The organism is uncultured Sphingopyxis sp. (assembly GCF_900078365.1).
Taxonomy (GTDB): Bacteria; Pseudomonadota; Alphaproteobacteria; order Sphingomonadales; family Sphingomonadaceae; genus Sphingopyxis.
In genome coordinates this window covers 3,357,501-3,471,602 of record NZ_LT598653.1, presented here as the reverse complement: position 1 = coordinate 3,471,602, position 114,102 = coordinate 3,357,501, and the positions used below count along the sequence as shown (strand labels likewise).

At 67.2% G+C, this 114,102-nt stretch carries 103 protein-coding genes, 1 tRNA gene and 3 pseudogenes (2 of these 107 running past the window's edge); 44 read left to right on the top strand and 63 right to left on the bottom strand.

Going from position 1 to position 114,102, the window contains the following annotated elements; genetic code table 11:
• Both QZL87_RS16150 and QZL87_RS16145 read right to left on the bottom strand, forming a co-directional pair.
• Window positions 1–24, bottom strand: the 5' portion of a protein-coding gene (locus QZL87_RS16150; protein ID WP_037554940.1) for a PspC domain-containing protein. The gene continues 156 nt to the left of window position 1, outside the view; 24 of the gene's 180 nt are visible here — the first part of the coding sequence; it begins with the start codon at window positions 22–24; the stop codon falls past the left edge of the window.
• A gap of 55 nt (window positions 25–79) precedes the next feature.
• Entirely contained in the window at window positions 80–208 is a 129-nt protein-coding gene (locus QZL87_RS16145; RefSeq protein ID WP_268746858.1) for a hypothetical protein, read from the bottom strand.
• A gap of 239 nt (window positions 209–447) precedes the next feature.
• Here QZL87_RS16145 and recF point away from each other — a divergent pair, with 239 nt between their 5' ends.
• Window positions 448–1,557, top strand: a complete 1,110-nt coding sequence (gene recF / locus QZL87_RS16140; RefSeq protein WP_295321399.1) for a DNA replication/repair protein RecF — start codon at window positions 448–450, stop codon at window positions 1,555–1,557.
• Window positions 1,558–1,722: 165 nt separating this feature from the next.
• Here recF and arsC read toward each other — a convergent pair whose 3' ends face one another.
• The gene (gene arsC / locus QZL87_RS16135; protein ID WP_295321397.1) at window positions 1,723–2,067 is read right to left on the bottom strand and encodes an arsenate reductase (glutaredoxin); all 345 of its coding nucleotides are present in this window, start codon (window positions 2,065–2,067) and stop codon (window positions 1,723–1,725) included.
• A gap of 170 nt (window positions 2,068–2,237) precedes the next feature.
• Between arsC and QZL87_RS16130 the strand changes: the two genes are divergently transcribed.
• Window positions 2,238–2,984: a murein L,D-transpeptidase catalytic domain family protein gene (locus QZL87_RS16130; RefSeq protein WP_295321394.1), complete on the top strand. Its 747-nt coding sequence runs from the start codon at window positions 2,238–2,240 to the stop codon at window positions 2,982–2,984.
• Between the two features lie 293 nt (window positions 2,985–3,277).
• On the opposite strand, the gene QZL87_RS16125 is transcribed toward QZL87_RS16130, so the two are convergent.
• From QZL87_RS16125 to QZL87_RS16110, 4 genes are all read right to left on the bottom strand, one after another.
• Window positions 3,278–4,528 (bottom strand): L,D-transpeptidase family protein, encoded by a 1,251-nt coding sequence (locus QZL87_RS16125; RefSeq protein ID WP_295321392.1) that lies wholly within the window; start codon window positions 4,526–4,528, stop codon window positions 3,278–3,280.
• A 271-nt stretch (window positions 4,529–4,799) separates the two neighbouring features.
• A complete protein-coding gene (accC, locus tag QZL87_RS16120) occupies window positions 4,800–6,161 on the bottom strand; it encodes an acetyl-CoA carboxylase biotin carboxylase subunit (protein ID WP_295321390.1) in 1,362 nt (453 codons plus the stop codon).
• A 10-nt stretch (window positions 6,162–6,171) separates the two neighbouring features.
• Window positions 6,172–6,660, bottom strand: coding sequence for an acetyl-CoA carboxylase biotin carboxyl carrier protein (gene accB, locus QZL87_RS16115; protein ID WP_295321387.1), 489 nt, complete (start codon window positions 6,658–6,660; stop codon window positions 6,172–6,174).
• Between the two features lie 70 nt (window positions 6,661–6,730).
• Window positions 6,731–7,171 (bottom strand): type II 3-dehydroquinate dehydratase, encoded by a 441-nt coding sequence (locus QZL87_RS16110; RefSeq protein ID WP_295321383.1) that lies wholly within the window; start codon window positions 7,169–7,171, stop codon window positions 6,731–6,733.
• Window positions 7,172–7,252: 81 nt separating this feature from the next.
• Here QZL87_RS16110 and thiS point away from each other — a divergent pair, with 81 nt between their 5' ends.
• The 3 genes from thiS to QZL87_RS16095 are packed head-to-tail and all read left to right on the top strand — an operon-like array spanning window position 7,253 to window position 8,582.
• Entirely contained in the window at window positions 7,253–7,453 is a 201-nt protein-coding gene (gene thiS, locus QZL87_RS16105) for a sulfur carrier protein ThiS (RefSeq protein ID WP_295321380.1), read from the top strand.
• Window positions 7,453–7,803: a VOC family protein gene (locus tag QZL87_RS16100; protein ID WP_295321378.1), complete on the top strand. Its 351-nt coding sequence runs from the start codon at window positions 7,453–7,455 to the stop codon at window positions 7,801–7,803. The genes thiS and QZL87_RS16100 overlap by 1 nt, the downstream gene beginning before the upstream one ends.
• A 2-nt stretch (window positions 7,804–7,805) precedes the next feature.
• Complete coding sequence (locus tag QZL87_RS16095) at window positions 7,806–8,582, top strand: bifunctional sulfur carrier protein/thiazole synthase protein (RefSeq protein WP_295321375.1); 777 nt, start codon at window positions 7,806–7,808, stop codon at window positions 8,580–8,582.
• A 338-nt stretch (window positions 8,583–8,920) separates the two neighbouring features.
• On the opposite strand, the gene QZL87_RS16090 is transcribed toward QZL87_RS16095, so the two are convergent.
• The 4 genes from QZL87_RS16090 to QZL87_RS16075 all read right to left on the bottom strand — a co-directional run bounded on the left by QZL87_RS16090 (window position 8,921) and on the right by QZL87_RS16075 (window position 13,073).
• On the bottom strand, window positions 8,921–9,289 hold the full coding sequence (locus QZL87_RS16090) for a VOC family protein (RefSeq protein WP_295321373.1): 369 nt from the start codon (window positions 9,287–9,289) through the stop codon (window positions 8,921–8,923).
• Window positions 9,290–9,408: 119 nt separating this feature from the next.
• Entirely contained in the window at window positions 9,409–10,908 is a 1,500-nt protein-coding gene (locus QZL87_RS16085) for a trypsin-like peptidase domain-containing protein (protein ID WP_295321371.1), read from the bottom strand.
• A 144-nt stretch (window positions 10,909–11,052) separates the two neighbouring features.
• On the bottom strand, window positions 11,053–11,904 hold the full coding sequence (locus QZL87_RS16080) for a protease modulator HflC (protein ID WP_295321369.1): 852 nt from the start codon (window positions 11,902–11,904) through the stop codon (window positions 11,053–11,055).
• Window positions 11,904–13,073, bottom strand: a complete 1,170-nt coding sequence (locus QZL87_RS16075) for a protease modulator HflK (RefSeq protein WP_295321366.1) — start codon at window positions 13,071–13,073, stop codon at window positions 11,904–11,906. Before QZL87_RS16075 ends, QZL87_RS16080 begins: the two co-directional genes overlap by 1 nt.
• Before the next feature lie 91 nt (window positions 13,074–13,164).
• Between QZL87_RS16075 and QZL87_RS16070 the strand changes: the two genes are divergently transcribed.
• The 7 genes from QZL87_RS16070 to phbB all read left to right on the top strand — a co-directional run bounded on the left by QZL87_RS16070 (window position 13,165) and on the right by phbB (window position 20,962).
• Window positions 13,165–14,142, top strand: a complete 978-nt coding sequence (locus tag QZL87_RS16070) for an Mrp/NBP35 family ATP-binding protein (RefSeq protein ID WP_295321363.1) — start codon at window positions 13,165–13,167, stop codon at window positions 14,140–14,142.
• A complete protein-coding gene (locus tag QZL87_RS16065) occupies window positions 14,142–14,564 on the top strand; it encodes a CoA-binding protein (RefSeq protein ID WP_295321360.1) in 423 nt (140 codons plus the stop codon). Before QZL87_RS16070 ends, QZL87_RS16065 begins: the two co-directional genes overlap by 1 nt.
• On the top strand, window positions 14,561–15,163 hold the full coding sequence (locus QZL87_RS16060) for a hypothetical protein (RefSeq protein ID WP_295321356.1): 603 nt from the start codon (window positions 14,561–14,563) through the stop codon (window positions 15,161–15,163). The genes QZL87_RS16065 and QZL87_RS16060 overlap by 4 nt, the downstream gene beginning before the upstream one ends.
• A gap of 48 nt (window positions 15,164–15,211) precedes the next feature.
• Window positions 15,212–17,500 carry a molybdopterin cofactor-binding domain-containing protein gene (locus tag QZL87_RS16055; RefSeq protein ID WP_295321353.1) on the top strand — a complete coding sequence of 763 codons (2,289 nt, stop codon included), beginning with the start codon at window positions 15,212–15,214 and terminating at the stop codon, window positions 17,498–17,500.
• Complete coding sequence (gene hemH / locus QZL87_RS16050) at window positions 17,497–18,492, top strand: ferrochelatase (RefSeq protein WP_295321350.1); 996 nt, start codon at window positions 17,497–17,499, stop codon at window positions 18,490–18,492. The genes QZL87_RS16055 and hemH overlap by 4 nt, the downstream gene beginning before the upstream one ends.
• A 101-nt stretch (window positions 18,493–18,593) precedes the next feature.
• A complete protein-coding gene (locus QZL87_RS16045; protein ID WP_295321348.1) occupies window positions 18,594–20,153 on the top strand; it encodes a DUF1963 domain-containing protein in 1,560 nt (519 codons plus the stop codon).
• Window positions 20,154–20,239: 86 nt separating this feature from the next.
• Window positions 20,240–20,962, top strand: coding sequence for an acetoacetyl-CoA reductase (gene phbB / locus QZL87_RS16040; RefSeq protein ID WP_295321346.1), 723 nt, complete (start codon window positions 20,240–20,242; stop codon window positions 20,960–20,962).
• Window positions 20,963–21,195: 233 nt separating this feature from the next.
• On the opposite strand, the gene QZL87_RS16035 is transcribed toward phbB, so the two are convergent.
• Window positions 21,196–21,939, bottom strand: coding sequence for a DUF4019 domain-containing protein (locus QZL87_RS16035; protein WP_295321341.1), 744 nt, complete (start codon window positions 21,937–21,939; stop codon window positions 21,196–21,198).
• 113 nt (window positions 21,940–22,052) lie between these two features.
• Here QZL87_RS16035 and QZL87_RS16030 point away from each other — a divergent pair, with 113 nt between their 5' ends.
• Window positions 22,053–22,298: a ribbon-helix-helix domain-containing protein gene (locus QZL87_RS16030; protein WP_295321338.1), complete on the top strand. Its 246-nt coding sequence runs from the start codon at window positions 22,053–22,055 to the stop codon at window positions 22,296–22,298.
• On the opposite strand, the gene QZL87_RS16025 is transcribed toward QZL87_RS16030, so the two are convergent.
• The 9 genes from QZL87_RS16025 to QZL87_RS15985 all read right to left on the bottom strand — a co-directional run bounded on the left by QZL87_RS16025 (window position 22,283) and on the right by QZL87_RS15985 (window position 37,719).
• Window positions 22,283–23,140: a hypothetical protein gene (locus QZL87_RS16025; protein ID WP_295321335.1), complete on the bottom strand. Its 858-nt coding sequence runs from the start codon at window positions 23,138–23,140 to the stop codon at window positions 22,283–22,285. The two genes, QZL87_RS16030 and QZL87_RS16025, sit on opposite strands and share 16 nt — an antisense overlap.
• Before the next feature lie 103 nt (window positions 23,141–23,243).
• Window positions 23,244–27,950, bottom strand: coding sequence for an NAD-glutamate dehydrogenase domain-containing protein (locus QZL87_RS16020; RefSeq protein ID WP_295321332.1), 4,707 nt, complete (start codon window positions 27,948–27,950; stop codon window positions 23,244–23,246).
• Between the two features lie 191 nt (window positions 27,951–28,141).
• A complete protein-coding gene (locus QZL87_RS16015; protein ID WP_295321329.1) occupies window positions 28,142–29,470 on the bottom strand; it encodes a hypothetical protein in 1,329 nt (442 codons plus the stop codon).
• A 186-nt stretch (window positions 29,471–29,656) separates the two neighbouring features.
• Window positions 29,657–31,069 carry a TolC family protein gene (locus tag QZL87_RS16010; RefSeq protein WP_295326978.1) on the bottom strand — a complete coding sequence of 471 codons (1,413 nt, stop codon included), beginning with the start codon at window positions 31,067–31,069 and terminating at the stop codon, window positions 29,657–29,659.
• 143 nt (window positions 31,070–31,212) lie between these two features.
• Window positions 31,213–34,398, bottom strand: coding sequence for a multidrug efflux RND transporter permease subunit (locus QZL87_RS16005; RefSeq protein WP_295321326.1), 3,186 nt, complete (start codon window positions 34,396–34,398; stop codon window positions 31,213–31,215).
• A 160-nt stretch (window positions 34,399–34,558) separates the two neighbouring features.
• Window positions 34,559–35,830, bottom strand: coding sequence for an efflux RND transporter periplasmic adaptor subunit (locus QZL87_RS16000; protein ID WP_295321324.1), 1,272 nt, complete (start codon window positions 35,828–35,830; stop codon window positions 34,559–34,561).
• Window positions 35,831–36,234: 404 nt separating this feature from the next.
• A complete protein-coding gene (locus tag QZL87_RS15995) occupies window positions 36,235–36,858 on the bottom strand; it encodes a TetR/AcrR family transcriptional regulator (protein ID WP_295321323.1) in 624 nt (207 codons plus the stop codon).
• 50 nt (window positions 36,859–36,908) lie between these two features.
• Window positions 36,909–37,289: an OsmC family protein gene (locus QZL87_RS15990; protein ID WP_295321322.1), complete on the bottom strand. Its 381-nt coding sequence runs from the start codon at window positions 37,287–37,289 to the stop codon at window positions 36,909–36,911.
• A 356-nt stretch (window positions 37,290–37,645) separates the two neighbouring features.
• Window positions 37,646–37,719: transfer RNA gene (locus QZL87_RS15985), tRNA-Cys, on the bottom strand.
• 245 nt (window positions 37,720–37,964) lie between these two features.
• Between QZL87_RS15985 and QZL87_RS15980 the strand changes: the two genes are divergently transcribed.
• From QZL87_RS15980 to QZL87_RS15970, 3 genes are all read left to right on the top strand, one after another.
• Window positions 37,965–38,627 (top strand): protein-L-isoaspartate O-methyltransferase, encoded by a 663-nt coding sequence (locus QZL87_RS15980; protein WP_295321320.1) that lies wholly within the window; start codon window positions 37,965–37,967, stop codon window positions 38,625–38,627.
• 40 nt (window positions 38,628–38,667) lie between these two features.
• Window positions 38,668–40,161, top strand: a complete 1,494-nt coding sequence (locus QZL87_RS15975) for a TolC family outer membrane protein (RefSeq protein ID WP_295321317.1) — start codon at window positions 38,668–38,670, stop codon at window positions 40,159–40,161.
• Window positions 40,162–40,294: 133 nt separating this feature from the next.
• Window positions 40,295–40,666 (top strand): DUF2497 domain-containing protein, encoded by a 372-nt coding sequence (locus QZL87_RS15970; protein WP_295321315.1) that lies wholly within the window; start codon window positions 40,295–40,297, stop codon window positions 40,664–40,666.
• Window positions 40,667–40,967: 301 nt separating this feature from the next.
• On the opposite strand, the gene nudC is transcribed toward QZL87_RS15970, so the two are convergent.
• The 3 genes from nudC to QZL87_RS15955 are packed head-to-tail and all read right to left on the bottom strand — an operon-like array spanning window position 40,968 to window position 44,136.
• On the bottom strand, window positions 40,968–41,840 hold the full coding sequence (nudC, locus tag QZL87_RS15965) for an NAD(+) diphosphatase (RefSeq protein WP_295321312.1): 873 nt from the start codon (window positions 41,838–41,840) through the stop codon (window positions 40,968–40,970).
• Complete coding sequence (locus QZL87_RS15960; protein ID WP_295321310.1) at window positions 41,840–43,126, bottom strand: serine hydrolase domain-containing protein; 1,287 nt, start codon at window positions 43,124–43,126, stop codon at window positions 41,840–41,842. The genes nudC and QZL87_RS15960 overlap by 1 nt, the downstream gene beginning before the upstream one ends.
• A complete protein-coding gene (locus tag QZL87_RS15955) occupies window positions 43,123–44,136 on the bottom strand; it encodes an A/G-specific adenine glycosylase (protein ID WP_295321307.1) in 1,014 nt (337 codons plus the stop codon). Before QZL87_RS15955 ends, QZL87_RS15960 begins: the two co-directional genes overlap by 4 nt.
• Window positions 44,137–44,392: 256 nt before the next feature.
• On the opposite strand from QZL87_RS15955, the gene QZL87_RS15950 reads away from it, so the two are divergent.
• The 6 genes from QZL87_RS15950 to QZL87_RS15925 all read left to right on the top strand — a co-directional run bounded on the left by QZL87_RS15950 (window position 44,393) and on the right by QZL87_RS15925 (window position 50,756).
• Window positions 44,393–44,977, top strand: coding sequence for a DciA family protein (locus QZL87_RS15950; protein WP_295321303.1), 585 nt, complete (start codon window positions 44,393–44,395; stop codon window positions 44,975–44,977).
• 10 nt (window positions 44,978–44,987) lie between these two features.
• Window positions 44,988–45,704 carry a thioredoxin domain-containing protein gene (locus QZL87_RS15945; RefSeq protein WP_295321300.1) on the top strand — a complete coding sequence of 239 codons (717 nt, stop codon included), beginning with the start codon at window positions 44,988–44,990 and terminating at the stop codon, window positions 45,702–45,704.
• Between the two features lie 38 nt (window positions 45,705–45,742).
• Window positions 45,743–46,480, top strand: coding sequence for a thioredoxin domain-containing protein (locus QZL87_RS15940; RefSeq protein ID WP_295321298.1), 738 nt, complete (start codon window positions 45,743–45,745; stop codon window positions 46,478–46,480).
• 199 nt (window positions 46,481–46,679) lie between these two features.
• Window positions 46,680–50,123, top strand: a complete 3,444-nt coding sequence (smc, locus tag QZL87_RS15935; RefSeq protein WP_295321296.1) for a chromosome segregation protein SMC — start codon at window positions 46,680–46,682, stop codon at window positions 50,121–50,123.
• Between the two features lie 122 nt (window positions 50,124–50,245).
• The gene (locus QZL87_RS15930; RefSeq protein WP_295321294.1) at window positions 50,246–50,521 is read left to right on the top strand and encodes a BrnT family toxin; all 276 of its coding nucleotides are present in this window, start codon (window positions 50,246–50,248) and stop codon (window positions 50,519–50,521) included.
• Complete coding sequence (locus QZL87_RS15925; protein WP_295321292.1) at window positions 50,499–50,756, top strand: BrnA antitoxin family protein; 258 nt, start codon at window positions 50,499–50,501, stop codon at window positions 50,754–50,756. The genes QZL87_RS15930 and QZL87_RS15925 overlap by 23 nt, the downstream gene beginning before the upstream one ends.
• On the opposite strand, the gene ubiA is transcribed toward QZL87_RS15925, so the two are convergent.
• The 4 genes from ubiA to QZL87_RS15905 form a co-directional block, all read right to left on the bottom strand.
• Window positions 50,753–51,661, bottom strand: coding sequence for a 4-hydroxybenzoate octaprenyltransferase (gene ubiA / locus QZL87_RS15920; protein WP_295321290.1), 909 nt, complete (start codon window positions 51,659–51,661; stop codon window positions 50,753–50,755). The genes QZL87_RS15925 and ubiA overlap by 4 nt on opposite strands.
• A gap of 68 nt (window positions 51,662–51,729) precedes the next feature.
• Window positions 51,730–52,383: a hypothetical protein gene (locus QZL87_RS15915; RefSeq protein WP_295321288.1), complete on the bottom strand. Its 654-nt coding sequence runs from the start codon at window positions 52,381–52,383 to the stop codon at window positions 51,730–51,732.
• Window positions 52,380–52,949 (bottom strand): TadE/TadG family type IV pilus assembly protein, encoded by a 570-nt coding sequence (locus QZL87_RS15910; RefSeq protein WP_295321285.1) that lies wholly within the window; start codon window positions 52,947–52,949, stop codon window positions 52,380–52,382. The genes QZL87_RS15915 and QZL87_RS15910 overlap by 4 nt, the downstream gene beginning before the upstream one ends.
• A complete protein-coding gene (locus QZL87_RS15905) occupies window positions 52,946–54,556 on the bottom strand; it encodes a pilus assembly protein (protein ID WP_295321283.1) in 1,611 nt (536 codons plus the stop codon). Before QZL87_RS15905 ends, QZL87_RS15910 begins: the two co-directional genes overlap by 4 nt.
• 192 nt (window positions 54,557–54,748) lie before the next feature.
• Here QZL87_RS15905 and QZL87_RS15900 point away from each other — a divergent pair.
• A pseudogene (locus tag QZL87_RS15900) lies at window positions 54,749–55,514 on the top strand (16S rRNA (uracil(1498)-N(3))-methyltransferase).
• A 7-nt stretch (window positions 55,515–55,521) separates the two neighbouring features.
• Here the strand turns inward: QZL87_RS15900 and QZL87_RS15895 are convergent.
• The 22 genes and pseudogenes from QZL87_RS15895 to QZL87_RS15790 form a co-directional block, all read right to left on the bottom strand.
• Complete coding sequence (locus QZL87_RS15895; RefSeq protein ID WP_295321281.1) at window positions 55,522–56,193, bottom strand: glutathione S-transferase family protein; 672 nt, start codon at window positions 56,191–56,193, stop codon at window positions 55,522–55,524.
• Window positions 56,194–56,370: 177 nt separating this feature from the next.
• Window positions 56,371–57,015 (bottom strand): ribosome biogenesis GTP-binding protein YihA/YsxC, encoded by a 645-nt coding sequence (gene yihA, locus QZL87_RS15890; RefSeq protein ID WP_295321278.1) that lies wholly within the window; start codon window positions 57,013–57,015, stop codon window positions 56,371–56,373.
• A gap of 177 nt (window positions 57,016–57,192) precedes the next feature.
• Entirely contained in the window at window positions 57,193–58,953 is a 1,761-nt protein-coding gene (gene yidC, locus QZL87_RS15885) for a membrane protein insertase YidC (RefSeq protein ID WP_295321275.1), read from the bottom strand.
• A 46-nt stretch (window positions 58,954–58,999) separates the two neighbouring features.
• Window positions 59,000–59,212: a membrane protein insertion efficiency factor YidD gene (gene yidD, locus QZL87_RS15880; protein WP_054586362.1), complete on the bottom strand. Its 213-nt coding sequence runs from the start codon at window positions 59,210–59,212 to the stop codon at window positions 59,000–59,002.
• A 151-nt stretch (window positions 59,213–59,363) separates the two neighbouring features.
• Window positions 59,364–59,711 (bottom strand): ribonuclease P protein component, encoded by a 348-nt coding sequence (gene rnpA, locus QZL87_RS15875; RefSeq protein ID WP_295321272.1) that lies wholly within the window; start codon window positions 59,709–59,711, stop codon window positions 59,364–59,366.
• A gap of 29 nt (window positions 59,712–59,740) precedes the next feature.
• On the bottom strand, window positions 59,741–59,875 hold the full coding sequence (rpmH, locus tag QZL87_RS15870) for a 50S ribosomal protein L34 (RefSeq protein ID WP_037554958.1): 135 nt from the start codon (window positions 59,873–59,875) through the stop codon (window positions 59,741–59,743).
• Between the two features lie 101 nt (window positions 59,876–59,976).
• Window positions 59,977–60,285, bottom strand: coding sequence for a PGPGW domain-containing protein (locus QZL87_RS15865; RefSeq protein ID WP_295321270.1), 309 nt, complete (start codon window positions 60,283–60,285; stop codon window positions 59,977–59,979).
• Window positions 60,286–60,581: 296 nt separating this feature from the next.
• On the bottom strand, window positions 60,582–60,716 hold the full coding sequence (locus QZL87_RS15860; RefSeq protein ID WP_295321267.1) for an entericidin A/B family lipoprotein: 135 nt from the start codon (window positions 60,714–60,716) through the stop codon (window positions 60,582–60,584).
• 162 nt (window positions 60,717–60,878) lie between these two features.
• Complete coding sequence (locus tag QZL87_RS15855) at window positions 60,879–61,661, bottom strand: alpha/beta hydrolase (protein WP_295321265.1); 783 nt, start codon at window positions 61,659–61,661, stop codon at window positions 60,879–60,881.
• Window positions 61,662–61,800: 139 nt separating this feature from the next.
• Complete coding sequence (locus QZL87_RS15850) at window positions 61,801–62,454, bottom strand: glutathione S-transferase family protein (protein WP_295321262.1); 654 nt, start codon at window positions 62,452–62,454, stop codon at window positions 61,801–61,803.
• A 13-nt stretch (window positions 62,455–62,467) separates the two neighbouring features.
• Window positions 62,468–62,980, bottom strand: a complete 513-nt coding sequence (locus QZL87_RS15845) for a VOC family protein (RefSeq protein WP_295321259.1) — start codon at window positions 62,978–62,980, stop codon at window positions 62,468–62,470.
• 2 nt (window positions 62,981–62,982) lie between these two features.
• On the bottom strand, window positions 62,983–63,393 hold the full coding sequence (locus tag QZL87_RS15840; RefSeq protein WP_295321256.1) for a VOC family protein: 411 nt from the start codon (window positions 63,391–63,393) through the stop codon (window positions 62,983–62,985).
• 12 nt (window positions 63,394–63,405) lie between these two features.
• Window positions 63,406–64,215, bottom strand: coding sequence for a VOC family protein (locus QZL87_RS15835; RefSeq protein ID WP_295321254.1), 810 nt, complete (start codon window positions 64,213–64,215; stop codon window positions 63,406–63,408).
• Entirely contained in the window at window positions 64,212–64,937 is a 726-nt protein-coding gene (locus tag QZL87_RS15830; protein ID WP_295321251.1) for a DUF899 family protein, read from the bottom strand. The genes QZL87_RS15835 and QZL87_RS15830 overlap by 4 nt, the downstream gene beginning before the upstream one ends.
• 54 nt (window positions 64,938–64,991) lie before the next feature.
• Window positions 64,992–65,630 (bottom strand): glutathione S-transferase family protein, encoded by a 639-nt coding sequence (locus tag QZL87_RS15825; protein WP_295321249.1) that lies wholly within the window; start codon window positions 65,628–65,630, stop codon window positions 64,992–64,994.
• A gap of 211 nt (window positions 65,631–65,841) precedes the next feature.
• Complete coding sequence (locus tag QZL87_RS15820; RefSeq protein WP_362989373.1) at window positions 65,842–66,246, bottom strand: DUF1428 domain-containing protein; 405 nt, start codon at window positions 66,244–66,246, stop codon at window positions 65,842–65,844.
• Window positions 66,229–66,561, bottom strand: a pseudogene (locus QZL87_RS15815) (DUF1428 domain-containing protein); the annotation flags it as partial. The gene QZL87_RS15820 and the pseudogene QZL87_RS15815, both read right to left, overlap by 18 nt.
• Window positions 66,562–66,714: 153 nt before the next feature.
• Entirely contained in the window at window positions 66,715–67,389 is a 675-nt protein-coding gene (locus QZL87_RS15810) for a glutathione S-transferase family protein (protein WP_295321246.1), read from the bottom strand.
• 123 nt (window positions 67,390–67,512) lie between these two features.
• Window positions 67,513–68,481, bottom strand: coding sequence for an alpha/beta hydrolase (locus QZL87_RS15805; protein WP_295321242.1), 969 nt, complete (start codon window positions 68,479–68,481; stop codon window positions 67,513–67,515).
• 60 nt (window positions 68,482–68,541) lie between these two features.
• On the bottom strand, window positions 68,542–68,961 hold the full coding sequence (locus QZL87_RS15800) for a DoxX family protein (RefSeq protein WP_295321238.1): 420 nt from the start codon (window positions 68,959–68,961) through the stop codon (window positions 68,542–68,544).
• Between the two features lie 25 nt (window positions 68,962–68,986).
• Window positions 68,987–69,421, bottom strand: coding sequence for a VOC family protein (locus tag QZL87_RS15795; RefSeq protein ID WP_295321236.1), 435 nt, complete (start codon window positions 69,419–69,421; stop codon window positions 68,987–68,989).
• A 69-nt stretch (window positions 69,422–69,490) separates the two neighbouring features.
• Window positions 69,491–70,177, bottom strand: coding sequence for a TetR/AcrR family transcriptional regulator (locus QZL87_RS15790; RefSeq protein WP_295321233.1), 687 nt, complete (start codon window positions 70,175–70,177; stop codon window positions 69,491–69,493).
• 163 nt (window positions 70,178–70,340) lie between these two features.
• Here QZL87_RS15790 and QZL87_RS15785 point away from each other — a divergent pair, with 163 nt between their 5' ends.
• From QZL87_RS15785 to QZL87_RS15775, 3 genes are read left to right on the top strand one after another with little or no spacing between them, the layout of a single operon-like run.
• Window positions 70,341–71,849 (top strand): YifB family Mg chelatase-like AAA ATPase, encoded by a 1,509-nt coding sequence (locus tag QZL87_RS15785; protein WP_295321229.1) that lies wholly within the window; start codon window positions 70,341–70,343, stop codon window positions 71,847–71,849.
• Window positions 71,849–72,151 carry a DUF1905 domain-containing protein gene (locus QZL87_RS15780; protein WP_295321226.1) on the top strand — a complete coding sequence of 101 codons (303 nt, stop codon included), beginning with the start codon at window positions 71,849–71,851 and terminating at the stop codon, window positions 72,149–72,151. The genes QZL87_RS15785 and QZL87_RS15780 overlap by 1 nt, the downstream gene beginning before the upstream one ends.
• A 55-nt stretch (window positions 72,152–72,206) precedes the next feature.
• A complete protein-coding gene (locus QZL87_RS15775) occupies window positions 72,207–73,961 on the top strand; it encodes a GGDEF domain-containing protein (RefSeq protein ID WP_295321223.1) in 1,755 nt (584 codons plus the stop codon).
• A 28-nt stretch (window positions 73,962–73,989) separates the two neighbouring features.
• Here the strand turns inward: QZL87_RS15775 and QZL87_RS15770 are convergent, their stop codons facing one another.
• Window positions 73,990–74,385, bottom strand: coding sequence for a polymer-forming cytoskeletal protein (locus QZL87_RS15770; protein WP_037556872.1), 396 nt, complete (start codon window positions 74,383–74,385; stop codon window positions 73,990–73,992).
• A 1-nt stretch (window position 74,386) separates the two neighbouring features.
• Window positions 74,387–75,589 carry a M23 family metallopeptidase gene (locus tag QZL87_RS15765; protein ID WP_295321220.1) on the bottom strand — a complete coding sequence of 401 codons (1,203 nt, stop codon included), beginning with the start codon at window positions 75,587–75,589 and terminating at the stop codon, window positions 74,387–74,389.
• 241 nt (window positions 75,590–75,830) lie between these two features.
• Between QZL87_RS15765 and QZL87_RS15760 the strand changes: the two genes are divergently transcribed.
• The gene (locus QZL87_RS15760; RefSeq protein ID WP_295321217.1) at window positions 75,831–77,243 is read left to right on the top strand and encodes an isoprenylcysteine carboxylmethyltransferase family protein; all 1,413 of its coding nucleotides are present in this window, start codon (window positions 75,831–75,833) and stop codon (window positions 77,241–77,243) included.
• Between the two features lie 12 nt (window positions 77,244–77,255).
• Here QZL87_RS15760 and QZL87_RS15755 read toward each other — a convergent pair whose 3' ends face one another.
• From QZL87_RS15755 to QZL87_RS15745, 3 genes are all read right to left on the bottom strand, one after another.
• Window positions 77,256–77,672, bottom strand: coding sequence for a hypothetical protein (locus QZL87_RS15755; protein WP_295321213.1), 417 nt, complete (start codon window positions 77,670–77,672; stop codon window positions 77,256–77,258).
• On the bottom strand, window positions 77,672–79,939 hold the full coding sequence (locus tag QZL87_RS15750) for a TonB-dependent receptor (RefSeq protein WP_295321209.1): 2,268 nt from the start codon (window positions 79,937–79,939) through the stop codon (window positions 77,672–77,674). The genes QZL87_RS15755 and QZL87_RS15750 overlap by 1 nt, the downstream gene beginning before the upstream one ends.
• A 77-nt stretch (window positions 79,940–80,016) precedes the next feature.
• Window positions 80,017–80,139, bottom strand: coding sequence for a hypothetical protein (locus tag QZL87_RS15745; protein ID WP_295321207.1), 123 nt, complete (start codon window positions 80,137–80,139; stop codon window positions 80,017–80,019).
• A 351-nt stretch (window positions 80,140–80,490) separates the two neighbouring features.
• Here QZL87_RS15745 and rpoB point away from each other — a divergent pair, with 351 nt between their 5' ends.
• From rpoB to QZL87_RS15725, 4 genes and pseudogenes are all read left to right on the top strand, one after another.
• The gene (rpoB, locus tag QZL87_RS15740; protein WP_295321203.1) at window positions 80,491–84,669 is read left to right on the top strand and encodes a DNA-directed RNA polymerase subunit beta; all 4,179 of its coding nucleotides are present in this window, start codon (window positions 80,491–80,493) and stop codon (window positions 84,667–84,669) included.
• 126 nt (window positions 84,670–84,795) lie between these two features.
• Window positions 84,796–89,189, top strand: a pseudogene (gene rpoC, locus QZL87_RS15735) (DNA-directed RNA polymerase subunit beta').
• Between the two features lie 452 nt (window positions 89,190–89,641).
• A complete protein-coding gene (locus QZL87_RS15730) occupies window positions 89,642–91,210 on the top strand; it encodes a helicase HerA-like domain-containing protein (protein ID WP_295326973.1) in 1,569 nt (522 codons plus the stop codon).
• 118 nt (window positions 91,211–91,328) lie between these two features.
• Complete coding sequence (locus QZL87_RS15725; RefSeq protein ID WP_295321200.1) at window positions 91,329–91,781, top strand: hypothetical protein; 453 nt, start codon at window positions 91,329–91,331, stop codon at window positions 91,779–91,781.
• Between the two features lie 20 nt (window positions 91,782–91,801).
• On the opposite strand, the gene QZL87_RS15720 is transcribed toward QZL87_RS15725, so the two are convergent.
• Complete coding sequence (locus tag QZL87_RS15720; protein WP_295321196.1) at window positions 91,802–94,501, bottom strand: M1 family metallopeptidase; 2,700 nt, start codon at window positions 94,499–94,501, stop codon at window positions 91,802–91,804.
• A 118-nt stretch (window positions 94,502–94,619) separates the two neighbouring features.
• On the opposite strand from QZL87_RS15720, the gene QZL87_RS15715 reads away from it, so the two are divergent.
• Together QZL87_RS15715 and QZL87_RS15710 are read left to right on the top strand one after the other, a co-directional pair.
• The gene (locus tag QZL87_RS15715; protein ID WP_295321192.1) at window positions 94,620–95,906 is read left to right on the top strand and encodes a cytochrome P450; all 1,287 of its coding nucleotides are present in this window, start codon (window positions 94,620–94,622) and stop codon (window positions 95,904–95,906) included.
• A 128-nt stretch (window positions 95,907–96,034) separates the two neighbouring features.
• On the top strand, window positions 96,035–96,220 hold the full coding sequence (locus QZL87_RS15710; protein WP_295321190.1) for a hypothetical protein: 186 nt from the start codon (window positions 96,035–96,037) through the stop codon (window positions 96,218–96,220).
• Window positions 96,221–96,267: 47 nt separating this feature from the next.
• Here QZL87_RS15710 and QZL87_RS15705 read toward each other — a convergent pair whose 3' ends face one another.
• Together QZL87_RS15705 and queF are read right to left on the bottom strand one after the other, a co-directional pair.
• On the bottom strand, window positions 96,268–96,678 hold the full coding sequence (locus QZL87_RS15705; protein ID WP_295321187.1) for a thioesterase family protein: 411 nt from the start codon (window positions 96,676–96,678) through the stop codon (window positions 96,268–96,270).
• 45 nt (window positions 96,679–96,723) lie between these two features.
• Complete coding sequence (gene queF / locus QZL87_RS15700) at window positions 96,724–97,194, bottom strand: preQ(1) synthase (RefSeq protein ID WP_295321184.1); 471 nt, start codon at window positions 97,192–97,194, stop codon at window positions 96,724–96,726.
• Between the two features lie 119 nt (window positions 97,195–97,313).
• Between queF and QZL87_RS15695 the strand changes: the two genes are divergently transcribed.
• The 4 genes from QZL87_RS15695 (at window position 97,314) to QZL87_RS15680 (ending at window position 101,962) form a co-directional block, all read left to right on the top strand.
• Window positions 97,314–98,624 (top strand): hypothetical protein, encoded by a 1,311-nt coding sequence (locus QZL87_RS15695; RefSeq protein WP_295321181.1) that lies wholly within the window; start codon window positions 97,314–97,316, stop codon window positions 98,622–98,624.
• Between the two features lie 179 nt (window positions 98,625–98,803).
• Window positions 98,804–99,643 carry a 3-mercaptopyruvate sulfurtransferase gene (gene sseA, locus QZL87_RS15690; RefSeq protein WP_295321179.1) on the top strand — a complete coding sequence of 280 codons (840 nt, stop codon included), beginning with the start codon at window positions 98,804–98,806 and terminating at the stop codon, window positions 99,641–99,643.
• Window positions 99,644–99,824: 181 nt separating this feature from the next.
• Window positions 99,825–101,030 carry a cystathionine beta-lyase gene (gene metC, locus QZL87_RS15685; RefSeq protein WP_295321176.1) on the top strand — a complete coding sequence of 402 codons (1,206 nt, stop codon included), beginning with the start codon at window positions 99,825–99,827 and terminating at the stop codon, window positions 101,028–101,030.
• The gene (locus QZL87_RS15680; RefSeq protein WP_295321174.1) at window positions 101,027–101,962 is read left to right on the top strand and encodes a mechanosensitive ion channel domain-containing protein; all 936 of its coding nucleotides are present in this window, start codon (window positions 101,027–101,029) and stop codon (window positions 101,960–101,962) included. The genes metC and QZL87_RS15680 overlap by 4 nt, the downstream gene beginning before the upstream one ends.
• 84 nt (window positions 101,963–102,046) lie before the next feature.
• On the opposite strand, the gene ppa is transcribed toward QZL87_RS15680, so the two are convergent.
• Both ppa and QZL87_RS15670 read right to left on the bottom strand, forming a co-directional pair.
• Window positions 102,047–102,583: an inorganic diphosphatase gene (gene ppa / locus QZL87_RS15675; protein WP_295321171.1), complete on the bottom strand. Its 537-nt coding sequence runs from the start codon at window positions 102,581–102,583 to the stop codon at window positions 102,047–102,049.
• Between the two features lie 134 nt (window positions 102,584–102,717).
• Window positions 102,718–104,604, bottom strand: coding sequence for a peptidase M61 (locus QZL87_RS15670; protein ID WP_295321169.1), 1,887 nt, complete (start codon window positions 104,602–104,604; stop codon window positions 102,718–102,720).
• A gap of 239 nt (window positions 104,605–104,843) precedes the next feature.
• Between QZL87_RS15670 and hisS the strand changes: the two genes are divergently transcribed.
• From hisS to QZL87_RS15640, 6 genes are all read left to right on the top strand, one after another.
• Entirely contained in the window at window positions 104,844–106,091 is a 1,248-nt protein-coding gene (gene hisS, locus QZL87_RS15665; protein ID WP_295321167.1) for a histidine--tRNA ligase, read from the top strand.
• Window positions 106,091–107,158: a peptide chain release factor 1 gene (prfA, locus tag QZL87_RS15660; protein WP_295321164.1), complete on the top strand. Its 1,068-nt coding sequence runs from the start codon at window positions 106,091–106,093 to the stop codon at window positions 107,156–107,158. The genes hisS and prfA overlap by 1 nt, the downstream gene beginning before the upstream one ends.
• 168 nt (window positions 107,159–107,326) lie before the next feature.
• Complete coding sequence (gene prmC / locus QZL87_RS15655; RefSeq protein WP_295321162.1) at window positions 107,327–108,151, top strand: peptide chain release factor N(5)-glutamine methyltransferase; 825 nt, start codon at window positions 107,327–107,329, stop codon at window positions 108,149–108,151.
• Between the two features lie 239 nt (window positions 108,152–108,390).
• Window positions 108,391–109,248, top strand: a complete 858-nt coding sequence (locus tag QZL87_RS15650) for a DUF4167 domain-containing protein (protein WP_295321161.1) — start codon at window positions 108,391–108,393, stop codon at window positions 109,246–109,248.
• A 76-nt stretch (window positions 109,249–109,324) separates the two neighbouring features.
• Window positions 109,325–110,737 carry a DUF4139 domain-containing protein gene (locus tag QZL87_RS15645; RefSeq protein ID WP_295321159.1) on the top strand — a complete coding sequence of 471 codons (1,413 nt, stop codon included), beginning with the start codon at window positions 109,325–109,327 and terminating at the stop codon, window positions 110,735–110,737.
• 13 nt (window positions 110,738–110,750) lie between these two features.
• Window positions 110,751–112,301 (top strand): hypothetical protein, encoded by a 1,551-nt coding sequence (locus QZL87_RS15640; RefSeq protein ID WP_295321157.1) that lies wholly within the window; start codon window positions 110,751–110,753, stop codon window positions 112,299–112,301.
• A 119-nt stretch (window positions 112,302–112,420) separates the two neighbouring features.
• Here QZL87_RS15640 and QZL87_RS15635 read toward each other — a convergent pair whose 3' ends face one another.
• The gene (locus tag QZL87_RS15635; RefSeq protein ID WP_295321154.1) at window positions 112,421–112,813 is read right to left on the bottom strand and encodes an acyl-CoA thioesterase; all 393 of its coding nucleotides are present in this window, start codon (window positions 112,811–112,813) and stop codon (window positions 112,421–112,423) included.
• Window positions 112,810–113,112, bottom strand: a complete 303-nt coding sequence (locus tag QZL87_RS15630; RefSeq protein WP_295321151.1) for a hypothetical protein — start codon at window positions 113,110–113,112, stop codon at window positions 112,810–112,812. Before QZL87_RS15630 ends, QZL87_RS15635 begins: the two co-directional genes overlap by 4 nt.
• Before the next feature lie 125 nt (window positions 113,113–113,237).
• Here QZL87_RS15630 and QZL87_RS15625 point away from each other — a divergent pair, with 125 nt between their 5' ends.
• Complete coding sequence (locus tag QZL87_RS15625) at window positions 113,238–113,663, top strand: CBS domain-containing protein (RefSeq protein ID WP_295321149.1); 426 nt, start codon at window positions 113,238–113,240, stop codon at window positions 113,661–113,663.
• Here QZL87_RS15625 and QZL87_RS15620 read toward each other — a convergent pair.
• Window positions 113,648–114,102 carry the 3' portion of a lipopolysaccharide biosynthesis protein gene (locus QZL87_RS15620; RefSeq protein ID WP_295321146.1) on the bottom strand. It continues 1,078 nt past the right edge of the window, so only the last 455 of its 1,533 coding nucleotides appear in the window; its start codon lies off the right edge, out of view; the stop codon is at window positions 113,648–113,650. The two genes, QZL87_RS15625 and QZL87_RS15620, sit on opposite strands and share 16 nt — an antisense overlap.

Sequence of the window (114,102 nt, the reverse complement as noted above, 5' to 3'; positions counted from 1 at the left end):
ATTCTTGCGAAAACCCTGGTTCATTTCTTTCCTTTCGATCCCGGCCTTCGGGCCGGCGTTTTTCGGGGGAGGCGGCTGGTCAGGCGACCAGACCGCCGAAGTGCGCAGCGTTCGGGCCGACAGCGGCGAGGAACATCAGCGAGCAATAGAGCGAGGCAACACCAGCGATCGCGTAGCTCTTGAACGATTCGACGTTGAAATGGGCCATGATATTTTCCTTCCTTGAACCTTCCATCCGGACTATCCGGTGGATGCCGACAGTATTGCAGGGACCGTGCCAATTTCATTCATCGGCGGTTAAGCGCGGTTTTTTAGTTCCCGAAATATTATTTCAGCGCGAAAAATACGCCAAGATGGCAAAAATTCCCGTTCATCGGAAAAATTTCGACAAACGCTCGAGGGCGACGGGCTGGCGTCGCCCGATGCGCTGCGGTAGGCGCGATGGGAATGACGCTGACCCGCCTATCGCTGACCGATTTTCGCAATCATGCCGCCGCCGACATGGCGGCCGGGCCGGGGCTCGTCGCGCTGCACGGCGACAATGGCGCGGGCAAGACGAATATATTGGAGGCGATCTCGCTGCTCGCGCCGGGGCGCGGGCTGCGCCGCGCGCCGCTGGCGGACATGGTGCGCGACGGGGCGGGCGGCGGCTTCGCCGTCTTTGCCGAGGTGCAGGCGGGCGCCGACCTGCCGCCGGTCGCGCTGGGGACGGGGATGGAGCCCGCGCAGCCGGGCCGGCGGGTCGTGCGCATCAACGGCGCGCCCGCCGCGGCGACCGCGCTCGGCGAATGGCTGGCGGTGCTGTGGCTGACCCCCGCGATGGACCGGCTGTTCGTCGAGGCCGCAGGGAACCGGCGGCGCTTCCTCGACCGGCTCGTGCTCGCGCTCGACCCGCGCCACGCGCAGCACGGTAACCGCTACGAAGCCGCGCTGCGGGCGCGCGGCAAGCTGCTCGCCGATCCCGCCGCCGCCGACCCGCAATGGCTGGCGAGCCTCGAAGCGCAGCTCGCCGAGCATGGCGCGGCGATCGATGCGGCGCGGCAGACGATGCTCGCGAGCCTGTCCGCCGAGCTCGCGGGCCAGCCCGATGCGCCCTTCGCCCGCCCGCTGCTGATGCTCGTCGACAGCGACGGGACGGCGCGTGCGGCGCCATACGAAGCCGATGCACTCAAGGCGCTGTTCGCATCGCGCCGGCGGATCGACGCCGCCGCGGGCCGCGCGACCGCCGGGCCGCACCGCGACGACCTCGACGCCGTCCATGCCGCGACGGGCCGCGCGGCGGCGCGCTGCTCGACCGGCGAGCAAAAGGCGATGCTGCTCTCGCTGATCCTCGCGCACAGCGACTGCGTCGCGCGCGCGCGCGGGCAGCGCCCGGTGCTTTTGCTGGACGAGGTCGCCGCGCATCTCGACCCCTCGCGCCGCGCCGCGCTCTACGAGCGGCTTGCGGGGCAGGGCGGGCAGGCGTGGCTCACGGGGACCGAGGCGGCGCTGTTCGACGACATGCCGGGGCCGGTGACGCGCTTCCGGATCGAAGGCGGGCGGATCGCGGCGGGGTAGAGATTTGCCTTTCGGCGGCTGACGGCCGAAACCAGCCGTCGCCCCCGCGAAGGCGGGGGCCGCTAGCGGCCTTACTCAGCGGCGCCCGCGTAAACCGCCAGCGGCCCCCGCCTTCGCGGGGGCGACGGTTGAGGCAGCGTCCGCTCCCCACCCCAAAGCGTCCGTTCAAACTATCTCCCGCACCACATCCTGCGGGCGGCACAGCCGCACGCCCTTGCCGGTCTCGACGATCGGGCGTTCGACATAGGCGGGGTTGGCGGCCATCGCGGCGATGATCTCGTCCTCGCTCGCGTCCTTCAGGCCGCGCTCTTCGGCATCGGTGCCGCGCAGGCGCAGCGCGTCGCGGGCGGCTATGCCGGCATCGCGGAACAGCTGGCGCAGCTTGTCGGCGCTATAGGGATTTTTGAGATATTCGACGACGGTCAGCTCGACGCCCGGGGTCTCTTCGAGAATCGCCAGCGTCTTGCGCGAGGTGCCGCATGCGGGGTTGTGCCAGATGGTCGCTTTCATGGAATGATGTCCTAACGCAGCCTTAGCGCGGCGTAAACGCGCTATTCATGGCATATATGGCACATCTTCCCGCATGAAGGGGAACCACCAGCTTGCCTTTCGCGGCCGACACACGACTTATGCGAAGTCGAGGGACCGCCAGAGGCGGCCAATGCGGGGTTGGGTTGCAAGTGAATGAATTGATCGATCGCAGAAGGCTGCTCGCCGGGATCGCGGGAGCGGGGGCGCTGGCCGCCATTCCGGCGCGGGCGCAGCTTCCGAACTGGGTCCAGCAGCCGGCGGCGCCCTTGCCGCCGCCGGTCGACTATCTCGCCGTGGCGAAGAAGCAGCTTGCGATGCAGGCGCGCAATATCCCGCAGACCGACCGCGTCGGCGTCGTCGATTTCGGTCTGCCCTCGTCGCGCCCGCGTTTTGCGCTCGTCGATATGGTCGCGGGCAGGATCGACATGTTCCCGGTGACGCACGGCCGCGGATCGGACCCGCAGCACGACGGCTGGCTCAAGAGCTTTTCGAACCGCGTCGGCAGCCTCGCGACCTCGCGCGGCGCCTATCGCACCAGCGACTATTATTGGGGCGCGAACGGATCTTCGATGCGGCTCGCGGGGCTCGAACCCGACAATTATACCGCCGACCAGCGCGCGATCGTCGTGCACGGCGCTTGGTACGCCGACCCGGCGCTGATCGCGACGCAGGGCAAGCTCGGGCGCAGCGAAGGCTGTTTCGTGTTCGGCGAAGAGCTGCTGCCGCAGATTCTCTACAAGCTCGGGCCCGGCCGGCTGCTGTTCGCCGACCGCCTGAGCGCGCATCCGCCGATGCCGGCGCCCTTCCAGCTGCCGCCCGCCGACCCGCTGCCGGGAACCGAAAATCTGCGGCGCGCGAGCACGTTCACCGGGACGCTGCCGACGACGGCGGATTAAGCGGCGAAAGTCCGATTTGGGGTGGTGAGTTGCCATTCCCTACCTTCGTCATTCCCGCGAAAGCGGGAACCCAGTCTGGGATCAGCCTACGCACGCTCTGGGTCCCCGCTTTCGCGGGGATGACGATGTAAAAGGCAGCAATCGGTCGAAACCCGACACTTCCGTCATCCCGGGCTTGACCCGGGATCCCGCTTTTGGGGCGTCGACCGGTCTTCGGCATCAAGCGGGACCCCGGATCAAGTCCGGGGTGACGAATAAAGAGATGGCAGCAATCGGTCGCTTGCTGACCCCGCTCAATAAATCCCGCTCGTCGCCGGCGTCGTCACGCGTGCGGCGGTGGGGATCGTCGGGACGACCGGCGGCGGTTCGGGCGCGATGATCGTCGCGGTGGGGCGGCCGGGCTTGGCGAAGCTCGCCACCACCGGCGCGTCGCGGCCATAGATGTCGGCGAGCTTCTTCACCCCGCCCTTGCCGTCGGGAACCATCGTCCAATAGGCGACATAGACGGGGAAGGGCTCGTCGAAGCCGAAGCGCGTCGTCTTGCCGCTCGCGATCGCCTCGCCGAATTCCTCGGGACTTTTGCCTGCGAACATCACCGCCATCAGGCCCGAGAAGTGCAGCGCGCGCTCGGTGCGGATGCAGCCGTGGCTGAACGCGCGCGCGGCGGCGTTGAACGCGCCCTTCGAGGGGGTATCGTGAAGATAGATCGCATGCTCGTTGAGCATTTCCATCTTCATCACGCCCAGCGCATTGTTCGCCCCCGGCTGCTGCACCACCGACAGCGTCTTGCCCTTGCCGGTCCAGGTGTAACCCTGGCGCCGCGCCGAGGCGGGGTTATTCGCGATCGTCGCGCCGATGCCCTCGTTGATGATGCTGCGCGGCAATGTCCAGGTCGGGTTGACGATGATCCCGGTCGCCATCGGATTGAGCTGCGGCGTCGGGGTCGAACTTTTGCCGACGACGGCCTTGTGCGTCGCGATGATCGTCCCGCCGTGGACGACGCGGGTCAGATATTCGGGGACGTTGCTGACGACATAGCGTTCGCCCAGGTCGCGCGGCATCCAGCGCCAGCGCTCCATGTTGACGCGGATCGCATTGGCCGCCGCGGGCGTTTTCGCCGTCTTGAGCGACGCCTTGAGCACCGCGAAATCGGGATGCACGGGGTCGAGGCTGGCGAGTGTTTCGGGCACCGCGCCCGCGCCGAGCGCGGCGGTGAGCAGCGACAGCAAAGGTTCGCTGTCGCCGTCGCTGTCGGTCATGAACCATTGCTTGCGCGCGGCATTGGGCGTGCGCCCGTCGCGCAGGTGCGTCGCGAGCAGCAGGAAGCTGTCGGTCGCGACCTTGTCGAGCGCCGCCTGATCGCTGCCGAGGATCGCGGCGGCGAGGCCGTCGGGATTGTAATCCTTCGCGAACAGGCCCTCGTCGCCGACCGTTTCGATGAAGCTCAGAAGCGCGGTCGCATTCTCCTCCGACCAGCTCGGCATCTCGATCCGCACCGCGACGACGGGGGCGTCATCCTTCACCTTGTCGGGCTGGAGGATCACCGAATCCTCCTTCACCTCCGTTTGCGCGAAGGCGGGGGCCGCGAGCAGGCTCAGCGGGAGAAGGAGGGCCGCGGCGGAACGCGCGGAAAGGGTAGTGTTTCGGGCCATGGTAAGGCCCATAGCCAAAAAGAAGAGGTAGCGAAAGTGAGGGGCAGCACAGTTCGGCGCATCGCCCACTTCGTCACCCCGGACTTGATCCGGGGTCCATGACGGCGGTGCAGAATGGATGCCGGATCAAGTCCGGCATGACGAAAATATGGGGCGAGCGCGTTTAGGCTCCGGCCTCTTCATCCTGCCGCGCCAGCCATTCCTCCAGCCATTTGATCGTATAGTCGCCGTGGATGACGTCGGGGTCGGCGAGCAGGGCCTGATGGAGCGGGATGTTCGTCTTGACGCCGCCGATCACCATTTCCTCGAGCGCGCGGCGCATCCGCATCATGCAGCTTTCGCGGCTGCGGCCATAGACGATCAGCTTGCCGATCATGCTGTCGTAATAGGGCGGGATCGAATAGCCGGCATAGAGCCCGCTATCGACGCGGACGTGCATGCCGCCCGCGGCGTGATAGTTCGTCACCTTGCCCGGCGAGGGCAGGAAGCTGCGCGGGTCCTCGGCATTGATGCGGCATTCCATCGAATGGCCGCGGAATTCGAGGTCTTCCTGTTTCACCGACAAGCCCGCGCCGCCCGCGATGCGGATCTGTTCGCGGACGAGGTCGAAACCGGTGATCATCTCGGTCACCGGATGCTCGACCTGGATGCGCGTGTTCATCTCGATGAAGAAGAATTCGCCATTTTCCCACAGGAATTCGATCGTGCCCGCGCCGCGATAGCCCATCTTCGCCATCGCGTCGGCGCAGATGCCGCCCATGCGCGCACGCTCCTCGGCCGAGATGATCGGCGAGGGAGCTTCCTCGAGCACCTTCTGGTGCCGCCGCTGGAGCGAGCAGTCGCGCTCGCCGAGGTGGATCGCATTGCCGTTGCCGTCGCCGAAAACCTGAAATTCGATGTGGCGCGGATTGCCGAGATATTTTTCCATATAGACGGTCGGATCGCCGAAGGCGGCCGCCGCTTCAGACGAAGCCTGTCCCATCAGGCTTTCGAGGCTGTCCTCGTCGGGAACGACCTTCATGCCGCGCCCGCCGCCGCCCGAGGCGGCCTTGATCAGCACCGGATAGCCGATGTCCTTCGCGAGCTTTTTGGTTTCCTCGCTGAAGGTCACCGCGCCGGGCGAGCCCGGGACGACGGGGAGGCCGAGCGCCACCGCGGTGCGCTTCGCCTCGACCTTGTCGCCCATCGTGCGGATATGCTCGGGCTTTGGCCCGACGAAGATCATGTCGTGCGCTTCGATGATCTCGGCGAAACGCTCGTTTTCGGAGAGGAAGCCGTAACCGGGGTGGATCGCGTCGGCGCCGGTGATCTCGGCGGCCGAGATGATCGCGGGGATGTTGAGATAGCTGTCTTTGGCGGAGGGCGGGCCGATGCACACCGCCTCGTCGGCGAGGCGGACGTGCATTGCGTCGGTGTCGGCGGTCGAATGGACCGCGACCGTCTTGATGCCCATTTCGTGGCACGCGCGGTGGATGCGCAGCGCGATCTCGCCGCGGTTCGCGATCAGGAGCTTTTCAATGGTCATGCGTTGCGGCTCAGCCGATGGTGAACAGCGGCTGGTCGAACTCGACCGGCTGGCTGTTCTCGACATGCACGGCCTTGAGCGTGCCCGACGCGGTCGCGGTGATCGGGTTCATCACCTTCATCGCCTCGATGATCAGGATCGTGTCGCCGGCCTTCACCGCCGAGCCGACGGCCGCGAAATTGGGCGCGCCGGGTTCGGGCGCCAGATAGACGGTGCCGACCATCGGCGATTTCACCGCATCGGCGAAAGCGTCGGCGGCCGGAGCCGCCGCCGCGGGTGCGGCAGCCGGAGCGGCGGGGGCCGCGGCGGCAGGTGTCGCCGCCGGAGCCGGTGCGAAGGCGACGGGCGCGGCGGCGGCGGTCAGCGCGCGCGCGACGCGCACCTTGCGGTCGCCGTCCTCGACCTCGATTTCCGAAAGCTGCGTATCGTCGAGCAGCTCGGCGAGCGCGCGAACGAACGCCGGATCGATGTTGATGCCATGGTCTTTATGGTCACCCATGAGAATTTTTCCTGCTGTTGCGGCGTCCATTGTCAGGACGCCCGGACCCCTTTTTTGATGCGCCCTATTGTCAGAGACGCGCGGCGGCGTCCAGCGCCAGCGTATAGCTGTTCGCGCCGTGCCCCGCAAAATGCGCCGCCGCCGCCATGCCGACATAGCTCACATGCCGAAAGCTTTCGCGCTGCATCGGGTCCGAGAGATGGACCTCGATCACCGGCACCTTGATCGATTTGATCGCGTCGTGGATCGCGACCGACGTGTGCGTATAGCCCCCGGCATTGAGTAGCACCGCCTTCGCGCCCGACACATAGGCCTCGTGCAGCCAGTCGATCAGCACGCCTTCATGGTTCGTCTGGCGGCATTCGACGCGCAGGCCGAGGCCCTCCGCCTGCGCCTCCAGCCGCGCATGAATGTCGCTCAGCGTATCGTAGCCATAGATTTCGGGCTCGCGCGTGCCGAGCAGGTTGAGATTCGGGCCGGAAAGGACAAAGACGGTCGGAAGTTCAGCCAAGGCACGGCCTTTCGGTTGCGGCGTTGCGGGCTACCCCTATATGGGCTGCGCGGCAAAAGGCAAAGCGAGGCGGATTTCCCCATGATTTCGGTCATCCTCAACGGCGAACCCCGGCAGGTGCGCGAAGGCAGCATCGCCGATCTCGTCGCCTCGCTCGGGCTCGACGTGAAGAAGGTCGCGGTGGAACGCAATCGCGACATCGTGCCGCGCTCGACGCTCGCCGACGTGGCGCTTACCGAGGGCGATGCGCTGGAGATCGTTCATTTCGTGGGAGGCGGCTGATGGCAGTCGCGCGCATCATACCCAATCGCTATGCTGGCGATCCGAAGGTGGGGGCTGGCTTCTTCAACGAGGTGCTGGGGCTGGAGACCGCGATGGCGATGGATTTCATCACCATCTATCGCTCGGCCGCGCAGCCGATGGCGCAGATCAGCATCCTCAGTGAAGACCCGTCGGGATTGCGCCCCGCCTATTCGGTCGGCGTCGACGATGTCGATGCGGTGCATGCGCGCGCGATCGCGGCGGGGCACGAGATCGTCTACGCCTTGCGCGACGAGCCGTGGGGCGTCCGCCGCTTTTTCGTTCGCGATCCGCTCGGCGACATTGCGAATATCGTGCAGAACAAGGATTGAATGTGGACAAGATCGACAGTTGGAGCGTTGCCGGGCGGACCTTCACGTCGCGGCTGATCGTCGGCACTGGCAAGTATAAGGATTTCGAGCAGAATGCCGCCGCCGTCGAAGCGTCGGGGGCCGAGATCGTCACCGTCGCGGTGCGCCGCGTCAATGTGTCGGACCCGGCGGCGCCGATGCTCACCGACTATATCGATCCGAAGAAGGTCACCTATCTGCCCAACACCGCGGGCTGTTTCAACGCCGACGACGCGATCCGCACCTTGCGCCTGGCGCGCGAGGCGGGGGGCTGGGATCTCGTCAAGCTCGAAGTGCTCGGCGAGGCGAAGACGCTCTATCCGAACATGCGCGAGACGCTCGAGGCGACCGAGATACTCGCGAAGGACGGCTTCCTGCCGATGGTCTATTGCGTCGACGATCCGATCGCGGCGAAACAGCTCGAGGATGCGGGCGCGGTCGCGATCATGCCCTTGGGCGCGCCGATCGGGTCGGGGCTCGGCATCCAGAACCGCGTGACGATCCGCCTGATCGTCGAGGGCGCGTCGGTGCCGGTGCTCGTCGACGCCGGTGTCGGCACGGCGAGCGACGCCGCGGTCGCGATGGAGCTCGGCTGCGATGGCGTGCTGATGAACACCGCGATCGCCGAGGCGAAGGACCCGATCCTGATGGCGCGCGCGATGAAGCGCGCGGTCGAGGCCGGGCGCGACGCCTATCTGGCCGGGCGCATGGGATTGCGGCGCTACGCCGATCCGTCGAGCCCGCTGGCGGGATTGATCTAGGCGGTTTTCGGGCGAAAGCGGCCGTCTCTTTATTCGTCACCCCGGACTTGATCCGGGGTCCATTCGCGCAGCGTGGAAAGAATGAATCCCGGATCAAGTCCGGGATGACGAAGGTCTGAGACCGGCCGGAAGCGGACATGGAGAGGAGAAAGCCCCTCCCCTTCAGGGGAGGGGCAACGAAGACTTGGCAGCTTGCTGCCTAGTCGCAGTCGGGTGGGGTCTATCGGTGTTGCGCAAGGCCGATGGACCCCATCCCAACCCCTCCCCTGAAGGGGGAGGGGCTTGATGAATCGCAGCGCCCGCTCCCCACCCCAAAGCCGGCATCGCCGCCAACCCGCTCATCCCATGACGAAGGCGTTCAACTTGTTGCCGTCGGGGTCGCGGAAATAGCCGGCGTAGAAAGTTTCGCCGCGCGGTCCCGGCGGGCCTTCGCAGGTGCCGCCGTTGGCGAGCGCGATGTCGTAGAGGCGCTGGACCTGTTCCTCGTCCTTCGCCTGCAGGGCTACCATCACGCCGTTGCCGACTGTCGCCGGATTGCCGTCGAACGGCTTGGTGAGACCGATTCCCGCGCCGCCGCCCTCCTTGCCCCAGGCGATGAAGCTTTCATATTCCATCATCCGGGGCGTTTCGAGCTCGGCGGCGATCGCATCGTAAAAGGCGGCCGCGCGCGCCAGATCGTTCGTCCCCAGCGTCACATATCCGATCATGATCCATTCTCCCGACTCGTTTACATAAGAACATAATAGGAACATATTCGGGGCCGGGCAAATGAAAAGGGCGTCGCGACCATGACCGCGACGCCCTTTCGATACGGGTTGCGACCGGCCTATTCGGCGATGCGGATCGCGATGAACGCCGGCTGCTGGCCGCGGCGCAGGATTTCGAGCAATACTGCGTTGCGGCCCGCTTTCTTCGCCGCCGCGAGGACGCCCGAGAGCGCCTCGCTGCTCGTCACCGCGCTGCGGTTGGCGCTGAGGATGATGTCGCCGCGGCGCAGGCCCTTGCGGCCCGCGTCGCTGTTGCCGCCGACGGCGGCGATGACCAGCCCCTTGGTGTCGGGATCGACGCCGATCGAGCGCGCGATGGCGCTCGTCAGCGGCTGGACCGCCATGCCGAGCTGATCCTGGATCGCCTGATCGGCGGTTCCCGTCGGATCCTCGGGCAACGTCTCTTCCGCCTCGGGGTCGAAATTCTCGCCGGTCAGTTCGCTTTCGGGCGGCCGCGTGCCGATGACGGCCGACAGCGACATCGTCTTGCCTTCGCGGATGACCTCGATCGGAACGCGCGTGCCCGGCTTGATGTTGGCGACGATGTAGGACAGCGTCTGCTGCGGCGTGATTTCCTTGCCGTTGATCTTGGTCACGACGTCGCCGCGCTTCAGCCCGGCCTTCGCCGCGGCTTGGCCCTCTTCGATGCGCTGGATGATCTCGCCGCGGTCCTTGGGCAGGCCGAGCGCCGCCGCCATATCCTCGCTGACCGGCACGATCCCGATACCCAGATAGCCGCGCTGCGGGGCTTCGCCGGCGCGCAGCGCCTCGATCACCGGAATCGCGGCGTCGGCGGGAATCGCGAAGTTGACGCCGATGTTCGCGCCGACGGGCGAGATCAGCATATTGTTGATGCCGACGACATTGCCCTGCAGGTCGAACAGCGGACCGCCCGAATTGCCGCGGTTGATCGCGGTATCGGTCTGGATATAGCGGTCATAGGCGCCGCCCTGGCCGATGTTGCGCTGGACCGCCGAGATGATCCCCGCGGTCACGGTCGAACCGAGGCCGAGCGGATTGCCGATCGCGACGACCCAGTCGCCGACGCGCGCCGGGCTGCCGTCGGCGAACTTCACGAAGGGCATGCCGGTCGCGTCGATCTTGAGCAGCGCCAGGTCCGACGCGGCATCGCGGCCGACGATCTTCGCCTTATATTCCTTCTGATTGGTGAGCGTCACGGTGACCTGGTCGACGGTCTGGTCGCCGCGCGGACCGCCGGCGATCACATGGTTGTTGGTGACGATATAGCCGTCGGACGAGATCAGGAAGCCCGAGCCGCCGCCCTGCTGTTCCTGCGTGATCGGCTCGCGCGTTCCGGCAAAGGGGTTGAGCCGGACGCCGAGCGTCACTTCCTGCTTGGTCGAGATGTTGACCACCGCGGGCTGCAACTGTTCGACGAGGTCGGCGAAGCTTTCGGGCGCGCCGGCGCGCGGAACGGCCTTGGCGATCTCGCTCTTTTCGTTCTGCGCGACCTGCGCGCCGACGGGGGACTGGGTGACCAGCGCCAGCGCGGTGCCACCTGCCAGCAAGGCCGAAGTGATGCCATAAACATAACGCACGATCGGAAATCCTCTTCGTTCTTCAAAAAAGACTCAAATAACCCCGGATGCGGCGGTCTCTGCGGCGGGGCGGCTGAACGGCGTTTGAACATGAACGGACCTTGCAGCCTCCATTCATCCGATCCGCCGCGCGCCGCGGCCGCCTCAACCGCCGCTGAAACGCTTCAGATATTCATTGTCGGGCGACATGATGATCGACGTTCCGCCCTGGTTGTTTTCGCCGAGGAAGGTCTGCCGATAGCTCTGCATCGCGCGATAGAAATCATAGAATTCGGGATCCTTGCCAAAGCTCGCGGCATAGATGCGCGCCGCCTCGCCATCGGCGTTGCCGCGGATGATCTGCGCTTCCTTCTGCCCCTCGGCGCGGATCGCGATCGCCTCCTGCTGCCGCGCGGTGCGCATGCGGTTATACGCCGCCTCCAGCGTCGCGCCTTCGGGCAGGTCGGCGCGCTTGATCCTGACGTCGATGATCTCGGCGCCATATTTCTGCGCCTCGCGATTGAGCGCGACCTGGATATTGTCCATCACCGCGCCGCGCTCGGGCGACAGCAGCGTGGCGAAAGTGCGCTTGCCGAGCTCGTTGCGCAGCGACGAACCGAGGATCGTCCCAAGCTGCGTCTGCAATTTATCCTCGGTGCGGATCGCGGTGTACATGCGCACCGGATTGGTGATGCGGAAGCGCGCGAAGGCGTCGACCTGCAGCCGCTGCTGGTCGGTGGAAAGCACCTGCTGGCGCTCCATGTTCACGCCGAGGATGCGCTTGTCGATATATTGGATGCCGTCGGTGAAGGGGACGCGCAGGACGAGCCCCGCGCCCGAGCGGCCGAAATCCTCGTCCGGCTTGTAGCGGTTCACCGTCCGCTCGATCTCGCCGAAGCGCAGGATCAGCGCCTGCTTGTCCTCGGGCACGATCGCCAGCGACTGCGACAGGATGACGAGCAGCGCGACCGCGACGACGAGCAGGCGCAGCGGGTTCCGGGTCAGCGATCCGAACATCATTCGCCTCCCTTCTGGGCGGCGTCGGGCGCCTTCAGCCGCTTCTGCACTTCGTTGAGCGGCAGATAGGGGGTCACCCCGCGCGCTTCGACAATCGTCTTGTCGACGTTCGACAACACCGTCTCCATCGTTTCATAGTAGAGGCGCTGGCGCGTCACGCCGGGCGCCAGCCTATATTGTTCGTAAATCTGGTCGAACGCCGCGGTGTCGCCGCGCGCGCGTTCGAGCACCTGCTGTTCATAGGCGCGCGCGAGGTTGATCGCCGATTCGCGTTCCTGGCGCGCCGCGGTGACTTCCTTGAACGCCTCGTCGACCTGGCTCGGCGGATCGACCTGGCGGATCGCGATGCCCTGGATGATCACGCCCGCGCGATATTGGTCGAGCAGCTCCTGCATCCGCTGCTGGACCTGCGCCTCGATCTCGACGCGCCCCGGGCCGATCGCCTGGACGAGGTCGAAATTGGCGACCGTCGCGCGCATCGCGCTTTCGGCGACTTCGCGGATCGTCCCTTCGGGGTCGGCGAGCTGGAAGAAGAACAGCTCCGGATCGCGCACCGACCAGCGGACCTCATAGGCGAGGTCGACGATGCTCTGGTCGCGCGTCAGCACGAAATTCTCGTCGGTGGCGTTGGGCGAGCCGATCGGCATCGTGCGGATCGCGCGGACGTCTTCCATTTTGATCCGTTCGATCGGCGCGGGCCAGGTGAATTTGACGCCCGGCCCGACGGTGCGCGAATAGCTGCCGAGGCGGGTCACCACGCCTTCCTTTTCGGGCGGAACGATGTGGAAGGAGGAAAAGACCACCCACGCGACCACCAGCGCGAGGATGACCCATTTCCAGAGTTTTGCCGAATCGCCCAGATTGAACTGGCCGCCGCTTCCGCCCGAGCCGCCGCCGCCGAAACCGCCGCGCCCCTTGCGCAGCAGTTCGTCGAGCGCCGAAGGGCCGCGCGGCTTGGGTCCGCGTCGCTGGTCGGCGGGATCGGGGGTCACCCAGGGATTGCGCGGGCCGGGGCGCTTGCCGTCGCCCCCACTGCCCTTGCCGCCGTCGTCGCCGTCCTTGGGGCCATTGCCCCACGGGCTGTTCGCCATCTGGCTGATCTGCTGGAGAAATTGCCGCAATCCCCCCGGACGGCGGCCGCCCATGCTGGCGTCGTTTTCGTTGCTCATGCTGCTTTTATAGGGGCGGCGGGCGCGATTAACAGGGGGTGCGCGCGAAAATGGCTGGCAATCGGCTTCGTCATGCCTATCTGCGGCGAGCATGACCGACACCGCTCCCCTCGCCAGCATCGCGGCCGACCTCACCGGCGGCCGCACCTCGGGTCTCCGCTTTCTCGACGATGAAGGAACGCTCGCGATCGTCCTCGACGTCACGGGTCTCGGCACCGAAGAGCGCAAACCGCTCGAGGACAAGCTGCGCGCGGGCCTGCTCGAACAATCAGGCGTGAACGAGGTGCGTATCGCGATGACCGCCGAGAAAAAGGCGATGACGATCATCGCGGTCGGCAGCGGCAAGGGGGGGGTCGGCAAATCGACGCTCGCCGCCAATCTCGCGGTCGCGTTGCGCCGGCTCGGGGTGAAGGTCGGGCTGGTCGACGCCGACATCTATGGGCCGTCGCAGCCGCGGCTGATGGACAGCGAAAATGTGAAGCCCGAGGCGCGCGGATCGAAGCTCGCGCCGGTCGAGAGCGCCTATGGCGTGCCGATGCTCTCGACCGGGCAGATCGCGGCGCCCGGACAGGCGATCGCGTGGCGCGGTCCGATGGCGGGGCGCGCGCTCGAACAGCTCGTCGATGCGAGCTGGGGCGACATCGACACGCTCGTCGTCGACCTGCCGCCGGGCACCGGCGACGTTCAGCTGACGATGATCCAGAAGCACAAGCCCGCGGGTGCGGTGATCGTCTCGACCCCGCAGGACCTCGCGCTGATGGACGCGACGCGCGCGATCAGCCTGTTCGAACAGGCCGACGTGCCGATCATCGGGCTGGTCGAGAATATGGCGGGCTACGCCTGCCCGCATTGCGGCGAGGTCAGCGACCCGTTCGGCAGCGGCGGCGCCGAAGCCGCGGCGGCGACGATGGGGCTCGACTTCCTCGGCCGCGTGCCGCTGTCGATGGGCATCCGCCTCGCCAGCGACGGCGGCGTCCCGCCGGCGGCGGGAACCGATCCCGCGGGCGAACCATTCCACGCGATAGCGGCGCGCGTCGCCGACTGGCTGAACGCACGAAAGGGCAAATGATGGCGATCAACGACGAAGGCGAGATCCGCGAACTGCTTGGCCGGCCGCGCCGCATTGCGGTGGTCGGCGCCTCGCCCAATCCGGCGCGCCCGTCGAACGGCGTGCTCGCCTTCCTGATGCGTCAGGGCCATGACGTGATCGCGGTCAACCCCGGCCACGCCGGATCGACGATCCATGGCGCGCCCGTCGTTGCGACACTCGCCAATGTCGAGCCGCCCGCCGAGATCGTCGACATCTTCCGCAACAGCGAAGACGCCGGCGCCGCGGTCGACGAAGCGATCGTCCATGGCGCGAAGGCGGTATGGATGCAGATGGGCGTGATCAACGGAGCCGCCGCGAAGCGCGCCGAAGCCGCGGGTCTGGCCGTCGTGATGGACCGCTGCCCCAAGATCGAAATACCGCGCCTCGGACTGCTCAAGTGAAGGCCGCGCTGACGTTCGTCGCCGCAGCCACCCTCGCGGGATGCACGACGACGGCGCCCGCAGGTGGAAATCCGCAGGATGCCTTCTTCGATGCGCTCGCGGCGCGGTGCGGCAAGGCCTATTCCGGTCGGCTCGCCAGCGATCAGGAGGCTGATGCGGAGATGCGGGGCAGGGCGATGGTGATGCACATCCGCCATTGCACGAACGACCGCATCGAAATCCCCTTTCACATCGACGGGCTAGGCCCCGACGGCGGCTGGGATCGCTCGCGCACCTGGATCGTCAGCCGGACGACGACGGGCCTTCGCCTCAAGCATGATCATCGTCACGTTGACGGGAAAGCCGACGAGGTGACGCTTTACGGCGGCGATACCGCCGATGCCGGAACCGCGACGCGCCAGACCTTCCCGGTCGACGCCGAATCGATCGCGATGTTCGAACGCACGGGCCGCGGCGTTTCGACGACCAACATCTGGTCGGTCGAAACGACCGATGCCGGCTTCACCTATGGCCTCGACCGCGAGGGGCGCCATTTCCGCGTCGCGTTCGACTATGCAAAGCCCGTGCCGCCGCCCCCCGCCCCCTGGGGCTGGGAATAGACCGAAAGCCTTTGCGTCGCGGACTCGCGCCGATTATCAGCATCGCCGATGGCCGGCATTCGCGACACCGTGGGAAAGAAGACATCGCGCGTGCCGCAGGTCAGCCGCCGTTCGTTGCTGGTCGGCGCGACCGCCGCGGGCGGGCTCGCGATCGCGTGGGGCCTGTGGCCGCGCGACTACCAGCCCAATCTGACCGCCGCGCCCGACGAGCATATCTTCAACGCCTTCCTGAAAATCGGCGACGACGGCCATATCAGCGCGATCGTGCCGCAATGCGAGATGGGGCAGGGCGTCACGACGCTGCTGCCGCAGATCATGGCCGACGAACTCGGCGCCGACTGGCGGACGATTGCGGTCGAAAGTGCGCCGATCAGCCCGCTTTACGCCAATACGCTGCTCGTCGACGAGGATAGCGCGATCTTTACGCCGCGGGCCGGCGTCCCCGATTTCGTGTCCGACGTGCGCAGTTGGGTCCGCCGCGAATGGGCGGTGCGAGGCGCAGTGATGCTGACCGCGAACAGTTCGTCGGTGCGCATGTTCGAAGGGCCGTGCCGCGCGGCGGCAGCGCAGGCGCGCGCGCTGTTGATGATGGCGGCCGCCGATCGCTGGGACGCCGACTGGGAAGAATGCGATACGCAGGACGGTTTCGTCCTTCACGGCAAGAAAAGGCTGCGTTTCGGCGAGGTCGCGGCGGCGGCGGCGCTGCTCGATCCGCCCGCCGAGCCCGTCTATCGCGCTTCGAGCGCCGACCCGCTCTATGGCAAGGAGCTGACGCGGCTCGATCTGCCGGCGAAGATCGACGGGTCGGCCAATTATGCCGGCGACATCCGCCTGCCCGACATGGTCTTCGCCGCGATCCGGCAGGGACCGCTCGGCGCGACGCGATTGAAGGGCATCGACCGCAAGCGCGGGATGGCCGCGCCCGGCCTGCTCCATGTCGTCACCCACGACCGCTGGGTCGCCACCGTCGCGCGCAACTGGTGGGCGGCGAACCGCGCGCTCGACCGCTTCGCGCCGGTGTTCGAGACCGAAGGCACGCCGGTTTCGACTGCGCGCATCGACACCGCGCTGAAGGCGGCGCTGAAAGGCGACGGCTATCGCATCGCGAGCGAAGGCGACGTCGGCGAAGCGATGGAAGGCCGCAACCGGATCGCCGCCGAATATGCCGTCGCGCCCGCGCTCCACGCCCCCATCGAAACGCGCACCGCGACCGCCGCCCCCGACCGCGACGGGCTGCGCCTCTGGGTCGCGACGCAGGCGCCGGCGCAGTGCCGCGACGCGGTCGCCCGCGCGACCGGCCTTGCGCCCGCCAACGTCACTTTGTTCCCGATGATGGCGGGCGGGTCGTTCGACGCCTGCCTCGACCACAGCGTCGCGGTGCAGGCGGCGATCATCGCGCTGCAGGTGAAGCGCCCGGTTCAGCTCGCCTGGTCGCGCGCCGAGGAAATCATGCGCCTGCCGCCGCGTGCGCCAGCCCGCGCGAAACTCACCGCGACGCTCAACGCCGCGGGGGGCATCGACGCGCTGGTGACGCGCATCGCGGCGCCCGCGACCAACCATGAGGTCCGCGCGCGATTGTTCGACAATCAGCCCGCCGACGAGGCGCAGCGCGCCGCCGCGGGCCGCGCCGACGCCGCCGCGGTCGAGGGGGCGATGACGCGCTATGCGATCCCGCACCGCGCGGTCGATCATTGCCCCGCCGACATCGGACTGCCGACCGGGCGCTGGCGCGGCAATGCCGACAGCTACACCGCCTTCTTTACCGAATGCTTCATCGACGAAATGGCGGTGCGGGCGGGAAGCGACGCGCTATCCTATCGCATGGCGATGCTCGGTGACGCGCCGCTGCTCGCGCGCTGCCTGCTCACCGCGACCAGCCTCGGCGGCTGGGAAGGCGGATTGCCGGGGAGCGCGCAGGGCCTCGCCTGCCATGCCATGCGCGGCAGCCACATCGCGCTGATGGCGACCGCGCGGCAAAGCGACAAGGGGTTGCAGGTCGAACAATTGGTCGCGGTCGTCGACGCGGGGCGGCTCGTCAATCCGGCGATCGCGCGCCAGCAGGTCGAAGGCGGGCTGATCTTCGGCCTCGCCGCCGCGGTCGGCGCGACGACCGATTATGAAGGCGGCCTCGCGACCGCGCGCAAGCTCGGCCAGCTCGGCCTGCCGCGCCTGTCGCAGACGCCGCGCATCCTGGTCGAGTTCGTCGAGAGCGACCGCGAACCCGGCGGGCTCGGCGAGATCGGCGTTCCGGTGGTCGCGCCCGCGATCGCCAATGCGATGTTCGCCGCGACCGGGCGGCGCATCCGCCGCATCCCGCTGTCGGGGCATCCGCTGTGAGCTTGCCGGCCGGTCATCCCGTCGTCGCGGCGGAGCGCGCCGGCGTGCTGCTCGTCAACCTCGGCACGCCCGATGCGCCCGACGCGCGCTCGGTGCGGCGCTACCTCGCCCAATTCCTGTCCGACCGCCGCGTCGTCGAAATCCCGCAAATCCTGTGGCAACCGATCCTGCGCGGCGTCATCCTGACCACCCGGCCGAAAAAATCGGCGCACGCCTATGCGCAGGTATGGAGCGACGAGGGATCGCCGCTCGCCGCGATCACGCGCGCGCAGAGCGAGGCGCTTCAGCGCGCTCTGGGCGAACGGGCGGTGGTCGCGCATGCGATGCGCTATGGCGAACCCGCGATCGGCCCGGCGATCGACGCGCTCGTCGCCGCGGGGTGCCGCCGCATCCTGGTGGCGCCGCTCTATCCGCAATATTGCGCCGCGACGACCGCCACCGTCGTCGATGCCGTGGGCGATCATCTGAAGACGCTGCGCTGGCAGCCCGCGCTGCGCTTTCTGCCGCCCTATCACGACGATCCCGCTTATCTGGACGCGCTCGATGCGTCGGTGGCATCGGGGCTCGCCGCGCTCGATTTCGCGCCCGACGTGCTGCTCGCGAGCTTCCACGGCATGCCCGAGCGCACTTTGCATCTCGGCGATCCCTATCATTGCCAGTGCCAGAAGACCGCGCGCCTGCTGTCGGAAAGGCTCGGGCGTCCGGTGGAGGTCGCGTTCCAGTCGCGCTTCGGCCGCGCCAAATGGCTCGAACCCGCGACCGACAGCCGGCTCGAAGCCTTAGGCAAGGCGGGCAGGAGCGTCGCCGTCTTCGCGCCGGGCTTCGCCGCCGACTGCCTCGAAACGCTTGAAGAGCTCGCGATTCGCGGCAGGCAGCAATTCGCGAGCGCGGGAGGAGGGGATTTCGCCTATCTGCCGTGCCTCAACGCCGATGCGCCCGGTATGGCGATGATCGAGGCGCTGGTGCGGCGCGAACTCGCGGGGTGGCTCTAGCGCACCGGTGCTGCCGCTTACCAACTGTTCAGGATCCTGCGCTAAATTGATCCGGTGCGGCGCCGAAAGGGCGCGATCCCGCACGCATATGGAGACAGGCGATGGACCAGATTCTGACGGCGGCACTGACGCTGGCCGGAGTCACGCTGGCGTTCGCCGGACTCGTTTATGCCGTCTGGCGGTCGCGGCATTCGCGCCCGGCCACGGCGACGTCCGGCCCTGCGCGCGAATATCGCCTGCCGAAACTGTCGCGCCGGGCCGAAGCCGGGTTCGACGAGGTCGAAATCTCTCCGTCGCGGCTGGCGCGAATCCGCCGCCAGGTCTCGCCCGAGATGGCCGACGAGCGCGGCGATGACGCCGCGTGCGACTTCGCCCCTTTCCTGAACACCGAATCGCCCGCCGCGATTGAGGCCGCGCTCGAGACGATCGTCGCCGATGTCGAGGAAGAGGCGCACCGGATCGAGCACGACGAAGCCGAACCCGTCGCGCTGCGCCTCCTTCCCCAGATTCCGCTGCGCGATGCGATTTCGACCGACAGCTGGCTCGGCGGCCGTCCGCGGCTCGCGGCGGGCATGGAATGGCCGAAGATCGACGGCCAGCCCGCGGACTTTCTGGCGCAGATCGACTGCGCAGCCCTGCCGCTCGACCTGTGGGACGGGCTGGGGCCGCGTGAGGGCGCGCTCGCCTTCTTCCTCCATCGCCGCCGGCCCGAAGTGCGCGTTCTGCATCTGCGCGACACCGGCGTACCGGTCGCGCTTTCCTTCGCGCTCAACGACGCCGAAGGCTGGTTCGGCCCGCACGGCGACCTGGGCCAGGGCGACCTCGCGCCTTTCGCGATCCGCGCCTTTCCCGAATGGCCCGTCGATCTCGTCGCTGTTCGCGCGGGCGGCGCCGATCCGCGCGAGGCGGCCGATGCCCTCGCGGCGGGCGGCGAGTTCGCCGACCGCGGCTACGACATCGCCGATCCCGCCTTCCATCCTTTCGACTGGGGCAGCATGACCGCGATGGCCGCGCTCCTCGAAATGCGTCTCGGCCGGCTCGAACAGGGTGCGGTGGCAAACGGGGGCGACGCATCGGACCCGTGCGCCGCGATCAACCGCGACGCCTGCGAGCGCGCGCGCGAAATCATCGCTATCGTCCATGACAGCGCGGCGCGCGACGCCTTTTCGCCGGGCGATGCGACCGCGGTGATGGCGGCGCTGCACGCGATCCGCTGGGCGCGGGCGGTCCGCACGATCGACCCCGAAACCGGCGCCGAGCGGATCGAGACGATCACGCTGCCGCTGACGACGCATCACCCCGACGCCGACCTGTGGGTCGAGGACTATCGGACGATCCTGTTCGACCGCGCCAAACATGCGTGGTGCGCCGATCCCGGCAATCTGTCGGCCCCGGCGCGCGCCTTCTACGAGCCGCGGTGGCGCGCGATGGCGATGCGCGAGATGGCGGCGATGGGCGGCGAACCGCTTCGTCCTCTGCCCGATTTCGACGAAGGCCGCGACTTGGTCCTGCTCGAATTGCCGAGCAGCGGGCTGATGAGCCGGAGATTCGGCGACGGCGACGATCTGGTCGTGACGATCGGGCGGGCCGACCTCGCGATCGGCGACTTTTCGAAGGCGCGGGCGCAGCTGAGCAGCTCAGCCGTCCACCTTCCCGAATAGCTTTGCGATTGACGTTCCGGTCAACTTGCGGGCCCCTGCGCCGCAGCCTAATCATGATGCGATAACGCAGTGGGAGAGCTTGATTTATGGCACGCATCGCAATCGTCACCGGCGGCAGCCGCGGCATCGGGGAAGCGATTTCGCTGAAACTGAAGGAACAGGGCGTCACCGTCGTCGCCAACTATGCCGGCAATGACGAGAAGGCGAAGGCCTTCACCGAGCGCACCGGCATTCCGGCCTATAAATGGGACGTCGGCGACCATCAGGCGTGCCTCGACGGCTGCGCGCGCGTCGCCGCAGAAGTCGGCCCGGTCGACATCGTCGTCAATAACGCCGGCATCACCCGCGACGGCACCCTCGCGCGAATGACCTACGACGATTGGCACGACGTGATGCGCATCAACCTCGGCGGCTGCTTCAACATGGCGAAAGCATGCTTCCCCGGCATGGTCGAGCGTGGCTGGGGCCGCATCGTCAACATCGGCTCGATCAACGGGCAGGCGGGCCAGTACGGCCAGGTCAACTACGCCGCCGCCAAGTCGGGCATCCACGGCTTCACCAAGGCGCTCGCGCAGGAAGGCGCGAAAAAGGGCGTGACCGTGAATGCGATCGCGCCGGGCTATATCGATACCGACATGGTCGCCGCGGTCCCCGCCCCGGTGCTCGAAAAGATCGTCGCCAAAATCCCGGTCGGCCGTTTGGGCCAGGCCGACGAGATCGCGCGCGGCGTCGCTTTCCTGTGCAGCGAGGATGCGGGCTTCGTCACCGGATCGACGATGTCGATCAATGGGGGGCAGCATATGTATTGACGATGGCAGGCGCGTAGCGATGGCGTTCGCGAAGCGAACGGCACGCTAGGCGCCGGTGCCGCGCAGCGGCAGCCATCGACACGGCCAGCGGGGCGGCGATCCGAAAGATCGCCGAACCCGTCTGACGACAGGCGGCGGCTTTGCCATCGCCGCGGAAGAGCAGTGCTTCGACAAGCTCAGCACGAACGGAAAAAGAGGGTTATCTCAAATCTCTGACCGACCCACTCCAATCCTCACTCCACCGTCACCCCCACCACGCGCCAGCTTCCCCCCTCGCGCACCAGCGACAGCGTCTCGATCGCCCCCGCCTTGTTCGCATAATCGGTGCGGAACTTGACCATCTGATAGCCATAGGGCGGCGCGGGCACCGTCTCTTCGCTGACCAGTACCCGCGACTTCACCGCCCCCAGCGGGCCCTGCACTCGGATCGCCACGCGGGTCCAGGTCTCGACCGTGTTGAGCGCCTTGAACGCCTGCCCCGTCGCCTCCCAGCTCCCGTTCCAGTCGCCCTTGTCGACCAGCGCGAGCCAGTCGCGTGCCGCCGCGACCGCGGGGCTTTGGGCGGGCGCGGTCGACGGCGCGGCGGCGGGCGTGCCGGCGTTCCCCGACAGCGAGGCGAGAGCAAATAAGGCAAGGCTGACAGACATGATGATAGCTCCGACGATCCAGCCGGCGCGGCGCGACATGCGGCGCGCTTCGGCCGATGCCCGGGACTGTTCCATGCCGGGGGCCGCCGCCGCATCCCCCAAAGACATGTCCCCATGATTTTCGGGGTCGCCGCGCTCATGGTCGCGCAATTGCCGCGCCGCCTCGCGGCTGCTCGAAACCGACATCTTGCGCCGCGCCTCGCGCAACCGTTCGTTGACCGTGTGGACCGACAGCCCCAGATACCGCGCCATCGATTTCGCGTCATGGCCGCCCGCCAGCAGGCGCAAGGCCTGTTTTTCCTTTTCGGTGAGCGCCTGAAATCCCGTCATGAACCTGCCTGCATTTGCGCCGGATCGGCTGGCCGGTTTACGGAACGCCGGAATTGCGGACCACCCCAAATAAATCGTATCCGCATCACCGCAAAAGCTTGTAGGCCGCCACCATGGCCCGATCCTATCATCCTCCGGTCAAACGCTCGGTGACGATCGCCGGTCACCCGACCTCGATCAGCCTCGAGCCCGTCTTCTGGGACGCGCTCGAAGCCGAAGCGGCGCGGTTGGCGCTGCCGGTCAACGCGCTCGTCGCGCGGATCGACGTCGAACGGATGGAGGCGGATGATGCGCCGAACCTGACATCGGCGATCCGGCAATGGCTGTGGCGGAGCCGGCCCGATCAGATGGCGCCGTAGACCGCCGATCCGAACGCAGCGCCCCTGTCGGGCGCATGGTGGAGGAACAGCGACGGCTCGATCAGTTCGAGTTCCATGATGTGGAGCCTGCCCGCCGCGTCGCCGACCATGTCGACGCGCGCATAGACCGGCGGCGCGGGCGCTGCCGCCAGCGCGGCCGCAGCCAGCGCCTGGGCCGCGTCGCTCGCGTCCCACATCGTCTCGCGCCCGCCGAACTGTTCCTGCACGCGGAAATCGCCGGAGGCGGGGCGCTTGACGATCGCGTGGCTGAACTGGCCGCCGAAGAAGAAGAGCGAATATTCGCCTTCGGTGATGATGCCCGGCATCAGCGGCTGGACGAGGCGGCGCTGTCCGATCGCGTCGGATGGAAGCGCCGCGCCCGGCGCGATGCGGTGCGTGCCGTCGGCGCCGCCGGAAATGGCGGGTTTGATCACGATCTCGTCGGTCGCGAACTCCGCCATCGCTTCGGTGAGGCTCGCATCGTCGAGCGACGCGACCTCGACCGTCGGCACCACCGCAACGCCCTTGGCGCTCAGCTCGGCGAGATAGGCCTTGTCGCTGTTCCAGCGCAGCACCGGCACCGGATTGACCACCGGCAGCGCCTCGGCTTCCAGCCGGTCGAGCAGCGCATACCAGGCCGCCACGTCGCGCTGATAGCCCCAGGCAAAGAGCGGCAGCACGAGATCATAACCCGCAAGATCGCCCGGACCGGCCCACACGCGCTGCTCGACGATCAGCCCCGCCGCGGTCAGCGCCGCCGCCTTGCGCGCGAAGGCGGGCTGCCACTTTTCTTCATAATCGGGCGCCGGGACGAGGATCGCGACGCGGGGCTGGAAGGGCATTTTCGTCTCCGACCCGGCACCGGCCCGCTCCCCCGCCCAGCCTCCCAACAGAATATCCTGGATCGGGAGGCTGGGCGGGGGAGCGGGCCGGTGCCGGGTTAAATCAACGCCCCAGCAATCCGCGCGCCTGCCCGGCGATATGCGACAGCATCGCGCCATTGGGGTTCGGGATCATCCGCGCGCGGTCGACGGTGCTGCGGAACTGCTCGACGCGCGGCGCATGGTCGGCGAGCCATTTGGTCACCGCCGCGTCGAGGTCGCCCTTCGGCAATCCGGCGAGGAAGGTCAGCCGCATCTGCTGGAAGTCGCGCGCAAGGCTGTTGACGAGCAGGCGCTCCCACGGATCGGCGGGGCTCATATGCGCCGCCAGCGTCTGTGCCCAGTCGAGCCCGAGCGCTTCGCCCAGATGGGTGAAGGCGCGCGTCACCGCGATCTCGTCGTCGCCGCGCCGCTCGGCGAGATCGACGATGCCGATCGCGCCGTCGGTCTTGAACAGGCGAACGACGGCGGAGGTCAGCGTTTCGGGCGCGCCCGCGTCGAGCAATTGCTGCGCGAGCATGTCCCACTGGCGCCTAACCGACGGGCTGAGCAGCGCATCGACCCCGGCGGTCAGGCGGTCGACCCCCGGCTCGAGCCGCGCGACGACGGGCCCCGGCTGCGACAGGCTCTGGGTGACGCGGAGCAGGTCGGCCATCTGCGAGGCCATCGCCGACGCCGCTTGCGCGAAGAGCGACAGGCGGACGCCCTCGTCGATCTTCGCTTCGTCGAGCGCGTCCCAGATCGCCGGCATCTCGAGCAGCCGCTCGACCGCGACGAACGCCGCGGCGATGTCGCCGAGCGCGCAGCCTTCCTCCTCGACCAGCTCGAAGGGATGGACGATGCCCATGCGGTTGATGATGCGGTTCGCGATCTTGGTCGCGATGATTTCGCGGCGCAGCTGGTGATCGGCGATCGCAGTTGCAAAGTCGCGCTGCATCTCGTCGGGGAAGGCGGCGGCGAGGTCGCTCGCCAGCGCCGGATCGTCCGGCAGGTCGCTGTTCTCGATCGCGTCCTGCAGCGCGAGCTTGGCGGTCGAGAGCAGCACCGCGAGTTCGGGGCGCGTCATCCCGCGCCCTTCGCCGGCGCGGCGCAGCAGCTCGTCGTTCGCCGCCAGTCCCTCGACCTTGCGGTCGAGCCGGCCCGCGCCCTCGAACGTCTCCATGATCCGCACCAGCGACGGCACCGCGGCCGAGCCGCCCTTTTCGGCGATCGACAGCGCGAGCGCCTGCAGCCGGTTGTCCTCGAGCACGAGACCCGCCACATTGTCGGTCATCCGCACGAGCAGCGCGTCGCGGTCGTCCTGCGACAGGCGGCCTTCGGCCATCTCGCGATTGAGCGCGATCTTGATGTTGACCTCATTGTCCGAGCAGTCGACGCCCGCGCTATTGTCGATGAAGTCGGTGTTGATCCGTCCGCCCTTCGCCGCGAAGGCGATGCGGGCCGCCTGCGTGACGCCGAGGTTCGCGCCCTCGCCGACCGCCTTGACGCGCAGATCCTCGGCATCGACGCGCAGCGCGTCGTTCGCGGGATCGCCGACCTCGGCATTATTCTGGCTCGCGGCCTTCACATAGGTGCCGATGCCGCCGAACCAGAGGAGGTCGACCGGCGCCTTCAGGATCGCCGAGATCAGCGAGCTGGGGTCGATTTCGCCGACCGACAGGCCGAGCAGCGCCTGCACCTCGGGGGAGAGGGGAATGCTCTTCTGGCTGCGCGGGAAGACGCCGCCGCCCTTCGAGATCAGCTTGGCATCATAATCGGCCCAGGATGAGCGCGGCAGATTGAACATCCGCTCGCGCTCCTTCCAGCTTTTCGCCGGATCGGGATCGGGGTCGAGGAAGATGTGGCGGTGATCGAAGGCGGCGGTCAGCTTGATCGCCTTCGACAGCAGCATGCCGTTGCCGAACACGTCGCCCGACATGTCGCCGCAGCCGACGACGCGCACGCTGTCGGTCTGCACGTCGACGCCCATTTCGGCGAAGTGACGCTGGACCGAAATCCACGCGCCCCTGGCGGTGATGCCCATCGCCTTGTGGTCATATCCGTGCGACCCGCCGCTGGCGAAGGCGTCGCCGAGCCAGAAGTCGCGCTCCATCGCGAGCGCGTTGGCGACGTCGGAGAAGGTCGCGGTGCCCTTGTCGGCGGCGACGACGAAATAGGGATCGTTGCCGTCGTGGATCACGACGCCCTTGGGATGCACGACCTTGCCGCCGACCAGATTGTCGGTGATCGACAGGAGCGAGCGGATGAAAATGCGATAGCATTCGGTCCCCTCGGCGAACCACGCGTCGCGGTCGAGCGACACGTCGGGCAGCGCCTTGGGATAGAAGCCGCCCTTTGCGCCGGTCGGCACGATGACGGCGTTCTTGACGCGCTGCGCTTTCATCAGCCCGAGGATTTCGGTGCGGAAGTCGTCGCGGCGGTCGGACCAGCGCAGCCCGCCGCGCGCGACCGGACCGGCGCGCAGGTGCGTGCCCTCGACGCGCGGCGAATAGACCCACACTTCGCGCCACGGCAGCGGCTTGGGCAGGCCAGGAATCCGGGCGCTGTCGATCTTGAACGCCAGCGCCTCTTCGGCCGCGGGGGCGAAGGCGTTGGTGCGCAGCGTCGCGCCGATCACCGCGTGGAACAGGCGCAGGATCCGATCCTCGTCGATCGACTTGATCGCGGCGAAATCCCCGAGAATCTCGGCTTCGAGCGCCTCGGCGCGCTTCGCATCGCGCGCCTTGGGGTCGTGGAGCGCGCGGAACCGTTCGATCAGCGCGGCGGTGAGCGCGGGCGCGTGGCGCAGCGCGCTGACCACCGTGTCCATGCCATAGGCCGAGCCGCCCTGGCGCAGATAGCGGAACCAGGCGCGCAGCCAGACGATCGCGCGCGGGTCGGTCTGGTTGGTGAGCACCAGCTCGTTGAACGCGTCATTTTCGGCGCGGCCGCCCAGCACCGCGGCGATCGCGCCTTCGAGCACTTCGGCATGGGGAAGCAGCGCGAGCTCGTCGACATTGGCGGGCAGGCGCAGCGTGAAATCGTGGATCACGATCGGCGGCTCGTCGTCGCCCTCGCTTCCGGGCGCACGGCCCTGTAGCGCGGTGGGGATTTCCTCGAGCACCTCGAAGCCGAAATGTTCGAGCGCGGGCACGACGTCGGACAGCGCGAGCGGGCCGGCGGCGCTATAGACCTTGAGCCGCAGCCGGTCGTCGCCGTCGAGGCTCTTGCGCGCGAGCCGCACGCTGCGCGGGTTCGCCGCGTCGAGATCGCGCAGGCGCAGGATGTCGCGCGCGGCTTCCTCGGGATTATAGAGGTTGCGGTAATTGGGCGGGAAGGTCGGCGCGAAGCGCGCCGCGAGCGCCGCCGCGCGGCCCGGATCGCCGCGCTTCGCCAGCGCCGCCTCGACCTCGGGCTGCCAGCCGCGCACCATCTGTTCGAGCTGCGCGCCCAGCGCCGCGGTGTCGGGGACGACCCCGCCGCTGCGCAGGTCGAGCGTGTAGCGCAGCAGCGCCGCCCCGCCGTCCTCAAGCACCATCGTCCAGCCGATCACGCCGGCTCTCGCTTCGCGCACCAGCAGGCTCTCGACCGCCAGGCGGCGGCCGGTCGAAACTTCATCGCGCGGCAGCCACACGAAGGCGAAGAGGTGGCGGCCGAGCGCGCTCTGCACCATCACCAGCTTCGGCCGCGGCCGGTCGGTGATCGACATCGAGGTCAGCACCAGCTCTTCGAGCGAGGCGCTGTCGAACGCGATCAGCAGATCGTGCGGCAGCGCGGTGAGCGCGTGGGCGAGCGCCTTGCCGGCGTGGCCCGTCGGATCGAAGCCGAATTTCGCCATCAGGGCTTCGAGCTGCGCGCGCAGCACCGGCACCTTGGCGGGCGGCGTCGACAGCGCCTGGCTCGTCCACAGCCCGGCGTGGATCGACAGCCGCTCGACTTTCTTGCCTTTCAGTTCGGGGACGACGACGAGGTCGAGCAGCACGCGGCGATGCACCGCCGACAGCCGGTTCGACTTGATCAGCAGCGGCGCGTGGCCGCCCCCCTTCTTTTCCTGGGCGTCGAACCAGGCGAAGGCGGCGTCGAGCGCCGCAGGCGACAGGAGCTGGCTGTCGCTGCTCTCGCTGATACCAAGCGGATCCTGCACCTTGCCGCCCCGCGTCCGCCATTCATGGCCGAGCTGGGTCATCGCCCCGCCCTCGAACCAGCGCAGCAGCTCGGCGCCTTCGCCCTCGACGCGCATCGCGGCGTCGGCGAGCATCGCGGCGCGCATCGCCCGCCAGTCGCGCACCGCGGCGCGCACGTCGCGTAGCGCGGCTTCGAGGCCGTCGAGCAGGCGCCGGCGCGCGCGCGCGTCGCCGCGCTCGAGCTCCATATAGATCACCGATTCGCGCGCGGGGCCTTCGCCGGCTTCCTGCAAATGCCCCTTCGCATCGCGCTTCACCGCGATGACGGGGTGGAGGATGCGGTGAACCGCCAGTCCCTGCGCGGCGACCGCCTGCGAGGTCGAATCGACGAGGAAAGGCATGTCGTCGTTGATGATGGCGAGCCGCATCCGGCGGTCGGTGCCGTCGGCGGCGATCGGTTCGAGGAGCAGCGAGGGCGTTTCGGCGCCGCGCTCGAGCGCGGCGCGCGCGGCGAACTGGCTCGCGTCGGTCAGCGCGGCCTTGTCCATGTCGTCGCCTTCGCCGGGCAGCGCGCTGCCGGCGAGCGCGGCCAGATAGGCGGCGGCGACTTTCGGGGGGATTTTGACGGTGGAGGGGGTCGGCGTGTCCGTTTCCGGCGTGTCGGACATATTCTGAGACATAAAATGCAGCATCCCGAACCAAAGAAAGGGATCCCAGCCGACGATCGGCGGGGGTCCGTTCGCTGCCGCCTCCTATGCGCCTCCGCGACGCGCGGCTCAAGGCCTGGTTCGCGGTTCCGCGTAAAATTATTTCAATTCTTTGATTATCTGTTGCGTGAACGCTCTCAGCCGTTCCGCGGTCAGGCGATGGGCGTGATCGCGACCGCCTTCTTCGCCAGCCGTGCGACCAGTGCCGGATCGTCGGCGGCTTTGGCGACGATGCCGATATGGCCGCCGGGCATCGCGCGCGCGATCAGCACGACGAATTCGGCGTCGCCGGCATCATGTTCGAGGATGAGCGCAGGCTGCGCGCGGCGCAGCGCCTCGACCTTCTCGTCCGCCCGCGCGCGGGCGTCCGCCGGCTTGCGGCGCGCGCGCGCGTCCTTGACGAGCCCCTTGAGTCCGCCCGGATAATGATCGAGATAGGATGCGAGCGCGCCGCGGCCGACGCCTTCGTCGCGGGCGTGGCCGAGCACGCAGGCATATTCTGCGAGCCGCGTCTTGTCATAGGCGGCGCCGAAGACCAGCTTGACGACTGGCGTCATCGGCGCGCGATCCTGCATCGCCAGCCCGGCATCGTCGAGCAGCGCGGCGAAGGCCTCGGGCTGCTCCTCGGCCGCCAGCGCGAAATCCCATGCCTTGCCGACCGCCTGATAGAGCGCGCTGCGGCTCCGGCTGTCGGCGGCGATCGCCCGCTCGGCGGTCTCGCGCGCGAGCGCGAGCCAGTCGGCGAGCTCGGCGCCTTCGCCCGGATCGGCGGCCACTTCGCTGTCGCCAGGACTATCGGCAAAAGCATCGCCGTCGCCCTGCAGCGCGGTAAAGCCGGGGGCGGCATCGGCATCGTCGCCCAGATGCCCCGAGTCGGGGCCGTCGGCCCATACGGGCACCGGCGCGGTCAGCGGCGCGGCGCGGCGCAGCGCCTGTTCGACCGACAATTGCAGCTCCTCGGCCTGATCGGCGGGGGCCGCTTCCTTCCAGTTGATCACGCCCATGATGAAATCGATCGTGTCGTCGTCGGACGAAAAGGGCAGCAATATGCCGCGATACATGATCGTGACGCCCCGATCGCTTTCGAACTCGGCCTCGAAGCCGATCGGCGCGCGGTTGGCGATGATCTGCAGATAATGGTCGGTCAGCCGCGACAGCAGCGAACGCCCGGGAATCTGGCTGATATAATGGACATCCTCGTCGATTTGCGACTCGGCGCGCAGCGTCTCGCCGAGATAGGCGATGCCGGGATTCTCGACGCCCGCGGTGAAATCGAGCAGCACCGAATGGCCCCCGAAATCGGCGCTTTCGAGGTCGAGATCCTCGACCGAAGGGTAGGCGCGATCGGCGAGCAGCGACGCCCAGTAATTATAGGCCCGGACCTGCATCCGCCGTTCATCGACGCCGACCGACGCAGGCGCATCGATCGCGCCGTCCTCCTGGTCGTGGCTGCCCGAAAGCAGTCCGCGCATGCTGTCCATCATTCATCCCCAGTCGCGAATATCGGGGAAGTCATGCACCCGGACTGGTAAAGGCGGCGTAAACGATGCCGAAGGGCGGAGCGCCGGACCTTGCGGGCGGAGAATGGTGGAGGCGACTGAAACCGGCCTTCCTTATCTCGTCATCCCGGCCTTCGCCGGGATGACGATTCGATAGGGACCGCTGACCTAGCCCGACCAGCCGCCCGCCAGCGCGCGGAACAGCGCGATCTGGCGGCGCGAAATCTGACCGTCCTGCGCCGCGAGCACCGCTTCGGTCTCGGCGAAGGTGCGCTCGGCGTCGAGCCATTCGAGCGAATCCGATGCACCCTCCTGCCGCTTCGCGCGCACGATCCGCGCCGCGCGTTCGGCCTGATCGCGCGCCGCGCGCAGCGCCTGCCGCTGCTCGAGCGAGCGCGCATAGGCCGAAAGCGCGGTCTCGGTCTCCTCGAGCGCGCGCAGCACCGTGCCGTCGAACTCGGCGAGCGACGCCTGCGTGTCGGCCTCGGCGGCGGCGATGCGGGCCCGCGCGGGCTCCTGATTGGGGAAGGCCCAGTTGAGCAAGGGCCCGAGCAGCCAGCGCAGCGGCCCGCCGCCGAACACATCGCCGAAGCCGGTGCCGGTCGAACCGACCGAACCGCCGAGCGTGATGCGCGGATAAAGATCGGCGGTCGCGACGCCGATGCGCGCGGTGTCGGCGGCGAGGCGGCGCTCGGCGGCGCGAATGTCGGGACGGCGCTTCAGCAGCGCCGCCCCATCACCGACCGGGATGGGATCGGTGATCTCGAGGCTGATGTTGCGGTCCGCCGCGATCGCGGGGAGCGCGGCGGGCGCGCGACCGGTCAGAGTCGCGAGGCGGAACAAGGCCGCCTGCCGCTCGGCCTCGATGGCAGGAATATCGGCGGCGCGCCGGTCGCGGAGCGTCGTGATGCGCGCGAGGTCGAGCCCCGTCGCCATGCCGACTTCCTTGCGCCGCTCGGTGAGTTTCACCTGCTGGTCGAGCAGGTCGACGATCCGCCGTGCGACGTCGAGCCGCGCGGCGCCCGAGGCGGCGTCCGCATAAGCCTGCGTCGTATCGGCGGCGACGATCACGCGCACCGCGTCGGCATTGGCCTCGGCCGCTTCGGCATCGCCGCGCGCCGCTTCGACCGAGCGGCTGACGCGGCCGAAGAGGTCGACTTCGTAGGAGACATTGGCGCCGACATCGACGGTCCAGTCTTCGCGGGGCGCGCCGGGAAGGCGCTGGCCCGCGGGGCTGCGGCCGTAATCGGCGCCGGCGCCGATCTGGGTCTGCGGCAACCGGTCCGAACGCGCCCCGCGCAGCGCCGCGCGCGCCTTGGCGATATTCGCGACGGCGACGCGCACGTCGCTGTTGTTGGCGAGCGCATCGGCGACAAGCCCGTCGAGCACGGGATCGTCATAGAGACGCCACCAGTCGGCTTCGACCGGCGCCAGCGAGATGGCCGGACTGTTCGCCGAAACGAACGAACCGGTCGCGGCGGGCGCCGACGCCGATTGCGGCGCCTTGTAATCGGGGCCGGCCGCGCAGGCGGCGAGCGCGAGCGCCGAAGCGGCGGTGACGAGGTTGCGGAGGATCACGATTCTTCTCCTGAAATTCTATTGTTCAAAAAGAACTGTGTGCTCCCGCGAAGGCGGGAGCCCATCTCCGGCCGGCGCGAATTGGAACCGCCCGGAGATGGGTCCCCGCCTTCGCGGGGACACGCGGAAGGGGCAGAGGCGCTGCATCACTCCGCCGGCACCGGCAGCGCCGCGCCATGCTCGTCGCCGCGTCCTCGACGCGCGGCGAACCAGTCGCCAAGCGCGCGGCAGACGACATAGAAGGTCGGCGTGAAGATCAGGCCGAACGCCGTCACCCCGAGCATGCCGAAGAACACCGCGGTGCCGAGCGCCTGGCGGAGTTCCGCCCCCGCGCCGCTCGCGATCAGCAGCGGCACCGCGCCGAGGATGAAGGCGAAGCTCGTCATCAGGATCGGGCGCAGGCGGTCGCGCGCGGCGCGCACCGCGGCGTCGATCGGCGACAGCCCGTCCTGTTCCTCCGCCTGCTTGGCGAATTCGACGATCAGGATCGCATTCTTCGCCGCGAGCGCGATGAGCACGACGAGCCCGATCTGCGTCAGGACATTATTGTCCATGCCGCGCAGATTCACCCCGATCATCGCCGCGAGCAGGCACATCGGCACGATCAGGATGATCGCCAATGGCAGCACCAGGCTTTCATATTGGGCCGCGAGCACGAGGAAGACGAACAGCACCGCGAGCGCGAAGACGATCCCCGCGGTGTTCGCGGCCGCCTTCTGCTGAAAGGCGATGCCCGTCCATTCGGTGCCGTATCCCGCCGGGAGCGACTCCGACGCCAGTTTCTCCATCGTCGTCAGCGAGGCGCCCGACGACGATCCGGGCGCGGTGTCGCCATCGATCTCGACCGCGGGGAAGAGGTTGTAGCGCGTGACGCGATACGGCCCCGTGCGGTCCTCGAAATTGGCGACCGAGCCGATCGGCACCATCGCGCCGCTGTTCGAGCGCGTCTGGAGGTTGGCGATGTCGGACACGCTCTGGCGGAAGGGCGCGTCGGCCTGCGCGGTGACGCGGTAGGTGCGGCCGAGCAGGTTGAAGTCGTTCACGAACGCCGAGCCGAGATAGACCTGCAGCGCCTCGAACACCCGCTCGGGCGGGACGCCGAGCGCATTCGCCTTCGCGCGGTCGATGTCGGCGAAGACGCGCGGATTGGTCGGGTCGAAGAAGGTGAAGACATTGGCGAGGCCCGGAGTCTGGTTCGCCTTGCCGATCAGATTGGTCGACTCGTTCGCGAGCGCCGCATAGCCGTGACCGCCGCGATCCTGCACGATCATCCGGTAACCGCCCGCCGATCCGATGCCCTGGATCAGCGGCGGCGGGATGATCACGATCTGCGCCTCGGTAATGTCGGCGGTGCGCTTGCGCGCCTCGTTGATGATGTCGTCGAACTTGACGCCGAGCTTCTTGCGCTCCTCGAACGACTTGAGCGGAAAATAGGCCGCGGCCGAATTGGGCGCGAGCGTCTGCGACGGGCCGTCGAAACCCGCGAGCATCACCGAGCCGAGCACGCCGTCGACCGGCAGCACGCGCCGCGCGACCTTTTGCAGCACTTCGTCGGTGCGTTCGACCGAAGCGCCCGAGGGCAGCTTGGCGACGACGAGGAAATAGCCTTGGTCCTGCGCGGGGATGAAGCCCGTCGGCGTCGCCCAGAACAGTCCGGCGGTCGCGGCGATCAGCCCCGCATAGGTGACCATCATCTTCTTCGGGGCGCGCACCAGCCGCGCGGTGAGGCGCGCATAGCCGTCGCTCATCCGCTCGAACGCGCGGTTGAACGCATCGCCCGCGCGGCGGACCATCTGCATGCCCTTGCCCTCGTTCGCCGGCGCCGAATGGCCGCGCAGCAGGATCGCCGCGAGCGCGGGCGACAGGGTGAGCGAGAGGATCAGCGAGATGATCGTCGCGGTCGAGATCGTCACCGCGAACTGCTGGTAGAAGGCGCCCGACAGGCCGGTGAGGAACAAGGTCGGCACGAACACCGCGCAGAGCACGAGCACGATCGCGACCAATGCCGCCGATACCTCGTCCATCGAGGTGCGCGCGGCTTCGAGCGCCGACATGCCCTTTTCCAGATTGCGCTCGACATTCTCGACGACGACGATCGCGTCGTCGACGACAATGCCGATCGCGAGCACCAGCCCGAACAGCGAGAGGTTGTTGAGGCTGTAGCCGACCGCCGCCAGCACCGCGAAGGTGCCGATCAGCGACACCGGGATCGCGAGCACCGGGATGATCGCCGCGCGCCATTTCTGCAGGAACACGAGGATCACGATCACGACGAGCACGACCGCTTCGAGCAATGTGTCCATCACCGCGTCGATCGACTGGGCGATGAATTCGGTCGGGTTGTAGATCACCCGATATTCGAGGCCCTTGGGGAAATTCTTCGCCGAGGCCGCCATTTCGGCCTCGACCGCTTCGGCCGCGGCGAGCGCGTTCGAACCGGGGCGCTGGAACACCGCCATGATGACGGTCGGGTCCCCCGAGAGATAGGTGTTGCTGTTATAATCCGACGCGCCAAGCTCGACGCGCGCGACGTCGGACACGCGGACCTGCCGCCCGTCGGCATCGCTGCGGATGACGATATTGGCGAAATCCTTGGGATCGGAAAGGCGGCCCTGCGTCTCGACATTGAGCTGGAAATCGCTGCCATTGGCATAGGGCGGCTGGCCGAGCGTGCCCGCCGCGACCTGCACATTCTCGCGGCGCAGCGCGGCGACGATCTCGCCCGCGGTCAGGTCGAGCGCGGCGGCGCGGCCGGGATCGATCCACACGCGCATCGCATAGTCGCGGTTACCGAACAGCCGCACATCGCCGACGCCATCGATACGGCTGAGCCGGTCGCGGAGCTGGGTCAGCGCATAGTTGGAGATATAGGCGCGATCGAGCGACTTGTCGGGCGAGACGAGGTTCACGACCATCAGGAAGTCAGGCGAGGTCTTGCGCGTCACGACGCCGAGGCGCTGCACCGTTTCGGGCAGGCGCGGGGTCGCGATCGCGACGCGGTTCTGCACGAGCACCTGCGCGGCGTCGAGGTCGGTGCCGATCTCGAAGGTCACGGTGATCGTGACATTGCCGTCGCCGGTCGACTGGCTGCTCATATAGAGCATATTGTCGACGCCGTTGATTTCCTGCTCGATCGGTGCCGCGACCGTGTCGGCGACGGTCTCGGCCGACGCGCCCGGGTAGTTGGCGGTCACCGTCACCGTCGGCGGGACGATGTCGGGATATTGCGAGACGGGTAGCCCGATATAGGCGACCGCGCCGACGATGGTGATGATAACGGCGAGCACGGCGGCGAAGATCGGCCGGTCGATGAAAAAGCGTGATAGGCGCATGGGAGAGCCCCTGTCTGGAAACAACTCTGGTCATCCCCTCCCGCTTGCGGGAGGGGCAGCGAGACTGCGAGCTTTGCTCGCTAGTCGCAGCGGGGTGGGCCGTTGAGACGGTGCTGGCCCTCCCCCAGCCCCTCCCGCAAGCGGGAGGGGAGAAGAATGATCACTTCGCGAAGGTCGCCTGCGCCGACACCGGCTCGTTCGGACCTGCCGGCGCCTTGTCGGGCGCGTCGGCGACGATCTTGCCCGCCTTGGTCACCGCCTTGGTGCCGGGACGCGCGAACTGATAACCGTTGATGACGACCCGATCGGCCGGCGTCAGGCCCGACCGGATGACGCGAAGGCCATCGACGTCGGGACCGATCTCGACCGGCTTCGCCGCGACCGTGCCGTCCTTGCCGACGACATAGACGATCTTGCGCGCCTGGTCGGTCTGCACCGCGGCGGCGGGGACGAGCAGCGCATGCGCCGTCCGGCCCGTCGACAGCCGCATGTTGCCAAACATGCCGGGGGTCAGGAACATCTCGGGATTGTCGAAGCGGCCGCGCGCGCGGATCGTGCCCGAACGCGGATCGAGCCCATTGTCGGTGAAGTCGATCCGGCCCTTCCAGCGATAATCATTTTCATCCTGCAGCCGGACTTCGACGTCGGCGCCCTTCTGGCCGCCTTCGCGCTTGGTCTTGAGGAACAGCGCCTCCGAACCCTGGAAGGTGAAGTAGATCGGGTCGAGCGCATTGATCGTCGTGAGCAAGGTGCCGCCGGCATCGCCCGCCGACACAAGGTTGCCCGCGTCGATCTGGCGGTCCGAGATGCGGCCGGAGAGCGGCGCGCGGACGGTGGTGAATTCCACGTCAAGCGCGCGCGCCGCGATGCGCGCCTCGGCCCCCGCGAGCGCCGCGTTGGCCGCATTGACGCGGGCGCGCAGCCGGTCGATCTCGCTTTGCGACACCGCCTCGATGTCGACAAGGCGGCTCGCGCGGTCGAGTTCGAGCCTCGCCAGCGCAAGATCGCTGCGCGCGCTTGCCGCCGCCGCGCGCGCTTCGGCGAGCGCGGCGCGATAGGGGCGCGGATCGATCGTGAAGAGCGGCTGACCCTTGCGGACGATCTGCCCGTCGGTGAAGTGGATCGCGGTGATCGCGCCCGAGACGCGCGGGCGCACCTCGACCGCCTTCGACGCCTCGAAACGGCCGATATATTCGTCCCACAAGGTCACGTCGCGCGCGATCGGCGCCGCGACGGTCAGCACCGGCGCGGGCGCCGCGGCCGCCTGCGGCGCGCCGTCGCGCAGCAGCCACCAGGCGCCGGCGATCAATATGAGGAAGGCGCCGATCCACGCGGCGCGGCGGCCGCGCGCGGGATGGAGCAAGGTCTTGAGTTCGCGGCGGACCTTCGCGTCGGCGGGGTCGAGCTTTTCGATCGGTGTGTGGACGGTCATGGATAGCCCTCTTCTTTTTGTTGGTTTCGGCTGCCTGCGCCCCGGGGGAGGGGAGAGGGGGCGCAGGCGGCCGGTGCCGGAAGCGCATGCTTCCGGCTGGTGTCACACATGGTCCTTGGTGCCGGAGCGCCTCTTCGAAGAGGACGGCCGCCCCGTCCCGCGACGCGCATCCCATGCGCGCGCGGGGTCCCTGTCTCTATCTTGCGGGCGAACGCCAGCCGACGCCCGATCGGCAAGAGACTCGCTCCCGGGGAAATATCTGGTGATGACGGTTCCGGCCGCCGCACGATCTTTGCTGCGCGGCGGCCGGTCTCGGGGGAGAGCCTCTTTGTATACTGAGTGGTATATAAGTCATGTTGCGCTGCGTCAAGCGCATTCTGTACCGGGCAGTAAAATTTTTCCTACTAGCGCCCCGGCCACAGCTTAAGGCTGGTTTCGACCAGCCGTTCGAGTTCGGCGCGCGTCGCGCCCGCGCCCGCCTGCACCGACATGCCCTGATTGACCGCGGTCAGGAAAGCGGCGAGCCCCTCGGCGTCGGTGTCGGGCGGAAAGTCACCTTCTTCCTTGGCGCGCGCGAAGCGTTCGAGCATCGCGCGCTTCGCCGCCGCCCCGCGTTCGAGCACCGCCTCGCGGATGCACTCGGCCTCGGCGCCGCACGCGACCGACGTGATCACGCCAAGGCAGCCGTTCGGATTCTCGGGGCAAGTGTACATGTCGAGCGCGCCATACATCAGCCGCTCGGCGACCCCGCGCGCGGTCGGCGCGTCGAGCGCGGCGCGCATATAATCGGCCTTTTCGCGCTCATAAAGGTCGAGCGCCTTGTTGAAGAGCGCCTCCTTGTTGCCGAAGGCGGCATAGAGGCTGGGCTTGGTGATCCCCATCGCCTCGGTCAAATCGGCCATCGAGGCGCCTTCATACCCCTTCGACCAAAAGACGCGCAGCGCCGCCGCGAGCGCCGCATCGACGCAAAATTCGCGCGGGCGGCCCTTGTGCGGAGCGGTGGGAGCAGGGGCGTCTTCGATTTCCATAACGGCTGGTATATAAGTCGTGTTTCGCAACTTGTCCAGCGGCGCGCCGGTCAGGCGAGCCGCGTGTCGATCGGCAGCCCGCCTTTCAGCGTCAGCGTGACCGGCGTCCGCTCGGCGATGTCGGCGAGCCGGGCCTTCTGCTCCGCGTCGAGCCCGGCGATCGTCAACACCCGGTCGATGCGGAGGCCCTCCCTGTTGACGAGCTTCAGCCCCACCTCGACCCACTCGAGCGGCCAGCCCTTGCGGTCGGCATACATGCGCAGCGTGATCGCGGTGCAGGCGCCGAGTCCCGCGAGCAGGAAGTCATAGGGCGCGGGTCCCTCATTCTTTCCGCCGAGCCCAGGCCCTTCGTCGCCGATCAGGCCGTGGCCGCTGACCGAGATTTCGGTGCGGTAATGATCCTTGCCGATGCGGGCGGTTCCGTGAGCCATAAGATTCTCCCTATATCGATCGAGCGAGTCCGAAACCTTCTTTCCCGCCGCGATCGGCAAACGGCAAGGCCCGTTTCCTGCGCTCTTGAATCGGCCGCCGCAAATCCTAGATTGAAACCATCGTCAACAAGCGAAAGGAGGTGGTCGAATGTCTCATTGTCACACGCCGCATGCGGCAGATTTGAGCATGACCGTCCTCGCGGGGGTCAAGCTCGGATAAGCTGTCCGCGACAGGCACGACAATGGAAGGGCTGCTCCGAGAGGGGCGGCCCTTTGTCGTTGCGCCGACCATTCCGAATAGGGACGAAGGTGCGCGCCCTCCATCGCGGGGTGTCGTTGTTATCTTGGGGAAAATTTGGAGGCCCGAGCCGGAATCGAACCGGCGTATACGGATTTGCAGTCCGCTGCGTCACCACTCCGCCATCGGGCCTCAGGCGCTTGAAATGCGTGGAGACAGCGCCCCTAGCGGTTTCGTTTCGCGACTGCAATCCGATTGTTTCGCAATCCGGGCTTCGAATTCCTTGACGCGGGGACGATGCGGGGTTGGCGGTCCGGCGCGGGCGGGCTATGCGCGCCGCAGCGGGCGGCATCGCTGTATTACTATTGCAATACAGCATCGCTTCGGTTAGAGCTGTCCCGCAAAGGCTTAACCCCCAGGGAATCGGAACGAGGCTGATGGCGACGAAGTTTAGCGAAATCACGGGGGCGGAGATGCGCTCCGCCATGATCGACAGCCAGCTCAGGACGAACGAAGTCATCGATCCCGCGGTGATCGGCGCGATGGCCGTCGTACCGCGCGAGGCGCACGTGCCCGCGGCGCTCGTCGGCGTCGCCTATATGGACCGCGCGATCGCGCTGACGCATGGCCGCGCGCTCAATCCCCCGCTCGTCGCCGGCCGCATGCTGGTCGCGGCGGCGGTGCGCCCCGGCCTGCGCGTCCTGCTCGTCGGCAGCGCGACCGGCTATACCGCGGCGCTGCTCGCCCGGCTCGGCGCCGAGGTCCATGCGGTCGAGGAAGATGCGGAGCTGATGGCGGCGGCGCAGGCCGCGACCGCCGACGCCAATATCCATTGGGTCCAGGGTCCGCTCGCCGCGGGCGCGCCCGACGCCGCTCCGTTCGACCGCATCATCGTCGAAGGCGCGATCGAAACGCTGCCCGCCGCGCTCGTCGCGCAGCTCGCGGAGGGCGGTCGGCTCGTCGCCGCGCGCCGTGAAGGCACGGTCACGCGGCTGGTCGAAGGCGTCAAGGTCGGCGGCACCGTCGCGCTGCGCAGCTTCGCCGACATGGACGTCGCGTCGCTGCCCGGCTTCGCCGCGCCCGCGGGCTTTCAATTCTGACGACCCCGCCCACCCCTCCTTGCTGCAGGCTGACACCACGATGACCGATACCGACAAGAAACAGTCCCTTCGTCGTGCCCGCTGGCTTTCCGGCCTCGCCGCGAGCGCACTGCTGCTGCCTGCGGGGGCGGAGGCGGAGACGTTGCAGGGAGCATTGGCGAAGGCGTATGAGAACAACCCGACGCTGACGGCGGCGCGGGCGGGGCAGCGCGCGAATGACGAGAATGTTCCGATCGAGAAGAGCTACGGCCTTCCCGACATCGGCACGCAGGCGAGCTATGACGAGAATCTGATCGTTCCGGGCAACAGCTTCAACGCGCCCGCGCGTTCGCTGTCGGCGGGCGCGCAGCTGACGGTGCCGCTCTATCAGGGCGGCGCGGTGCGCAACGCGGTGCGCGCCGCGAAACATCGCGTCGAGGCGGGGCAGGCCGACCTGCGCGCGACCGAAGCGAGCGTCTTCTCGCAGGTCGTCGGCGCCTATATGGACGTCATCCGCGACCAGGCGATCGTCCAGCTCAATCAGAAGAATGTCGCGGTGCTGCGCACCAATCTCCAGGCGACGAGCGACCGGTTCGAGATCGGCGATTTGACGCGCACCGACGTCGCCCAGTCCGAAGCGCGGCTCGCGCTGGCGGAGGGCGACCTGCGCACCGCCGAAGCCAATCTGATCGCGAGCCGCGAGGGCTATATCCGCCTCGTCGGCGAGGCGCCGGCCGATCTCGAAGCGCCGCCGCCGCTGCCGAACCTGCCCGCGACCGCCGAGGATGCGGTGGCGGTCGCGCTCACCAGCAATCCCGACATCGAGGCGGCGAACGAGCTGGTCAACGCTTCGAAGGCCGACATCGGCACCGCTAAGTCGAGCCGCGCGCCCAAGGTGTCGGCGATCGTCAACGGCGGCTATAATAATTATCTGGGATCGCTGAACAGCGGCGTGCCCGGGGTCAGCGTGACGCAGGAGACGTCGAGCGCGGCGGCGGGGGTGCAGGTGACGCTGCCGATCTTCACCGGCGGCCGCCGCTCGGCGCAGGTGCGCCAGGCGCAATCGCGCAGCAGCCAGGCGATCGAGCAATATGTCGAGGTCGAACGCGGGGTGATCGCGCAGACGCGCGGCGCCTATGCGGCGTGGCAGGCGAACGAGCGCATCATCGCCGCGACGCGGCAGGCGGTCGGGGCGAATGCGCTGTCGCTCGAAGGGGTGCGCGCCGAGAACAGCGTCGGCACGCGCTCGATCCTCGACATATTGAACGCCGAGCAGGAATATCTGAACACGCAGGTCCAGCTCGTCTCGGCGCAGCGCAACAGCTATGTCGCCGCCTTCTCGGTGCTCGCCGCGATGGGCAAGGCCGAGGCGCGCGACCTGGGGCTCGAGGGCGGCGCGCTCTATGACCCCGAGGTCAATTACAGGCGCGTGAAGGGCGAGCTGTGGGACTGGGCCGACGATCCGGCGCCGCAGCAGGTCGCAAACGATACCCGCGCCGTCCCTGCCGCAAACGCCAACGTCCCCGAAGGCCCCCCCGCGCTCCCCCCACAATAAGACTTGGCAAACGCCGCCGCGAACCGGTAAGAAGATGGTTAACCGCCCTGTTTTCGTGGGCTGAGGGGGCTTGGTGATGGGCGATATGTCGCGAGAACCGTCGATGGAAGATATCTTGTCGTCGATTCGGCGCGTGATCGCTCGCGACGAGGCGCCGGGCGCGGCGCGCGACGCGCGCGTCGCCGAAGCCGACGATATTCTCGACCTTCAGGAGCAGGAAGACCGCGCCGCCGCCGAAGATGCGCCCGCGGCCGGCGAACTGGTCTCCGAAGCGAGCGCCGACGCCGCGCGCCAGTCGCTCGAGGCGCTCACCGCCGCCGTCGCGCCCGCCGCTGCCGTGGCGCCTGTTGCCGCATCGCCCGCCGCCGCCGGCCGCACGATGGAAGACGTCGTCCTCGACGCGCTGCGCCCGATGCTCAAGGACTGGCTCGACACCAACCTGCCCCCGCTCGTCGAGGCGATGGTGGCGAAGGAAATCGGCCGCATTACGGGCCGCAAAGCCTGAGCCTCGACATTCTCCGGGCATGAAGACTGCAAGGGCCGCTTTCGACCGGAAGCCGGCCTATCTTACATCGTCACCCCGGACTTGATCCGGGGTCCATTCACGCAGCGTTGAAAGAATGGATCCCGGATCAAGTCCGGGATGACGAATGTCTGGGACCGGCCGAAACTAGCCGTCGCCCCCGCGAAGGCGGGGGCCGCTGTCGGTTTACGCGGGCACCGCTGATTAAGGCCGCTGGCGGCCCCCGCCTTCGCGGGGGCGACGGTTATAGGCAACGTCCGCTCCCCACCCCAAAACCGCCATCCTAAAACCCCGCCCAATCCTCCAGCAGATAGCGCGCGATCGCCAGCGACGGCGGCGCCAGGAACGGCGCGCCCATGTCGCCCGCGAGCGCGGCGCGGACCTCGGCGCGATCGACCCACATCGCCGCCTCGATCTCGGTCGTGTCGAGCGTCAGCGCCGGATCCTTCGCCACCGCGCGGCAGCCGATCATCAGCGACGAGGGGAAGGGCCAGGGCTGGCTCGCCACATAGGTGACGTCCGAAACATGGATGCCCGCTTCTTCGAACAATTCGCGCGCGACCGCTTCCTCCAGCGATTCGCCTGGCTCGACAAAGCCCGCGAGCGCCGAGAAGCCGCCCGGCCGGAAGCCGCTCTGCCGCCCGACGAGGACGCGGTCCTCAAATTCGGCGAGCATGATCACGACCGGGTCGACGCGCGGGAAATGTTCGGCATTGCAGCTGCCGCAGCGCCGTCCCCAGCCGCCGCGGAACAGGTCGGTCGGCGATCCGCACACTGCGCAGAAACGGTGCCGCGCGTGCCAGTCGACGAGGCTGCGCGCGCCGCCATAAAGCGCCGCTTCCTCGGCCGAGAGCAGGGGGAGCAGCCGCATGACAGTGCGGGTGCGCGCGTCTACGCGCCCGCCCGCCGCCGCTTCGCGCACGAAGCGCGGCGCGCCCGCATCGTCGATGCCGAGCAGCATCAACGCGCGCTCGTCGGCGGGGTCTAGCGGCTCCCACAACAGTCCGCCGCGCTCGCCCGGCACGAAATCGATCCCGTCGAGCGCCAGGCACGTCGCGCGCGGATCGGCGGCCGCCGCCGCGAACGCGGCCTCGTTCGTGCGCATCTGGTCGGCGCGGTCGAGCCGCGCGCCGGTGAAACCGAGTGGAAGCGGCATCAGGCGGTCACATCCTTGAAGAAAGTTTCGCCGAACTTGCTCTGGAACGGCACCGCTTCGGGCGGCATGATCTGCGTATAGCCCGCGGCGCGATAGCCGAGCTTCCGGTGGACGAAACCGATCGTCCCCGCGGCGCCCGCCCAGCCGAAAATGCCTTCGCCGCCGGGCGAGGTCGGCAGCGACACGCGCCCGCCCGCGCCGAAACCCTCGCCGTCGATGAAAGTCCCCTTGCGGTCGATGCTGTCGTCGATCAGGTTCGACATCGCGAGCCGCGCGGTTTCGGGCTTCATCACGCGGACCCCGCCCGTTTCGCCTTCACCGAGCAGCATCGCGAGGAAGCGGTCGTAGTCGCGCGCGCTCGACACGAGCCCGCCGCCGCCGAACGGATAGGGCGGGGGATCGAGATAGATCGAGCTCGCCGCGGGATCGAAGGGGATGAGCGCCCCGCCGAACGGCGCGTAATTGCTCGTGAAGCGCCCGACGTCCTCGGCCTTCACCATGAACCCGGTGCTCGCCATGCCGAGCGGATCGAACAATCGCGCCTTGAGGAAGGCGTCGAACGCCTGCCCCGACACGACTTCGATCAGCCGCCCCATCAGGTCGAGGCCGATCGAATAGCTCCATTTGGTCCCCGGTTCATAGACGAGCGGCAATTCGGCGAGCCGGTCGGCCATCGCGGCGAGGCTCGGCGCCGGCGTCACTTCGGCAAAGCCGGGAATCGGCAGGCGGCTCGCCTGGCCGCCGACGATACCCGCGCGGTCATAGGCCGTCTTGATCGGCCCCTTCTGGATGATGTTGTAGCCGAGCCCTGCGGTGTGGGTTAGCAATTGCCGCACCGTGATCGGCCCTTTCGCCGGACGCACGTCGGTGAGCGACCCGTCGGGGGTGTTCTGCACCTTCATATTGGCGAAGGCGGGCAGGAAATCGGCGATCGGCTGGTCGAGCGTCATCTTGCCGTCCTCGATCAGCAGCATCGCCGCGATCCCGGTGACCGGCTTGGTCATCGAATAGAGGCGCCACAGCGTGTCGGGACCGACCGGCGTCGGCGAACCGTTCGATTGCACCCCCGCGCCGATGAACACCGGCGCCTCCTGCCCCTTGCCGATCGCGGCGAGCGTACCCGCGAGTTCGCGGCGGTCGACAAAGCCCTTGATGAAGGCGCTGGTCGCGGGATAGAGCGCCGCGCCGTCGGCGCGCCACGCGAGCGCGGCGCGCGGCAGCAGCGCGCCCGCGCCCGCCAGCGCCATCCCGCCCATCAGCGCGCGGCGCGAAACCATCATGTTCATGCGTCTCTCTCCAGCATCTTGTCGGTCAGCTTGCGATAGAGCGTCGGCAGCCCCGCGGCGTCAAGCTCCGCGATCGGCCACCACAGGCCTTCCGCTGCGGCGCCGGGGGATTCAGGCGGCACTTCGCGATGCACCAAGGTCAGCGTCAGGTCGAAATGGGTGAAGCCATGATCGACGCGCACGACTCCCGACTCGGCGGGCGGATCGTCCGACCAGTCGCCGCCGGGCAGCGCGCGCATCCCGCCGAGCATCCCCTTGTCGGGTCGGCGCGTGAGCCAGATCGCCCCGTCGCGTTCGATCCAATAGGCCAGCCCGTGCCGGTGCGGCTTCGCCTTTTTCGGCGGCTTGACCGGCAGGCGCTCGATGTCGGGCCGCCCGCGCGCGCGGCAGTCGGCCGTGACAGGGCAGATCGCGCAGGCGGGCGAGCGCGGCGTGCAGACGGTCGCGCCGAGATCCATCATCGCCTGCGCGAAATCGCCCGGCCGGTCGCCGGGGACCAGCGGCGCGAGCGCGGCGCGAATTTCGCGCTTCGCCATCGGTAGCGGGGTTTCGATCAGCCGGTGGCGCGCGATCACGCGCTGGATATTGGCATCGACCACCACCGCCGCGCGCCCGAAGGCGATCGCCGCGACGGCGGCGGCGGTATAGTCGCCGACCCCGGGCAGCGCGCGCAGCCCCGCCTCACTATCGGGAAAGCGCCCGCCATGCTCCGCCACAACGGCGCGCGCGCAGGCGAGCAGGTTGCGCGCGCGGGCATAATAGCCAAGCCCCGCCCACGCCGCCATGACGTCGGCGTCATCTGCCGCGGCGAGGTCGGCGACCGTCGGCCAGCGCGCCGTGAAGCGCGCGAAATAGCCCGCGACCGCCGCCACCGTCGTCTGCTGCAGCATCACCTCGGCCAGCCACACGCGATAGGGATCGGGGGTCTCCCCGCTCCCCGGCGCGATCCGCCACGGCAGGATGCGCGCCGAGCGGTCGTACCAAGCGAGCAGGCGCGTGGAAAAGCTCATGATGACAGACGCATCTGAAAACACCGCTTTCCCCTCCCGCAAGCGGGAGGGGCAGCGAGACTTGGCAGCTTGCTGCCTAGTCGCAGCGGGGTGGGCAGCATCGGTCTTGCGCTACCCCGCATGCCCACCCCGCTGCGACTAGCGAACAAGTTCGCAAGTCTCACTACCCCTCCCGCCTGCGGGAGGGGGGATATGGTATCCCCAATCATGTCGATAGTCTGGACGCTCACCCCCCGCCTATGGCATGGCGCTCCCCATGACGAAAGCCACGGGAGACGGCCCGCCCCCCAAAAAGGCGAGGGCGAAGGGTGGGGCGAAAGGCGGCGCGAAAACCGCCAAGGCCTCCGCACGTCCCTACGAACGCCCGCGCGGCGGAGAGGCGCGCGCGATTTCCGACCTCGTCCCCGAAATCGGCCGCACCGCCTTTCGCAAATTCGGCTTCGTCCAGTCGTCGGTGGTCAGCCGCTGGCGCGAGATCGTCGGCGACCGCCTCGCCGACGTCACCCAGCCCGCGATGATCCGCTTTCCGGCGGGGCAGAAGGCCGGCGGCACGCTCCACCTGACGATCAGCGGCGCGCACGCGCCGATGCTCCAGCATGTCGCGCCCGACATCATCGCCGCGGTGAACCGTTTCTTCGGCTATGCCGCGATCGCCGCCGTGCGGATGACCCACGGCCAGGTCACCCCCGCCGCGCCCGTTCAGCCGCCGGCCATGCTCAAACCCGTACCCGCCGAACTGGGGGACAGCCTCCGCGACATCGGCGATCCGGAACTCAGGACCGTGCTTGAACGCATGGCCGCCGGCCTCGCGGCGGCGCCCAGGCTTCCGAAAATCAGTTAGGGCCTCGATCATGTCCGTTTTTGACGACCCGCATCTCGACCGCCGCACGGCGGTGCTCGCGCTCTCGGGCGCGGCGCTCGGCCTGATCGCGGCGACGCCCGCCAAATCCGCTACATGGTCGCAGAGTGTCACGACCAGCCCGATCGGTGCCTTCGTCGTCGGCAATCCCGCCGCCAAGGTCCGGCTCGTCGAATATTTCAGCTACACCTGCCACATCTGCGCCGATTTCGCGAAGGCGAGCGCCGTGCCGCTCAAGACCGGCTATGTCGACCGCGGACTGATACTGTTCGAATATCGCAATCTCGTCCGCGATCCGGTCGACATGACCGCGGCGCTGCTCGCGCGCACCGGCGGCGCGCGCGCCTTCGTCGGCAATCATCAGGCGATCTTCGCCGCCTTCCCGGCGATGATCGCCAAGGTCCAGAAAGCGACCGAGGCGCAGAAAAAGAGCTGGTTCGAAGGCAGCACCGCCGAGCGGGCGCGCAAGATCGCCGCCGACACCGGCCTCTTCGCGCTGATGCGTGCGCGCGGCTATGCGCAGGCGCAGCTCGACGCCGCGCTCGACAGCGAGGTAGCGCAGGCCGAGCTCACCGGCATGACCAACATCGGCCTGGGTGCCGACCGCGTCACCGGCACGCCCAGCTTTTTCGTCAATGGCCGGGGCGCCGAAGTGACGGCATGGCCCGCGCTCAAATCGAAACTCGACCTCGCGCTCAAGGCCTCTTAAAAGCCCCGCATTCGCCCCTTTGTGGAGAAAGAAAGATCATGACCCTGCTGCGTACCGTCCTCCTGACCTCGATGGGCGCGCTCGCCCTTGCCGGCTGCGGCGAAAGCAAGACCGATCCCGCCAAGGAGCAGGAGGTCGTCGCGAAGGTCGCGCCGCCCGCGGGTAAGAGCTGGTCGCAGGTCGTGCGCGTCGATGGCGACGGCGTCGTGATGGGCAACCCCGACGCCCCGATCAAGCTGGAAGAATTCGGCGCCTTCACCTGCGGCCACTGCGCGAAATTCACGCAGGACTCGCACGAGGAGCTGAAGCGCGACTTCGTCGACACCGGCCGCGTGTCGTACAAGCTGACCCCCTTCATGCTCCACCCGGTCGACGCGATCGCCGCCGCGATCGTCAAATGCACCGGCCCCGACCGCTTCTTCCCGCTCGCCGATGCGACCTTCATCGAGCATGAGGCCTTCATCGCCGGCGCGTCGAAGCCGCAGCCGGGGATCGAGGCGGCGATGAAGCTGCCGCCCGCACAGCGTTTCACCGCGCTCGCCAAGGGCTGGGGCATCGACCAATTCTACCAGCAGCGCGGCGTCCCCGCCGCGACGATCCAGCAGTGCCTCGGCAAGGTCGAAAATGTCGAGGCGATCGAAAAGGGCACCAACGCGGGGGTCGAAAAGTACCAGATCACCGGCACCCCGACCTTCGTCATCAACGGCCAGGTCGCCGAAGGCATCGCCGCCTGGGGGCCCTTGCGCGACCGCCTGCGCACGATGGGCGCGCGCTAAGATAGAAATCGTCGCCCCCGCGAAGGCGGGGGCCGCGGTCGGCCTTGCGCCACCTCTCCAGCGGCCCCGCCTTCGCGGGGGCGACGGTCTTCCTACCCCCTTGCGACTCCCCCCGCCGCGCGGCATGACGGCTGCATGGGGGATATGTGACACCAAGGTTGCACCATCCGCGATTCGATGATCTGCCCGGGAACGCCCCGTGCAGATAAAGCGGCTGCGCCTCACCGGTTTCAAAAGCTTCGTCGAACCCACCGAGCTCCGCATCGAGCCCGGGCTGACCGGCGTCGTCGGCCCCAACGGCTGCGGCAAGTCGAACCTCTTGGAAGCGATCCGCTGGGTGATGGGCGAATCGTCGCCCAAATCGATGCGCGGCGGCGGGATGGAGGATGTCATCTTCGCCGGCACCTCGTCGCGCCCGGCGCGCGACTTTGCCGAGGTCGCGCTCCACTGCGATACCGAAGGCGCGCTCGTCGCGGGCCTGTCGGACTCGAGCGACGGCGACGATCTCGAGGTCATCCGCCGCATCGAGCGCGGCGCGGGCAGCGCCTATCGCGCCAACGGCCGCGACGTGCGCGCCAAGGATGTCGCGCTGATCTTCGCCGACGCCGCGACCGGCGCGCACAGCCCCGCGCTCGTCAGCCAGGGCAAGATCGCGAACGTCATCGCCGCCAAGCCGACCGACCGCCGCGCGATGCTTGAGGAAGCGGCAGGCATCGCGGGGCTCCACGTCCGCCGCAAGGATGCCGAGCAGAAGCTGCGCGCGACCGAGACCAATCTGACGCGTCTCTCCGAAATCGTCGCCGACATGGAGGTGCGCGCGAACGCGCTGCGGCGGCAGGCGCGCGCGGCGGAGAAGTACAAGAAGCTCTCGGACGACATCCGCATTGCCGAGGGGCGGCTGATCTACGCGCGCTGGCGCGATGCCGCCGAAGCCGCCGATCAGGCGCGCCGCGACGCCGATGCCGCCGAGGCGGCGGTCAAGGCGGCGCAGGACGAGCTCGAAACCGTCTCGAAAGCGCAGACCGAGGTCGCGACCCGCGTCGCGGCCGCCCGGGCTGATGCGCAGACGCAGCGCGACGCGCTCGCCGAGGCGACCGCGACCCAGGTACGCCTTCAGGGCGAGGAGCGCGCCGCGCTCCAGCGGATCGAGGATCTGGCGGCGCAGCAGCGGCGCATCGCCGACGACCGCGCGCACGAAGGCGAACTCGCGCGCGAAGCCCATGCCGCGCTGACCGCACTCGACGCCGAGACGAAATCGCTCGCGCAGGAGATCGCCGGGCATGATACAGGCAAGGCCGCGCTCGCCGACGCCAGCCTCGCCGCGCAAGCGCGGCTGCGCGATGCCGAGGTCGCGCTCGCACAGGCGCGCGCCAAGGCCGCGAGCGAGGCGGCCGACCGGCGTATCGCGGTATCGGCGGTGGACAGCGCCGAAGCCGCGGTGCGCCGCGTCGCTGGGGACAAGGCGCGCGTCGATGCCGAGGTCGCCGCGCTCGGCGACAGCGCCGCGCTCGCCGCGACGCTCGCCGAAAGCACGAAAGCCGCCGAGGCCGCCGAAGCCGCGATCGCCGCCGCCGAAACCGCGCTGCAAGAGGCCGAGGCCGACCGCGAAGCGACTGCCGCCGACCTTACGGGCGTCGAGGCGGGGCTCGCCGAAGCGCGCGCCGCGCTCGCCGCGCTCGAAGGCGAAGCCGCGACGCTCGAACGCGCGCTCGCCGCCGCGCGCAGCGACACGAATCGCATCCTCGACCAGCTCCGCGTCGCGCCCGGCTATGAAGCCGCGCTCGCCGCCGCGCTCGGCGACGATCTCGACGCGGGGACCGACCGCGACGCGGCGCGCAGCTGGGGCGCCGCCGAACCCGCCGAGGACGACCCCGCGCTACCCGCCGGAACCAAGCCCCTCGCCGGTCATGTGCAGGCCCCCGCCGCGCTCGCGCGCCGCCTCGCGCAGGTCGCGGTCGCCGACACCGACACGGGTCAGCCGCTTGCCGTCGGTCAGCGCCTCGTTACCCTCGATGGCGTGATGCGCCGCTGGGACGGCTTCGTCACGCGCGGCGACGGCGCGACCGCGACCGAGCGGCTGCAACGCCAGAACCGCCTCGACGCGCTCGCCGCGCAGCGCCCGCAGGTCGAACTCGGCGTGCAGGAATTGCGCGACCGCCGCGACGCGGCCGCTGCGAAAGCCGCCGAACTGACCGAAGCCGCCGCCACTGCGCGCAAGAGCCTCGCGCAGGCTGACGAGACGCGCCGCACCGCGCTGCGCGCCGCCGATCAGGCGCAGGCCGCGCTCGACCGGCACCGCGATGCCGCCGCGCTGTTCGACCGCCGCCTCGCCGAGCTCGCCGAGGCCGCGACGGAAGCCGCCGAGACGCTCGCCGCGCAGCAAGCCGCGCTCGCCGCGCTCCCCGACGAGCGGCTGGCGCGCGCCGCGCTCGACGCCGAGGAGCAGAGCGCCGAGCGCGCGCGCGCCGACGCCAATGCCGCACGCGACGCTCTCGCCGCGCACGAACGCACGCTCGCTTCGCTCAGCGAGCGGCAGGCGGTCGTGAGTGCCGAGATCAAGAGCTGGAAGGCGCGCGCGGGCGAAGCGGCGCGCCGCGTGACCGAAATGGACAAGCGCGCCGAGGCGCTCGCCGCCGAAGCCGCGAAGCTCGCCGACGCTCCCGCGAAGCTCGCCGAACAGCGCGCCGAGGCCGAAGCCCGGCAAACGGCGCTGCGCGACAAGGTCGCCGCCGCCGAAGCGCAGGAACGCGCCGCCGAGGCCGCGTTGCGTGAGGCCGAAGCCGCCCTCAATGCGATCCGCGAACGCGTCGCCGCCGCGCGCGAAACGCGCGCGGGCGCCGTGGCGCGCTCCGAAAACGCCGAGCTCCGCCGCATCGAAATGGGCCGCCTCTCGGGCGAGCGTTTCGAATGCCCGCCGCCGCTGCTTCCGCAAAAGGCCGGCTTCGAAAGCGCCAGCGTCGGCGACGCCAATGCCGAATCGGCGCAGCACGACCGATTGATCGCCGACCGCGAGCGGCTCGGTCCGGTCAATCTCGTCGCCGCCGACGAGCTCGTCGAACTCGACAGCGAACGGACACGGAACGCCGGCGAGATCGAGGAGCTGACGCAGGCGGTGAACCGCCTGCGCGGTTCGATCGGCAGCCTCAACCGCGAGGGCCGCGCGCGGCTGCTCGCGGCGTTCGAGGCGGTGAACGCCCATTTCCAGCGCCTCTTCACGACGCTCTTCAACGGCGGCCAGGCGCATCTCGAACTCGTCGATTCGGACGATCCCTTGGAAGCGGGGCTCGAAATCATGGCGCAGCCGCCGGGCAAGCGGCTCGGCACGCTGACTTTGCTGTCGGGCGGCGAGCAGGCGCTGACCGCCGTCGCGCTGATCTTCGGCCTCTTCCTCACCAACCCCGCGCCGATCTGCGTCCTCGACGAAGTCGACGCGCCTTTGGACGACGCCAATATCGAGCGTTTCTGCGACCTCCTCGACCGCATGGCGCGCGAAACCGCCACCCGCTACCTGATCGTCACCCATAATGCGGTCACGATGGCGCGCATGCACCGCCTGTTCGGAGTGACGATGGTCGAACGCGGCGTCTCGCGCCTCGTCTCGGTCGACCTCGGCGGTGCCGAGGAACTGCTCGCGGCGGAATAAGATTGACTATTTTTGTAACTACATTAAATTGATCGCTGACTGACCAGCTAGACAGAGGAGGTAGTCATGTTTGATCACTTTCTGGCGCGCAACCAGCGCGGCCTGTCTTTGGGAAGTCCGATATGCAGATCAGCTACGATGAATCGAAGCGCCAATGGACCTTGGAAAATCGAGGATTGGATTTCGCGGACGCCGTCCAGGTTTTTGAGGATGTTCATGTAGTTCAGGAGGATGACCGCAGGCCCTATCCCGAACCTCGATTGCTGACTTACGGGTTTCTGAAGGGTCGTTTGGTGATGTTTGCCTTCACACCCACAGAGGAAGGCATACGCGTCTTTTCCATGAGAAAATGCAATGTCCGAGAGCAAAGAAAATTTGACCACTGGGTGGGACGATGACGATCTGCCCGAATGGACGGACGACCAGTTCCGCCGCGCTGCCGTCTATCGCGGCGGCAAGCTCGTGCGCCCGGCACAGGGCACGCTCACCAAGCCCGGCCGTCCAAAATCGGCCGATCCCAAGCAGCAGGTGACGCTGCGGCTCGACAGCATTGTGCTCGAAAAATTCCGCGCCATGGGGCCGCGTTGGCAGAGCCGCATCAATGCGGAGCTGCGGAAGGCCTTGGGTCTTTAGGGCGCCATCCCCACCACCAACATCGCCGCGAACACCAGCAGGCCCGCAAAGCGGTTGCTCCGGAATTTCGCCAGCGCATCCTCGCCGTTCACGGGATCGAGCGTCACCACTTGCCCGGTCAGGTGCAGTGCCGCGGGCAGCAGCGCGGCGAGCGCCAGCGGATCGGGGCGCACCGCCCACAGCGCGCCGCCCCAGCAACCGAGCGCGGCGGCGTAGCAGATCGCGACGCCGCCCTTCACATGATCGCCCATCGCGCGCGCGCTCGACTTCACGCCTACAACCATATCATCCTCGATGTCCTGCAGCGCATAGATGGTGTCGTATCCGATCACCCACGCGATACAGCCGGCATAGAGCAGAGGCAGCGCCAGCCCCTGCTGCCCGCCCACCGCGATCCATGCGACGAGTGCGCCCCAGCTGAACACCAGTCCCAGCCACGCCTGCGGCCACCAGGTGATGCGCTTCATGAACGGATAGGCGGCGACGAGGATCAGGCTCGCCAGCGCGACAATCTGCGCCGGACGCGGCAGTTGCAGCAGCACGAGCAGCCCGACGAGCGATAGGGCGATCGTCCACAGCAGGGCGTTCCGCACCGGCACCGCCCCGCTCGCCACCGGGCGCGACGCGGTGCGCGCGACCTTCGCGTCGAGATCGCGGTCGACGATGTCGTTATAGACGCAGCCCGCCCCGCGCATGACGATCGCACCGAGCAGCAGCCACAGGAACAGCGGCCAATGGCTCACCGCGCCGCCGCCGAGCGCGATGGCCCAGGCGCAGGGCCAGTAAAGCAGCCACCAGCCGATCGGCCGGTCGAAGCGCGCGAGCAGCGCATAGGGCCGCGCCGCGGCGGGGAGCAGCGCGACGAAGCCGCGAAGCTGGCTGTCGGGGGGATGGGTCGCCGTCATCGGTGCGCGGGCGATAGCAGGCGGGGCGCCGTGAATAAATGCCCGATCGCAATCGCGCCGCGGCGCGATCAGTCGTCGCAATCGGCTTTCGTGCCCGGCGACTTCACGCCCGACAGGTCGCGGGCCTCACGGATATTATAGGCCGCGGTCGAACGGATGGTCTGCGGCCCCAGCCAGGCGCCGAACAGCAGCGGTTGATATTCATAGGTGACCTCGACGAACATGATCGCGGTGCCCGCCACCGCGGTCACCTCGCGGCCCTCGGGGCCCATGCCGGGGAAATCGGTCCCCGTCGCGCCCGTGCCCTCGACGCCATAGGCCGATGCGACCTCCAGATTGCCGAAACAACGCTGCCATTTGATCGTCTGGCCGCCATCGCTGTTGCGCTGGAGGCTCGACAGGATGATGCGGCCGTTATTCTCGAAATTCAGGCTCGCCGCCTGCCGCTCAGCGCCGGCGAAAACCTCGTTGATGTCGACCTCGCGCACCTCGGGCTGCGCCAGATTGCTGCCCGCCGCGATGCGCGCGGCATTGTCGGCGGTGTTGAGCCCGAGCTGGCTGACGCGCGTATGCGCGAGCGTCAGATTGGCGATCTCGAGCCCGCCGAAACCGACGAGCACGAGGAAGGGGATGGCAAAAGCCATTTCGAGCATCACGGCGCCGCGGACGTTCCGTGCGAAACGGCGCGCGGCGGCCCGCGTCCGGGGAGAAAAGGCGATCACGGGCATTGCTCCGGTGCGATCTCGCCCCCGGCGGCGAACGGCTGGTTGCGCAGCAGCGTCGTCGAGGTGAGCGTCGTGGACTGCGGCTGCCCCAGCATCTTCCACACCGGCAGCACGCGGTTGAACCGCATCGACACCGTATATTGGACGACGTCGTCGGCGCCGCCATTGCCCTGCTTGCCGCCGTCCTCCCAGCAATCGTCGGGCGAGGGGTCCTGAACGCCGTTGTCGTTCATATCGACCCAGCGCAGCGGCTTGATTTCGCTGTAATCGTCGAAGGCACGGCGGTTGAAACTCACCTCGGCGTTCTTGAACACCTTCTTCACTTCCGCTTCGACCACATCGTCGAGCGCCTCCTGATCGGCGGCGAACTCTTCGAGCGTCGCGTCGCGGCCCGCCTTGGCGACCACGCCCTGCAGCACCTGCTGGGCATACATCTGCCAGCAATAATCGAAGATGCCGAGCAGGATCAGGAGGAAGACCGGCGCGGTCAGCGCGAATTCGACGAACGCGGTACCGCGCTCGCTTCGCCGCAGCCGGCGCAGCAGGGAGCGGGTGCCGATCATTGCGACAGCCTCAGCTTGGAAATCTGCCGCGCGATCGCCTGGAACTGCTCGTTGAGTTCGTCGGCATCGTCGGCTTCGAACGCCGCGCCCGACGAAGCGCAGTTGTTGAGGTTGGCGAGATTGCTCGAACTGCTGCTATCGTCGCCAAAGGAAATCACCCAGACGGTGATCCCGCGCTGACGCGCCGCCCGGCACAATTGCAGGAAGCGGTTGGTATGGCGCGCCCTTGCCGATGCGTCGTCGCTGGCGCCGACGCGCGGCTGCGACCGTTCCATGCCCTGGTGCGAATAGATGGTCGGCCGCGCGTCCATTGCGCCGTCGGTCATGAACAATATGTGGCGGCTGATCGGGCGCTCGTTGGACTCCGCCTTTTCATTTTCGCTCGCGAACAATCCGGTCGGCGAGATCAGCCGCGCGCCCCACGCCATGCCGACATCGTGATAGGTGCCGCCGACCGGTTCCAGATCGTCGATATACTCGTCGAACTCCGCCTGATCGTCCTTGGTCATGATCTCGAGCTTCCTCGCCGGATGGGGGCAGGCGGTGTAAAGCGTTTGCCCCAGGTTCGACGATGTCGTGGTCCGTGACGCCACCTGCCCGCGTTCGAACGCGAAAGGCTGGAGCATCGGCTGCCACTGGGTCTTGACATCGGTCGTCGGCACCATGTCGATGTCCATGTCATAGGCGTCGCTGGGCGCCGTTTCGGTCGGGCCGAACGCTTTCGTCGCGCGCTCGACGATGCAGCCGCCCCATTCCGCGGTGACATTGGCGCCGTTGGTTCCGGTGTTGAAGGTCAGATCGTCGCCGGGTGCGATCGACCCGACGGCCAAGTCGCGATCCTCATAGACGTAGCGCCATTGCAGGCTGCAATTATAACCATATTGGTTGCAGATATTCACCCGGCGATAGCTGCGCGACGGCAGGGTGACCGTCTCCGAAAGCCACGACGGATCGGCGTCGTGCAGAATCCCGCCGACATTGACCGTGCTGCTATAGGGAACGACGCCAAAGCGCAGCTGTCCGTCGCCGATGTGCGCGCTGGTCAGGGTGGCGAAAAAACTCTTCGACGCCGCCTGCAGCCCTTCCATCCGCGTCAACGTATCGCCGGAATTTTTCTCCGCCATCGATCCGGTGACGTCGAGCACCATCATCACATCGACGTTCGAAATTTCGAGCTTGGCCGTGCAATTGGCGGTCAGGCGGAACTGGTCCTTGCCGAAGATGAACATCAGCTCGGTGGGCAAGATCGCCGACGCCTGTCCGATGACGTCCGACGCATCGTCGTCGGCCTCGGACGAAAAGAGGATGCCCGACGCGCCATATTTGGCCTCGGGGAAGTTGAAGTTGAACATCTTGTTCGCTTCGGCCTCGGCGTCATCCGAATAGGTCGCGCCCGTCATCGCGCGCCGCCCCGCGAGCACGCCCGAATCGCAGGCCTGCTGCAGGCGCAGCTGCGTCATATAGGCGCGGCCGATGTCGACCGCCGAGCCGACGATGCCGATCACCGGCACGATCGCCGCGGCGGTCAGCATGAAGGCGTTGCCGCGCTGGTCGCGGAGAAGCGCTTTGGCACCGGCGCGCAGCCGGCTTATCCAGGTCCCTCGCATGGTCAAACCCCTCTTCGGCCCGCGGCGCCCCCACCAGATGGGCCGCTGGTATCCTCGCACCTAGGGGGGAACTGCTTACCAAAAGGCTAATCGGACGGGCGCTGCCCGGCGCTTTTGACCCGGATCGGGACAGCACGCGCCGCCTCACGGCAAAAGATGCACGACAGGCCGCCGTCTGCTATCGCGCGCGCCATGCCCGCGACTCCCGCCTGGCCGCCCGCCAGCACCCCCCGCCTGTTCATCGACCAGCCGCTCGGCCCCGATGCCGCACCCCTGATCGACGGCGCTGCCGTCCATTATCTGCTCGGCGTCATGCGGCTGAAGGCGGGCGATCCGGTCCTGCTGTTCGACAACCGGAGCGGCGAATGGCTCGCGGTCGTCGCCGGCGCCGCGAAACGTTCGCTGACCTTGAGGATCGAGCGGCAGACGCGCCCGATCGAGCGCGTCCCCGACCTCTGGCTCTGCTTCGCCCCGGTGAAGAAGGCGCGGCTCGACTGGATCATCGAAAAGGCGACCGAGCTCGGCGTCGCGCGGCTCCAGCCGGTGATCACCGAACGCACGATCGTCGAGCGCGTCAAGAGCGAGCGGATCGCGGCGCAGATCATCGAGGCGTGCGAGCAATGCGGACGCACCGCGCTCCCCGAGCTGGCGCCGCCGGTCAAACTGCCGCAGCTGCTGAAGGACTGGCCCGGAAGCCGCGCTCTGCTCTTCGCCGACGAAGCCGGGGGCGTCCCGCTCGCCGATGTCGCGGCGCCGGCCCCCGCCGCGATCCTCACCGGCCCCGAGGGCGGCTTCACCGGCCGCGAGCGCGAGCTGCTGACCGCCCACGCCGCGGTGCGCCGCATCGCGCTCGGCCCGCCAATCCGCATGGTAGCGGCGCATCCTGCGCGCTGAAACCGCCGCGATCGCCGCGGTCAGCCTGTGGATGGCGCAGCACGGCGACTGGGCGGGCGGATAGGCAGTCCCTACCCCTCGACCGGCCCCTCGAACTGCTCGATCACCCAATCCTCGGCCTGCGCGCCGCCGATCCATTCCTGCATGCACGGATGGCTGATCACCGCCTGGGCATAGGCGGCGGCGAAGCGCGGCAGCGGGATCGAGTAGGTGACGAAGCGCGTCACCACCGGCGCGAACATGATGTCGGCGGCCGACCAGCCGCCGAACAGATAATCGCCTTCGCCGCCGAAGCGCGCCCGCGCCTCGGCCCAGATCTGGAAGATGCGCACGACGTCGGCCTGCACTTCGGGCAGCAGTTCGGCCGCCGGATAGATGCGCCGGATGTTCATGCTGTGCTCGCGGCGCAGCGCCGCAAAGCTCGAGTGCATTTCGGCCGCCATCGACCGCGCCATCGCGCGCGCCGCCATGTCGTCGGGCCAGAAATGCTTCGTGCCGCCCGTCTTTTCGTTGAGATAGTCGATGATCGCCAGACTGTCCCACACGACGATGTCGTCGCCGTCCCACAATATCGGCACCTTGCCGCCCGATGGCGCGAATTCGTCGCCCTCGCGCCGGTTCGACCAGTCCTCGTCATAGAGCGGCACGGTGACTTCCTCGAACGGCAGCCCGCTATGCTTGACCGCGAGCCAGCCGCGCAGGCTCCAGCTGGAATAGGCCTTGTTGCCGAGGAAGAGTTTCATGGGGTCTCCTTAACCCCTCTCCCCTTGGGGGAGAGGGTTGTGCAGGCTTGGCAGCTTGCTGCCTAGCCGAAGCTGGGTGAGGGGTGTCAACCTTCGCTCCCATACCCTCACCAACTTCCGGTAGCGAACAGGTTCGCAACCTTCACTATCCTCTCCCCCAAGGGGAGAGGATTTTGCTCAACTCTCCACCGCCTCCAGCACCGCGGTGCGCAGTTCGGCGATTCCCATGCCCTTTTCGCTGCTCGTCGCGATGACCTCGGGGTGCGCGGCGGGATGCCCCCGCGCCTCGGCCTCGGTCGCCGCCTGCACTTCGGCGAGCGCGCTCGCCTTCACCTTGTCGGCCTTGGTCAGCACCAGCCGGTAACTCACCGCCGCGACGTCGAGCATCTCGAGTATCTCGCGATCGACGTCCTTGATCCCGTGGCGGCTGTCGATCAGCACCAGCGTGCGTTTCAGTACCTGCCGCCCGCGCAGATAGTCGTTGACGAGAAAGCGCCATTTCTTGACGACATCCTTCGGCGCCTTGGCAAAGCCATAGCCCGGCATGTCGACGAGCCGGAACACCAGCGGCGCGCCGACGTCGAAATAGTTGAGCTCCTGCGTCCGCCCCGGCGTCACCGACGTCCGCGCGAGCCCGTTCCGGTTCGTCAGCGCGTTGAGCAGCGACGATTTGCCGACGTTCGACCGCCCCGCGAACGCGATCTCGGGCACGCTCGGGTTCGGCAGATGCTGGAGCGCGGGCGCCGATTTCAGGAAGGCGATCGGACCCGCGAACAGCTTGCGCGCGCGTTCGGTCAGCGTGGGATCAATTTCTTCGGTCATAAGGCCGTGCTCCTGCGAAGGGCGTTCAGAGGCACGTGACTCTGAACGCGGCCCATCTCCTGTTGTCTAAATCCGAAGCCACCGGAGATGGGCCCCCGCCTTCAGCCTTTGGCTGAAGTTTACCCTGAGCGCCTGCAAGGCAGTCGAAGGGCGGGGGCACACCTCAAATGACGATGGTTATTTGGTGACCGGCGCCGCCCGCAGCGCCGGGAATTTGCGGTACATCCACTGCTGCTGTCCGATCGACAGGATATTGTTGGTGATCCAGTAAAGCAGCAGCCCCGCCGCGAACGGCGCCATGATGAACATGAACAGCCAGGGCATGATCTTGAACACCTGCTGCTGCACCGGGTCGGTCGCCTGCGGGTTGAGACGGAACTGCAGCCACATGGTCACGCCCAGGATCACCGCGAGCACGCCGATCGACAGGATCGAGGGCGGGGTGAAGGGCAGGAGGCCGAACAGATTGAGAATATGCAGCGGGTCGGGCGCCGACAGATCCTTGATCCACAGGATGAACGGCTGGTGCCGCATTTCGATCGTCAGCATCAGCACCTTGTAGAGGGCATAGAAGATCGGGATCTGGATCAGGATCGGCAGGCAGCCGGCGAGCGGATTGATCTTCTCGTCCTTATAGAGCTTCATCAGCTCCTGCTGCATCTTGGGCTTGTCGTCCTTGTAGCGGTCCTGCAGCGCCTTCATCTTCGGCTGGACGAGGCGCATCTGCGCCATCGACGAGAATTGCCGGTTGGCGATCGGGAACATCAGCGCGCGGATGATCAGCGTCAGCACCATGATCGCGACGCCGAAATTGCCGACCTGCTTGAACAGCCAGTCGAGCAGCTTGAAGATCGGCACCTCGAAAAATTCGAACCAGCCCCAGTCGATCGCGTTCGACAGGCGCGTGATGCCCTGGTCGTCCTGATATTTGGACAGGATGCCGACTTCCTTGGCGCCGGCGAAGATGCGGCTGGTGGTCGTCAGCTGCTTGCCCGGCGCGACCTGCGCGAAGTCGCGCGCGAACAGGGTCTGGTAATTGTTCGCGGCGGGCGAACTGATCGCGGCGGTCACGCGCTCGCCCTTCGCGGGGACGATCGCGGCGAGCCAATATTTGTCGGTGAAGCCGAGCCAGCCCGCCGAGCTGTAGCGCACGGTGCGGTTCGGCGCTTCCTCGACATCGTCATAATCGGTGTCGAACACCGACTTGCCGCCCAGATAGCCGGTCGGGCCGACGTGGATCGTCCAGCTGTCCTGCTCGTGCGGATCGGTCGGCTTGCCGAGCCGGTCGATCAGCGCAAAGCTGCTCGCGCTCACCGGCGCGGTGCCGGTGTTGGCGATCGTCTGCGTCGCGGTGATCAGATAATCGGCGTCGATGTTGTATGCGATGCGAAAGGTCTGGCCGGTCGTGTTCGCCCAGCTCAGCGTCACTGGCGTCGTCGGGGTCAACTTCGCGCCGCTCGCAGTCCACACCGTATTGGCGTTCGGCACCGCGATGCCCTGCGCCGACCAGCCGAGGCTCGCGAAATAGGCGGCCGCGGTCCCGCCCGGCGCGAACAGGCGCACCGCGGGCGAATCCTTCTTGATCGTCTGGCGATATTTGCTGAGCGTGATGTCGTCGATGCGCGCGCCGACGAGGTTGATCGACCCCTTGATCGCCGGGGTCTCGATCGGAATGCGCCGCCCTTCGGCGAGCACCGCGTCGACCGGGCGGATCGCTTTCGCGGCGGGCGCGGCGGGCGCGCCCGGCGCCGGAAGCGCGCTCGGCTGGCCCTGCGTCGCGGGCGTCGTGGCGGGCGCCGCGCCGTCGGCGCCCGCGACCGTCGTGGTCACGTCGGGCTTTTCCGGCGTCGGAAAGAATTTTTCGGCGACGAAGTTCCAGCCGATCAATATCGCCACCGACAGCAAAATCGCTGCGATCAGGTTACGCTTGTCGTCCACGCTCTATGGTCTCTCTTCGTCTCAAAATGTTCGGGAAGTGCCGCGCCTATGGCACGGGGTCGTAGCCATGACCGCCCCAAGGATGGCAGCGCAATAGCCGCTTTGTCGCCAGCCAGCCACCCTTGATCGCACCATGGCGTTTGAGCGCGACGATCGCATATTCGCTGCACGAGGGCGCATAGCGGCAGGTGGGGGGCAGGATACGCGACGGACCAAGCTGCCAGCCGCGCGCGATCAGGATGAGCAGACGGGCGATCACGGAAGAACCCCGGAAAACTGACAAGCTTCACTCGCGATCGGCGTCTTTTCCTCTTCGTCACCCCGGACTTGATCCGGGGCCCCGCTTGTCGCCGCCGCTGAGCGGGAACCCGGATCGAGTCCGGGGTGACGGCGAAGGAGGGGGAGCGGAATCACGACGCCTTCGCCGCCAATTTCTTCGCCGCGCGCTTCAGCGCCGAATCGAGATGCTCGCCCAATTCGGCAAACGACATGTCGTTCGCCCCCGGCCGGCCGATCAGCACATGGTCGGCGCCGGCGATCCCCGCCTGCGGCAGCGCGGCGCGCGCGAGCTCGCGAAAGCGCCGCTTCATCCGGTTGCGCGTGACCGCGTTCCCGACCTTCTTGCTGACCGTATAGCCGATGCCCAGCGCATCCTCATCGTCGCCGCGGGGACGGACGAGCAGGACAAAGCCGGGCATGGGAAAGCGAAGGCCGCGATTCGCGGCCAGAAATTCGCTGCGTTTTGAAAGCGTTCGCACCAGACAGGCTGGCGGCGAAGCCTCGGCGATCAGGCCGACAGCTTCGCGCGGCCGCGCGCACGGCGGGCGGCCAGAACCTTGCGGCCGCCGACGGTTGCCTTGCGGGCGCGGAAGCCGTGACGGCGCTTGCGCACGAGGCGGCTCGGTTGATAAGTGCGCTTCATCGCGGTTTTCCCTAGATCTCGTCAAATGCTGCAACAGAAAAGGGCCGCCAAGCGTGGGCGGCCACTGTCGGAGGCGCGGATAAGCAAGAGTCGGCGGAAAGTCAATCGCCATCTAGCTTGTCCAGCGCGGCGCGCGCCCGCCGCCGCGCGGCGCTGACGCGGCGCATGATCCGGTCGGCCCAGTCGCCATATCGGGGGTGGCGCCATTTGAAGCGGACATAGGCGCGCTTCGCCCAGGCGCTGTTCTGCAGGCAGAGCATCAGCCCCAAGGGAAAGACGATCAGGAAGCCGGGCCCCGGCAGCGGCCCGATCGCGATACCCGTGATCATCAGCAAGATACCGAGCGCGAACAGCGCGGTGCGCATCTGCGCGTTCGACCGCATCCGCTGATAAAGACTCCGCTTCGCCATAGGGGGCGATGTGGGGGAGGGGCCGGCGTGTTACAAGGCTAAAGCAGCTTGGCGCGAGTGGCGACGATAGCGAACGGCGGTTTCGAGTGGTTAGCGGACACACCCAACATCGTCATTCCCGCGGAGTCGCAGACGGCGCGGAGCGCCTCCGCGGGAACCCAGTCTGGGATCAGCCTACGCACGCTCTGGGTCCGCTTTCGCGGGGGTGACGAATAAAGAGACGGCAGCAATCGCCCGATAACGGCGATCCGCTAACGCCGGCTCACGCCAATTTGTCCACGTCGCCGAGCAGCCGCCTAGCAGTTGCCTTCAACGCCATCGGCACAGTCTCCAACGGATTCGATGTCTTTTCCGGCACCTTCAACGGTGTTGCAAGCCGACAGGAGCAACATCGAGCTGCCAAGTGCGAAAATGGTCAGAAGCTTTTTCATTGTCTCTCTCCAACGGCGAGGGCGAACCACCCTCCATTTGAGTTCCAACATTTTCGGAACGGCCGTTCGCAGCGATTGTTCCGCTGCGTCGGCGCCGCGCTAGGCGAAGCGTTCGAAATGATCGCCAGTCCGGGGGGGCATGAAAAGGGGCGGCGACGCTATTCAGTCGAGCGTGACGAAGCGCGCCATATCGTCGCGCGTCAGGTAACGGACATCGTCGAACGGCGTCGCGTTGGTCAGCGCATAAAAGGCGCGCGCCTTCGCGGCGTCCATGCCCATTTCGCGGTAATAGCCCAGATATTCGGCGTGAACCGGGTCGTTCGCGGGATAGTCGTTCGCCTCGCGGCCATATTCGTCGGCCCAGCTATGGACGCCGAATTCGGCGTCGGCGTCGGCGCGGCGGACGGTGCCGGCGAGCCACAGCTCGACCGCGCCCGAGCGGATCGATCCGCCCGCGGGCACGACCGTCTCCATCCCCGCGCGGCGGATCGCGCGCGCGAGGGTCAGATTCGCCTCCTCGTCGAGGCTGCCCGGGCAGTCGACCATTTCGAGCCGCCGGATCCCCGGAAAGGCCGCGAGCATCGCCGCGAACTGGCGCGGGGTCGCCGAGGTGACGTCGCCCGCCATGCGAACCGTCGATGCGTCGATCACCGAAAACGGGCCGAACCGCGCCTTCGTATGGCCCAGCGTCGTGAGCGTGGCGGCGGGGGCATAGCGCCGCGTCGCGACGAACCCGGCATCGTCGGCCAGCGTCTCGTCACCCAGCAGCGCCGCGTCCTCGTCGATATGGTCCGCGCCCGCGTCGTCGACCTCGTCATAGGTCCACGTCGTCACCGTCGTCGTGATCGTCACGACCTGCTGCTGCGCCTGCGCGGGCGCGAACGCCAGCACCGCCGCCAAAGCGGCGACGATCAGCGTGCGGAGAAAGGCGGACGGCGAACCCATGGCCCCGCTTTCGCGCGGGCGCGATGACCGATCGGCAAACAGGCAGCGTCAGCGCGCCGTTAACCCCGTTCCGGGACGCGTCGCACACACATCCATATTCCCGTCATCCCGGCCTTCGCCGGGATGACCAAAGATAAGATCAATCCCGATCGGGCGCGCCCAGCGGGAAGAAGGCGCGGTACGGCCGCGCATCCTCGACGCAGCGCGACACCGACGGATGCGCAAGTAGCCGCGCGCGATAGGCACGCAAATTCTCGTGCCTCTCGGGAATCGGGTGAACCCAGTCGGCATAGAAAAGCGACGGCGCCGCGGCGCAATCGGCGAGGCTGAAGCCATAAGGCGTCGCCCAGCCGCCGCCCGCCAGTTCCTTGTCGAGCCAGCCATAGGCACTTTCAAGCGCCGCCTTCGCCTGCTCGACGATCAGCGGCACATGATTTTCGGGCCCGCGCAGCGCGTCGGCGACCACCGCCTGCATCCGCGCCATCACATGATTGTCGAAGATGCGGTCGAAGAAGCGCACCCGCAGCGCCGCCCCGGAATCGGCGGGGATCAGCCGCGGTTCGGGCACCAGATGGTCGAGATATTCGATGATGATCGACGATTCGAACCAGGGCACGCCGTCGTGGACGAGCAGCGGAAACTGCCCGACCGGCCAGTGCGCCTTCAATTCCTCGAAGTGGCTCGGCGCGTCGGGGCCGAGGACGCGATAGTCGAAATCGACCCCCTTCTCGTAAAGCGCGATCAGCGCCTTCCAGGTATAGGAAGAGAAGGGGTGTCCGTAAAAGATCAGCATCGATCGCCTTCCTTCAGCCTGCCCCGACGGCTTCGCCGCGCACCGCCGCTTCGATCGCCGCGATGTCGATCTTCTGCATCGTCATCATCGCGTCGAAGGCGCGCTTCGCGACTTCGGGGTCGCCGCCCATCGTCGCGTCGGTCAGCACGCGCGGGGTGATCTGCCAGTTCACGCCCCATTTGTCCTTGCACCAGCCGCAGGCGCTTTCCTTGCCGCCATTGCCGACGATCGCGTTCCAGTAACGGTCGGTCTCCTCCTGCGTGTCGGTATGGACCTGAAAGGAAAAGGCCTCGCTCTGCGGAAAGACCGGGCCGCCGTTGAGCCCGACGCAGGGGATGCCGAGCACGGTGAAATCGACCGTCAGCGCGTCGCCCTGCTTGCCGCCGGGGAAGTCGGCGGGCGCCCTATGCACCGCGCCCACGCTGCTGCCGGGAAAGGTCGCGGCATAGAATTTCGCGGCTTCCTCGGCATCCTTGTCGTACCAGAGGCACAGGCTCACGGGCTGGCTCGTCGGTTGGTTCGTCATTGTCACTCTCCTTTGATGGGCCCGCCGATCGACCATTGGTGGCCGAACGGATCCTTTATCTGGGCGTAGCGGTCCCCCCAGAACATATTGTTGAGCGGCATCACGACGCTCGCCCCCGCGGCGACCGCGCGCTCGAACCAGGCGTCGGCGTCGTCGACCTGCAGGTGCAGCGTCACCCCGTCGGGCTTGCCCGACGGTTCATCGACATATTCGGGAAATTCGTCGTGCATCATCAGCGACCCGCCGTTGATCGTCAGATGCGCGTGCATCAGCCGCACGCCGTCGTCGGCGGGAACGCGCATATTCTCGGTCGCGCCGAACGCCTGCTTGTAGAATTCGATCGCCTCGCTCGCGCGCTTGTCGGCGATCGCGATATGCGGGGTGAGACCAGTGGTGGGGCCTTGGTTTTCCATCGTCTCTCTCCTCTATTTGCGCGGTCCGACCAGCCCGAAGGCGGCGCCCTGCGGGTCGATGCCGTTCATCGCATATTCGCCGCCCGGAATTTCCATCGGCTCGCTGGTGACGGTGCCGCCGTTCGCTTTCACCGCGGCGTGCGCGCGGTCGATGTCGTCGACGCCGATGTAGAAGCTCCACACCGGCGCCGGATAGCCGGTCATCAACGGCATCACCGCGCCGAGTCCGACATCGCCGCGCTGGATGAAGCGATAGGCGCCGAGCTCGCCCATCGGCATCTCGCCTTCCTGCCGCCAGCCGAAATGCTTTTTGTAGAAGGCGATCGCCGCACCCGGATCGCGCGTCGCCAGTTCGTTCCAGCGCATATGCTGCGCCTCGGTGACCGAAAAGACGTCGCTCTCCATCCCTTCCATGCCCGCGGGCGGAATGGGCTTCATGACATAGAAGACCGCGCACTGCGGGTCGCTCACCATCGCGATGCGCCCGACGGGCAGGTCGGTCGCGGGCATATGGACCGCGCCGCCGTCGGCCTCGATCGCCGCGACGGCGCTATCGACGTCGGCGACCTCGAGATAGCCCATCCATATCGGCCGCGCGCCGCCGGCGAGCATGTCGGCGGTGAGCGCGAGCACCCCGCCGGCGTTGCCGCCGTCGCCGCGCCCGATCATGCGATAATCGACGTCGCCCGCCGCGGGATCGCGTGTCGCGGCGATCGTCCAGCCGACGACGGCGCCATAAAAACGCGCCGCGCCCGCGGGGTCGGGGGTCATCAGCTCGTACCAGATGAAGTTCGATGCCCCATTGCTATTGTTCTGGCTCATCTCTTTCCTCCTTCGACGGTCGGAAAATAATCCCCGCGACCTTCGGGGGTCATGTCGAGCAGGCCCCACAGCGAATCGACGAGGTCGCCGGCGCGGTGGTCCTGACCGGGTTCGCTCGGCGCAAAGGCCATTTCGCTGCCCCAGTGATGGCGGATGACATCGCCATCCTTGCGAAAGACGTTGAAGATCGTCTCGTCCCACTCCTCGCCGGGCCCGAGGTTGCGGTCGGCGCGCATCGACGGGGGGAATTTGCGCGTGTCGCCGAAATAGTCGGCCGAATAGCGCGTGGTGACGTCGGACAGAAAGCTCACGTGCGGCCAGCGGCGGACGCGCGCCCATTCGACGAGCCGCGCGATCGGCGACTTGGCGACGACATAGAGCGGGGCGCGGTCGTCGACATAGCGCGCGCCGCCGTCGATCGAATCGAGCATATGGGTGCAGCCCGCGCAAGGCACGTCGCGGTCGGGACCGAACATGAAGCTCTGCACGATGATGCTCGGCTTGTCCCCGAACAGCTCGGACAGCCGGACCGTCTCGGGCCGCTGATGGGCGCCGATGCGCTCGAAGACATAATCCTCGGGAATCTCGCCGCCGGGCGGCAGCGCGCGGCGCTTCGCCGCGACCGCCTCGATCTGGCGGCGGAGCGCGATCTCGTCGTCGAGCAAGGCGTTCCGCGCGGCGCGATAGCCGGCGCTTTCGTTGGGATAGCTTATGTGATCCATGGCTTGTTCCTTCCGGGTCTGCCGCTCATCGGACGCGCCCTGCGTGCCGTGGGGTCACGCCGCCAGCGCGGCCATAGCCTTCGCAATCGTCACCGGCGCCTTGGGGCGCGCATACATCCTGTCCAGATAGGCGCGGAGCGCGGGCGCATCGTCCAGCAGTGCTGCCTCGCGCGCCCAGTCGAGCGTGAAGGCGGCGTTGAAATCGGCCACCGTCACCCGTTCGCCGACGACGAAGCCGCGCCCCTGCATATGCTGCTCCAGCACCGCGATCATGCGCTTGCCGTCGCGCTTGGCGAGCGCGATCTCGTCGGCCGATTTCTCGTCCTCGGCATAGAGGAAGCTGTGCAGCGCGACGCGCCACAGCGGCGCCTCGATCTCGGTCATCAGGAAAAACAGCCAGTGATACATGCGGGCGCGCTCTTCGGGCGTGTCGGGGATCAGTCCGCCGCCCGGAAAGCGGTCGCCATATTTGTCGGCGAGATAGAGCTGGATCGCCGCCGATTCGCTGATCACCAGATCGCCGTCGACCAGCACGGGCAGCTTCGCGGCGGGATTGAGCGCGAGGAATTTGGGGGCCCGATTTTCGCCCGCGCCAATATCGACGGGAATGACCTCGTGCGCGAGATCGAGTTCGTTGAGGAGCCAAATGGCGCGCAGCGCGCGGGTGGGGGGAGTGCCATAAAGTGTGATCATCTCGTCAGTCCTTCTCTCGATCCTCCCTGTGGCGAAGCCATGGGGAGGGGGACCGCTCGCGAAGCGAGTGGTGGAGGGGCGACGACGGTAGCGTCATAGCCCCTCCGTCAGCGGCTGCGCCAAAGGCGCAGTTTATCCTGAGCGCCTGCAAGGCAGTCGAAGGGCCGCTGCGACCTCCCCATCGCTCCGCGACAGGGAGGACAGTGGGCAATCACGCCTCGACGATCGGCGCGAAGCCGCCATAGATCATGCGCGCGCCGTCGAACGGGTTGGTCGCCGGATCATTCTTCATCCGCTCGTCGGTCATCATCTTTTCCCAGCCCTTGGCGCGGGTTTCCTTGTCGGGCCATTCGACCCAGCTGTAGACGACGTTCTCGCCGTCCTTCTTGTGCGCGGCACGGGCATAGTCGGTCACCTTGCCGTCGGGCACATCGTCGCCCCACGCTTCGACGACGCGGGTCGCGCCATAATCGCGGAACACTTCGGATGCCTTTTCCGCCATCGCGCGATAGGCGTCCTTGTTGCCTTCGGGGACAGGTACGACATAACCGTCGACATAGCCCGTCTTGCCCGCGGCGCGATCGTCGACGATCGACGTGAAACCGCCGATGATCATCCGCTTGCCGTCGAACGGCATCTCGCCGCCCATCGCCTCCATGCGCGGATCGCTCATCATCTTTGCGTTCGCGGCGTCGCGCGTCGCGCGATCGGGATATTCGAACCAGCTGAACACGACGGTCTCGTCGTCCTTCGCCTGCACCGCGCCCTTGAAATCATTGACTTTGCCGTCGGGGACGTCGTCGCCCCAGCATTCGACCATGCGGCTGACGCCATATTCCTTGAACAGCGGCGCGGCTTCGGCGGCATGCTTGCGATAGGCTTCCTTGTTGGCGGTCGGCACCGCGACCACAAATCCTTCCACATAGGTCATCGTCTCTCTCCTTTATCCTGCCCTCCCCTTCAGGGGAGGGCAGCGAGACTTGCGAGCTTGCTCGCTAGTCGCAGCGGGTGGGGTCCATCGGCCTTGCGCAAGGCCGATGGACCCCACCCCAACCCCTCCCCTGAAGGGGAGGGGCTTTTTCCGTTATCCTCCGCCCGGCCCCGCCTCCTCGCTGAACGCGGCGAGCTGCGCATCCAGCGCGCGCTGAAAGGCGGGCCGTGCAAGACACCGGTCGAGATAAGCCTGCAGCCGCGGCTGCTCGGCGATCAGCCCGGCTTCGACAGCTTCGCGCAGCACCGTCGCCATCGCGATGTCGGCGACGGTGAACTCGCCGGTCAGATACGCCTTGTCGCCGATCGCATCGTTCAGACGGCCGAGCCGGCCCTGGATGAACTCGATCAGGCCCGGGCGGCGCAACTTCGCCCATTCCTCGTCGCTGGCGAAGATGTCGACATTGCCCAGCTCGAACAGCATCGGCTCGACGCTGTTATAGGCGGCGAACAGCCAGGCGAGCGTATTGGCGCGCGCCTGCGCGTCGCGCGGCATCAGCCGTTCGTCCTTTTCGGCGAGGTGGAGCAGGATCGCCCCGCTTTCGAACAGGCGGATGCCGCCGTCGTTGAGCACGGGGACCTGCCCCCATGGCTGGAACAGGAAATGGTCGGCGGGGCGGTTGACCGCGCTGATCAGATGCTCGGCATAATCGAGGCCGATTTCCTCGCACGCCCAGCGCGGGCGCAGGTCGCGGACATAGCCGCGCGCGAAATCGGGCACCCAGTCGAAGGCGGTGACCTCGAGCTTGCTGTCGGGATTGACGGGCATGGCGAAACTCCTCTCCTTGTATCTCGTTCGTCATCCCGGCGCAGGCCGGAATCTCACCGTTGAATTCTGCGGCTCCGTCGAGATTCCGGCCTCCGCCGGAAGGACGGAGGAGCAAAGGCCGCGCTAGAACGACGGCGGCGGCGGCGCCTTGTCGTCGAGAAAGGGCACAACCATCGCCGCGATCGCCGGGATTTCGCCCATGATCCCGATGTGCGAGGTCGCGGGCAGGATCGCGAGCCGCGCCTTCGGCGCCGCGGTCAGGAAACCCTGCGTCGCGGCCGCCACGTCGCCGCCGCCGCGCAGCTTGAACAGGTGGATCGCATGGTCGAGCGTGACGCCGTCGGCGTCGCCGATGATCACCATCGTCTTGCCGGGGATCGCCTGCACCGCGGCGTCGGACCAGCCGAAGGGCGTCGCGTCGAGCGCCTTGATATTGGCGACCAGATTCGGGAACTTGTCGGGCGCGGGCGACAGGCGCTTATATTCGTTGTCGATCGGGCTGCCCGCGAAGATGTCGGGGGTCAGCTTGGAAATGCCCGCCAGCACTTCGGGATACCAGCCGTCGAGCCGCGAGGTTGCCGACAATATCACCTGCTTGCCGACCTTGCCGGGGTGCCCGATCGCGAGCGCGACCGCGGTCGACCCGCCCATCGAATAGCCGAGCACATCGGCCTTTTTCACACCGAGCTTGTCGAGCACGGCGGCGGTATCGTCGGCCATCCGGTCATAGCTCAGCGGCGTGTCGACCCCGCCCGACCGGCCGTGGCCGCGCGCATCGACCGCGATCACCGGCCGCGACGCGGCGAGAGGGTCGATCAGCGGCTTCATCGCGTCGGCCGACATGAAGGCGCCGTGCAGGACGAGCAGCGGGGTTTTGCCCGAGGCAAGATCGCCATGCACTTGATAATGGATCGCCGCGCCGGCGACATCGACATGGCCGCTCTGGAGGGCGCTGGCAGGCTGGCCGGCGGCCGGCTGGCTCGCGCCGGGGGCTTCGGCCGCTGCGGGCTGGGGTATCGCGGCGATCACTGCCGCGCCCGCGACCATCGCGAAGGCCGAGGCCAGCATGGGGAGGGGAGAGGTTTTTGTCATCGAACCATCCTCTTCTGTTGTAAGACGGTGTCTGGGCGAGTTTGCCTTTGAACCGGGCGATCAGGCCGATCGCGGCGCGACCAGCAAGCGGAGTGCGGGCGAACGTAGCCAGAGGCCCGCCCAAAGCATCACGCCGAGATAGACGCCGAACAAAGTATGGCTGAACAGCGGGCTGCCGATGCGCAGGTGGGTCGCGATCGCGCCGCCGAGATAGCCGGTGATCAGGATCGCGCCGATGAAGGCCGTGCGCGGCCAGATATGGAGCAGGGTCGGGATCAGCAGCAGTAGGCCGAGCATGTACATCGTGCCGACTTCGAGCGGCCATCCGAGGCCGGGCGGGCTGTATTTGATCGCCACCTCGGGCGACACCAGCTTGAGCCCGGCATCGAAGAGGAGGAAGAGGATCACGAGGCCGCTCAGGACGCGGCCGACGATCAACTGGCCCTTGCCGGGGCCATTTCCGGGGGTCGTATCGGTCATCCTCTTCCTCCTCCCTATGCGCTTGTTATGCCGCGGCTTCGGCCGGGGCGTCGGCCGGGATCGCGGTGGGGTCCATCCACATCACTTCCCAGATATGGCCGTCGGGGTCCTCGAAGCTGCGGCCATACATGAAGCCGAAATCCTGCGTCGGGGTCGGGTCGGCCTTGCCGCCCGCGCGGACCGCCTTGTCGACCTGCCCGTCCACTTCCTCGCGGCTGTCGGCCGAGACGCAGAGCAGCACCTGCGCCGTCGTGTGCGCGTCGGGGATCGTCTTGGTCGTGAAGTCGGCCCATTTGGCGTGGGTCAGCAGCATGACGTGGATCGACCCTTCGGCGACGACCATGCACGCGGCGGTCTCGTCGGTGAAGGCGGGGTTGTTCACCGCGCCGACCGCTTCATAGAAGGCCTTCGACCTGTCGAGGTCGGTGACCGGCAGGTTCACGAAAATCATCTGGGGCATCTCTTCTCTCCTTGGGGGGTGGTTGTCGAAGTCAGCGCGGGCGGCGCGCGGCCGCAATTACCTGTCGCATCATGCCGCGCCTCCGCGCCCGAACAGCATCCGGACATAACGCTTCAGGTGCGTGACGGTGCCGCGTGCGATCGCCGGGTCGTTCGTCGTTTTCGCCAGGACGAAGGCGCCCTGCAGCACCGACTGGACATGCTGGGCAAGGCCGATCGCGGTGACGTCCCGGGGTGCGCCATAAAGGTCGATCGTGGCCTGGATGTCGGGGGCGAGCGCCTCGCAATAGGCGTTGATGCTCGCCTCGCACGCGGCGCGGATGCGGTCGCTCGTCGCATAGGCTTCCTGCACCATCGTGCCGACGAAGCAGGTGTAGTCTTCCGTGGGCCCGTCGAGCATCGACAGGCGGAAATCGATATGGCCGAGCAGGCGGTCGAGCGGATCGTCGAGCTTCACGTGCGGCGGCATCTCGAACATCGGGCGCGCGCGCTCGGTCCAGCCCTCGGCCGCCGCGACCGCCAGCTCCTCCTTCGACGCGAAGTGATGGAAGAAGGCGCCCTTCGTCACCCCCGCCGCCGCGCAGATCTGGTCGACCGTGGTCGCCGAATAGCCCTGCTTGCGCACCGTCTGATGCGCCGCCGCGATCAGCTTCGCCCGCGCGCTGCCCCGCGGCGCGCGCTTGCCCGGGTCGCCGCCGCCCGCCGAGGGGACGCGGGCGGCGGCTGCGGGGATTGAGGGTGGCTGATTCGTCGTCATGCGAATCGACATACCGACTGGTTGGTATGTTGTCAAATCCGCAATCGTCCCCACGCTGCGCGGCACCTTCGTCACCTTCCGGAAAAAGACTCGACCTTCCCGCCGCTTCGCCTAAAGAGGACCTCGGAACAAAGGGGGCACATCGTGCTGTTCCGGGGGGAATATGGTCGCAATCGTCTCAACCACCGCCTATCTCGGCATCGAAGCGCGCGGGGTCGAGGTGCAGTGCCAGATTACGCCGGGCGTCCCGCGCTTCGTCGTTGTCGGCCTGCCCGACAAGGCGGTGGGCGAAAGCCGCGAGCGCGTCCGCGCCGCGATCGCCGCGATCGGCCTGTCGCTCCCGCCCAAGGTCATCACCGTCAACCTCTCGCCCGCCGACCTGCCCAAGGAAGGCTCGCACTACGACCTCCCCATCGCGCTCGCGCTGCTCGGCGCGATGGGCGTGATCGATGCCGAGACGCTCGCCTCTTACGTCGTCGTCGGCGAACTCGGCCTCGACGGACGCGTCGCGCCTTCGCCCGGCGTGCTGCTTGCGGCGATCCATGCAGGCAGCGTCGAGCGCGGGCTGATCTGCCCCGCGGCGCAGGGGCCCGAGGCGGCGTGGGCGGGCAATGTCGAGGTGATCGGCGCCCCCGATCTGCTGTCGCTGCTCAATCATTTCAGGGGCAATGCGCTGCTGTCGCCGCCGGTGCCGGGCGCGGTCGAAGACCCGGTTCGCGCCGCCGACCTGTCGCAGGTCAAGGGGCAGGAGACGGCGAAGCGCGCGCTCGAGATCGCGGCGGCGGGCGCGCATAATCTGATGATGTTGGGGCCGCCCGGCGCGGGCAAGTCGCTGATGGCGGCGTGCATGCCCGGCATCCTGCCCGACCTCACCCCCGCCGAGGCGCTCGAGGTGTCGATGATCGCATCGGTCGCGGGAACGCTCGAGGGCGGGCGCCTCGTCCGCGCGCGTCCATTCCGCGCGCCCCATCATTCGGCGTCGATGCCCGCGCTCGTCGGCGGCGGGCTGCGCGTGCGCCCGGGCGAGGTCAGCCTCGCGCATCTCGGCGTCCTCTTCCTCGACGAGCTTCCCGAATTCCAGCGCGGCGTGCTCGATTCGCTGCGCCAGCCGCTGGAGACGGGCGAAGTCAGCGTCGCGCGCGCCAACGCCCATGTCACTTTCCCGGCGCGCGTCCAGCTCGTCGCGGCGATGAACCCCTGCCGCTGCGGCCATCTCGGCGACCCGGCGCTTGCGTGCAGCCGCGCGCCGCGCTGCGCCGCCGACTATCAGGCGAAGCTGTCGGGGCCGCTGCTCGACCGCATCGACCTGCATGTCGAGGTGCAGGCGGTGAGCGCCGCCGACCTCGTCCTGCCGCCGCCCGCCGAAGGCAGCGCCGAAGTCGCGGCACGCGTCGCGGCGGCGCGCGCGATCCAGACCGAACGCTATGCCGGGCACAAGGCGCGCACCAATGCCGAGATCGACGGTGAACTGCTCGAAGCGGTCGCCACGCCCGATGAGGCCGGGCGGGGGCTGCTCGCGCAGGCGGCCGAGGCGATGCGGCTCTCGGCGCGCGGCTATACGCGAATCCTGCGCGTCGCGCGGACGATCGCCGACCTTGCGGGCGCCGAGACGGTCGGGCGCATCCATATCGCCGAGGCGCTGAGCTATCGGCGGCAGCCGCCGAGGAATTGATGGAGACGTTGCGTTTCCGCGCGGACGTCATCGAATGGCGCGGGCCGGCGCCCTTCCTTTTCGCCGTCGTTCCCGACGCGCATGTCGGCGCGATCCGTTACGCCGCGATGACGGCAAGCTATGGCTGGGGCGTGGTTCCCGTGGTGGCGATTATCGGCGACACCGAATTTGCGACCTCGCTGTTTCCGCGCGACGGAGGCTATCTGTTGCCGGTCAAACGCGCGGTGCAAAAGGCCGAAGGCGTCGGGCCCGGCGACCGGGTCGCGGTCGCCCTGCGGGTCGGCCGGCCCGCAGGGCGCTGAAGCGAATTTGCCCGATGGCAAAGATTTCACAATATATTGATGCGATACGGCGGCGATGACTGCGATGCGCGATCTTGCGGAAACCTGGCGCTGCCGGCTTTGGCTCGGCCTGTGCGCCATGCTTTTCGCCCTGATCGCGGCCCCGGCGCATGCGCGCGCGCTCGATGTCGGGCGTGACTTCTGCCACGCGGTGAGCGGCACGGCGCTGGGCGACGATGCCCTGGCCGGGCTTCGTTTTTCGTGTAGCGGAACGCCGACGGCTTATCAGGACCGGAGCCTCTGGCTTCGTACCTCGCTCGACGGCGAGGGTGCGTCCCGCGATCTGGCGCTGATGGTTCATAATTCGCGGTTCGACCGGCTCGCGGTGGGCTTTTCCTATGCCGACGGCGCGACGCGCTGGCAGCAGGTGCGCAGCGGAGATTTCGGGTCGCATTGGCGCGCCGGGGGACAGATATTGTTCGAGGCGCCCGGCCGCGGCGCGCCGCTCACGGCCGTGACGATGCGCTTCGACGGGCTGTCGGGGCATCAGTTCGTGCGCGCGAGAATCCTCCCGAAGGACGAGGCGGGGATGCAGTCGGCGGGCATGGCGGCAGCGGTCGGCGCCGCGCTGACCCTGCTGCTCGTCAGCTGTATCTACAGCCTGTCGCTCGCCGTCGCGGTGCGCCGCCAATATCTCGCCTGGCAGGCGGCGTGGGCGGCGACGATGCTGCTCTGGGGGGCGCTCTGGTCGCAGGCGCATCTGGCGCTCGTGCCGGCGATGGCGGGTGCGGTGACGGCGCAGGCCGGCACTTTCCTCGCCTGCCTCGCCATCGCGGTCGCGACCGCCAGCGCGGTCACCGCCGTCGAACACGGCATCGTGCCGAAGGGGCTGCGGACCGCCGCGCTGCTCCTTGGCGCCGGCGTCGGCGTTGCAGGCATCCCGCTGACCTTCATCCGCGGCGGCAGTCTTGCTGCGCTGGCCGATCTGCTTGGCCTCGCCATCATCGCCGATCTTGTCGCGGTCGTCGTCTATCTCGGCTGGGCGTGGCGGCGCGGCTCGATCGAGGCGCGCGATTTCCTCGGCGCCTGGGGGCTGCCCATGGCGGTGCTGGCCTTCATCCATATCGTCGATGTCGAGGACGGCTTGTGGGGCGGCGGGTCAAAGCTGGCCGTGCTCGTCGCCGCGACATGGCAGGCGCTATGGCTCGCGGCGGCGGCGACGCGGCGGCTCGCCCATCTGCGGATCGAGCGCGACCATGCCCGCGATGCGGAGGCGCAGGCGCAGCAACTGGCGCGGCGCGATCCGCTGACCGGCCTGCCCAACCGCCGCGGCTTCATCGACAGCGTGACGCCGCTGCTCGACCGCGCGCGCGCCGACAATCTGCCGGCGGCGCTGCTGCTCGTCGACATCGACCGCTTCAAGTCGATCAACGATATTTTCGGTCACGAGGCGGGCGACGCGGTCCTGTGCGGGATCGGCCGCCGGATCGAGCGGTGGGAAGGGCCGATGTGTACCGTCGCGCGGCTGGGCGGCGAAGAGTTCGGCCTGCTGACGATCGGGATGGAGGGCATCATCCTTGCCCGCTTCGCCGAAAGCATCCGCCGCGGGATCGCGGCCTGCGATCATAGCGAGGTCGTGGGCGAGCGGCCGGTGACCGCGAGCGTCGGAGTCGCCGAGGTGCGGCCGGCGTGCGATTTCAAGCAGCTCTACCGGCTCGCCGACGAAGCCCTTTACGACGCCAAGCGCGGCGGCCGCAACAGGGTCGCTGTCCAGCGCCACCAGAAGGACGCCGGCCGCGCATCCGGCCGCGAGATCGCCGCGTCGAAATGATCGAGGCCGCGCCGGTGCGCGGCTCTGCTCAGAGCGCCGCCGACTTGTTTTCGACGACTTCGAGCGGCGGTGGCGCCTTGGCCGCCGCGGCGCCGTGGCGGCGATGCGACAGCTTGCCGTCGACCTTGCCGCCATTCTCGATCGTGATGGTCTCATAGACCACGTCGCCGGTGATCCGCGCGGTCGCATGGACGATCAGCGTCTTGGCCTCGATCGATCCGTCGAGCAGGCCCGCGATCTTCGCGGTCTCGGCGGTCACCGCGCCCTTGATCTCGCTCGCCTCGCCCTGGACGAGATTGGCGCATTTGAGGTCGCCCTCGATCTTGCCGTCGACGTGCAGATCGACGCTGGCGGCGACATTGCCGGTGACGACGACGTCCGATCCGAGGATCGAAAAGGTCGTATGGCGCGCGCCCGTCGCCATCTTAGCGGGCACCGTGGGCGGCGGCGACGGAACCGACTCGCTGGCGGGCGTCGGCTTTGACTTCGAGAACATCGGCTTTTGCCTCCAGGAATCTGCGGGGGTTGACCGCCTGGCCGTTCAGGCGGACTTCGAAATGCAGGTGGCTTCCGGTCGAACGGCCGGTCGAGCCCATTTTGGCGATCTGCTGGCCGGCGGCGACCCGCGTGCCGACCTTGGTCGTGAAGCCCGACAAGTGGGCATAGCGCGTCAGGATACCCTGGCCGTGATCGACCTCGACGACATTGCCATAGCCCGACTTGCGGCCGACGAAGCTGACGCGGCCCGGCGCGGCGGCGAGGATCGGAGTGCCGATCGGGCCGCGGAAGTCGAGGCCCGCGTGCATCGCGCCCGCGCCGGTGAAGGGGTCGCTGCGATAACCGAAGCCCGACGACATCATCATCACATTGGCGGGATTGCCCGACGGCACCGCGACGAGCGTGCGTTCGAGCACCTCCATGCGGAACAGCGCGCTGTCGAGCGCGGCAAAGCTGGCGCCGAGCGCCTTGGCTTTGCCCATCTGGCCGCGATAGGGGATGAAGGGACCGCCGCGTCCGGCCGCGGCGTTACGGACGAGCTTGTCGGGGTTGAGGCCGAGCGCCGCCACGGCGGTTTCGGCCTTTGCCGCGCGGCCCTTGACCGCGGCGAGCAGGCGGGCAGCGAAGGCTTCCTGCCGCGCAGCGAGCCGCGCGAGACTCTGCGCTTCGGGCGGCAGGTCCGGATCGATGGCGCTGGTCTTGACGGATTCGGCGGGAACGGCCGGCTGCTGCGCCGCCGGTTCGGCGGGCATCGCGGCGGGATCGATGCCAAAATGGGTTTCGGCGACGCTTTCGAGCAGCGCCTGGCGCTCTTCGAGATCGGCGGCGGTTTCGGCGACGCGGTCGCGATATTTGGCGATGCGTGCTTCCGACGCGGCGGCGGCGGCTTGCTGCTGCGCGACCGCGGCGCGTTCGTCGGCGGTCAGCAACTGGTTGATCAGCACGGTGAGCGTCGCGCCCGCCCAGGCGAGCAGCACGACGCCGGCGATCAGCGCGACGCGTTTCTGCCAGACCGCGCTGACACGCAGGAATCGGACGTGGCCGTGCGTGCGAACGAAGATTTCATGGTCCTGAAACAGCGCGGAGACGCGCTGGCGCAAATCGCGCAGACCCGTTGTTTTCGACGACAAGTGGCGACCCCATCTTGTTTGTTTTGTGGAGCCCTCCGCCCCGATTGATGCGCGCCTTATCAGGCCGATCGGGCGCAGGCGAATCTTTGCGCGCCGAGTCGGGTTGAATCGAAACCCTCGCGCGGTGAACGGTGTCAACTTGCGCAAATGCTGCCATTTTGGCGGGATTCCGCGGGCGAATCGGTCTTTTATATTGACGGCTTGCTTACCAATTTTGGCTAGGGCTAAGCGGGTGAATATCATGGCCGAATCCGCTTCTTCCGCACCGTCCGAATCGGCGCGCGACGCATCCGCGCCGGCCGGCGTGCGCCCGCGTTCGGCGGTCAGCACGGGGGTCGGGATCGTCGGGCTTGCGGGGCTGGTGAGCTATTTGCTCATCGCGCGCTTCGCCCCCGAAATCGCCGCTTTTATCGGCATCGACTGGGGATCGCGCGGGCCGATGAGCGGCCCGAATTCGGCGATCGCGAGCGTGCTCGCCTGCGGCGTGCCGATGGTGCTGTGGTCGGTGTTCGTCGACAAGGTGCATCGCAATCCGTCGACCGGGATCGACTGGGCGCAGCGCCGACCGTGGCGCGAAACGCTCGACATCAGCCTGACCAAGCTCGCCGGCCTGTGGGCGACATGGGGGCTGATCGCGCTGATCTATGCGACGATGCGCTATTACTGGCAGGGCAATTACGCTTTTTCGATGAAGCTGCTCGAGACCGCCGCGCCGTGGCTGCTGCTCGTCTCGGTCCCCTATATGTTGTGGCTCGATCGGCGGATGGTCGAACCGCGCGACGGCTGCTGGCAGTTCGGGCGCTGGCTGATCGCAGGCCATAAGCTGGGAGGGGGCCAGCCGGTCGATGGCCGCGCGATCGGGCATCATCTGCGCGCCTGGGCGGTGAAAGGCTTCTTCACCGCCTTCATGCTGTCGATCGTACCGGGCAATTTTTCGGCGCTGGTCACCGTGCCGATAAGCGAGGTCACCGCCAACCCCTATCTGGCCGGGCTGTGGGCGATCAATCTCCTCTATCTGGTCGATGTCCACATCGCGACGGTCGGCTATATATTGACGCTGAAGCCGCTCGACGCGCATATCCGCACCGCCAACCCCTATGGCATGGCGTGGGTCGCGGCACTCGTCTGCTATCCGCCCTTCATCCTGATGAGCGGCGGTCCGCTCGATTATCAGGTCCATGGTTCCGACTGGGGCTATTGGCTCGCGGGGCACGAGGGGCTGCTGATCGTCTGGGGCATCGCGCTGGTGCTGCTCACCGCGGTCTATAGCTGGGCGACGATGGCGTTCGGCATCCGCTTTTCGAACCTGACGCACCGCGGCATCATCACTCACGGCCCCTATGCCTTCACGCGGCACCCCGCCTATATTTCGAAGAATATGACATGGTGGATCGGTTCCTTGCCGTTTCTCGTGACCGCGGGCGGCTGGATCGAGGGCGCGCGCAATGTCGCCCTGCTCGGCCTCGTCAGCGGCATCTATTACTGGCGCGCCAAGACCGAGGAGAAGCATCTTCTCGCCGATCCCGCCTATGTCGCCTATTGGAATTGGGCGCAGGCCCATGCGCTGGTGCCGCGCCTGTTTGCCCGGGTGACTGGCCGCCCGCGCCCGCTGATCCGGCTCGAACCCGACGCGCGAGTGGGTCCGGTCGCCTAGCTTTCGCTCACGCTAGTTGCTGACGCCGTGGCTTGCAGCGGCCTCGGCTGCGCGCCGCGCTTGCAATTCGGCATGCGCCCGATTGATTACGCGCCACGCCTTTTCGCAGCGTTGCTTATCGGAAGGCCGATCGCTGGCGCAAAGCTGATTGAGCCGCGCAAGGACGGCCTTGGGGCTATTGTCGCGAAGCGTAGGAAAGGCCCGGGCATATTCGCCGGCGCTGTTGGAGCCGATGGTGGCGGCCGAATTGAGACCGATGCCTTGCGCCGCCGCTGCGGTGGAAAACAGGGCGATCGCGGTCAGGCTGGCGGTCAAACGGATCATCATCGACTCCCGCATCTTGGGGTTGCATGTCGATGATAACATGGAAAGATCGCGATGCGAAGCCCGGCCCGCGCGGTGCTGGAACCGCGCGGGCCGGATGATCATCAGAACTTCACGCCTGCCTCGACGCCCCAGATGCGGGGTTCGTTGACGTAGCTGGTCAGATTGTTGAAATCGATGCCCCCGGTCGGCGATTCATCATTGGTGATGTTGCGCACGAAGCCCGCGATGTCGAAGCGATCGGTCTTGTAGCCGACGCGCAGCCCGCCCTCGACCATCTTGTCGTCCGAAAATTCGACCGAGCGATAGAGGAAGAACTGGACCTTCGAGCGGTAATACCAGTCGGTGAAGGCATAGATCGCCCCGTCGCCGACGGGGATTTCATAGCCCGCGGTCGCATTGAGCGTCCATTTCGGCGACTGCGGCAACTGGTTGCCGTCGATCGAGAAGATGCCGGGGCTGCCCGGGCGCTGCGGGTCGAGGATGGTGCAGGGCGTCGCCGAGCCGCAGCCTGCGACGAAGGCGTTGGCGTCGTCGATCTCGGCGACATTCCACGCGCCGCCGACGCTGAAGGTCAGCCCGCGCGCTGGCGCCGCCTGCAGTTCGGCCTCGATGCCATGGCCCTTGGCGTCGACGTTGAGCAGGCTCGCGACGTTCGCGGTGCCACCGACCGCGGTGAGCTGCAGATCCTTGGTGTCGAAATAATAGCCGGTCAGGTTGAAGCGGACGCGGTCGTTCAGGAAAGCGGTCTTGATCCCCGCTTCATACGACATCGTCTCTTCCTGATCGGCGGTCGAGATCGTCCGCGCGAAGGTCAGGCGGCCCTGCACCGACGGCGCGCGATAGCCGCGCGCGACGCGGGCGTAGAGGGTGAGCGCATCCGACGCCTCATAGCTCGCGCTGGCGTCCCAGGTCAGCAGCTTGCCCTTGACGCGGGCCGCCTGCGGCGGGACCGGCGTGTTCGGGTTGACGACGAAGTCGGGGCGCGTCTCGACCGGACGCGACGCGACGAAATCGCGCCTGTCGTGGTTGTAGCGCGCGCCGGCCTGCAGCTTGAAGCCATTGTCGAATTCATAATTGACCGAGCCGAAGATGCCGTAGGCTTCGCTATCCTGGCGCTGCACCGCGATCGCCGACGGCGTCGCATCGGTCGGGCCGCCGAACTCGAAGCTCGAAATGTCGAGCTTTTCGTCGAAATAGAAGGCGCCGAACTGATAGCCGAGCCCGCCGCTGTTGTTCGACGCGATGCGGATTTCCTGCGTGAACTGGTCGAGGCTCGGCACATTGTCCTGGCTCTGCGCCTGGAAGGGGATCAGGCCCGGACCCGATTCGGGCAGGAAGACGGCGCCGAAGCCGCCGTCGATGTCGCCGCGGCTGCGGAAATTGCCGTTCCAGTAGGAGGTGATCGAATAAGCGGTCACCGGCCCGAAATCATATTCGAGGTTCAGCGCGGCGTTATAGGTGTTGAGCTTCTGGAAGTTGATCCCGTCCTGCCACACCTTGTCGCGCTCGAACTCGGTGCCCGCGCCGCCGAGGCCGACGAGTTTGTTGCTGCCGGGCAGCTGCGTGTTGGCGCGGAAGATGATCGCCGAGCCGTCATAGACGCGGACCTGTCCGGTCACGCGGCCGGTGAAGGGGCCGTTTTCATATTGGAGCTGGAGGCGCGCGGCGATGTCGTCATAGCCGCCGAGATCGTCCTTCTTCGTCGTCGCGATATTATCGACCCAATCGTCGCGGTGCTGATAGAGGCCCGAGAGGCGGACCGAAAAGCCGCTGTCGTCGGCGGCGCCCGCCGCGACCTCGACCTGGCTGGTGCCATAGCGGCCATAGCTGACGCGGGCATAGCCGCCGGTCTTGCCGGGCTTGACGGTGTCGAACTTGACGATGCCCGCCGGCGTGTTGCGGCCGAACAGGGTGCCCTGCGGCCCGCGCAGCACTTCGACGCGGTCGAGGTCGAAGATCGGGAAGCCCTTGAGGATCGGGTTTTCGAGCACGACATCGTCATAGACGAGGCTGACCGGCTGCGACGCGTTGAGGTCGAAATCGGTGTTGCCGAGGCCGCGGATATAGAAGCGCGGGAAGGTGCGCCCGAACGAGCTTTCGATGTTGAGGCTGGGGACGCGGCCCGCGAGCACGCGGACGTCGGCGCCGGTCGAGGTGATCGCGCCGAGCGTGTCGCCCGACAGCACCGAGACGGCTACGGGCACGTCCTGCAGGCTTTCCTCGCGGCGCTGCGCGGTGACGACGATATCACCGAGGCCGCTGTCTTCGGCCACGGGATCGGCGGGCGCGTCCTGCGCGGCGGCGGGGGCGGCCCAGACCGCGGCGGCGAGGGCAAGGCTTATAGCGGTAGCGGAAGGAAAGTGGCGCATGGGCGAGCTTCCTGAAACTTAAGTTGACGATGGGAGAGCGGAAAACCAAGGCTCTTTGGCTCTCCGCACGCGCGCGATCAATCACGGAAATGCGCGGCGCTGACGTTCGTGTCGGGAGTGTTGCGAAATTGCTGCACTCCGGCGAGGGTGTCGCGCAGCCCTTGGTAGGGAAGCTTCACCGCACCCGCCATTTTCGTCATCCCGGCGAAGGCCGGGATCTCGCCGGTGCGGAAAGATGATAGGGCGAGGTCCCGGCCTTCGCCGGGATGACGATCAGGAGGGGGTTTCGGTCCACGCCGAGCGGACCGGACATCGCATTCGATGGGCAGACGCTGGCGCCGCCGTTGACACCCCGCGACCCCGATCCTATATTGCGCCCATACCCCCTCGTCCGAGATAGGGCCTGACTTTGCGCAACGGGTTGTACGGATAGGGCGGCGGGGATTTCGAGATGCGTTGGAAAGCTGCGGTAAACCGGCAACGGTTCGTCGCGGCCTTTTTGCGTCTCTCCTGCGCTTGCGAGCTATTTTCTTAAGGCGAGACAATCACTTATGGCGACCAAGGCGAAGTCGGTGGGCAAGGCCCTCGAAGCAACCGCAAGCAAGCGAATCCGCAAGCTGTTCGGCAACATCCACGAAGCGGTGGAGATGCCCAACCTCATCGAGGTGCAGCGCGAATCCTATGAGCAGTTCCTGCGCTCGGATCCCTCGATCGGCTATGTTTCGGGCCTCGAAAAGACGCTGCGCAGCGTTTTCCCGATCCGCGACTTCGCCGGCACCGCCGAGCTCGACTTCGTCCACTACGAACTCGAAGAGCCGAAGTATGACGTCGAGGAATGCCGTCAGCGCGGCATCACCTATGCGGCGCCGATGAAGGTCACGCTGCGCCTGATCGTCTTCGAGGTCGACAGCGAAACCGACACCCGTTCGGTGCTCGATATCAAGGAGCAGGACGTCTACATGGGCGACATGCCGCTCATGACCGAGAACGGCACCTTCTTCGTCAACGGCACCGAGCGCGTCATCGTGTCGCAGATGCACCGTTCGCCGGGTGTGCTCTTCGACCACGATCGCGGCAAGACCCACTCGTCGGGCAAGTTCCTGTTCGCCGCGCGCGTGATCCCCTATCGCGGTTCGTGGCTCGACTTCGAATTCGACGCCAAGGACATCGTCAACGTCCGCATCGACCGCAAGCGCAAGCTGCCGGTTACCAGCCTTCTCTATGCGCTGGGCATGTCGGGCGAGGAAATCCTCAACCATTTCTATGACCGCCTCGTCTTCGAGCGCGCCGAAAACGGCTGGAAGGTTCCCTTCGTCGTCGAAAACTGGCGCGGTTCGAAGCCCGCTTTCGACGTCGTGGACGCCAAGACCGGCGAAGTCGTCTTCGCCGCCGGCCACAAGATCAGCCCGCGCCTTGCCAACAAGGCGGCGAAGGACGGTCTCGACACGCTGCTGATCCCGACCGAGGAAATCTTCGGCCGCTACTCGGCCTATGACCTGATCAACGAAGCGACCGGCGAGATCTATATCGAAGCCGGCGACGAAGTGTCGGCCGACAATCTCGAGAAGCTCGACGCCGCGGGCATCGACAAGCTCGTGCTGCTCGACATCGACCACAACAACACCGGTCCGTGGATCCGCAACACGCTGAAGGCCGACAAGGCCGAGGACCGCGACCAGGCGCTGAGCGACATCTACCGCGTCATGCGCCCCGGCGAACCGCCGACGCGCGAAACCGCCGAAGCTTTGTTCGGCGGCCTGTTCTTCGACGCGGAGCGTTACGACCTGTCGGCCGTGGGCCGCGTGAAATTGAACATGCGCCTCGGCCTCGACGCCGAGGATACGGTGACGACGCTGCGCAGCGAGGACATCCTCGCCGTGGTCAAGGAGCTGGTGAACCTGAAGGACGGCAAGGGCGAGATCGACGACATCGACAATCTCGGCAACCGCCGCGTGCGTTCGGTCGGCGAGCTGCTCGAAAACCAGTATCGCGTCGGCCTGCTGCGCATGGAACGCGCGGTGAAGGAGCGCATGAGCTCGGTCGACGTGTCGACCGTGATGCCGAACGACCTGATCAACTCCAAGCCGATCTCGGCTGCCATCAAGGAGTTCTTCGGTTCGAGCCAGCTGTCGCAGTTCATGGACCAGACCAACCCGCTGTCCGAAGTCACCCACAAGCGCCGCGTCTCGGCGCTCGGGCCGGGCGGTCTGACCCGCGAACGCGCGGGCTTCGAGGTCCGCGACGTTCACCCGACCCACTATGGCCGCATCTGCCCGATCGAAACGCCCGAAGGCCCGAACATCGGTCTGATCAACAGCCTCGCGACCTTTGCGCGCGTCAACAAATATGGCTTCATCGAAACGCCATACCGCCGCATCGTCGATGGCAAGGTCACCAATGAAGTCGTCTATCTCTCGGCGATGGAAGAGTCGAAGCACACGGTTGCGCAGGCGAACGCCGACCTCAACCCTGATGGCAGCTTCATCGACGAGCTGATCTCGGCGCGCGAAGCCGGCGAATTCCTGATGGCCCCGCGCGACCAGATCACCTTGATGGACGTGTCGCCGAAGCAGCTCGTTTCGGTCGCGGCCTCGCTGATCCCGTTCCTCGAAAACGATGACGCCAACCGCGCGCTCATGGGTTCGAACATGCAGCGTCAGGCTGTGCCGCTGCTCCGTGCAGAGGCTCCGGTCGTCGGCACCGGCATGGAAGAGACCGTCGCGCGCGATTCGGGCGCTGCGATCGCCGCGCGCCGCGGCGGCGTGATCGACCAGGTCGATGCGACGCGTATCGTCATCCGCGCGACCGACATGGTCGAACCCGGCAAGTCGGGCGTCGACATCTATCGTCTGCAGAAGTTCCAGCGGTCGAACCAGAACACCTGCATCAACCAGCGTCCGCTGGTGAAGGTGGGCGACGTGGTCAAGAGCGGCGACATCATCGCCGACGGTCCGTCGACCGAGCTTGGCGAACTGGCGCTCGGCAAGAATGTGCTCGTCGCGTTCATGCCGTGGAACGGCTACAACTATGAGGACTCGATCCTCATTTCCGAACGCATCGTGAAGGATGACGTCTTCACCTCGATCCACATCGAGGAATTCGAAGTCACCGCGCGCGACACGCGCCTTGGCCCCGAAGACATCACGCGCGACATTCCGAACGTCGGCGAGGAAGCCCTGCGCAACCTCGACGAGGCGGGCATCGTCTATATCGGCGCCGAAGTCGGCCCCGGCGACATTCTCGCCGGCAAGATCACCCCCAAGGGTGAATCGCCGATGACGCCGGAAGAAAAGCTGCTGCGCGCGATCTTCGGCGAAAAGGCGAGCGACGTGCGCGACACCTCGCTTCGCCTGCCGCCGGGCGTGTCGGGCACGGTCGTCGAAGTCCGCGTCTTCAACCGTCACGGCATCGACAAGGACGAACGTGCGATCGCGATCGAACGCGAGGAAATCGAGCGGCTGAAGCAGGACGCCGACGACGAGCGCGCGATCCTCAACCGCGCGACCTTCTCGAGCCTCAAGGACCTGCTGATCGGTCAGACGACCAGCGCGGTGCCGAAGGGCCTCAAGAAGGGCGACACCGTCACCGAGGAGATGCTGGTCGAACTCGACCGCGCCGACTGGTGGAAGCTCGCGGTGGTCGAGGACAATGCCCAGACGGCATTGGAAGCGATCAAGGCGCAGTATGACGACGCGATCAAGCGGATCAACGCGAAATATGAAGATCGCGTCGAGAAGCTGCAGCGCGGCGACGAACTCGCTCCCGGCGTGCTCAAGATGGTCAAGGTCTTCGTCGCGGTGAAGCGCAAGCTGCAGCCGGGCGACAAGATGGCCGGCCGTCACGGCAACAAGGGCGTCATCAGCCGCATCCTGCCGAACGAGGACATGCCGTTCCTCGAAGACGGGACGCATGTCGACATCGTGCTCAACCCGCTGGGCGTGCCGTCGCGCATGAACGTCGGGCAGATCCTCGAAACCCACCTCGGCTGGGCTTCGCGTGGGTTGGGCCGGCAGGTGACGCAGGCGCTCGACGAATGGCGCGACGCCAATCCCGACGCGGTCGGCGGGCAGATGCCCGAAGCCGTGCGCGATGCGCTCGAGCATGTCTATGGCGCCGAATATCTCGAGGACATCAAGTCGCGCGATGCCGACAGCATCGTCGAACTGGCCGACAACCTGCGCGTTGGCGTGCCGTTCGCGACCCCGGTGTTCGACGGCGCCAAGGAAGCCGACGTGTCGAACATGCTGACCCTCGCGGGGCTGCACGAATCGGGACAGTCGGACCTGTACGACGGCCGCACCGGCGACAAGTTCGACCGCAAGGTGACCGTGGGCTACATCTATATGCTGAAGCTCCACCACCTCGTCGACGACAAGATCCACGCGCGCTCGATCGGCCCCTACAGCCTCGTCACCCAGCAGCCGCTGGGCGGCAAGGCGCAGTTCGGCGGCCAGCGCTTCGGTGAAATGGAAGTGTGGGCTCTGCAAGCTTATGGCGCGGCGTACACGCTGCAGGAAATGCTGACGGTGAAGTCCGACGACATCACCGGCCGCACCAAGGTTTACGAAGCGATCGTCAAGGGCGACGACACCTTCGAGGCCGGCATTCCCGAAAGCTTCAACGTGCTCGTCAAGGAAATGCGCTCGCTGGGCCTCAACGTCGAGCTTTCGTCCTATGCGGACGAAGACGATGACGAAGGTCCCGAAGCCCTTCCCGAAGCCGCCGAATAAGATAGCTCCCTCTCCCCTTCAGGGGAGAGGGCTGGGGAGAGGGGCAGTCGCCGCGCTGTTCCGCAACCCCGCCCCCTCTCCCAACCCTCTCCCCTGAAGGGGAGAGGGCTAACGAGGAACCAGATTATGAACCAGCTTACCAACTTCATGAACCCGGTCGCGAAGCCCGAAACCTTCGACATGATCAAGATCGGCATCGCGAGCCCCGAGCGTATCCGCTCGTGGTCGTTCGGCGAGATCAAGAAGCCCGAGACGATCAACTACCGCACGTTCAAGCCCGAGCGTGACGGCCTGTTCTGCGCGCGCATCTTTGGCCCGATCAAGGATTATGAATGCCTGTGCGGCAAGTATAAGCGCATGAAATACAAGGGCATCGTCTGCGAGAAGTGCGGTGTCGAAGTCACGGTGACCAAGGTCCGCCGCGAGCGCATGGGCCATATCGAGCTCGCCGCGCCGGTCGCGCACATCTGGTTCCTGAAGTCGCTGCCGTCGCGCATCGGCCTGCTGCTCGACATGCAATTGAAGCAGCTCGAGCGCGTGCTGTATTTCGAAGCCTATATCGTCCTTGAGCCCGGCCTGACGCCGCTCGAGAAGTTCCAGCTTCTGACCGAAGACGAACTGCTCGACGCGCAGGACGAATATGGCGAAGACGCCTTCTCGGCCGGCATCGGCGCCGAGGCGATCCGCGTGCTCCTCGAGAATCTCGATCTCGAACAGGAACGCGTCGACCTGATGGAAGAGCTTGCGACGACCAAGTCGGAGCTCAAGCCCAAGAAGATCATCAAGCGCCTCAAGGTCGTGGAATCGTTCATCGAATCGGGCAACCGTCCCGAATGGATGATCCTCGAAGTCGTCCCCGTGATCCCGCCCGAGCTGCGCCCGCTGGTGCCGCTCGACGGCGGCCGCTTCGCGACGTCGGATCTGAACGACCTCTATCGCCGCGTGATCAACCGCAACAACCGCCTGAAGCGCCTGATGGAGCTGCGCGCGCCGGACATCATCGTCCGCAACGAAAAGCGCATGCTGCAGGAAGCCGTCGACGCGCTGTTCGACAACGGCCGCCGCGGCCGCACGATCACCGGTGCGAATAAGCGTCCGCTTAAGTCGCTCTCCGACATGCTCAAGGGCAAGCAGGGCCGCTTCCGTCAGAACCTGCTCGGCAAGCGCGTCGACTATTCGGGCCGTTCGGTCATCGTGACCGGCCCCGAACTCAAGCTGCACCAGTGCGGCCTGCCGAAGAAGATGGCGCTCGAACTGTTCAAGCCCTTCATCTACGCGCGCCTCGACGCCAAAGGTCTGTCGATGACCCTCAAACAGGCGAAGAAGTGGGTCGAAAAGGAACGCAAGGAAGTCTGGGACATCCTCGACGAAGTCATTCGCGAGCACCCGGTCCTCCTGAACCGCGCCCCGACGCTCCACCGCCTCGGCATCCAGGCGTTCGAGCCGGTGCTGATCGAAGGCAAGGCGATCCAGCTGCACCCGCTGGTCTGCGCTGCGTTCAACGCCGACTTCGACGGCGACCAGATGGCGGTCCACGTGCCGCTGAGCCTCGAAGCGCAGCTCGAAGCGCGCGTGCTGATGATGTCGACCAACAACATCCTCAGCCCCGCGAACGGCAAGCCGATCATCGTGCCGTCGCAGGACATGGTTCTCGGTCTCTATTATCTCTCGCTCGAACGCGAAGGCGAACCGGGCGAGGGCATGCTGCTCGCCGACATGGCCGAAGTGCATCAGGCGCTCTATACCGGCGCCGTCACGCTGCACACCAAGGTCATCAGCCGCGTCCCGCAGACCGACGAGCAGGGCAACGAATATCTCAAGCGGTTCGAGACCACTCCGGGCCGCATGCTGATCGGCGAATGCCTGCCGAAGTCGCACACCGTGCCCTTCGACGTCGTCAACCGCCTTCTGACCAAGAAGGAAATCGGCGACGTGATCGACCAGGTCTATCGCCACACCGGCCAGAAGGAGACGGTGCTGTTCGCCGACGCCATCATGGCGCTGGGCTTCCGCAACGCGTTCAAGGCGGGCATCTCGTTCGGCAAGGATGACATGATCATCCCGGCGTCGAAGGAAGCCATGGTCGACGAAACCCGCGCGCTCGTGAAGGATTTCGAGCAGCAGTATCAGGACGGCCTGATCACGCAGCAGGAAAAATACAATAAGGCGATCGATGCGTGGTCGCAGTGCGGCGACAAGGTCGCGAACGCGATGATGGAAGAAATCCGCGCGACGCCGAAGCTCGACGACGGCCGTCTCGCTCCGATCAACTCCATCTATATGATGGCGCATTCGGGTGCGCGTGGTTCGCAGGCCCAGATGAAGCAGCTCGCGGGCATGCGCGGCCTGATGGCCAAGCCTGACGGCTCCATCATCGAGACGCCAAGTACTGCAGAACGTTCAGACCTTCGCGGAAGTTCGCGGTCCAGAGCCGCTAGCTGACCGGCATGCGCGGCCTGATGGCGAAGCCGTCGGGCGAGATCATCGAAACGCCGATCATCTCGAACTTCAAGGAAGGCCTGACCGTCCTCGAGTATTTCAACTCGACGCACGGTGCGCGCAAGGGTCTGGCCGATACGGCGCTCAAGACGGCGAACTCGGGTTATCTGACCCGCCGTCTGGTCGACGTGTCGCAGGACTGCGTCGTGATCGAGGAAGATTGCGGCACGACCCGCGGCATGGAAATGCGCGCGATCGTGCAGGGCGGTTCGACGATCGCCTCGCTCGGCGAACGCATCCTCGGCCGCACGACGCTCGAGGACGTCGTCGACAAGGATGGCAATGTCATCGCGCCGGTGGGCACTTTGCTCGACGAAGCGACGACGCAGCGGATCGAGGACGCCGAAGTCCAGTCGGTCAAGATCCGTTCGCCGCTGGTCTGCGAAGCGACGCTCGGTGTCTGCGGCAAATGCTATGGCCGCGACCTCGCGCGCGGCACGCCGGTCAACATCGGTGAGGCTGTCGGCGTCATCGCCGCCCAGTCGATCGGCGAGCCCGGCACGCAGCTGACCATGCGGACCTTCCACATCGGCGGCGCGGCGCAGGTCAACGAACAGTCGAACGCCGAAGCGATCTCGGACGGCACGATCGAATATCGCGACATGGCGACGATCGTCGACCAGCGCGGCCGCCGTCTGGCGCTGTCGCGTTCGGGCGAAATCGCGATCATCGACAGCGAAGGCCGCGAGCGCGCGACCCACAAGCTGCCCTATGGTGCGCAGATCATGCACAAGGACGGCGAGAAGGTGAAGAAGGGCGACCGGATTGCCGAATGGGATCCGTTCACCATGCCGCTGATCACCGAAAAGCAGGGCGTCGTGAAGTATCAGGATCTGGCCGACGGCAAGACGCTGGTCGAACAGGTCGACGAAGCGACGGGCATCGCCCAGCGCGTCGTGATCGAATATCGCTCGGCGGGCCGCGCCAAGAAGGAAGACCTCCAGCCGCGCCTGACCTTGCTCGACGACCAGTCGGGCGAAGCCGCGCGCTACCTGCTCGCGGTCGGCACGATGCTGTCGGTCGAGGACGGTCAGGAAGTGCAGGCGGGCGACGTTCTGGCGCGTGTCAGCCGCGAAGCGTCGAAGACGCGCGACATCACCGGCGGTCTGCCGCGTGTTGCCGAGCTGTTCGAAGCGCGCATTCCGAAGGACAACAGCGTTATCGCGAAGATCAGCGGCCGCATTGAATTCGTCAAGGATTACAAGGCGAAGCGCAAGATCGCGATCGTTCCGGAAGAAGGCGATCCGATCGAGTATCTGATCCCCAAGTCGAAGGTTTTGGAAGTGCAGGAAGGCGACCAGGTCAAGCGCGGCGACGCGCTGATTTCGGGTTCGCCGAACCCGCACGACATCCTCGATGTCATGGGCGTCGAGGCGCTGGCCGAATATCTCGTCGCGGAAATCCAGGAAGTCTATCGACTGCAGGGCGTGAAGATCAACGACAAGCACATCGAGGTGATCGTTCGCCAGATGCTGCAAAAGGTCGAGATCACGTCGGGCGGCGACACCACGTTGCTGCCGGGCGAACAGCTCGATTATCTGGAGATGATGGAATATAACGCCAAACTGCCGAAGAACGGCGTGCCCGCGGAAGGCCGTCCGGTCCTCCTCGGCATCACCAAGGCGTCGCTGCAGACCCGCAGCTTCGTTTCGGCGGCATCCTTCCAGGAGACGACCCGCGTCCTCACCGAAGCGTCGGTGCAGGGCAAGATCGACTCGCTGCAGGGCCTCAAGGAAAATGTCATCGTCGGTCGCCTCATCCCGGCGGGTACCGGCGCTGCCATGAACCGCGTCCGCGTCACCGCCTCGTCGAAGGATGCCGCGCTGCGCGCCGCGATGCGCGCCGCGAATCAGGAGCATCTGATCGCGCCGGCGACCGCGGCCGAAGAGCATGAAGCCGAACTGGCGCAGGGCCCCGAAGCGGCTCTCGGCGACGATCCGCTCGGCAAGGTGCAGGGCGAGGACTTCACGTCGGACGATGTGATGGTCGAAGAGCGTCCCGAAGGCGAAGGCGAGGAATAAGCTTCCTCGGCGCCTTGGCCGACAGAAATGAGCCCCGCCGGAGCGATCTGGCGGGGCTTTTTCTTTGGCGCGGCTTTGGGGTGGGGAGCGGCCGCACCCAATATTCGTCATTCCCGCGAAAGCGGGAACCCAGTGTGGGATCAGCCTACGCACGCTCTGGGTCCCCGCTTTTGCGGGGATGACGATGTAAGAGGCTGCAATCGGTCGGTTTCAGCCCCTCGTCATCCCGGGCTTGACCCGGGATCCCGCTTTTGGGGGCATCGACCGGTCTTCGGCATCAAGCGGGACCCCGGATCAAGTCCGGGGTGACGAATAAAGTGACGGCAGCTATAGGTCGATACCGGCCACCAGCGCCCCATTGCCGATTGCCTGTCCACGCCCCCCGCTCTAGACCTCGGCAAAGGCTTTCGAACGGAGGACAGCGGGTGAGCGACGGCAGCACGGTGAGCGAAATCTATATCGGGCTTGGCGGCGGCGGGGCGGCCGACGGGCCGCGCCAGTCGCTGGTGCTCAAACGCGCGAACCGCCACGGCTTGATCGCCGGCGCGACCGGCACCGGCAAGACCGTGACCCTGCAAGGGCTTGCCGAAGGCTTTTCGGCCGCCGGCGTCCCGGTCTTCGTCGCCGATGTGAAGGGCGACCTCGCCGGCATGGCGATGGCGGGCAGCCCGACGGCCAAGGTCCATGAACCCTTTTCGAAGCGCGCCGCCGAAATCGGCGATACGACATGGGCCTATCGCGACAATCCGGTGATCTTCTGGGACCTGTTCGGCGAGCAGGGACACCCGATCCGCACCACCATCTCCGAAATGGGCCCGCTGCTGCTCGCGCGGCTGATGGGGCTCAACGAAGTGCAGGAAGGCGTGCTCGCGATCGCGTTCCGGGTCGCCGACGAACAGAATCTGCTGCTGCTCGATCTGGGCGATTTGCAGGCGATGCTCGCCTGGTGCGCCGAGAACGCCGACGAACTCACGACCAGATATGGCAATGTGTCGAAGGCCACCGTCGGCACGATCCAGCGGCAATTGCTGACGCTCGAAAGCCAGGGCGGCGACCATTTCTTCGGCGAACCCGCGCTCGACATTCAGGACATGATCCGCACTGACGACACGGGCCGCGGCTATGTCAACATCCTCGCCGCCGACAAATTGATGGCGAGCCCGAAGCTCTATGCAACCTTCCTGCTCTGGCTCTTGTCGGAGATGTTCGAGACGCTTCCCGAGGTCGGCGACCCCGACAAGCCCAAGCTCGTCTTCTTCTTCGACGAAGCGCATCTGCTCTTCGACGACGCGCCGCCCGCGCTCACCGAAAAGATCGAGCAGGTCGTGCGGCTGATCCGCTCGAAGGGCGTCGGCGTCTATTTCGTGACGCAGAACCCGATCGACGTGCCCGAGGAGGTCGCGGGCCAGCTCGGCAACCGCGTCCAGCACGCGCTCCGCGCCTTTACCCCGCGCGACCAGAAGGCGGTGAAGGCCGCCGCCGAAACCTTCCGTCCGAACCCCAAGGTGGACGTCGCGCGCGAGATCACCGAATTGAAGGTCGGCGAGGCGCTCGTCTCGCTGCTGATGGCCGACGGCGCGCCGTCGCCGGTCGAGCGCACGCTGATCAAGCCGCCCTGCTCGCGCGCCGGACCGTTGGAGCCCAAGGAGCGCGCGATCATCCAGTCGATCTCGCCGGTCGCGGGCAAGTACGACACGGCGGTCGACCGCGAGAGCGCCGAGGAACTGCTCGCCGCCAAGGCCGAGCAGGCGCAGGCCGCCGCGATCGAGGCGAAAGCCCAAGCGGAGGCCGACAAACAGGCCGCGATCGCCGCAAAGGAAGAGGCGAAGCGCAAGGCGGCCGAGGAGCGCGAACGCGTCCGGCTCGAAAAGGCGGCTGCCCGCGAGGCCGCCAAACCCTCGATGGCCGAAAAGATGATACAGTCGGCGGCGCGCTCGGCGGCGACGAGCCTCGGCCGGCAGGTCGCGGGCAAGTTCGGCGGCCAGCTGATGCGCGGCATTTTGGGCAGTCTTTTCAAGTGAGGATATTTCCCAAACCCTATTCATCCGTCATCCCGGCGAAGGCCGGGATCTCGCCGGTGCGTCAGGGCGAGAGGGTGAGATCCCGGCCTTCGCCGGGATGACGGGTGGAGAAATGTCGGTGCCGGCTCGAGACATCGCGGCGATGGAGGCGAGCCTCGCCGCCGTCGCCGATGCGGGCGTCGAGATCCGCCACGCGCTGTTCGACCGCTTCTTCGACGCCTTTCCCGATCGCCGCGCGAGCTTCATGATTGTCGACGCCTCGTCGCGGCGGATGACCGATGAGACGTTGGCGATGATGCTCGGGCTGGCGAAGGGCGAGGGCTGGGTCTGGCCGCTCGTCGCCGAGCTCGTCTTCACCCACCGCGCCTATGGGCCGCTGCCGATCGCCGAATATGACGCCTTCATCGACATGACGGTCGAGGAGCTGGGCACCGCGGCGGGCGCCGCATGGAGCGCCCCCGCTGCGGCCGCATGGCAGCGCCAGGCCGAGGCGCTGAAGGCGATGATTCGCCAGGCGCGCGCCGAATGGGAAAGCGCGATGCCGGTGGGAACGCCGCAGCCGGCCGGCTGACCAACTGCGGCGGACTTTCCTTACTTCGTCTTCAGCCAGCTCGCGGTTTCGCCTTTGATGCGCGGCCTGCTGACGCTGCGTTCCTTCAGGCTCGCCAGCACCTTGTCATAGGGTTTGCGTGCGTCGGCGGGCAGCGGCGCCGCGATCGTCTCGAGCTTTGCGATCATCGCGGGATCGTTCGACGACGCGGCGAGCCCCGCGAGGAAGCGCGCGCGTGCCGAGGCGTCGATCAGCCGGTCGACCGCCGCTCGATTGGCCTGCGCGAAATCGACCGCCATTTCCGCGTGATTCGCCGCGACCGCGCCGATGATCGAGGCGCTGACTGTCTTGCCGGGCTCGTCGGTGAGCGCGAGCGCGAGCGCCCGGCGCGCGAGCCCTTCGTCCTTCGCCGAACCGAGCAGCGTATAGAAAGTGCTGCGCTCGACCGCCGACTTCGATGCTTTCGCGAGTCCGCGCAGCTTGTTCCATTCGGCCTCGCCGGCATTCGCCGCGACGATGCCGAGCCAACGCGCCTTGAGCGGGCCGTCGAGCGCGGCGGGATCGCGGTCGAGCAGCGCGAAGCGCCGCCGCGCTTCGGCTAGCACCCGGGCATCGCCCAGCGTCCCGAGCGCACCGAGCGATTCGGAGCGCAGGATGCTGTCGAGCGCGGGCTCGCCGCCGCGCGGGTCGAAGCCGAGCCGCGCCATCGCCGGGCCGAGCGCCGCGGTGCCGCGCGCCGCAAACTGCTTCTGCACTGCCGGCTCGCCGTCGAACAGCTTGTAGAGCGCGGCATAGCGTCCGGCGGCGTCGCCGAGTAGCTTCTGGTTCGCATCACTCGGCACCGCCGCCAGCAGGTCGAGCGCCGCGCCCATCGGCTGGTAACCGGCATAGGCGAGCGCGAAATTGTCGCCGAGCAGCCCGAGCTGGTCGATCGGGGCCAGTGCCGCGAAACCGCTGCGCAGCGCCGCGAGCGCAGCGGGCGAATAGAGGGTGCGGTAATAGCCCGCCTGACCCGCATTGATCAGCACCGCGCCGCAGCCGGGCAGGGTGAGCGTTCCCGCGCCGCCCGCGATCACCTGCCGCGCGACCGCGCCATTGCCGGCGCGGGCGAGGACGGGCACCCGCCAGCGGCGGCCCTCGGCGTCGATGCTGTCCTTGCGATCACGCGAAAATTCGCCCTGCGTCAGCGCGACGGTCGTGTTGCCGCCAGCGCAGGTCACACCGCCGACGCGCAGCAGCGGGATGCCCGGCTGACCGGTGAAATCATGCGCGATCGCAGTCAGCCCCTCGGCGCCCGCTGTCTCGACCGCGCTCCACAGATCGTCGGTGCGCGTGTTCGCATATTTATGCTGTTCCATATAGCTGCGCAGACCCTGCCGCCACACATCCTCGCCCGCGTAGGATTCGAGCATGGTGATCACCGCCTCGCCCTTTTGATAGGTGATCGCGTCGAACGCCTGGTTGGTGTCCTCGACGGTGCGGATCGTCTGGACGATCGGGTGGGTGGTCGCAAAAGCGTCGAGCCCCATCGCGCGCTCGCGGCCGTCGACGCGGTCGAGCAAGGGCTGCCAGTCGGGATGGAAATGGTCGCTCGCCTTGGTTTCCATCCAACTCGCGAACCCCTCGTTGAGCCACAGGTCGTCCCACCACGCCATGGTGACGAGGTCGCCGAACCATTGGTGCGCGACCTCGTGCGCCTGCACCGAATAGATCGCCTGCCGCGTCGCGTCGCTCGTGATCTTCGGATCGTCGAGCAGGATGCGCTCGAAGGTGAAGATCGCGCCCCAATTTTCCATCGCGCCGAAGAATTGCGACTGGCCGGGACCCGCGACATTGTCGAGCTTGGGCAGCGGATAGGGCTGGCCGAAATAGTCGCCATAATAGGTCAGCAGCGGGCCGAGGCTGTCGAGCGCGAAGCGCGCCTGCTCGCCCGATCCCTTCGGCGACACGATGCCGACCTCGGCGCCGCTCTCGCTCTTTGCCGCGAGCCGCTCGAAATTTCCGGTCGCGAAGAAGAGGAGATAGGACGACATTTTGGGCGAGATCTGGAAGGTCACCGTCTTCCTGCTGCCGGGGGCGGGCGTTTCGCTCGCCACGGGCATGTTGCTCACCGTAAGATCGCCGGCGGGGACGGTGGCGGAGAGGGTGAAGGTCGCCTTGTAGCTCGGCTCGTCGAAGCTCGGCACGAAGCGCCGCGCGTCGGGCGCCTCGAACTGGGTGAACAGCCCGCGTACCTCGTCGCCGCTGACCTTGTCGGGATAATCGAGCGCGAAAAGCCCGTTCGCCTGCGTGTTGATCGTGCCGGTGTAGCGGGTGGCGAGGCGATATTTGCCCGGCGCGAGTAGTGCGGGCGCGGTGAAACTCACCGTCTGCGCCGCCGCATCGGTCGCCGTGGTCAGCGGAATGGCCTTGCCGTCGGCGCCGGTGAGGCTGGCGCCCGCGAAGTCGAGGTCGAGCGCGTTGAGCGTCAGCACCGCTGAGGGTTCATAGAGTTCGACGTCGATGCCCGCCTCGCCGGTGAAGCGCAGCGCCTTGGCGTCGGGGACGACGCTGATGTCGTAATGCAGCGGCCGCGCGATCCGCGGCAGCTGGCTCGGGATGCTCGCGTCGAGCGGCGCGGCGGTGAGCGCAGGCGCCGCCGCGACGGGCGCGGTTGGCGCGATTCCCGGCTGCGCGGCACACGCCGCGAGGCTGAGCGACGAGGCGGCGGCGAGAAGGAAACGTCGTGCAGTTGTTTTCATGATGCAATCCCCGGTTATTTTATGCCGCGCTACGCCGCTGCGGCCCTCGCACGGGCACCGCTTCGACGGGCGGTCATAGCCTATCGACAGACGACGCGATTCGCGGCAGCTTGGTTGCATGACGAAACCTATATTGCCTGGAGAGGTAGCCGCCGCCGTCGTCGACCCCGTCGCGTACGGCCAATGGGATCCGCTGCACGAACAGCTTGCCTGGGCGCGCGCGAACGCGCCGCTCGCCGTGGCGGAAAATCCCGAACTCGATCCCTTCTGGCTCGTGACGCGTCACGCCGACATCATGGCGATCAGCCGCGACCCGGCGCGATTCGCGAACGGCCTGCGCCCCACCGTGCTCACCAACCGCGACGGCGAGGCGATCGCGCGCGCCGCGACGCCCAATAATGACGGGCATCTGATCCGTTCGCTCGTCCAGATGGATGCCCCCGATCATATGAAATACCGGCTGCTCACGCAGAGCTGGTTCATGCCCAAGAATCTGAAGATCGTCGAAGACCGCATCCGTCACCACGCGCGCGATGCGGTCGAACAGATGCTCGCGATGGACGGGACATGCGATTTCGCGCGCGACGTCGCGGCGCATTATCCGCTGCGCGTGATCATGGACATATTGGGTGTGCCGCGCGAGGACGAGCCGCGCATGCTGATGCTGACGCAGCAATTGTTCGGGTCGACCGATCCCGAACTCAACCGCAGCCGCGAGGCGATCACCAGCGCCGAACAGGCGATCGCGATGCTCAATTATGTGATCGCCGATTTCGAACAATATTTCGGCGCGCTCACCGCCGATCGCCGCGCCAATCCGCGCGAGGACATCGCGACGGTGATCGCCAACGCCATGGTCGGCGGCGAGCCGATTCCCGACCGCGAGCTGGCGGGCTATTATATGATTATCGCAACCGCAGGCCATGACACGACGAGCGCCTCGACCGCGGGCGCGATCATGGAACTGGCCAAGAATCCCGGGCTGTTCGCCCGCTTCCGCGACGCCGCGAGCGACAAGGCGGGGTTGATCGAGGAGGCGATTCGCTGGGCGACGCCGGTCCAGCATTTCATGCGCAGCGCGCGCGAAGATGTCGAAATCGGCGGCCAGACGATCCGCGAAGGCGACTGGCTGATGCTGAACTATGTATCGGCCAACCGCGACGAGGATGTGTTCGGCGACCCCTTCGCCTTCGATCCCGATCGCGAGAAGAACCAGCAGATCGCCTTCGGTTTTGGCGCGCACGTCTGCCTCGGCCAGCATCTCGCGCGCATGGAGATGCGGATATTGATGGAGGAGCTGCTGCCGCGCCTCGAACGCCTCGAACTCGCGGGCGAGCCCGCGCGCGTCGAATCGGTGTTCGTCGGCGGGCTGAAGCGTCTGCCGATCCGCTTCGCGCTCGCCTAGAACGCTTTGGATTCGGCCTTTTCTTTTCGAAAATGGAACAATCGCGTTCCGGCTGCGTTTCGACGCAGCTAGAGGAGTTTGTGATGAAAAGATTGAAAAAAGGCGCGATTGCCGTTGCGGCAGCTTCGATGGTGCTTTCCCCGGTAGCGGCTTCGGCCGCGCCCGCAATCGACAATAGCCGTGCGACCTCGGCGGTCCGTGGCGAAAATAATCTCGAAGGCGGAAGCTGGATCGCGATCGTCCTGGGCCTCGCCATCATCGCCGGCGGCGTCTGGCTGGCGGTCGACGGCGACGACGACCCGGTCAGCCCGTAAAATTCTTCGTCCGAAGAAGGCGCCCGTCCCGCGACGCGGGGCGGGCGCTAACTTTTTTCGCCCGGAAAAAAGCGGGCGACGACTTCGCTTGCGAGCCGCGCGGGGCGGAGCGTCTCGGCGTCGATACAGCACCAGCTTGACTTGACTTCGGCCAGCACGTCTTCGCCGCGCTTGATGATCGTCTCGTAAAAGGCGCGTGCGCCCTGCACCTTCTCGAGGATCACCGTCGCGATGACCTGATCGTCGAGGAAGGCCGGGCGGCGATAGGTGATCTCGTGCTTCAGCGCGACCCACAGATGCGCCGCGACCGCTTCGGGCGGCGCGATCTTGCGCCAGTGCGCGAGCACCGCTTCCTGCACCCAGCTCAGATAATGGGCGTTGTTCACATGCCCCATGAAATCGATCGCGTCGGGACCGACCTTGATGTCATGGTCGTGGGGCAGGGCGGTTGCGCTCATATCGTTGACACTAGTGTCAACAAACTGTGACGGAAAGATGAATCTTCACCCCCGCCCGCGATAGGGCGCGACGCCCTGGTCGGGGAGCCATAGTCCTTCGGGGGGCGGGCCCGATTGCCAGAAGACGTCGATGGGAATACCGCCGCGCGGATACCAGTAACCGCCGATGCGCAGCCAGCGGGGCCGCATCTCGTCGAACAGGCGGCGGCCGATGCCGACGGTGCAATCCTCGTGAAAGCCCGCATGGTTGCGGAAGGACCCGAGGAAGAGCTTGAGGCTCTTCGATTCGACGATCGTCTCGCCGGGCGCGTAATCGATGACGAGATGCGCGAAATCGGGCTGGCCGGTCACCGGGCAGAGCGAGGTGAATTCGGGCGCGGCGAAGCGGACGAGATAGAGTTCGCCCGTGCGCGGATTGGGCACATAATCGAGGACGGCCGCCTCGGGCGAGGCAGGCAGTTCGCTGGATTGGCCGAGATGTTTCGGCGCGAGCGGGGTAGGGGTGGAATCGGTCATGGAAAGGCTCTAGTGCGCAGCGCGGCCGATGTCACCGACCTCATGGGGGCGAGACGGCCGGGTTCAGCGCCAATTCAGCGGCGCGGGCGACATATGGGTAGTGTGGGATCGCGGACAAGATGACGGTGCGTAACTTCGGGCGACAACAGGCGGCGGCGTTGGCGCTGGCGGTGGCAGTGCTGGCCGCGGGCGCTCCTGTCGCTGCGCAGGACACGACGACGTCGCCCCGCCCGATCGATTTCCGCCTGCCGCCGCCCACCGACGACGGCCGCGCGCCTGGCGTGCAGGGCCCCTCGGACAATGGCTTGCCGCCAGTGGCGCCGGGTGAGCGGCGGGGACAGCCGACGCCAACCCCGACCCCCGCGCCCACGCCGACGCCGACATCGCCGCAACCCGTCGCACCGCCGCGGGTGACGCCGACGCAGCCGGTCACGGCAACCCCCGCACCGGCACCCGCGCGGCGCGATACCTCCTCAACCGCGACGCCGCGCGCGGCTCAGCCGGAAGCACCGCGAGTGGCGGAGCCTGCAACCACCGACAATCCGCCGTTACCGCCGCTCGATACGGTTACGCCGTCGCCCGCCGCAACCGGCGACGCGGCGCCGGCGACCGCCGACGCAACGCCGCCTGCCGCGGCGCCGGAAGACACGCCGTCCGGCACGCCGATTTGGGCCTGGGCGATCGCCGTGCTGGCGGCCGCGGGCGCGGCTTTCTGGTATTGGCGCCGCCGCACCGCGCCGGCCGGTCCGGCGGTCGAAGAGATCGACGAAGCCCCGCAGCCGGCCGGACGTGCCGCCGTTCCGCCGCCGAGGCCCGCCGCTCCCGCGGCTCCGCGTCCGGCGCCCGCTCCGCCACCGGCATCGCGGCCCCAGCCGGCGTCCGCCCATCCGCTCGTCACGCGCCCGGCGGCCGAACAGCGCGCTATGGTCGGCATGGCGCTCGACATCCGCAGCATCCGTTTCGCGCCCGACCATGTGGCGGTCGGTTTCGCGCTCAACCTGCTCAACCAGGGGACGGTGCCGGCGACGGGGCTGATGGTCCGCATCGCGCTGGGCCAGGGCTCGGCGATGACCGAGCCGGTGCTCGGCCGTTTCTTCGACGGAGCGGGGGGCAGCGTGGTGCGCGACGACATCGTGCTGGCGGCGGGTGCGGGCGAGGAATTGTCGACCGAGGTGATGCTGCCGCGCGCTGCGATCGAGCCGCTGATGATCGGCGGCAAGCCGATGATCGTCCCCGTCATCGCATTCGACGTCACCTATCATTGGGATGGCGAAGGCGAGGCGTTCGGCCAGAATGCGGGCAGCTTCGTTCTCGGCCGCGAACAGGGCGCGAGCGGCAGCGAGAAGCTGGCGCCGCTGCCGCTCGACCGCGCGTCCTATGCCGTCGAGCGCCCTGGCGCGCGCGCGACCGCGATCCGGCGCAGCCAGTAATCCGGCTCGAAGCGCCGCAGGTTTTTGTTGCGGTGCAGCATCGACTGCGGCAGGACGGACCCCGCTTGAAAAAGCACAGGTGGGGGCATAGGCTGACTATCCCCGGAAAGAGCCACAGCAGGATGGCCGGGCGAGGGACAGCAAAAAGGTTCCCGGGCCGGTCGTAACAGGAGCATGACATGGACGCCTTGGTCTCAACCGACTGGCTGGAACGCGAACTGGGGGCATCGGACCTGCGGGTCGTCGATGCGACGAAATTTCTGGGGGCCGATCGCGACGCGCGCGCCGAATATGAAGCGGGCCACATTCCGGGCGCGGTGTTCATGGACCTCGCCGAACTGACCGACGCGTCGAACGCGGTCGAAAACATGGCGCCTTCCGCCGAAAAATTCGCGAGCCGCATGCAGTCGCTCGGGCTCGGCGACGGCAGCCGCATCGTGCTCTACGACGACAGTCCGCTGAAGAGCGCGGCGCGCGCCTGGTGGCTTTTGAAGCTGTTCGGAGCGCACGATGTCGCGCTGCTCGACGGCGGCCTCGCCAAGTGGAAGGCGGAAGGCCGCGCGCTCGAAATGGGCAAGCAGACGCTGCGTCACCGCCACTTCACCGTGTGGCGCGACGCGAAGGCGGTGCGCACCAAGGAACAGATGCTCGCGAATGTCGACAGCGCCGCCGAGCAGGTGGTCGATGCGCGCCCGGCGGCACGCTTCACCGGCGAGGAACGCGATCCGCGCCCTGGCCTCGCGCCCGGCCACATCCCGAATTCGCGCAGCCTGCCGCACGGCGAGCTGTTCAACGCCGACGGCACCTGGAAGCGCGGCGACGATCTGAAGGCGGCGTTCGATGCCGCCGGGATCGATCTCGACCAGCCGCTCGTCACCACCTGCGGCAGCGGCATGACCGCCACCGTCGTCGCCTTCGGCGCGCATCTGCTCGGCAAGGACGATGTCGCGGTCTATGACGGCAGCTGGCTCGAATGGGGCGCCGATCCCGCGACGCCGAAGGCGACCGGGGCAGCCTGAACCTGCCGTCTCCATCCCGTCCTCGTGCCCCTGCGAAGGCAGGGATCCATCTCCTGCCCTCGGCAGGTTCCAACGGACGGGGCGGGAATGCGATAGCTTTGGAGATGGGCCCCTGCCTTCGCAGGGGCACGGTGATCCTGCCACCACTGGATTTTGGCCGCTGCTCCGCTAACAGGGGCGCATGAGCAAAAGCGACGACAAGAGCCTCCGCCCCGCGACAAAATTGGTGCAGGGCGGGCGGCGGCCCGAATGGACCGGTGACCCGCGGCTCGGCGGCGGGATCGTCAATCCGCCGGTGTGGCGCGCCTCGACGATCCTCTACGACAATATCGCCGACCTCAAGGCGCGGGGCCATGCGACGCACGACAAGCTTTATTACGGCCGGCGCGGGACGCCGACCGTGTGGGCGCTCGCCGATGCGCTGACGGGGATGGAGGAGGGCGCCGAAGGAACTCTGCTCTATCCGTCGGGGGTGGCGGCGATTTCGGCCGGACTGCTCGCGCTGCTGTCGCCGGGCGACCATCTGCTGATGGTCGACAGCGCCTATGAACCGACGCGCGCCTTCTGCGACCTCATGCTCGCGCGGCTCGGCGTCGAAACGACCTATTATGATCCGCTCACCGGGGCTGGGATCGCCGAGCTCATCCGGCCCCAAACCAGGCTGATCTTCCTCGAATCGCCGGGCAGCCTGACCTTCGAAGTGCAGGATATTCCGGCGATCACGCGAATCGCGCGCGCGCGGGGCGTGCTGACGATGCTCGACAACACCTGGGCGACCCCCTTGCTCTTTCCCGCGTTCGGGCATGGCATCGACGTAACGATGATGAGCCTCACCAAATATGTCGGCGGGCATTCGGACGCGATGATGGGTTCGCTCACGGCGACGAAGGCCGTGTGGCCGAAGCTGCGCAGCGCCACCTATCAGCTCGGCCAATCGGTTTCGCCCGACGATTGCGCGTTGATGCTGCGTGGCCTCAGGACGCTCGAGGTGCGGATACGGCGGCAGGGCGAGAACGGCCTCGCCGTCGCGAACTGGCTCGCGGGCCGGGCCGAGGTCGGCCGCGTGCTGCACCCCGCGCTGCCGGGCAATCCCGGCCACGCGATCTGGTCGCGCGATTTCGCGGGCGCGAGCGGACTGTTCGGCTTCACGCTGAAGGGCGTCGACGAGGCGGCACGGACGCGCTTCATCGATTCGCTCGCCCATTTCGGCATCGGTTTCAGCTGGGGCGGCTATGAAAGCCTTGTCGTGCCGAGCGATCCGCAGATGATTCGCACCGCCACCCGCTGGACCGACCCCGACCCGCTTGTCCGCCTGTCGATCGGGCTCGAGGACCCGGCCGACCTGATCGCCGATCTCGAACGCGGCCTTGCCGCGATGCGCGGGTGAGCGCGGTGGACGGCCTGGCGCAAGCCGTCGCCGGCGCGGTCGGCACGCTGAAGGCGATCGGCATCGACGTCGGCTCGTACCGGCTCTCGCTCTATGGCCTGTTCTCGACAATCATCGTCGCGATTCTCCTCTATATAGCGGTGCGGATCGCGCTGCGCTCGACCAAATGGCTGCTTCGCCGCAACAGCCAGATCGACGCGACGCAAAGACTGCTGGCCGAAAAGCTGATCGCGATCGCGCTCTTCGTCTTCGCGATGCTGCTCGGCATCGACCTGCTCGGCATCGACCTTACCGCGCTGGCGGTCTTTTCGGGCGCCGCGGGCCTTGCGATCGGCTTCGGGCTGCAGAAGACCGTCGGCAATCTGATCGCGGGGATCATCCTGCTGATGGACCGCTCGATCAAGCCCGGCGACATCGTCGTCGTCGGCGACGGCAGCGCGATGGGCGGCACCAGCCTACCCGGCGGCGTGCCCAATGTCGGGCGCGTCGCCAAGATCGGCGTGCGCGCGGTCAATGTCGTCACCCGCGACGGCAGGAAGCATCTGATCCCGAACGAACTGCTGATGACGCAGGCGGTCGAGAATTGGAGCTTCGCCAGCCCCGAGGTGCGCGTGCGGATGCGCGTTCCGGTCGGCTATGACTGCGACCTCCGCCTCGCGCAGCGGCTGATGGTCGAGACCGCAAAGGAAAATCCGCGCATCCTCGCCGAACCCGAACCCGTCGTGTGGATCACCGCTTTTGGCGAACGCGCGGTCGAGCATGAGCTGCGCTATTGGATTTCGGACCCCGAGGCGGGGCTCGGCAACATCCAGGGCGAGGTATTCCTGGGAATATGGGACCGGTTCAAGGAAGCGGGCATCCGCATTCCCTATCCGCGCACCGACGTGCGGATGGTCGAGGCGCCGGAAGAAGAAGATCATCGGCAAAAGTAACCGTCGCCCCCGCGAAGGCGGGGGCCGTTGTCTGCCTTGCCCTACCCTTCCAGCGGCCCCCGCCTCCGCGGGGGCGACGATCGTTCAGAGACCGGCCTGCTTCGCGCGCTCGACGCATTCGACGATGATGCGCTTCGCCTCGTCGACGTCGCCCCAGCCGTTGAGCTTGGCCCATTTGCCGGGTTCGAGATCCTTATAGTGGGTGAAGAAATGCTCGATCTGCTGCAGCACGATCTCGGGCATATCCTTGTAGGTCGCGACCTTGTCGTAATAGGGAAAGGTCTTGCTGACGGGAACGCACAGCAGCTTCTCGTCGCCGCCGGCGTCGTCGACCATGTTGAGCACGCCGATCGGGCGGCACTTGACCACCGCGCCCGCGACGATCGGCGAGCGCGCGACGACCAGTGCGTCCAGCGGATCGCCGTCCTCGCCCAGCGTGTGCGGGACGAAGCCGTAATTGGCGGGATAGCGCATCGGGGTGTGGAGGAAGCGGTCGACGAACAGCGCGCCCGACGCCTTGTCGAATTCATATTTCACCGGCTCGCCGCCGATCGGCACTTCGATCAGGACGTTGAGGCTGTCGGGCGGATTGTCGCCGGCGGGAATCAGGTCGATGCGCATGGGAGAAGTCAGTCCTTTGTTTTTTGATTCGGGCGCCCCTTAGCCCTTCGCATCGCGCGAAGTCGAGACACCGCGAAGCCGCGCGGCGACGACCGGTGTCTTCCCTGCGCTCGAAACGAACGGCTGCGGCGGGATTAAAGCGCCCGCCGCGGCGCCAATAGCCGATCGAACCAGTCGGGGCCATTCCCCGATTTTTCGAGGTGCGGCCAGCGCAGCCCGCCGTGATAGTCGATCTCGACGTTCCGATAGCGCCCGCCGCGCTCGACGAGCAGCCGCACCGGCGTCTTGCCGTCGGTCGCCGCCTGCACCGCGGCCTCGATCCGCTCGCGGCTATAGGCGAGACCGTCGACCGCGACGACCTTCGTCCCGTTGACGATGTCGGCCTTGAAGGCGGGGCCGTTCCACAGGATGCCGGTCGCGACGCCGTCCTTGTCGACCGTCATGCCCAGCGAATGGGTCAGGTCGGCGTTCTTCGCCTGCGCCATGCGGTCGCGATCGAAGACGTTCGGCGTGTCGCGCCAGACGAGGCGATAACCCGCGCGCTCGATCCCGCCGGTGGGGGCGGGGCGCCCGCTCGTCTGCATCCGCTCGTGCAGGAACGTCGCCCAGTCATAGGGGTGGACGGCGTTCAGCGTGGCGACGACATCGTCGAAATCATAGGTCTCCTGCCCCCAATCGCCCTCGCGTCCGCCGAAAAAGGCGCGCGCGAAATCGTCGAGGCTCCTCGCATTGTTCGTCGCGCCGCGGATCAGCATGTCGGCCTCGAGCCACATCAGCGACCCTTCGTTGTAATAATCTTCGCTCCGCGACCAGCTCGAAAAGGGCTTGGGCTTGCGCGCCGCGATCACCGGGTCGAGCGTCGTATCCTCGACCGGGCGCCACTCGCGGCCGGGCTGGACGCTGTAATAGCCGGCGTTGGTCGCCCATTCGGCAAGCACCATCTCCTTCGACTGCATCCCCGACCGCGCGGCGAGCACGAGGTCCCAGAAGCTCGTCTGCCCTTCGTAAACCCACAGCAGATTGCCCTGCATCGGCGTGCGGAAGTCGGGGGTCCACAGCTTGTCGGGCCGGCGATATTTGCCATTCCAGCTGTGCGTCAGCTCGTGCGGGAGCAGCCCGCGCTCGCTGTCGTTATCGTTCCATTTGGTGAAATAGTCGGGATGGCGGCTGTTCTCGCTCGAACGATGATGCTCGAGCCCGATCCCGCCCAGTTCGTCGCTGAGCGCGAGCAGGAATTCATAGCGGTCGAAATGGCGGACGCCGAACAGCGCGACGGCTTCGGACACCAGCGCGGCGTGGCGCGCGATATGGTCGGGGCTGGCCTCCAGATATTTCGCCTCGTCGGCGACGACGTTCAGCGTCACCTTGTTGCCGAGATCCCATTTGCGGAAATATTTGCCGGCGAACATCGGGCTGTCGACGAGCGTCTCGTAGCTGGTCGGCGCGAAGCTGTAGCGGCCCGCCGACACCTTGAGCCCGTCGAGCGCCGCCGCGCCGGTCCAGCCTTCGGGCAGTGTGACCTCGAGCTGCACCGGGATGTTCCGCGTGAAATAGCCCGCGGGATAGAGGCTGACCTGTTCCCATTGCAGATTCATCATCGCCGGGGTGACGACGACGCGGCCCTCGCTCGTGCGCGTCGGCGACAGGAAGTCGAAGCTGATGTCGATGCTCTTGGTTCCCGCGGGCACATCGACGTCAAAGGCGTAGACGTCGGTCGGCTGGCGTGTCCAGACGAGCGGTTCTCCGCCCGCTGAGGCCTTGAACCCGGCCATTTCGGCGATCGCGCCGCGCGGTGCGTGCTTGCCCGGCAGCCATTCGGGATAGAGCAGGGTGAGCTTGCCGGTCTTCGCCACCGGGATCGTCTGCCGGACGTGAAAGATGCCGCGCGCGACGTCGGTCGCATCGACACGCAGCTGCATCGTCCCCGGATAGGGCTTGTCGGCGGGCAGCGGGATCGTCAGCGGCTGGACGACCGGCTGGGGGCGGCTGACCGCTTCCTGCGCGTGGATGGGGGCGGCCAAAACGAGAGGGGTGGCGATGAGGGCGGTTGCGACCAAGCGTGTTTTTTTCATGACGGCTCTCTGCCGCGATTCGCACTTTTCTACAACCTTCTCCCCTCGCTCGGCGACCGTGCGAGCCAATGGCTCGCACCCCTCACCCAGCTTCGACTAGGCAGCAAGCTGCCAAGTCTGCGCATCCCTCTCCCGCAAGGGGAGAGGGGACTTTGCGCAGTATGTAAAATCGATTAGACGCCGCCGCCATGAGCAAGGATAAATCCGCCAAAATCCCGACGCCGCAGGCCGTGCGCGGCACGCAGGACATGCTCGGCGATTTCGCCGACCGTTTCGCTTATGTCGTCGAGACGTTCGAGCGGGTACGCCGCCTCTATGGCTTCAAGCGTGTCGAGGTGCCGGTGATCGAGCCGACCGCGGTGTTCGCGCGCTCGCTAGGCGAAACCACCGACGTCGTGTCGAAGGAAATGTATAGCTTCGAGGATCGCGGCGGCGAATCGATCACGCTGCGTCCTGAATTCACCGCGGGGATCGCGCGCGCCTATGTCACCAACGGCTGGCAGCAGTTCGCGCCGCTCAAGGTCGCGACGCACGGCCCGCTGTTCCGCTACGAGCGGCCGCAGAAGGGCCGCTATCGCCAGTTTCACCAATTGGACGCCGAGGTGCTTGGCAGCGACAGCCCGCTCGCCGATGCCGAATTGCTGGTATTCGCGGATCAGCTGCTCAAGGAGCTGGGTATCTCCGAGGGCGTGACGCTGACGCTCAACACGCTCGGCGATGCGGCGAGCCGCGATGCGTGGCGTGCTGCGCTGGTCGAGCATTTCGAGGCGCATCGCGGGAACTTGAGCGAAGACAGCCTCGCGCGGCTCGACAAGAATCCGCTGCGCATCCTCGACAGCAAGGATCCGAGGGACCGTCCGATCGCCGACAGCGCGCCCGACATCGATGCGTTTCTGACGAGCGAAGCGCAGGATTTTTTCGGCGCGGTGACCGCCGGGCTCGACGCCGCGGGGGTCGCGTGGGAACGCAACGCGCGGCTCGTGCGCGGGCTCGACTATTATCGCCACACGGCGTTCGAATTCGTCACCGACCGCTTGGGCGCGCAGGGCACGGTGCTCGGCGGCGGACGCTACGACGGGCTGATCGAAACTCTCGGCGGCCCGCCGACCCCGGCGGTCGGCTGGGCGGCGGGAATCGAGCGGCTCGCGATGCTGCTCGCCGACGACGTCATCGACACCCGGCTCGATACGGTGATTGCGGTCGAGGACGACGGCCAGATCGCGTTCGCGATGAGAGCGCTCGCCGCGCTGCGCAATGGCGGCTTCGCGGCCGAGATCGTGGCGAGCGGGTCGCCGCGCAAACGCTTCGACAAGGCGGCGAAGATTCCCGCGCACGCGCTGATTTCGGTTGGTACGCGCGACGGTGCGCTTCACGTCAACGTCCGTGGTGACGGCGATCGCGCGAAGGCGGCCGAGGGGCTCGTCCGGGCACTCTGATGACCTCCGTTTCCGCCAAACAGATCGACGCGATCATCGAACGCCACGCCGCCTTGCAGGCGCGCATGGCGACGGGTGATATGGCGCCCGCCGATTTCGTCGCGGCGTCGAAGGAATTCGCCGAGCTCGAACCTGTCGCGAAAGCCGCCGCCGAAGTGACGCGGCTGCGCGGCGAGCTGGTTTCGCTGAACGAAATGCTCGCCGATCCCGAGATGAAGGCGATGGCGGCCGAGGAAATCGCCGCGATCGAGGCGGCGCTGCCCGCGGCCGAACATGACCTCGCGATCAAGCTTCTCCCCAAGGACGTCGCCGACGAGCGCGCCGCGATGCTCGAAATCCGCGCCGGGACGGGCGGCGATGAAAGCGCGCTGTTCTCGGGCGACCTGCTGCGCATGTACAGCCGTTTCGCCGATACGCAGGGGTGGAAGGTCGAGATCATCTCGGCGAACGAGGCCGAGGTCGGCGGTTACAAGGAAGTCGTCGCGTCGGTGAGCGGGCAGGGCGTTTTCGCCAAATTGAAGTTCGAAAGCGGCGTCCACCGCGTCCAGCGCGTTCCCGCGACCGAAAGCCAGGGCCGCATCCACACCAGCGCCGCGACCGTCGCGGTGCTGCCTGAGGCGGAGGAAGTCGACGTCGCGATCAACGACAGCGACCTCAAGATCGACATCTACCGTGCGAGCGGAGCGGGCGGGCAGCATGTCAACACGACCGATTCGGCGATCCGCATCACACATATCCCGACCGGGCTCGTCGTGATCCAGCAGGACCAGCGCAGCCAGCACAAGAATCGCGCCAAGGCGATGCAGGTGCTGCGCGCGCGGCTCTATGATCTCGAGCGCGAGAAGATTCACAGCGCCGAGGCCTCGGCGCGCAAATCGATGGTCGGGTCGGGCGACCGCTCCGAACGCATCCGCACCTATAATTTCCCGCAGGGGCGCGTCACCGACCACCGCATCAACCTGACGCTCCACCGCCTGCCCGAGATCATCGAGGGGCAGATGGACGAGCTGATCGACGCGCTGATCGCCGAGGATCAGGCGCAGCGGCTGGCAGGACTGGGTGAGTGAGCAAGGGCGCCTGCGCCTATTCCAATCCGTTCGCATCGAGCCCTTCGGCTGCCCGCAGGGCGGGCGCTCAGGATAAACTTCAGCCTTCGGCTGAAGTCGAGATGCCCCTCGGCCTGGCGTGATCCCGATGGGTGTCTCGACTTCGCTCGACACGAACGGAATTCGGCGGTGAGCGCGGTTTCCATCGCGCTGCGCGAGGCGGCGCAGCGGTTGGCGGGCGTGTCGGACACGCCGCGGCTCGACGCCGAATTGCTGATGGCGCATGCGCTGGGCATCGAGCGGCAGGCGCTGCTGCTCGACCCGGCGCGCCATGCCGTGCCGACGGAATTCGGTGCCTTCGTCGCGCGCCGGATGGCGCATGAACCCGTCGCCTATATCCTCGGCTATCGCGATTTCTGGACGATCCGGCTGAAGGTCGGCCCCGGCGTGCTGGTTCCGCGCCCCGACAGCGAGACGCTGATCGAGGCCGCAGTGGCGCATTTCGGCGCGGCGGGGCCAGGACAAATTCTCGACCTCGGCACCGGTCCCGGCACGCTGCTCTACGCCGCGATGAGCGAATGGCCGGAGGCGCGCGGGCTCGGCGTCGATGCCAGCGACATCGCGCTCGGCTATGCGGCGGACAATGCGGCGGCGCTCGGGCTCGCCGACCGCGTCGAACTCATGGCGGGCAATTGGGCGGAGCGGGTCGCGGGGTCATTCGATCTCATCCTCTGCAACCCGCCCTATATCGCCGATAACGAAGAACTGATGCCCGACGTCGCCGGTCACGAGCCCGGCTGCGCGCTGTTCGCCGGGGCCGACGGCCTCGACGATTATCGCCGCATCATCCCCGATTTGCCGCGCATTCTCGCGCCCGGCGGCGTCGCGATCCTTGAAATCGGGCACACGCAACATATGTTGGTGGGTGAGCTCGCCGAAGCGGCGGGGTTCACGGCCCGATGCCGACAGGATCTCGGCGGCCGCGACAGGGCGCTTTTGCTGACCCGCGCCTGACACCCGCGCAAGAATTTTCTTGGTTTCCGCCGCAAAGCGCGGTAGGGGCGGCTTACAGACCCGGCACGGGTACCTTGATCGGTCCGGCTGGTCTGTTTCCCACTTACGATGCTGGTGCGGGGCCGTGGGGCCCGGCGCAAGCGGTAAAGGGCAAGAACCGCGCATGGCGCGGGCGCGACGCGCAATTGGCGCGATCGGCCAAAAGGGGTTGGCGTAGCTTATTTAGCTTATTCGACAGGATGTCTCAGTTGAACATGAACAACCGGCAGAGCGGTCGCCGTCGCGGCCGCAACAACAACAGCAACAACAACCGGTCGCAGTCGGGCGGTCGCGGAGGCGTCGACCAGGCGAACCGCATCGACAGCCGGGCGCGCGGCAACGGCGCCCAGATGATCGAAAAATATCGCAACCTCGCGCGCGACGCGCAGCTTGCGGGCGACCGGGTCCAGACCGAATATTATCTGCAGTTCGCCGACCATTATTTCCGCGTCGTTAGCGACTTCCGCGCCCGGCAGGAAGAAAAGGCCGCGGCGAACGGGCAGGAGCGTGGCAATGACCGCGGCCGCGAGATTCGCGGCGTCGAGGATTTCGACGGCCACGATGATACCGACGGCGATGTCGATACCGACACCGGCCGCGACGACGGCGACAATGGCGATGAGCGCAGCGACCGCAACGAGCGTGGCGGCCGCGGCCCGCGTGACAATCGCGGCAACCGCGAACCGCGCGGCGATCGCGACGACGATAATCGCGGCAACCGCCAGCCATCGCGCGGGCGGACCGCGCGCAATCGCGAAGAGAGCGAAGGCGAGCATAACGATCGCGATGAAGCGGCGCCCCGCGACGAAACCGCCGAACAGGAAGCCGCCCCGCGCCCGTCGCGCCGCCCCGCACGCCGCGCGCGTCAGGACGACGGCGCCGACAAGGCGGCCGACAAGGATAATGCCGGGATCGACACGGCGGTGCTGCCGCCGGCGATCGGCCGCCCCGAACGCGGCGCCGAGGGCGATGCGGGCGAAGAGGCTCCGGCCGCCAAGCCGCGCCGCACCCGCCGCACGCTCGCGGCGCGCGGCACCGACGTCGAGGCCGCCGAATAGGTCGGCGATTTCGCGCTAGAATTTGAATGTGACATGCCATAGCCTCCCCGCGGAATATTCGCGGGGAGGCTTTTTTATGCGCGCGTTGGCAATGCTTTGCGTTCCGTTCGTCCTAACGGCACTCCCTGCGGCGGCGCAGGATCCCACAAGGGGCAATGCGCAGGGCGAGCTGGCCGTCACCATCTATAACGGCGGGCAGTCGCTGGTGCAGGACATCCGCCAGATCGCTTTCCCTGCCGGCCGGACGCGGCAGGAATTTCCCGACGTATCGGCGCAGATCCGGCCGCAGACGGTCTCCTTCGCGGCGGCGAACACCGCGATCGTCGAGCAGAATTTCGACTATGATCTCCTGTCGCCCAACGCGCTGATGCAAAAGGCGGTGGGCGAGACGGTGACGCTGCTGCGCACCAACCCCGCCACCGGCGCCGAAACGCGCGAGCGCGCCAAGGTGCTCGCGGTCAATGGCGGCGTCGTGCTCCAGATCGGCTCCAGGATCGAGATATTGCGCGACGACGGGATGCCGGTGCGCGTGATCTTCGACAAGATTCCGCCGAATCTGCGCGCCAAGCCGACGCTGTCGATCACCGTCGACAGCGATCGGGCGGGAACGCGGCCCGCCACGCTCTCTTACCTCACGAACGGGCTCGGCTGGGCGGCCGACTATGTCTCGCTCTATGACGAGAAGGCGGGGACGATCGACGTCCAGGGCTGGGTGACGCTTTCCAACAACACCGGCACGACCTTCGCCAATGCGAAGACGCTGCTCGTCGCGGGAACGCCTTCGGGCGGCGGCGCGACGTCGCGGTCCTATCGCCCGCGCCCGCAGCCGCCGGGCAATCTGCGCCGCGCGGGCACCGAAACCGCGCCGCGCGAGCAGCTCGGCGACTATTATCTCTACCCGCTCGCCGAGCGGACGACGATCGCTAATGCCCAGACCAAGCAGGTGAGCTTCCTCGACGTCAGCGGCGTCCCGGCGCAGAAAATCTATGAATATAGCGTCGGCGGGTTCGACACGATGACCGAGCCGGCGAGCGCGGCGAGCGTGATCAAGTTCAACACGAGCGCGAAGGGCGGGGGCCTCGGCGACGCGCTGCCCGCGGGGACGGTGCGCTTCTATCAGCGCGACCTGCGCGGCGATCCGCAGTTCATCGGCGAAAACAACATCGGCCATACGCCGATGGGAAGCGAACTCGGCCTCGCGACCGGACAGGCGTTCGACGTCAAGGTGCAGGCGACGGTCGTGAAGCGCGAGCGCATTTCGGACCGGCGCTGGCGGACGCAAATGTCCTATCTGCTCACCAATGCGCGGGCGAACCCGGTGACGCTCGATCTCGTCCAGCGCGGGCTCGACTGGTATTGGGACGACACGCGCATCGTCGACGAAAGCCGGAAGAGCGAGCGGCTCGACAGCGACGGCACGCGGTGGCGGATCGAGGTGCCCGCCAATGGCGAAGCGACGATCACCGCCACCTTCGAAACGCGCACCTGATTCGCGGGGCACGATGCGCCGCTGGCCGCTCCTGCTGTCGATGCTGGCCGCCTCCCCGGCGGCGGCGCAGCCTGCGGTGACCTCGCTTGCCCCCGAGAAAGTCTCGGTCAGCGTCTTTCGCGATCCCGGCCGCGACGAGGGCGGAGAGATTTCGCCGAATTGGCTCGAGGGTTTCGCGCTGATCTCCGAAACGCGGACGATCGACCTCCCCGCCGGCGAGGCGACGGTGCGATTCGAAGGCGTCGCCGAGGGGATGATCGCCGTGTCGGCGATCGTCACCGGCCTGCCCGGCGGGGTGGTGCAGAAAAATCGCGATGCGGCGCTGCTGTCGCCCGCCAGCCTGCTCGACGGATCGCTCGGCAACCGCGTCCATATCCGCCGCACCGACGGCGCGACGGGCAAGGTCACCGAAGAGGAAGCCATCATCCGCTCGGGCCCGGCGGGGGCCGTCGTGCTGCAAACGCCCGCGGGCTATGAGGCCTTGCGCTGCACCGGCCTTCCCGAAACGATCGTCTATGACGGCGTGCCCGCGGGGCTGACCGCGAAGCCGACCTTGTCGGTGACGACGCGCAGCCCGGCGGCGCAGCGCGCGACGGTGACGCTGACCTATCTATCGACCGGCTTCGACTGGGCGAGCAATTATGTCGCGCGCGTGCGCGAGGACGGGAAGACGCTCGACCTCTTCGCCTGGCTGACGGTCGCCAACAGCAATGGCGAGAGTTTCGCCGACGCCGGGCTCGCGGCGATCGCGGGCACGCTCAACAAGGTCAGCGATTTCGAGGCCCTCGCCGAACGCCCGCGCCCGCCGCCGCTTCGTCTGCGCTGCTTTCCGACCGGCAGCGGACGCTATGGCGCTCCACCCCCGCCTCCGCCGCCGCCCGCTCCGCCGCCACCGCCGATGGCGGCGATGGACAGCATCGTCGTCACCGCGCAGCGCAGGCCGAGCGCCGAGATGTTGTCGGCCGTCGCGATCGTCGCGAGCCAGGAGGATCTGGGCGACCTCAAGCTCTATCGCGTGCCGATCCCGGTCACCGTCGCCGCGAACGGGCAGAAGCAGGTCGCGCTGCTCGTCAAGGACGGCGTGCCGTTTCGCACGATCCATCGCCTGCGCCTTTATCCGGGCGACGAGGGGAAGGCGATGGAGCCCGAAATCCTGCTCCGGATGCAGAACAAGGAGGCCGAAGGGCTGGGCGTCCCGCTGCCGAGCGGGCAGGCGGCGGTGTTCGAGCCGGTCGGCGGCCGCGAGATGCTGGTCGGCGAGGGGCGGATGCGCGACCATGCGGTCGGCGAAAAGGTCGATCTCGTCATCGGCGAGAGCAGCCAGGTGCGAATCGACGTCGAAAATTATGTGCCGCCGAAGAATCGCGAGCAGGATTACCGCATCACCGTGACCAATGCGAACCCGCATCCGGCCGACGTCGAACTCGGCTTTCTTGTCGATGACAGCGACCGCCTCGATTCGCGCATCCGCAAGCTTCCGCGCCGCGACGGCCTGCTCACCTGGGTCGTTCGCGTGCCCGCGAACGGCAGCAAGGCGTTCCATTACCGCGTGAAGGATGAGTAGAGCGTGATCGCTTTTTGAGTGAATCGTCATCCCGGCGAAGGCCGGGATCTCGCCGGTGCGTCAGGCCGAGAGGGCGAGATCCCGGCCTTCGCCGGGATGACGGTATGAGGAGGCGGGTTTCAGGTTGGCGGCAGCGCGCGCGGGCGGTGATTCTCGTCGAGCGCGACGAAGGTGAACAGACCCTCGGTCACGCGCTCCTCGGTGCGCCCGCCGTCGCGCGTCGCGATCACTTCGATTCTGATGCCCATCGAGGTGCGCCCGCGCCGCTCGAGATGGGCATAGACCGAGATGATGTCGCGCAGCAGGATCGGCGCGATGAACTCCATCGTTTCGATCGCCACCGTCGCCACCGCGCCTTGCGCGACGCGCCCGGCGACGATCCCGCCCGCGATGTCCATCTGGCTGAGCACCCAGCCGCCGAAGATATGGCCGTTGGCGTTGATGTCGGCGGGGCGCGGGACGACGCGCAATATCGGGTCGCGCGGACAGTCGGGAGGCGTGGTTTCGGTCATGGTTTCAAATCCGGGTCGTCCTCAAAGGGGGTTTCGATCGATTCGTCGTGGCCGCTGCCGCTCGACAGGAAGACGAGCCCCATCAGCGCCGCGCCGAGCATCACCGACAGGCCGACGCCGGCCGCGGTCGCGATGATCATGTGGATCGTCAGCGCGTCGCCCATCGTGAAGCGGAGCCAGCCGAGCGCGCCGACGACGGCGAGCAGCGATACCAGCGCCATGCCCTTCATCAGGCGGCGATAGCGCGCCCAGGCGATGTTCGATGTGTCGCGGTTGTCGAGCGGGGAGCGTTTGACCATGCGTGCCTCCATGGACCAGGCCGCCGCCGCGGCCAAGCGTCATTGCGGGAGGTGGGACGTTTCGTCCCACATGCGAATCATGATAGGCTCGCCCGGCAACAGAACCAAATATGGGAGCGGCGGCTATGACGATCGGAGCGATTCTTCGTGAACGGACCGGGGCGGTGATTTCGGCGCGGCCGGGCGACGCGGTCCGCGCCGTGGTCGACCTGCTGGCGCAGAACCGGATCGGCGCGGTTCCGGTGATCGAGGGCGATGCGGTGGTTGGCATTTTTTCCGAACGCGACATCGTCCGCCTCCTCTCCTCCTATGGCCCCGACGCGCTCGACCGCAGCCTCGACGAGGTGATGACCAAATCGCCCGTGACCTGCGATTCGCACATGGCGGTGATCGGTGCGCTGTCGCAGATGACGCAAAAGCGCATCCGCCATCTGCCCGTGGTCGACAGCGGCCGACTGGTCGGATTCGTGTCGATCGGCGACCTCGTCAAATATCGCATCGACAAGATCGAGGCCGAAGCCGCGGCGATGCGCGACTATATCGCGTCCTGATTCGGGGTTTCGGCCGCGGGCGCCCGGCGGCGGAGCACGAGACGAATCACTTCGGAGAGCGCCTCGCGCTCGAGCAGCCACAGGAGCGCGCCATAAAGCGCCACGCCGAGTCCGGCGAGCAGGGCGAGCTGGACCGGCGCCGCCAGGCCGAGCGATTCGAGCGCCTGACCCGCAAAGCCGACGCCGATCGCCATCACCAGCGCGGGTGCCAGCCCGGGCAGCATCGCGCGGGCGACATCCCATAGCGATATGACGATCAGCGGTGCCGACAGGCGCGCGGTGACGATAAGGAGCAGGGGAGCGGCGACCAGCCACGCCCACGCCATGCCGATCAGCCCCCATTCGGCGCCGACGAGGAACGAGACCGGAAAGAGGACGGCGCCGCTCATCGCGGTGAACATCGAAATCGACGGCTTGCCGAGCGCGTTGGTGACGGGGG

Excerpts from the sequence above, each read along its gene's own strand:
- QZL87_RS15945 (WP_295321300.1), top strand. The coding sequence starts at position 44,988 with ATGTCCGTTTTTGACGACCCGCATCTCGACCGCCGCACGGCGGTGCTC.
- QZL87_RS15630 (WP_295321151.1), bottom strand. The coding sequence starts at position 113,112 with ATGGTCAAACGCTCCCCGCTCGACAACCGCGACACATCGAACATCGCC.
- QZL87_RS15830 (WP_295321251.1), bottom strand. The coding sequence starts at position 64,937 with ATGGATCACATAAGCTATCCCAACGAAAGCGCCGGCTATCGCGCCGCG.
- nudC (WP_295321312.1), bottom strand. The coding sequence starts at position 41,840 with ATGCCGCTTCCACTCGGTTTCACCGGCGCGCGGCTCGACCGCGCCGAC.
- QZL87_RS15795 (WP_295321236.1), bottom strand. The coding sequence starts at position 69,421 with ATGCCCCAGATGATTTTCGTGAACCTGCCGGTCACCGACCTCGACAGG.
- ubiA (WP_295321290.1), bottom strand. The coding sequence starts at position 51,661 with ATGACGGCGACCCATCCCCCCGACAGCCAGCTTCGCGGCTTCGTCGCG.
- QZL87_RS15750 (WP_295321209.1), bottom strand. The coding sequence starts at position 79,939 with ATGCGCCACTTTCCTTCCGCTACCGCTATAAGCCTTGCCCTCGCCGCC.
- QZL87_RS16025 (WP_295321335.1), bottom strand. The coding sequence starts at position 23,140 with ATGCCCTTCCAGCCCCGCGTCGCGATCCTCGTCCCGGCGCCCGATTAT.
- QZL87_RS15785 (WP_295321229.1), top strand. The coding sequence starts at position 70,341 with ATGGTCGCAATCGTCTCAACCACCGCCTATCTCGGCATCGAAGCGCGC.
- QZL87_RS15790 (WP_295321233.1), bottom strand. The coding sequence starts at position 70,177 with ATGACGACGAATCAGCCACCCTCAATCCCCGCAGCCGCCGCCCGCGTC.
- QZL87_RS15780 (WP_295321226.1), top strand. The coding sequence starts at position 71,849 with ATGGAGACGTTGCGTTTCCGCGCGGACGTCATCGAATGGCGCGGGCCG.
- phbB (WP_295321346.1), top strand. The coding sequence starts at position 20,240 with ATGGCACGCATCGCAATCGTCACCGGCGGCAGCCGCGGCATCGGGGAA.
- sseA (WP_295321179.1), top strand. The coding sequence starts at position 98,804 with ATGGACGCCTTGGTCTCAACCGACTGGCTGGAACGCGAACTGGGGGCA.
- QZL87_RS15755 (WP_295321213.1), bottom strand. The coding sequence starts at position 77,672 with ATGATCATCCGGCCCGCGCGGTTCCAGCACCGCGCGGGCCGGGCTTCG.
- QZL87_RS15705 (WP_295321187.1), bottom strand. The coding sequence starts at position 96,678 with ATGAGCGCAACCGCCCTGCCCCACGACCATGACATCAAGGTCGGTCCC.
- QZL87_RS15960 (WP_295321310.1), bottom strand. The coding sequence starts at position 43,126 with ATGAACATGATGGTTTCGCGCCGCGCGCTGATGGGCGGGATGGCGCTG.
- QZL87_RS16020 (WP_295321332.1), bottom strand. The coding sequence starts at position 27,950 with ATGTCCGACACGCCGGAAACGGACACGCCGACCCCCTCCACCGTCAAA.
- QZL87_RS15650 (WP_295321161.1), top strand. The coding sequence starts at position 108,391 with ATGTCTCAGTTGAACATGAACAACCGGCAGAGCGGTCGCCGTCGCGGC.
- QZL87_RS16065 (WP_295321360.1), top strand. The coding sequence starts at position 14,142 with ATGGCGATCAACGACGAAGGCGAGATCCGCGAACTGCTTGGCCGGCCG.
- QZL87_RS15910 (WP_295321285.1), bottom strand. The coding sequence starts at position 52,949 with ATGATCGGCACCCGCTCCCTGCTGCGCCGGCTGCGGCGAAGCGAGCGC.
- QZL87_RS15860 (WP_295321267.1), bottom strand. The coding sequence starts at position 60,716 with ATGAAAAAGCTTCTGACCATTTTCGCACTTGGCAGCTCGATGTTGCTC.
- QZL87_RS15980 (WP_295321320.1), top strand. The coding sequence starts at position 37,965 with ATGGCGACGAAGTTTAGCGAAATCACGGGGGCGGAGATGCGCTCCGCC.
- queF (WP_295321184.1), bottom strand. The coding sequence starts at position 97,194 with ATGACCGATTCCACCCCTACCCCGCTCGCGCCGAAACATCTCGGCCAA.
- ppa (WP_295321171.1), bottom strand. The coding sequence starts at position 102,583 with ATGCGCATCGACCTGATTCCCGCCGGCGACAATCCGCCCGACAGCCTC.
- QZL87_RS15955 (WP_295321307.1), bottom strand. The coding sequence starts at position 44,136 with ATGAGCTTTTCCACGCGCCTGCTCGCTTGGTACGACCGCTCGGCGCGC.
- QZL87_RS15820 (WP_362989373.1), bottom strand. The coding sequence starts at position 66,246 with ATGATCATCGGCGGTTTCACGTCGATCGTCGACGATCGCGCCGCGGGC.
- QZL87_RS15940 (WP_295321298.1), top strand. The coding sequence starts at position 45,743 with ATGACCCTGCTGCGTACCGTCCTCCTGACCTCGATGGGCGCGCTCGCC.
- QZL87_RS15635 (WP_295321154.1), bottom strand. The coding sequence starts at position 112,813 with ATGACCGAAACCACGCCTCCCGACTGTCCGCGCGACCCGATATTGCGC.
- QZL87_RS15905 (WP_295321283.1), bottom strand. The coding sequence starts at position 54,556 with ATGCGAGGGACCTGGATAAGCCGGCTGCGCGCCGGTGCCAAAGCGCTT.
- QZL87_RS15805 (WP_295321242.1), bottom strand. The coding sequence starts at position 68,481 with ATGACAAAAACCTCTCCCCTCCCCATGCTGGCCTCGGCCTTCGCGATG.
- accB (WP_295321387.1), bottom strand. The coding sequence starts at position 6,660 with ATGGGTGACCATAAAGACCATGGCATCAACATCGATCCGGCGTTCGTT.
- QZL87_RS15640 (WP_295321157.1), top strand. The coding sequence starts at position 110,751 with ATGCGCCGCTGGCCGCTCCTGCTGTCGATGCTGGCCGCCTCCCCGGCG.
- QZL87_RS15745 (WP_295321207.1), bottom strand. The coding sequence starts at position 80,139 with ATGACGAAAATGGCGGGTGCGGTGAAGCTTCCCTACCAAGGGCTGCGC.
- QZL87_RS15710 (WP_295321190.1), top strand. The coding sequence starts at position 96,035 with ATGGTGCTTTCCCCGGTAGCGGCTTCGGCCGCGCCCGCAATCGACAAT.
- QZL87_RS15850 (WP_295321262.1), bottom strand. The coding sequence starts at position 62,454 with ATGCTGATCTTTTACGGACACCCCTTCTCTTCCTATACCTGGAAGGCG.
- QZL87_RS15825 (WP_295321249.1), bottom strand. The coding sequence starts at position 65,630 with ATGATCACACTTTATGGCACTCCCCCCACCCGCGCGCTGCGCGCCATT.
- QZL87_RS16005 (WP_295321326.1), bottom strand. The coding sequence starts at position 34,398 with ATGCGCCTATCACGCTTTTTCATCGACCGGCCGATCTTCGCCGCCGTG.
- QZL87_RS15835 (WP_295321254.1), bottom strand. The coding sequence starts at position 64,215 with ATGAGCCAGAACAATAGCAATGGGGCATCGAACTTCATCTGGTACGAG.
- QZL87_RS16045 (WP_295321348.1), top strand. The coding sequence starts at position 18,594 with ATGGACCAGATTCTGACGGCGGCACTGACGCTGGCCGGAGTCACGCTG.
- QZL87_RS15975 (WP_295321317.1), top strand. The coding sequence starts at position 38,668 with ATGACCGATACCGACAAGAAACAGTCCCTTCGTCGTGCCCGCTGGCTT.
- rpmH (WP_037554958.1), bottom strand. The coding sequence starts at position 59,875 with ATGAAGCGCACTTATCAACCGAGCCGCCTCGTGCGCAAGCGCCGTCAC.
- QZL87_RS16145 (WP_268746858.1), bottom strand. The coding sequence starts at position 208 with ATGGCCCATTTCAACGTCGAATCGTTCAAGAGCTACGCGATCGCTGGT.
- QZL87_RS15715 (WP_295321192.1), top strand. The coding sequence starts at position 94,620 with ATGACGAAACCTATATTGCCTGGAGAGGTAGCCGCCGCCGTCGTCGAC.
- arsC (WP_295321397.1), bottom strand. The coding sequence starts at position 2,067 with ATGAAAGCGACCATCTGGCACAACCCCGCATGCGGCACCTCGCGCAAG.
- QZL87_RS15695 (WP_295321181.1), top strand. The coding sequence starts at position 97,314 with ATGACGGTGCGTAACTTCGGGCGACAACAGGCGGCGGCGTTGGCGCTG.
- QZL87_RS16030 (WP_295321338.1), top strand. The coding sequence starts at position 22,053 with ATGGCCCGATCCTATCATCCTCCGGTCAAACGCTCGGTGACGATCGCC.
- QZL87_RS15720 (WP_295321196.1), bottom strand. The coding sequence starts at position 94,501 with ATGAAAACAACTGCACGACGTTTCCTTCTCGCCGCCGCCTCGTCGCTC.
- QZL87_RS16070 (WP_295321363.1), top strand. The coding sequence starts at position 13,165 with ATGACCGACACCGCTCCCCTCGCCAGCATCGCGGCCGACCTCACCGGC.
- QZL87_RS15895 (WP_295321281.1), bottom strand. The coding sequence starts at position 56,193 with ATGAAACTCTTCCTCGGCAACAAGGCCTATTCCAGCTGGAGCCTGCGC.
- QZL87_RS16055 (WP_295321353.1), top strand. The coding sequence starts at position 15,212 with ATGGCCGGCATTCGCGACACCGTGGGAAAGAAGACATCGCGCGTGCCG.
- QZL87_RS16090 (WP_295321373.1), bottom strand. The coding sequence starts at position 9,289 with ATGATCGGATATGTGACGCTGGGGACGAACGATCTGGCGCGCGCGGCC.
- QZL87_RS16100 (WP_295321378.1), top strand. The coding sequence starts at position 7,453 with ATGGCAGTCGCGCGCATCATACCCAATCGCTATGCTGGCGATCCGAAG.
- QZL87_RS15865 (WP_295321270.1), bottom strand. The coding sequence starts at position 60,285 with ATGGCGAAGCGGAGTCTTTATCAGCGGATGCGGTCGAACGCGCAGATG.
- QZL87_RS15775 (WP_295321223.1), top strand. The coding sequence starts at position 72,207 with ATGACTGCGATGCGCGATCTTGCGGAAACCTGGCGCTGCCGGCTTTGG.
- QZL87_RS15810 (WP_295321246.1), bottom strand. The coding sequence starts at position 67,389 with ATGCCCGTCAATCCCGACAGCAAGCTCGAGGTCACCGCCTTCGACTGG.
- QZL87_RS16075 (WP_295321366.1), bottom strand. The coding sequence starts at position 13,073 with ATGAGCAACGAAAACGACGCCAGCATGGGCGGCCGCCGTCCGGGGGGA.
- hisS (WP_295321167.1), top strand. The coding sequence starts at position 104,844 with ATGAGCAAGGATAAATCCGCCAAAATCCCGACGCCGCAGGCCGTGCGC.
- QZL87_RS15845 (WP_295321259.1), bottom strand. The coding sequence starts at position 62,980 with ATGACGAACCAACCGACGAGCCAGCCCGTGAGCCTGTGCCTCTGGTAC.
- QZL87_RS15760 (WP_295321217.1), top strand. The coding sequence starts at position 75,831 with ATGGCCGAATCCGCTTCTTCCGCACCGTCCGAATCGGCGCGCGACGCA.
- yihA (WP_295321278.1), bottom strand. The coding sequence starts at position 57,015 with ATGACCGAAGAAATTGATCCCACGCTGACCGAACGCGCGCGCAAGCTG.
- QZL87_RS16000 (WP_295321324.1), bottom strand. The coding sequence starts at position 35,830 with ATGACCGTCCACACACCGATCGAAAAGCTCGACCCCGCCGACGCGAAG.
- QZL87_RS16015 (WP_295321329.1), bottom strand. The coding sequence starts at position 29,470 with ATGGACAGCATGCGCGGACTGCTTTCGGGCAGCCACGACCAGGAGGAC.
- QZL87_RS16035 (WP_295321341.1), bottom strand. The coding sequence starts at position 21,939 with ATGACGGGATTTCAGGCGCTCACCGAAAAGGAAAAACAGGCCTTGCGC.
- QZL87_RS15855 (WP_295321265.1), bottom strand. The coding sequence starts at position 61,661 with ATGGGTTCGCCGTCCGCCTTTCTCCGCACGCTGATCGTCGCCGCTTTG.
- QZL87_RS15930 (WP_295321294.1), top strand. The coding sequence starts at position 50,246 with ATGCAGATCAGCTACGATGAATCGAAGCGCCAATGGACCTTGGAAAAT.
- QZL87_RS15950 (WP_295321303.1), top strand. The coding sequence starts at position 44,393 with ATGACGAAAGCCACGGGAGACGGCCCGCCCCCCAAAAAGGCGAGGGCG.
- rpoB (WP_295321203.1), top strand. The coding sequence starts at position 80,491 with ATGGCGACCAAGGCGAAGTCGGTGGGCAAGGCCCTCGAAGCAACCGCA.
- QZL87_RS15990 (WP_295321322.1), bottom strand. The coding sequence starts at position 37,289 with ATGGCTCACGGAACCGCCCGCATCGGCAAGGATCATTACCGCACCGAA.
- QZL87_RS15625 (WP_295321149.1), top strand. The coding sequence starts at position 113,238 with ATGACGATCGGAGCGATTCTTCGTGAACGGACCGGGGCGGTGATTTCG.
- metC (WP_295321176.1), top strand. The coding sequence starts at position 99,825 with ATGAGCAAAAGCGACGACAAGAGCCTCCGCCCCGCGACAAAATTGGTG.
- QZL87_RS15800 (WP_295321238.1), bottom strand. The coding sequence starts at position 68,961 with ATGACCGATACGACCCCCGGAAATGGCCCCGGCAAGGGCCAGTTGATC.
- QZL87_RS15840 (WP_295321256.1), bottom strand. The coding sequence starts at position 63,393 with ATGGAAAACCAAGGCCCCACCACTGGTCTCACCCCGCATATCGCGATC.
- QZL87_RS15995 (WP_295321323.1), bottom strand. The coding sequence starts at position 36,858 with ATGGAAATCGAAGACGCCCCTGCTCCCACCGCTCCGCACAAGGGCCGC.
- recF (WP_295321399.1), top strand. The coding sequence starts at position 448 with ATGACGCTGACCCGCCTATCGCTGACCGATTTTCGCAATCATGCCGCC.
- QZL87_RS15645 (WP_295321159.1), top strand. The coding sequence starts at position 109,325 with ATGCGCGCGTTGGCAATGCTTTGCGTTCCGTTCGTCCTAACGGCACTC.
- accC (WP_295321390.1), bottom strand. The coding sequence starts at position 6,161 with ATGACCATTGAAAAGCTCCTGATCGCGAACCGCGGCGAGATCGCGCTG.
- prfA (WP_295321164.1), top strand. The coding sequence starts at position 106,091 with ATGACCTCCGTTTCCGCCAAACAGATCGACGCGATCATCGAACGCCAC.
- QZL87_RS16080 (WP_295321369.1), bottom strand. The coding sequence starts at position 11,904 with ATGTTCGGATCGCTGACCCGGAACCCGCTGCGCCTGCTCGTCGTCGCG.
- QZL87_RS15770 (WP_037556872.1), bottom strand. The coding sequence starts at position 74,385 with ATGGCGACGGGCGCGCGCCATACGACCTTTTCGATCCTCGGATCGGAC.
- thiS (WP_295321380.1), top strand. The coding sequence starts at position 7,253 with ATGATTTCGGTCATCCTCAACGGCGAACCCCGGCAGGTGCGCGAAGGC.